107 protein-coding genes and 2 tRNA genes (2 of these 109 only partly in view) are annotated in these 113394 nt (G+C 65.1%); 53 read left to right on the top strand and 56 right to left on the bottom strand.

The genetic code is table 11. The features are described from left to right. The 3 genes from G6P88_RS14925 to G6P88_RS14915 all read left to right on the top strand — a co-directional run. Window positions 1-579 carry the 3' portion of an NAD(P)-dependent oxidoreductase gene (locus G6P88_RS14925; RefSeq protein WP_165323875.1) on the top strand. The gene continues 291 nt to the left of window position 1, outside the view, so only the last 579 of its 870 coding nucleotides appear in the window; its start codon lies beyond the left edge, outside the window; the stop codon is at window positions 577-579. Continuing rightward, a complete protein-coding gene (locus G6P88_RS14920; protein ID WP_165323874.1) occupies window positions 576-2240 on the top strand; it encodes an amidohydrolase in 1665 nt (554 codons plus the stop codon). The genes G6P88_RS14925 and G6P88_RS14920 overlap by 4 nt, the downstream gene beginning before the upstream one ends. Window positions 2241-2322: 82 nt before the next feature. Next, window positions 2323-3972, top strand: coding sequence for an alkaline phosphatase family protein (locus G6P88_RS14915; RefSeq protein WP_165323873.1), 1650 nt, complete (start codon window positions 2323-2325; stop codon window positions 3970-3972). 14 nt (window positions 3973-3986) lie between these two features. Here G6P88_RS14915 and G6P88_RS14910 read toward each other — a convergent pair whose 3' ends face one another. The 5 genes from G6P88_RS14910 to G6P88_RS14890 form a co-directional block, all read right to left on the bottom strand. Then, entirely contained in the window at window positions 3987-4991 is a 1005-nt protein-coding gene (locus tag G6P88_RS14910) for a right-handed parallel beta-helix repeat-containing protein (RefSeq protein WP_165323872.1), read from the bottom strand. Window positions 4992-5059: 68 nt separating this feature from the next. Then, complete coding sequence (gene metH / locus G6P88_RS14905; RefSeq protein ID WP_165323871.1) at window positions 5060-7657, bottom strand: methionine synthase; 2598 nt, start codon at window positions 7655-7657, stop codon at window positions 5060-5062. A 92-nt stretch (window positions 7658-7749) separates the two neighbouring features. Continuing rightward, window positions 7750-8805, bottom strand: coding sequence for a homocysteine S-methyltransferase family protein (locus G6P88_RS14900; RefSeq protein WP_165323870.1), 1056 nt, complete (start codon window positions 8803-8805; stop codon window positions 7750-7752). 21 nt (window positions 8806-8826) lie between these two features. Continuing rightward, window positions 8827-9771 carry a methylenetetrahydrofolate reductase [NAD(P)H] gene (gene metF / locus G6P88_RS14895; protein ID WP_165323869.1) on the bottom strand — a complete coding sequence of 315 codons (945 nt, stop codon included), beginning with the start codon at window positions 9769-9771 and terminating at the stop codon, window positions 8827-8829. Then, window positions 9768-10739, bottom strand: a complete 972-nt coding sequence (locus G6P88_RS14890) for an ArsR/SmtB family transcription factor (RefSeq protein ID WP_165323868.1) — start codon at window positions 10737-10739, stop codon at window positions 9768-9770. Before G6P88_RS14890 ends, metF begins: the two co-directional genes overlap by 4 nt. A 133-nt stretch (window positions 10740-10872) precedes the next feature. Here G6P88_RS14890 and G6P88_RS14885 point away from each other — a divergent pair, with 133 nt between their 5' ends. Beyond that, a complete protein-coding gene (locus tag G6P88_RS14885) occupies window positions 10873-11760 on the top strand; it encodes an MlaA family lipoprotein (protein ID WP_226946582.1) in 888 nt (295 codons plus the stop codon). A 139-nt stretch (window positions 11761-11899) separates the two neighbouring features. Next, on the top strand, window positions 11900-12094 hold the full coding sequence (locus G6P88_RS14880) for a hypothetical protein (protein ID WP_165323867.1): 195 nt from the start codon (window positions 11900-11902) through the stop codon (window positions 12092-12094). 93 nt (window positions 12095-12187) lie between these two features. Here the strand turns inward: G6P88_RS14880 and G6P88_RS14875 are convergent, their stop codons facing one another. The 6 genes from G6P88_RS14875 to G6P88_RS14850 form a co-directional block, all read right to left on the bottom strand. Continuing rightward, window positions 12188-12982 (bottom strand): phosphatase PAP2 family protein, encoded by a 795-nt coding sequence (locus G6P88_RS14875; RefSeq protein ID WP_226946581.1) that lies wholly within the window; start codon window positions 12980-12982, stop codon window positions 12188-12190. A gap of 45 nt (window positions 12983-13027) precedes the next feature. Further along, the gene (locus G6P88_RS14870; protein ID WP_165323866.1) at window positions 13028-13813 is read right to left on the bottom strand and encodes a CpsD/CapB family tyrosine-protein kinase; all 786 of its coding nucleotides are present in this window, start codon (window positions 13811-13813) and stop codon (window positions 13028-13030) included. Further along, the gene (locus G6P88_RS14865; protein ID WP_165323865.1) at window positions 13810-15282 is read right to left on the bottom strand and encodes a GumC family protein; all 1473 of its coding nucleotides are present in this window, start codon (window positions 15280-15282) and stop codon (window positions 13810-13812) included. Before G6P88_RS14865 ends, G6P88_RS14870 begins: the two co-directional genes overlap by 4 nt. Before the next feature lies 1 nt (window position 15283). Beyond that, window positions 15284-16453 carry a porin family protein gene (locus G6P88_RS14860; protein ID WP_165323864.1) on the bottom strand — a complete coding sequence of 390 codons (1170 nt, stop codon included), beginning with the start codon at window positions 16451-16453 and terminating at the stop codon, window positions 15284-15286. After that, on the bottom strand, window positions 16450-17097 hold the full coding sequence (locus tag G6P88_RS14855; RefSeq protein ID WP_226946580.1) for a polysaccharide biosynthesis/export family protein: 648 nt from the start codon (window positions 17095-17097) through the stop codon (window positions 16450-16452). The genes G6P88_RS14860 and G6P88_RS14855 overlap by 4 nt, the downstream gene beginning before the upstream one ends. A gap of 610 nt (window positions 17098-17707) precedes the next feature. Continuing rightward, a complete protein-coding gene (locus G6P88_RS14850) occupies window positions 17708-17986 on the bottom strand; it encodes an integration host factor subunit beta (protein WP_165325214.1) in 279 nt (92 codons plus the stop codon). A gap of 260 nt (window positions 17987-18246) precedes the next feature. On the opposite strand from G6P88_RS14850, the gene G6P88_RS14845 reads away from it, so the two are divergent. Next, window positions 18247-18612: a c-type cytochrome gene (locus G6P88_RS14845; protein WP_165323862.1), complete on the top strand. Its 366-nt coding sequence runs from the start codon at window positions 18247-18249 to the stop codon at window positions 18610-18612. Window positions 18613-18658: 46 nt separating this feature from the next. On the opposite strand, the gene G6P88_RS14840 is transcribed toward G6P88_RS14845, so the two are convergent. Then, entirely contained in the window at window positions 18659-20317 is a 1659-nt protein-coding gene (locus G6P88_RS14840) for a glycosyltransferase family 4 protein (protein ID WP_165323861.1), read from the bottom strand. 115 nt (window positions 20318-20432) lie between these two features. Continuing rightward, a tRNA-Tyr gene (locus G6P88_RS14835) sits at window positions 20433-20518 on the bottom strand. Window positions 20519-20641: 123 nt separating this feature from the next. On the opposite strand from G6P88_RS14835, the gene rlmB reads away from it, so the two are divergent. After that, the gene (rlmB, locus tag G6P88_RS14830) at window positions 20642-21385 is read left to right on the top strand and encodes a 23S rRNA (guanosine(2251)-2'-O)-methyltransferase RlmB (protein WP_165323860.1); all 744 of its coding nucleotides are present in this window, start codon (window positions 20642-20644) and stop codon (window positions 21383-21385) included. 81 nt (window positions 21386-21466) lie between these two features. Here the strand turns inward: rlmB and G6P88_RS14825 are convergent, their stop codons facing one another. Then, entirely contained in the window at window positions 21467-21784 is a 318-nt protein-coding gene (locus tag G6P88_RS14825; protein ID WP_165323859.1) for a 2Fe-2S iron-sulfur cluster-binding protein, read from the bottom strand. An 81-nt stretch (window positions 21785-21865) separates the two neighbouring features. Here G6P88_RS14825 and G6P88_RS14820 point away from each other — a divergent pair, with 81 nt between their 5' ends. Beyond that, window positions 21866-22501, top strand: coding sequence for a DNA-3-methyladenine glycosylase family protein (locus G6P88_RS14820; RefSeq protein WP_165323858.1), 636 nt, complete (start codon window positions 21866-21868; stop codon window positions 22499-22501). 6 nt (window positions 22502-22507) lie between these two features. On the opposite strand, the gene G6P88_RS14815 is transcribed toward G6P88_RS14820, so the two are convergent. From G6P88_RS14815 to rpmI, 6 genes are all read right to left on the bottom strand, one after another. Next, window positions 22508-25624, bottom strand: coding sequence for an autotransporter outer membrane beta-barrel domain-containing protein (locus G6P88_RS14815; RefSeq protein WP_165323857.1), 3117 nt, complete (start codon window positions 25622-25624; stop codon window positions 22508-22510). Between the two features lie 127 nt (window positions 25625-25751). Continuing rightward, window positions 25752-28127: a phenylalanine--tRNA ligase subunit beta gene (gene pheT, locus G6P88_RS14810; protein WP_165323856.1), complete on the bottom strand. Its 2376-nt coding sequence runs from the start codon at window positions 28125-28127 to the stop codon at window positions 25752-25754. Then, the gene (gene pheS / locus G6P88_RS14805; RefSeq protein ID WP_165323855.1) at window positions 28124-29206 is read right to left on the bottom strand and encodes a phenylalanine--tRNA ligase subunit alpha; all 1083 of its coding nucleotides are present in this window, start codon (window positions 29204-29206) and stop codon (window positions 28124-28126) included. Before pheS ends, pheT begins: the two co-directional genes overlap by 4 nt. A 44-nt stretch (window positions 29207-29250) precedes the next feature. Further along, window positions 29251-29565 (bottom strand): GIY-YIG nuclease family protein, encoded by a 315-nt coding sequence (locus G6P88_RS14800; RefSeq protein WP_165323854.1) that lies wholly within the window; start codon window positions 29563-29565, stop codon window positions 29251-29253. Between the two features lie 425 nt (window positions 29566-29990). After that, the gene (gene rplT / locus G6P88_RS14795) at window positions 29991-30368 is read right to left on the bottom strand and encodes a 50S ribosomal protein L20 (RefSeq protein WP_165323853.1); all 378 of its coding nucleotides are present in this window, start codon (window positions 30366-30368) and stop codon (window positions 29991-29993) included. Between the two features lie 14 nt (window positions 30369-30382). Then, window positions 30383-30586 carry a 50S ribosomal protein L35 gene (gene rpmI, locus G6P88_RS14790; RefSeq protein ID WP_165323852.1) on the bottom strand — a complete coding sequence of 68 codons (204 nt, stop codon included), beginning with the start codon at window positions 30584-30586 and terminating at the stop codon, window positions 30383-30385. Window positions 30587-30774: 188 nt separating this feature from the next. On the opposite strand from rpmI, the gene G6P88_RS14785 reads away from it, so the two are divergent. Continuing rightward, on the top strand, window positions 30775-32916 hold the full coding sequence (locus G6P88_RS14785; protein WP_165323851.1) for an AsmA family protein: 2142 nt from the start codon (window positions 30775-30777) through the stop codon (window positions 32914-32916). A 16-nt stretch (window positions 32917-32932) separates the two neighbouring features. On the opposite strand, the gene hisN is transcribed toward G6P88_RS14785, so the two are convergent. Beyond that, window positions 32933-33697 carry a histidinol-phosphatase gene (hisN, locus tag G6P88_RS14780; RefSeq protein ID WP_165323850.1) on the bottom strand — a complete coding sequence of 255 codons (765 nt, stop codon included), beginning with the start codon at window positions 33695-33697 and terminating at the stop codon, window positions 32933-32935. Window positions 33698-33908: 211 nt separating this feature from the next. Between hisN and G6P88_RS14775 the strand changes: the two genes are divergently transcribed. Then, complete coding sequence (locus tag G6P88_RS14775; protein WP_165323849.1) at window positions 33909-35669, top strand: calcium-binding protein; 1761 nt, start codon at window positions 33909-33911, stop codon at window positions 35667-35669. A 50-nt stretch (window positions 35670-35719) separates the two neighbouring features. Beyond that, window positions 35720-36112 carry a VOC family protein gene (locus G6P88_RS14770; RefSeq protein ID WP_165323848.1) on the top strand — a complete coding sequence of 131 codons (393 nt, stop codon included), beginning with the start codon at window positions 35720-35722 and terminating at the stop codon, window positions 36110-36112. Window positions 36113-36121: 9 nt separating this feature from the next. Here G6P88_RS14770 and G6P88_RS14765 read toward each other — a convergent pair whose 3' ends face one another. The 3 genes from G6P88_RS14765 to G6P88_RS14755 all read right to left on the bottom strand — a co-directional run bounded on the left by G6P88_RS14765 (window position 36122) and on the right by G6P88_RS14755 (window position 40777). Continuing rightward, on the bottom strand, window positions 36122-38197 hold the full coding sequence (locus G6P88_RS14765; RefSeq protein ID WP_165323847.1) for a DUF3857 domain-containing transglutaminase family protein: 2076 nt from the start codon (window positions 38195-38197) through the stop codon (window positions 36122-36124). Continuing rightward, entirely contained in the window at window positions 38194-39714 is a 1521-nt protein-coding gene (locus G6P88_RS14760; RefSeq protein WP_206335785.1) for a hypothetical protein, read from the bottom strand. The genes G6P88_RS14765 and G6P88_RS14760 overlap by 4 nt, the downstream gene beginning before the upstream one ends. Before the next feature lie 127 nt (window positions 39715-39841). Continuing rightward, window positions 39842-40777 carry a ribose-phosphate pyrophosphokinase gene (locus tag G6P88_RS14755; protein WP_165323845.1) on the bottom strand — a complete coding sequence of 312 codons (936 nt, stop codon included), beginning with the start codon at window positions 40775-40777 and terminating at the stop codon, window positions 39842-39844. 111 nt (window positions 40778-40888) lie between these two features. On the opposite strand from G6P88_RS14755, the gene gltX reads away from it, so the two are divergent. Continuing rightward, complete coding sequence (gene gltX / locus G6P88_RS14750; protein ID WP_165323844.1) at window positions 40889-42220, top strand: glutamate--tRNA ligase; 1332 nt, start codon at window positions 40889-40891, stop codon at window positions 42218-42220. A 21-nt stretch (window positions 42221-42241) separates the two neighbouring features. Here the strand turns inward: gltX and G6P88_RS14745 are convergent, their stop codons facing one another. Further along, window positions 42242-42442 carry a PspC domain-containing protein gene (locus G6P88_RS14745; RefSeq protein ID WP_165323843.1) on the bottom strand — a complete coding sequence of 67 codons (201 nt, stop codon included), beginning with the start codon at window positions 42440-42442 and terminating at the stop codon, window positions 42242-42244. 28 nt (window positions 42443-42470) lie between these two features. After that, a complete protein-coding gene (locus G6P88_RS14740) occupies window positions 42471-42638 on the bottom strand; it encodes a hypothetical protein (RefSeq protein ID WP_165323842.1) in 168 nt (55 codons plus the stop codon). 791 nt (window positions 42639-43429) lie between these two features. On the opposite strand from G6P88_RS14740, the gene G6P88_RS14735 reads away from it, so the two are divergent. From G6P88_RS14735 to G6P88_RS14675, 13 genes are all read left to right on the top strand, one after another. Next, window positions 43430-44062, top strand: coding sequence for an energy transducer TonB (locus G6P88_RS14735; RefSeq protein WP_165323841.1), 633 nt, complete (start codon window positions 43430-43432; stop codon window positions 44060-44062). An 80-nt stretch (window positions 44063-44142) separates the two neighbouring features. Continuing rightward, window positions 44143-44466 carry a hypothetical protein gene (locus G6P88_RS14730; protein WP_165323840.1) on the top strand — a complete coding sequence of 108 codons (324 nt, stop codon included), beginning with the start codon at window positions 44143-44145 and terminating at the stop codon, window positions 44464-44466. After that, window positions 44463-45437, top strand: a complete 975-nt coding sequence (gene ribD / locus G6P88_RS14725) for a bifunctional diaminohydroxyphosphoribosylaminopyrimidine deaminase/5-amino-6-(5-phosphoribosylamino)uracil reductase RibD (protein WP_282097762.1) — start codon at window positions 44463-44465, stop codon at window positions 45435-45437. Before G6P88_RS14730 ends, ribD begins: the two co-directional genes overlap by 4 nt. A gap of 1 nt (window position 45438) precedes the next feature. Next, window positions 45439-46050 carry a riboflavin synthase gene (locus G6P88_RS14720; RefSeq protein ID WP_165323839.1) on the top strand — a complete coding sequence of 204 codons (612 nt, stop codon included), beginning with the start codon at window positions 45439-45441 and terminating at the stop codon, window positions 46048-46050. A gap of 66 nt (window positions 46051-46116) precedes the next feature. Further along, window positions 46117-47388 (top strand): 3,4-dihydroxy-2-butanone-4-phosphate synthase, encoded by a 1272-nt coding sequence (gene ribB, locus G6P88_RS14715; RefSeq protein WP_165323838.1) that lies wholly within the window; start codon window positions 46117-46119, stop codon window positions 47386-47388. Between the two features lie 13 nt (window positions 47389-47401). Continuing rightward, window positions 47402-47824, top strand: coding sequence for a 6,7-dimethyl-8-ribityllumazine synthase (gene ribH / locus G6P88_RS14710; RefSeq protein ID WP_165323837.1), 423 nt, complete (start codon window positions 47402-47404; stop codon window positions 47822-47824). An 87-nt stretch (window positions 47825-47911) separates the two neighbouring features. Next, the gene (locus G6P88_RS14705) at window positions 47912-48823 is read left to right on the top strand and encodes a DMT family transporter (protein WP_226946578.1); all 912 of its coding nucleotides are present in this window, start codon (window positions 47912-47914) and stop codon (window positions 48821-48823) included. Next, window positions 48820-49485, top strand: coding sequence for a COQ9 family protein (locus G6P88_RS14700; RefSeq protein WP_165323836.1), 666 nt, complete (start codon window positions 48820-48822; stop codon window positions 49483-49485). Before G6P88_RS14705 ends, G6P88_RS14700 begins: the two co-directional genes overlap by 4 nt. Before the next feature lie 61 nt (window positions 49486-49546). Then, complete coding sequence (locus tag G6P88_RS14695; RefSeq protein ID WP_165323835.1) at window positions 49547-49813, top strand: FeoA family protein; 267 nt, start codon at window positions 49547-49549, stop codon at window positions 49811-49813. Beyond that, entirely contained in the window at window positions 49810-51672 is a 1863-nt protein-coding gene (gene feoB / locus G6P88_RS14690) for a ferrous iron transporter B (RefSeq protein WP_165323834.1), read from the top strand. The genes G6P88_RS14695 and feoB overlap by 4 nt, the downstream gene beginning before the upstream one ends. A 10-nt stretch (window positions 51673-51682) precedes the next feature. After that, a complete protein-coding gene (gene ssb / locus G6P88_RS14685) occupies window positions 51683-52264 on the top strand; it encodes a single-stranded DNA-binding protein (protein ID WP_165323833.1) in 582 nt (193 codons plus the stop codon). Window positions 52265-52489: 225 nt separating this feature from the next. Beyond that, window positions 52490-53962, top strand: coding sequence for a capsular polysaccharide export protein, LipB/KpsS family (locus G6P88_RS14680; protein ID WP_226946577.1), 1473 nt, complete (start codon window positions 52490-52492; stop codon window positions 53960-53962). Continuing rightward, on the top strand, window positions 53959-55224 hold the full coding sequence (locus G6P88_RS14675; RefSeq protein ID WP_165323831.1) for a capsule biosynthesis protein: 1266 nt from the start codon (window positions 53959-53961) through the stop codon (window positions 55222-55224). The genes G6P88_RS14680 and G6P88_RS14675 overlap by 4 nt, the downstream gene beginning before the upstream one ends. Before the next feature lie 26 nt (window positions 55225-55250). Here the strand turns inward: G6P88_RS14675 and G6P88_RS14670 are convergent, their stop codons facing one another. From G6P88_RS14670 to aroA, 4 genes are all read right to left on the bottom strand, one after another. Then, entirely contained in the window at window positions 55251-55778 is a 528-nt protein-coding gene (locus G6P88_RS14670; RefSeq protein ID WP_165323830.1) for a GNAT family N-acetyltransferase, read from the bottom strand. A gap of 130 nt (window positions 55779-55908) precedes the next feature. Next, entirely contained in the window at window positions 55909-57618 is a 1710-nt protein-coding gene (gene rpsA / locus G6P88_RS14665; protein ID WP_165323829.1) for a 30S ribosomal protein S1, read from the bottom strand. 202 nt (window positions 57619-57820) lie between these two features. After that, window positions 57821-58450, bottom strand: coding sequence for a (d)CMP kinase (locus G6P88_RS14660; RefSeq protein ID WP_165323828.1), 630 nt, complete (start codon window positions 58448-58450; stop codon window positions 57821-57823). Beyond that, the gene (gene aroA, locus G6P88_RS14655; RefSeq protein ID WP_165323827.1) at window positions 58447-59784 is read right to left on the bottom strand and encodes a 3-phosphoshikimate 1-carboxyvinyltransferase; all 1338 of its coding nucleotides are present in this window, start codon (window positions 59782-59784) and stop codon (window positions 58447-58449) included. The genes G6P88_RS14660 and aroA overlap by 4 nt, the downstream gene beginning before the upstream one ends. 114 nt (window positions 59785-59898) lie before the next feature. Here aroA and G6P88_RS14650 point away from each other — a divergent pair, with 114 nt between their 5' ends. From G6P88_RS14650 to G6P88_RS14630, 5 genes are all read left to right on the top strand, one after another. Next, window positions 59899-60216: a TIGR02300 family protein gene (locus tag G6P88_RS14650; RefSeq protein WP_165323826.1), complete on the top strand. Its 318-nt coding sequence runs from the start codon at window positions 59899-59901 to the stop codon at window positions 60214-60216. Between the two features lie 155 nt (window positions 60217-60371). Beyond that, window positions 60372-60447: transfer RNA gene (locus G6P88_RS14645), tRNA-Ala, on the top strand. Window positions 60448-60634: 187 nt separating this feature from the next. Further along, entirely contained in the window at window positions 60635-61426 is a 792-nt protein-coding gene (locus G6P88_RS14640; RefSeq protein ID WP_165323825.1) for a metal-dependent hydrolase, read from the top strand. 84 nt (window positions 61427-61510) lie between these two features. Beyond that, the gene (locus G6P88_RS14635) at window positions 61511-61663 is read left to right on the top strand and encodes a hypothetical protein (protein WP_165323824.1); all 153 of its coding nucleotides are present in this window, start codon (window positions 61511-61513) and stop codon (window positions 61661-61663) included. Between the two features lie 239 nt (window positions 61664-61902). After that, a complete protein-coding gene (locus tag G6P88_RS14630; protein ID WP_165323823.1) occupies window positions 61903-63060 on the top strand; it encodes a JmjC domain-containing protein in 1158 nt (385 codons plus the stop codon). Between the two features lie 32 nt (window positions 63061-63092). Here the strand turns inward: G6P88_RS14630 and G6P88_RS14625 are convergent, their stop codons facing one another. The 4 genes from G6P88_RS14625 to G6P88_RS14610 all read right to left on the bottom strand — a co-directional run bounded on the left by G6P88_RS14625 (window position 63093) and on the right by G6P88_RS14610 (window position 67876). After that, window positions 63093-65033, bottom strand: a complete 1941-nt coding sequence (locus G6P88_RS14625) for an asparagine synthetase B family protein (RefSeq protein ID WP_165323822.1) — start codon at window positions 65031-65033, stop codon at window positions 63093-63095. Next, the gene (locus G6P88_RS14620; RefSeq protein ID WP_165323821.1) at window positions 65030-65986 is read right to left on the bottom strand and encodes a hypothetical protein; all 957 of its coding nucleotides are present in this window, start codon (window positions 65984-65986) and stop codon (window positions 65030-65032) included. Before G6P88_RS14620 ends, G6P88_RS14625 begins: the two co-directional genes overlap by 4 nt. Next, complete coding sequence (locus G6P88_RS14615; RefSeq protein WP_165323820.1) at window positions 65964-66260, bottom strand: PqqD family protein; 297 nt, start codon at window positions 66258-66260, stop codon at window positions 65964-65966. Before G6P88_RS14615 ends, G6P88_RS14620 begins: the two co-directional genes overlap by 23 nt. A 431-nt stretch (window positions 66261-66691) precedes the next feature. Beyond that, window positions 66692-67876 carry a hypothetical protein gene (locus G6P88_RS14610; RefSeq protein WP_165323819.1) on the bottom strand — a complete coding sequence of 395 codons (1185 nt, stop codon included), beginning with the start codon at window positions 67874-67876 and terminating at the stop codon, window positions 66692-66694. 403 nt (window positions 67877-68279) lie between these two features. Here G6P88_RS14610 and G6P88_RS14605 point away from each other — a divergent pair, with 403 nt between their 5' ends. From G6P88_RS14605 to G6P88_RS14590, 4 genes are all read left to right on the top strand, one after another. Continuing rightward, window positions 68280-69701, top strand: coding sequence for a methyl-accepting chemotaxis protein (locus G6P88_RS14605; RefSeq protein WP_165323818.1), 1422 nt, complete (start codon window positions 68280-68282; stop codon window positions 69699-69701). A gap of 327 nt (window positions 69702-70028) precedes the next feature. Beyond that, window positions 70029-70682, top strand: a complete 654-nt coding sequence (locus tag G6P88_RS14600; RefSeq protein ID WP_165325211.1) for a glutathione S-transferase family protein — start codon at window positions 70029-70031, stop codon at window positions 70680-70682. Between the two features lie 89 nt (window positions 70683-70771). Then, window positions 70772-71377 (top strand): hypothetical protein, encoded by a 606-nt coding sequence (locus tag G6P88_RS14595; RefSeq protein WP_206335784.1) that lies wholly within the window; start codon window positions 70772-70774, stop codon window positions 71375-71377. 593 nt (window positions 71378-71970) lie between these two features. Then, a complete protein-coding gene (locus G6P88_RS14590) occupies window positions 71971-73341 on the top strand; it encodes an aromatic ring-hydroxylating oxygenase subunit alpha (protein ID WP_165323816.1) in 1371 nt (456 codons plus the stop codon). A gap of 21 nt (window positions 73342-73362) precedes the next feature. Here the strand turns inward: G6P88_RS14590 and G6P88_RS14585 are convergent, their stop codons facing one another. After that, window positions 73363-74013: an EthD domain-containing protein gene (locus G6P88_RS14585; RefSeq protein ID WP_165323815.1), complete on the bottom strand. Its 651-nt coding sequence runs from the start codon at window positions 74011-74013 to the stop codon at window positions 73363-73365. Between the two features lie 288 nt (window positions 74014-74301). Here G6P88_RS14585 and G6P88_RS14580 point away from each other — a divergent pair, with 288 nt between their 5' ends. The 3 genes from G6P88_RS14580 (at window position 74302) to G6P88_RS14570 (ending at window position 79102) form a co-directional block, all read left to right on the top strand. Further along, window positions 74302-74796, top strand: a complete 495-nt coding sequence (locus G6P88_RS14580) for a hypothetical protein (RefSeq protein ID WP_165323814.1) — start codon at window positions 74302-74304, stop codon at window positions 74794-74796. 79 nt (window positions 74797-74875) lie between these two features. Further along, window positions 74876-77101: a TonB-dependent receptor gene (locus G6P88_RS14575; protein ID WP_226946576.1), complete on the top strand. Its 2226-nt coding sequence runs from the start codon at window positions 74876-74878 to the stop codon at window positions 77099-77101. A 177-nt stretch (window positions 77102-77278) separates the two neighbouring features. Continuing rightward, window positions 77279-79102, top strand: coding sequence for a M14 family metallopeptidase (locus tag G6P88_RS14570; protein ID WP_165323813.1), 1824 nt, complete (start codon window positions 77279-77281; stop codon window positions 79100-79102). 19 nt (window positions 79103-79121) lie between these two features. On the opposite strand, the gene G6P88_RS14565 is transcribed toward G6P88_RS14570, so the two are convergent. The 5 genes from G6P88_RS14565 to G6P88_RS14545 form a co-directional block, all read right to left on the bottom strand. Continuing rightward, the gene (locus G6P88_RS14565) at window positions 79122-81572 is read right to left on the bottom strand and encodes a TonB-dependent receptor (RefSeq protein WP_206335783.1); all 2451 of its coding nucleotides are present in this window, start codon (window positions 81570-81572) and stop codon (window positions 79122-79124) included. Between the two features lie 69 nt (window positions 81573-81641). Beyond that, window positions 81642-82613, bottom strand: coding sequence for a FecR family protein (locus G6P88_RS14560; protein WP_165323812.1), 972 nt, complete (start codon window positions 82611-82613; stop codon window positions 81642-81644). Window positions 82614-82616: 3 nt separating this feature from the next. Beyond that, a complete protein-coding gene (locus tag G6P88_RS14555; protein WP_226946575.1) occupies window positions 82617-83126 on the bottom strand; it encodes a sigma-70 family RNA polymerase sigma factor in 510 nt (169 codons plus the stop codon). 119 nt (window positions 83127-83245) lie between these two features. After that, entirely contained in the window at window positions 83246-84415 is a 1170-nt protein-coding gene (locus G6P88_RS14550) for a sugar-transfer associated ATP-grasp domain-containing protein (RefSeq protein WP_165323810.1), read from the bottom strand. A 122-nt stretch (window positions 84416-84537) separates the two neighbouring features. Then, entirely contained in the window at window positions 84538-84702 is a 165-nt protein-coding gene (locus tag G6P88_RS14545; RefSeq protein ID WP_165323809.1) for a hypothetical protein, read from the bottom strand. A 367-nt stretch (window positions 84703-85069) separates the two neighbouring features. Here G6P88_RS14545 and G6P88_RS14540 point away from each other — a divergent pair, with 367 nt between their 5' ends. From G6P88_RS14540 to G6P88_RS14520, 5 genes are all read left to right on the top strand, one after another. Then, complete coding sequence (locus G6P88_RS14540) at window positions 85070-85936, top strand: hypothetical protein (protein WP_165323808.1); 867 nt, start codon at window positions 85070-85072, stop codon at window positions 85934-85936. Window positions 85937-85948: 12 nt separating this feature from the next. Beyond that, a complete protein-coding gene (locus G6P88_RS14535) occupies window positions 85949-86791 on the top strand; it encodes a sulfotransferase domain-containing protein (protein ID WP_165323807.1) in 843 nt (280 codons plus the stop codon). A 58-nt stretch (window positions 86792-86849) separates the two neighbouring features. Next, window positions 86850-87116, top strand: coding sequence for an HPr-rel-A system PqqD family peptide chaperone (locus G6P88_RS14530; RefSeq protein ID WP_165323806.1), 267 nt, complete (start codon window positions 86850-86852; stop codon window positions 87114-87116). A 3-nt stretch (window positions 87117-87119) separates the two neighbouring features. Continuing rightward, window positions 87120-89030, top strand: a complete 1911-nt coding sequence (locus G6P88_RS14525; RefSeq protein ID WP_165323805.1) for an asparagine synthase-related protein — start codon at window positions 87120-87122, stop codon at window positions 89028-89030. Window positions 89031-89119: 89 nt separating this feature from the next. Next, the gene (locus tag G6P88_RS14520) at window positions 89120-89773 is read left to right on the top strand and encodes a 2OG-Fe(II) oxygenase (RefSeq protein ID WP_165323804.1); all 654 of its coding nucleotides are present in this window, start codon (window positions 89120-89122) and stop codon (window positions 89771-89773) included. 52 nt (window positions 89774-89825) lie between these two features. Here the strand turns inward: G6P88_RS14520 and G6P88_RS14515 are convergent, their stop codons facing one another. The 6 genes from G6P88_RS14515 to G6P88_RS14490 form a co-directional block, all read right to left on the bottom strand. Further along, entirely contained in the window at window positions 89826-90908 is a 1083-nt protein-coding gene (locus G6P88_RS14515) for a hypothetical protein (RefSeq protein ID WP_165323803.1), read from the bottom strand. A 52-nt stretch (window positions 90909-90960) separates the two neighbouring features. Beyond that, window positions 90961-91692, bottom strand: coding sequence for an SDR family oxidoreductase (locus G6P88_RS14510; protein WP_165323802.1), 732 nt, complete (start codon window positions 91690-91692; stop codon window positions 90961-90963). Beyond that, entirely contained in the window at window positions 91692-93026 is a 1335-nt protein-coding gene (locus tag G6P88_RS14505; protein ID WP_165323801.1) for an FAD-binding oxidoreductase, read from the bottom strand. The genes G6P88_RS14510 and G6P88_RS14505 overlap by 1 nt, the downstream gene beginning before the upstream one ends. Window positions 93027-93035: 9 nt before the next feature. After that, window positions 93036-94478 carry a UbiA family prenyltransferase gene (locus tag G6P88_RS14500; RefSeq protein ID WP_206335781.1) on the bottom strand — a complete coding sequence of 481 codons (1443 nt, stop codon included), beginning with the start codon at window positions 94476-94478 and terminating at the stop codon, window positions 93036-93038. 246 nt (window positions 94479-94724) lie between these two features. Then, complete coding sequence (locus G6P88_RS14495) at window positions 94725-95705, bottom strand: class I SAM-dependent methyltransferase (protein ID WP_165323800.1); 981 nt, start codon at window positions 95703-95705, stop codon at window positions 94725-94727. Between the two features lie 63 nt (window positions 95706-95768). Next, on the bottom strand, window positions 95769-96971 hold the full coding sequence (locus G6P88_RS14490) for a hypothetical protein (RefSeq protein ID WP_165323799.1): 1203 nt from the start codon (window positions 96969-96971) through the stop codon (window positions 95769-95771). Between the two features lie 180 nt (window positions 96972-97151). On the opposite strand from G6P88_RS14490, the gene G6P88_RS14485 reads away from it, so the two are divergent. The 3 genes from G6P88_RS14485 to G6P88_RS14475 all read left to right on the top strand — a co-directional run bounded on the left by G6P88_RS14485 (window position 97152) and on the right by G6P88_RS14475 (window position 99686). Beyond that, window positions 97152-97559: a GtrA family protein gene (locus tag G6P88_RS14485; protein WP_165323798.1), complete on the top strand. Its 408-nt coding sequence runs from the start codon at window positions 97152-97154 to the stop codon at window positions 97557-97559. Window positions 97560-97628: 69 nt separating this feature from the next. Then, on the top strand, window positions 97629-98048 hold the full coding sequence (locus G6P88_RS14480; RefSeq protein ID WP_165323797.1) for a DUF2946 family protein: 420 nt from the start codon (window positions 97629-97631) through the stop codon (window positions 98046-98048). A gap of 57 nt (window positions 98049-98105) precedes the next feature. Further along, a complete protein-coding gene (locus G6P88_RS14475; protein WP_165323796.1) occupies window positions 98106-99686 on the top strand; it encodes a PepSY domain-containing protein in 1581 nt (526 codons plus the stop codon). 15 nt (window positions 99687-99701) lie between these two features. Here G6P88_RS14475 and G6P88_RS14470 read toward each other — a convergent pair whose 3' ends face one another. Continuing rightward, window positions 99702-100553, bottom strand: a complete 852-nt coding sequence (locus G6P88_RS14470; RefSeq protein ID WP_226946574.1) for an acyl-CoA thioesterase — start codon at window positions 100551-100553, stop codon at window positions 99702-99704. An 86-nt stretch (window positions 100554-100639) separates the two neighbouring features. Between G6P88_RS14470 and G6P88_RS14465 the strand changes: the two genes are divergently transcribed. Further along, window positions 100640-101152 (top strand): MaoC family dehydratase, encoded by a 513-nt coding sequence (locus tag G6P88_RS14465; protein ID WP_165323794.1) that lies wholly within the window; start codon window positions 100640-100642, stop codon window positions 101150-101152. Here G6P88_RS14465 and G6P88_RS14460 read toward each other — a convergent pair. Genes G6P88_RS14460 through G6P88_RS14445 form a run of 4 tightly spaced genes read right to left on the bottom strand, consistent with a single transcriptional unit; the run spans window position 101098 to window position 104440 of the window. Then, the gene (locus G6P88_RS14460; RefSeq protein ID WP_165323793.1) at window positions 101098-101730 is read right to left on the bottom strand and encodes an FMN-dependent NADH-azoreductase; all 633 of its coding nucleotides are present in this window, start codon (window positions 101728-101730) and stop codon (window positions 101098-101100) included. The genes G6P88_RS14465 and G6P88_RS14460 overlap by 55 nt on opposite strands. Beyond that, a complete protein-coding gene (locus G6P88_RS14455; protein WP_165323792.1) occupies window positions 101723-102037 on the bottom strand; it encodes a Rieske (2Fe-2S) protein in 315 nt (104 codons plus the stop codon). The genes G6P88_RS14460 and G6P88_RS14455 overlap by 8 nt, the downstream gene beginning before the upstream one ends. After that, complete coding sequence (locus G6P88_RS14450; protein ID WP_165323791.1) at window positions 102037-103197, bottom strand: acyl-CoA dehydrogenase family protein; 1161 nt, start codon at window positions 103195-103197, stop codon at window positions 102037-102039. Before G6P88_RS14450 ends, G6P88_RS14455 begins: the two co-directional genes overlap by 1 nt. A gap of 22 nt (window positions 103198-103219) precedes the next feature. Continuing rightward, window positions 103220-104440 carry an aromatic ring-hydroxylating oxygenase subunit alpha gene (locus tag G6P88_RS14445; protein ID WP_165323790.1) on the bottom strand — a complete coding sequence of 407 codons (1221 nt, stop codon included), beginning with the start codon at window positions 104438-104440 and terminating at the stop codon, window positions 103220-103222. Between the two features lie 71 nt (window positions 104441-104511). Between G6P88_RS14445 and G6P88_RS14440 the strand changes: the two genes are divergently transcribed. Together G6P88_RS14440 and G6P88_RS14435 are read left to right on the top strand one after the other, a co-directional pair. After that, on the top strand, window positions 104512-105351 hold the full coding sequence (locus tag G6P88_RS14440) for a sugar phosphate isomerase/epimerase family protein (RefSeq protein ID WP_165323789.1): 840 nt from the start codon (window positions 104512-104514) through the stop codon (window positions 105349-105351). Then, a complete protein-coding gene (locus G6P88_RS14435) occupies window positions 105348-105872 on the top strand; it encodes a VOC family protein (RefSeq protein ID WP_165323788.1) in 525 nt (174 codons plus the stop codon). Before G6P88_RS14440 ends, G6P88_RS14435 begins: the two co-directional genes overlap by 4 nt. Window positions 105873-106387: 515 nt before the next feature. On the opposite strand, the gene G6P88_RS14430 is transcribed toward G6P88_RS14435, so the two are convergent. Then, window positions 106388-106867 (bottom strand): VOC family protein, encoded by a 480-nt coding sequence (locus G6P88_RS14430; RefSeq protein ID WP_165323787.1) that lies wholly within the window; start codon window positions 106865-106867, stop codon window positions 106388-106390. Next, window positions 106864-107673, bottom strand: coding sequence for an SDR family oxidoreductase (locus G6P88_RS14425; RefSeq protein ID WP_165323786.1), 810 nt, complete (start codon window positions 107671-107673; stop codon window positions 106864-106866). Before G6P88_RS14425 ends, G6P88_RS14430 begins: the two co-directional genes overlap by 4 nt. Window positions 107674-107870: 197 nt before the next feature. Between G6P88_RS14425 and G6P88_RS14420 the strand changes: the two genes are divergently transcribed. Both G6P88_RS14420 and G6P88_RS14415 read left to right on the top strand, forming a co-directional pair. Next, complete coding sequence (locus G6P88_RS14420; RefSeq protein WP_165323785.1) at window positions 107871-108797, top strand: SDR family oxidoreductase; 927 nt, start codon at window positions 107871-107873, stop codon at window positions 108795-108797. Window positions 108798-108822: 25 nt separating this feature from the next. Continuing rightward, a complete protein-coding gene (locus G6P88_RS14415) occupies window positions 108823-109596 on the top strand; it encodes an SDR family oxidoreductase (protein WP_165325207.1) in 774 nt (257 codons plus the stop codon). Window positions 109597-109617: 21 nt separating this feature from the next. On the opposite strand, the gene G6P88_RS14410 is transcribed toward G6P88_RS14415, so the two are convergent. Then, a complete protein-coding gene (locus G6P88_RS14410) occupies window positions 109618-110259 on the bottom strand; it encodes a DUF1345 domain-containing protein (RefSeq protein WP_165323784.1) in 642 nt (213 codons plus the stop codon). Between G6P88_RS14410 and G6P88_RS14405 the strand changes: the two genes are divergently transcribed. The 3 genes from G6P88_RS14405 (at window position 110258) to pstS (ending at window position 112355) form a co-directional block, all read left to right on the top strand. Then, window positions 110258-110623, top strand: a complete 366-nt coding sequence (locus G6P88_RS14405) for a DMT family transporter (protein ID WP_345719165.1) — start codon at window positions 110258-110260, stop codon at window positions 110621-110623. The genes G6P88_RS14410 and G6P88_RS14405 overlap by 2 nt on opposite strands. 88 nt (window positions 110624-110711) lie before the next feature. Beyond that, a complete protein-coding gene (locus G6P88_RS14400; RefSeq protein ID WP_165323783.1) occupies window positions 110712-111161 on the top strand; it encodes a hypothetical protein in 450 nt (149 codons plus the stop codon). A gap of 87 nt (window positions 111162-111248) precedes the next feature. Then, on the top strand, window positions 111249-112355 hold the full coding sequence (gene pstS / locus G6P88_RS14395; protein WP_226946573.1) for a phosphate ABC transporter substrate-binding protein PstS: 1107 nt from the start codon (window positions 111249-111251) through the stop codon (window positions 112353-112355). A gap of 109 nt (window positions 112356-112464) precedes the next feature. On the opposite strand, the gene pal is transcribed toward pstS, so the two are convergent. Together pal and tolB are read right to left on the bottom strand one after the other, a co-directional pair. Next, entirely contained in the window at window positions 112465-112992 is a 528-nt protein-coding gene (pal, locus tag G6P88_RS14390) for a peptidoglycan-associated lipoprotein Pal (protein ID WP_165323782.1), read from the bottom strand. Window positions 112993-113062: 70 nt separating this feature from the next. Further along, a protein-coding gene (gene tolB, locus G6P88_RS14385; RefSeq protein ID WP_165323781.1) for a Tol-Pal system beta propeller repeat protein TolB crosses the window boundary here: on the bottom strand, window positions 113063-113394 show its 3' end. 988 nt of this gene lie beyond the right edge of the window; the window shows 332 of its 1320 coding nt (coding positions 989-1320); the start codon falls outside the window, past its right edge; it ends in the stop codon at window positions 113063-113065.

The raw sequence follows: 113394 nt of genomic DNA, 5'->3' as shown, positions 1-113394 counted from the left end.
GCGTCGGCGCGCATCGCCCGCCAACTGGCGGTCGAGGGCCGTGACCGCGGCCTGCTTGTGGTCGATGCGCCGGTTTCGGGCGGACAGTCGGGTGCCGAGGCAGGCACGCTGGCGATCATGTGCGGCGGCTCGGACAAGGCGGTCGAGGCCGCCATCCCCCTGATGCAGGCCTATTCCTCGCGGATCGTCCATATCGGCGGCCCAGGTGCAGGGCAGACCACCAAGATGGTCAACCAGATCTGCATCGCCGGCGCCATGCAGAGCGCAGCGGAAGCGCTGCGTTTCGCGCAGAATGCCGATCTCGACCTCGACCGGGTGTTCGAGGCGATCTCGGGCGGCGCGGCGGCCAGCTGGTATATGGTCAACCGCTGGAAGACGATGTCGGAGGAGAGCTTCGACTTCGGTTTCGCGGTCGACTGGATGCGCAAGGATCTTGGCATCGCGATCGAGGAAGCGCGTTCCAACGGCGCAGCCCTGCCCTTCGCCGCGCTCGCCGACCAATTCTATGCCGAGACGCAGGCATTGGGCTGCGGCCGGCTCGACATCTCCTCCGTGGTCAAGCGACTGCCGCGCACATGATCGCGCGCCTCGCCGGCGTTGGCCGGATCGCCCTGGCGGCGCTGGCCCTGATCGCCACGCCTGCGCTGGCCGACGGGCTGATCGACAATGCGAACGGCTATACGTTCGACGACAAGGGACGGCTTGTCCGCTTCGACGGCCTGCTGATCGACGGTCAGGGGCGCGTCGCGAAGCTTCTCGAACGCGGTGACAAGCGGCCCGAGCGGCTCGACTTCCGCCTCGACGCCAAGGGCAGGACGATCATCCCCGGCCTGATCGATGCCCATGGTCATGTCATGGGACTGGGCGAAGCCGCGCTGTCACTGGATCTCTCCGGCACGAAGAGCCTTGCGGAAGCGCAGGAGGCGCTGCGGCGCTATGCGGCCGACCGTCCCACGCCGCTCTGGATACGCGGCGGCGGCTGGAATCAGGAGCGCTGGCAGCTCGGTCGCTTCCCGACGGCGGCCGACATCGATGCGGTGACACCTGGCCGGCCGGTCGTGCTCGACCGCGTCGACGGCCACGCCCTGCTCGCCAACAGCGCGGCGATGGCTGCGGCCGGCATCAGCGCCGCGACCAAGGATCCGCCGGGCGGGCGGATCGAGCGCGACGCGAAGGGACAGCCTACGGGCGTGTTCGTCGATTCGGCGCAGCAGCTGATCATGGCGGTGGTGCCCGCCATGCTGCCACGCGAGCGCGACGCAGCACTCGCCAAGGCGCAGAACATTCTGCTCGGCTATGGCATCACCGCGACCGCCGACATGGGCACCTCGCCCGACGACTGGCTGACCATGCGCCGCGCCGGCGATGCCGGCAGGCTCAAGGTTCGGATCATTTCCTATGCCGGCGGGATACCCGCCCTGCTCGCGGTCGCGGGCACCGGCCCGACGCCCTGGCTCTATGACGGGCGGCTGCGGATGATCGGCGTAAAACTGTATGACGATGGCGCGCTCGGCTCGCGCGGCGCCTGGTTGAAGGCGCCCTATGCCGACGCACCGGGCCAGAAGGGCCTTCGTTTCCTCGAGGACGCTAAGCTCCGCAACCTGATGAGCCGCGCGGCGATGGACGGCTTCCAGACCGCCGTCCATGCGATCGGCGACGCCGCCAACGAACAGGTGCTCGGCGCGATCGAGGAATTGTCCGACACCTACAAGGGCGATCGCCGCTGGCGAATCGAACATGCGCAGATCGTCGATCCGTCGGACCTGCCGCGTTTTGCGAAGAACGGCATCATCGCCTCGATGCAGCCCGTTCACCAGACGTCGGACCATGTCATGGCCGAAGCGCGGCTGGGATCCGGCCGGCTCGGCGGGGCCTATGCCTGGAAGACGATGCTCGACAACAAGGTGCCCCTCGCTTTCGGGTCGGACTACCCGGTCGAAAGCCCCAATCCCTTCCCCGCTCTTGCCGCCGCCGTCAGCCGCGAGGATCCTTCGGGCCAGCCCCCCGGCGGGTGGCAGCCACAGCAGGCGATCAGCATCGCCGAGGCCGTGCGCGCCTTCACTGCGACCGCCGCCTTCGCCGGCTTCGCCGAGGACCGGATCGGCTCGCTCGCTCCCGGCCATTTTGCGGACTTCGTGATCCTCGACCGCGACATCTTCACAGCGGGGGTCGCCGACCTGCGCAGCACCAGGGCTGTCGAAACCTGGATTGCCGGCAAGCGGGCCTGGACTGCCCCCTGATCACCGGTTCGCGCGTTTCATATTGTAACATATGCCGGGCAATGACCGGCCGTCCTTCCGACCTGACGAGTATCGGACACCCATGAAGACCTCGCTTCTCGCTGCCGCCCTTCTCGCAACTGCCGCCACCTCGGCACAGGCGGCACCGCCGCCGAAGCCCAAGCTGATCGTCGCCATCTCGGTGGACCAGTTCTCGTCCGAGGTCTTCCAGCGCTATCGCGACAGCTACGTCGCGGGCCTCAGGACGCTTGCGGGCGGGATCGCCTATCCCGTCGCCTATCACAGCCAGGCGGCGACCGAGACCTGCCCGGGCCATTCGGCGATCCTGACCGGCCGATATCCGACCAATACGGGTATCATCGCCAATGACTGGATCGACCGGAAGACCGGCAAGAGCGTCTATTGCCTTGCCGTTCCGGGCCAGTCGGATCCGGATGCGAGAGGGCATCAGAACATTCGCGCGACGACCCTGGGCGACTGGACCAAGGCAGCCGAGCCGGGCGCCCGCGTCTTCGCCGTGTCGGGCAAGGATCGGGGCGCGATCACCATGGCCGGCAAGACCGCCGATGGCGTCTATTGGTGGGCGGACGGCAAGGGCTTCGTCACGTCGCCCTATGCGGGCCCGACGACCGAAGCGGTCACCGCCCCTGCCGCCGCGTTCGATGCGGCACTTCTGGCGCGATGGGCGAAGCGCCCGCCCAAGCTCTGGCCGAAACTGCCCAAGCGCTGCGCGGCACTTCAGAAGGCGCATCATTTCGGCGACATCGACGTCTCCGGCCGGGTGCCGCCTGAAGCGGAAACGGACTCGCTCAAGGCGAAGGACTTCCTTTCGACCAGGGCTTTCCAAGGTTCGCTGCGCGCTTCGCCCCTCTATGATTCGCTCGCCGTCGATTTCGCCACGCAGATCCTTGCGCGCGAGAAGCTGGGGCAGGGTCCGAAGACCGATGTCCTGACCGTGAGCCTGTCGGCGACCGACTATGTCGGTCACCGCTTCGGCAACGGCGGCGCGGAAATGTGCGCGCAGCAGGCGGCCCTCGACGCGACGATCGGCCGGCTGCTCAAGGCGGTCGAGGCGCAGAAAGTGCCGTTCGTCGTCGTGCTGACCGCAGACCATGGCGCGACCGATGCCGCCGAGCGCGAGCATGAGCATGACGCGAAGGCGAGCAGGCTCGATTCGCGCGCCTTCCTCGGCCGACTCGACGCCGCGCTGAAGAGCGAGCTGAAGCTGACCGAGTCGCCGCTTCTCGGTGGCGATCCGACCCAGATTTACATCAAGGCGATGGACGACGAGGCGAAGCGCGTCGCCATCCGGACAGCCGCGCTGGCCTGGATCCGGCAGCAGCCGGAGGTGGTCGAGGCCTATACCGGGCCCGAAGTCGAGGCGGCTTCGGTCCCGATCGGCACCCCGCCCGAGATGATGACGCTGCTGCAGCGACTGCGGCTCAGCTATGATCGCGAGCGTTCTGGCGACATCATGGTGGTCTTCCGCGAGCGCACCTCCTTCGGTCGGCCGCAAAAGGCGGGCGATACGGTCGCTGGCCATGGCACGCCGTGGGACCATGACCGGCAGGTGCCGATCCTGTTCTGGTGGCCTGGCGCGCCCAGGGAAGATCGCAAGGTCAGCGCCGAGGTGGTCGACATCGCCCCCACCCTCGCCGGCATCGTCGGGGTAAAGCCGCCGGTCTCCGTGGATGGGCGCTGCCTCGACCTGGGCGGCAACTGCCCCAGATAAGGGGCCGCTGTCGGTCAGTCGAACAGGCGGTGCTTGATCCCCGCTGCCAGGCGATAGAACCAGCGATAGGTGCGCGCGCGGAGGCTTCCGTCCTCGACACCCATTACCTGCAGGCGCTCGATCCTGCCGATCGAGACATTGTCCACCACATTCCTCACGCTGCCGGTCCAGTCGGCGACCAGGCTCGTGGGCCAGTTCGCCTCGCGCACCTGCGAGGCGTGGTTCCGGGCGACGACCAGTCCTGACGACGGGTTGACCCGGCCTTCGGCCGACACCGCGATGAAGGCCGAGCGATTTTCCTTGTCCACCCCCTGCACCATCACATTGCGCAGGATCCGGCCCGACGCGCCTTCGGGCAGGTCGATCATGTAGTTGGTGGCGCGACCTTCGGTATCGTCGAAGCTGCTGTCGGCGATCTCTATGATGCGGGCGCGGCTCTTCACATAATGGCCCCCGCGCCCTCGCTCGAATCGGCTGCGTCGAACGGTGACTGCCCGGTAGGCACCCAGATAGAGTGAATGGGCGCAGGCCAGCCCGCGATCGCAGCGGCCCAGGCCGGAGAATGTCGAGCGGTCGATCAGGATCGAGGAGCCGGGATCGTCGGCACCGAGGATGCCCTGTTCGGAATTGCGGAACAGGCTGCCGACGACGGTCAGGTTCCCCTTCTCGATGCGGATACCGGCGCCATTGCCTTCGGGGACATTCATATTCTCGAAAAGGAGGCCCTCGATCCGGGACTCGCGGCCGCGCAGCACGAGCGCGGCCTTGCCTTCGCATATCCCGCCGTCGAAGATCGCCGAGAGCGGGCGTATGGCGCGGTAGGTGATCCGCCCCGCCTGCTGGACCGCGCAGTCCGAATAGCGCCCCGGTGCGATCAGGATCGTCGCGCTGTCGTCGCCGACCGCAGCCACCGCTGCTGCAAGGCTCGCGAAGGACTGCCCGTTCTGCTCGATCGTGAAGGGCAGACCGAAGGCAGGACCGGAAAGGCTGAGCAGGACGAACAGACTGACGTGGCGCATCGCGGCTCCCTAACGCCCCAAGCGTGAGGATATGCTTAGCGTCTTGTCGGGTGCGATCGCCCCCGCCGTCAATCCAGGTTCGGCCGCAGCCAGCGTTCGGCCGTGTCGAGATCGACCCCGCGCCGTTCCGCATAGTCCTCGAGCTGGTCTCGGCCGATGCGTGCCACGCCGAAATAGCTCGCCTCCGGATGCCCGAAATAGAAGCCCGAGACCGCCGCAGTCGGAAGCATCGCGAAGCTCTCGGTCAGGACAATGCCGGCATTGTCCCCGGCCTTGAGCAGGTCGAACAGGATCGGCTTCTGGCTGTGGTCGGGGCAGGCCGGATAGCCCGGCGCGGGACGAATGCCGCGATACTGCTCCTTGATCAGCGCCTCGTTGGTCAGCTGTTCGCCCTCGGCATAGCCCCACAATTCGGTGCGAACATGCTGGTGCAGCCGCTCCGCGAAAGCCTCCGCGAGACGATCCGCCAGCGCCTTGAGCAGGATGTCGCGATAATCGTCATGGTCGGCCTTGAAGCGGGCGATATGCTCGTCGATGCCGTGGATGCCGACGGCGAAGCCTCCCAGCCAGTCACCCACCGGCGCGACGAAGTCGGCGAGACACATGTTCGCGCGTCCCTCGCGCTTGCGAATCTGCTGCCGCAGGAAGGGAAGGCGCACCTCGCGCCCTTCATGCTCGACGATCACGTCGTCCCCCGCCGAGCGCGCCGGCCAGAGCGCCGCCACGCCCCGTGCCGTAAGCCACTTCTCGGCGATGACGGTGTCCAGCATCTGCTGCGCATCGGCGAACAGGTTGCGGGCGCTTTCCCCGACGATCGCGTCGTCGAGGATCGCGGGATAGTTGCCAGCCAGTTCCCAGGCCCGGAAGAAAGGCGTCCAGTCGATCAGGGAGCGCAAATCCTCGAGCGGCCAGTCGGCGAAGACATGCGTGCCGGGCTGGCGCGGAGCTTCGGGCTTCAGCGCGAAATCGGCGACGAAGCCGTTGGCGCGCGCCTCCTCCAGCGTCGCGAGTTCGTTCTGCCCCTTGCCCTCGCGTGCGCGCCGCACGGCATCATAATCGGCCGCGGTCTTCGCCACGAAATCGTCGCGCTGCGTATCCGACAGCAGCGTCGAGGCGACCCCGACCGCGCGGCTGGCGTCAAGCACGTGGATGACCGGCCCCTCATAGGCCGGCGCGATACGGAGCGCGGTGTGCACCTTCGACGTGGTCGCACCACCGATGAGCAGCGGCATCGACATCTTGCTGCGCTGCATTTCCGCCGCGACGGTCACCATCTCGTCGAGCGATGGCGTGATCAGCCCCGACAGGCCGATGATGTCGGCGTCATTCTCGTTGGCCGCCTTCAATATGTCCATCCAGGGCACCATCACGCCCAGGTCGATGACCTCATAGCCGTTGCACTGGAGGACCACGCCGACGATGTTCTTGCCGATATCGTGGACGTCGCCCTTGACCGTGGCCATGATGATCCGGCCCTTGGCGCGCTGCCCCGGCGTCTTCTGCGCCTCGATGAAGGGCAAGAGATAGGCGACCGCCTTCTTCATGACGCGCGCGGACTTCACCACCTGCGGCAGGAACATCTTGCCCGATCCGAACAGGTCGCCGACGACGTTCATGCCGTCCATCAGCGGCCCCTCGATCACCTCGATCGGGCGCGCGAAATGTTGGCGCGCCTCTTCGGTGTCCTCGACGACATAAGCATCGATGCCCTTGACCAGAGCATGTTCCAGCCGCTTCGCGACCTCCCAGCCGCGCCATTCCTCCGCCGCCTTCTCGGCCGCCGCGTCGGTACCCCGGAAGCGCTCGGCCAGGGTGATCAGCCGTTCGGTCGCGTCCTCCCGCCGGTCCCAGATCACATCCTCGCAGGCTTCGCGCAATTCCGGGTCGATCGCATCATAGACGTCGAGCTGGCCGGCATTGACGATCCCCATGTCCATGCCCGCCTGGATGGCGTGGTAGAGGAACACGCTGTGCATAGCGCGCCGCACCGGCTCGTTGCCGCGGAAGGAGAAGCTGAGGTTCGAGACGCCACCCGAGATGTGGCAGTGCGGGCAACGCTTCTTGATCTCGGCGGTCGCCTCGATGAAGTCGATCGCGTAGCGGCGATGCTCTTCGATGCCCGTCGCGACCGCGAAGATATTGGGATCGAAGATGATGTCTTCGGGTGGAAATCCGTCCGCGACAAGCAGGCGATAGGCGCGCTCGCAGATTTCGACCTTGCGCTCCTTGGTGTCCGCCTGCCCGACCTCGTCGAACGCCATGACCACGACGGCCGCACCATAGGCCCGGCATTTGCGCGCCTGGGTGAGAAAGGCCTCCTCGCCCTCCTTCATGCTGATCGAGTTGACGATCGGCTTGCCCGACACGCATTTGAGGCCCGCCTCGATCACCGACCATTTCGAGCTGTCGATCATCACCGGCACGCGCGCGATGTCGGGCTCGGCCGCGATAAGCTTGAGGAAGGTGGTCATCGCCATCTCGGCGTCGAGCAGCCCCTCGTCCATGTTGACGTCGACGATCTGGGCCCCGTTCTCGACCTGCTGCCGCGCGACCTCGACCGCCCTGGTATAGTCGCCACCCATGATCAGCTTCTTGAACGCGGCCGAACCGGTCACGTTCGTGCGCTCGCCGATGTTCACGAACTGCGCAGTGGTGGTGGTCGTCATGCTATCGGGTCTTCCAGATCGTCGGTCAGCGAGGCGTATCGCGGGAAATCTTCAACAGGCCGTTATCCGGCCACAGAGCGGGAAGGCGGCGGTCAGGCCACCATCGTCATCGGATCGAGCCCGGCGAGCCGGGTGTAGTGGTCATGCACATGCGGTTCGCGCGGCGGCTTGCCCTTTACCGCCGCCGCCATCGCCGCGATGTGCGCGGGCGTCGAACCGCAGCAGCCGCCGACGACGTTGACCAGCGCCTGATCCGCCCATTCCCCGATGAAGCCCCCCGTGGTCGCGGGCTGCTCGTCATATTGGCCCAGATCGTTGGGCAGGCCCGCATTGGGGTAGATCATGACCAGCGTGTCGGCCATTGCGGACAGCACCTGGACATGCGGGCGCAGCAGGTCGGCACCGAAGGCGCAGTTGAGCCCGATCGTCAGGGGATGCGCATGGCGCACCGAATGCCAGAAGGCCTCGACCGAATGGCCCGAGAGATTGCGGCCCGACATGTCGGTGATGGTCATCGACAGCATGATCGGAATCTCGGTGCCGCGCTTCACCTGCTCGTCCAGCACGGCCATGATCGCAGCCTTGGCGTTGAGCGTATCGAACACCGTCTCGATCAGAATGAAGTCGCAGCCGCCGTCGAGCAGCCCCGCGACCTGGTCCTGATAGACGTCGCGCATCGTGTCGAAATCGATCGCGCGATAGCCGGGATCGTTGACGTCGGGCGACAACGACAGCGTCTTGTTGGTCGGCCCGATCGCGCCGGCGACGAAGCGCGGGCGACCATCGCGCGCGGCATAATCGTCGGCCGCCTTTCGTGCGATCGATGCCGCCGCCACGTTCATGTCGCGGACGAGATGGACCGCGTCATAATCGCCCTGGCTGATGATGTTCGCGTTGAAAGTGTTGGTCGATACGATATCCGACCCCGCGTCCAGATATTGCCGCGTGATCGCGTCAATCACGTCGGGCCGGGTCAGCACCAGAAGGTCGTTATTGCCCTTCTGGTCGCAGGGCAGGTCGAGGTCGCCGCGATAGTCGGCTTCCTGCAGCTTGTAGCTCTGGATCATCGTGCCGAAGGCGCCGTCGGTGAGCAGGATGCGCTGGCGGGCCTGGTCGCGGAAGATCGCAGCGGCTTCTGATTTATGCATGTCTTGTCCCCCGTCCCGGTCTCAGGCCGCCGCCTCGAGGCCGGCGCCCTTGGCGCGCAGCCCGAGGAGATGGCAGATCGAGAAAGCCAGTTCCGCCCGGTTGAGCGTGTAGAAGTGAAATTCGCGGACCCCGCCGGCATAGAGGCGGCGGCACATCTCGGCCGCGACCGTAGCCGCGACAAGCTGCCGCGCGGCGGGATGATCGTCGAGGCCTTCGAACAGCCGGTCCATCCAGGCGGGGATGGCCGCCCCGCACATCGCAGCGAATTTGCGCGTCTGAGCGACGTTCGACACCGGCAGGATGCCCGGCACGATCTCGCCCTCGATTCCAGCGGCGCGCGCCTTGTCGCAAAAGCGGAAGAAAGTCTCGGGCGAGAAGAAGAACTGGGTGATCGCGCGCGTCGCGCCTGCGTCGAACTTCGCCTTCAGATTGGCGAGGTCGCTTTCCAGGCTGACCGCTTCGGGGTGGCTCTCGGGATAGGCCGCGACCGAAATCTCGAACGGGTGGATCGCCTTGAGCCCGGCGACCAGCTCGGCGGCGTTGCGATAGCCATCGGGGTGCGGCGCGAAGCTGGCACCCTGCGTCGGCGGGTCACCCCGCAGCGCGACGATGTGGCGGACGCCGGCCGACCAATAGGCCCGCGCGATTTCCTCGATATCGGCCTTGCTTGCCTCGACGCAGGTCAGATGTGCGGCCGCCGGAATGCCGGTCTCGGCGACGATCCGTTCGACCGTCTGGTGCGTCCGCTCGCGCGTCGATCCGCCGGCGCCGTACGTCACCGAGACGAAGCGGGGGTTGAGCGGGGCCAGCGTCTGGATCGCGGCCCACAGGCTCTCCTCCATCTTCTCGGTCTTAGGCGGGAAGAATTCGAAGGAGACGGCGGCATCGCCGGCGAGGTCGGCGAACAGCGGCGTGTCGAGGGCCCGGCGGGCTTCCTCGAGCTGACTGAATGGAACAGTGCTCATGATGCTACCTTCAACTGCGCGCGCTGACTGCGCACGCCCAACCAGAGTTTGACCGTCAGCGCGTCGCCGACCAGTTCCTCGACGCGATCGAGACCGAGACCGGCCGACCCGAACCAGCCGCCAATCTGATCATCCGTAAAGCCGAGACGCGCATGGGCGTCGCGGGTGCGAAGCTCCTCGAGATCGTGACTGGCGAAATCGACGATGAGCAGCCGGCCGCCCGGCGACAGGAGTCGCGCGCATTCGGCTATCGCTGCCGACGGATGCTGTGCGAAATGCAGAACCTGATGGAGCAGGACGAGGTCCGCCATGCCGTCGGCCAGCGGCAATGCATACATGTCGCCCTGGCGCAGATCGGCCCCGTCGAGTCCGGCCTCGGCCAGCTTCACGCGCGCAAGCCGGAGCATTTCGGGACTGCGGTCGATCCCCATGGCCGAGCTCGCGCGCGCGCCGATCAGTTCGATCATCCGCCCCGTACCCGTCCCGATATCGACGAGTCGGCCGACCGGGGCGCCCGACAGGATGGACAGGATCCGCCCTTCGACGGCGCTTTCCGGCACGTGGAGCGAACGAATCGCGTCCCATTCCTCGGCATGTTCGGCGAAGTAGCGCGCCGCCGCCGCCGCACGATCCGCCCGCACGGCCGTCAGCCGCGCACGATCGGTTGCGATCCAGGCCGCTTCGCTCTCATCGCTCCAGCCGTCCATGGCGGCGAAGAGCGGCGCGACCGCCTGTTCCTGACCCAGCCCGAGGAAGACCCAGCTGCCCTCCTTGCGCCGTTCGGCCAGGCCGGCATCGGTCAATATCTTCACATGTCGTGAAACCCGTGGCTGGCTTTGTCCCAGAACCTGTGCCAGCTCGCCGATCGACAGCTCCATCGCGCGTAGCAGATGGAAGATGCGAAGACGGGTCGGGTCGGCAAGCGCCCGGAAGATGGCCAATGCGTCGAGCGGCATATATGCAGACATAAAGAAATCTTTATATGCGGTCAAGGCGCTTGCCCCCCGGCACAGTGCGCGGCATGCCGTCGCGACAGGGAACTTCGCGGGACTCCACGAGTCTCACCGCCAACGGGCCAGCCGCCCGAAAGGGAAATCGATCATGCGTTCATCGGCACGGATTGCGGGCGTCGCAGCCCTGGGCCTGCTGCTTTCCGCCTGCACCTCGACGCGCGTCGGGACGGACAGGCTTGCTGAAAAGGACCCGCTCGAGGGGTTCAATCGCGCCGTGTTCTCGGTCAATCGCGGGGCCGACAAGATTCTCGTGAAGCCTGTGACACAGGTTTATCGCGGCGTCGCGCCGAAGCCGGCCCGCGATGGCATCCGCAACTTCTTCGCCAATGTCGGCGAGCCCTTTTCCTTCATCAACAATATCCTGCAGGGCAAGGGCGACCGAGCCGCGCGCAATGTGGGCCGCTTCCTGGTCAACAGCACCATCGGCGTCGCAGGATTGTTCGATCAGGCCAGCCGGATGGGGATCAAGCGCGCCGACGAGGACTTCGGTCAGACCCTCGCGGCGTGGGGTGCGAATGGCGGTCCTTATCTGATGCTCCCGCTGCTCGGCCCTTCGACGCTGCGCGACGGCGTCGGAACTGGCAGCGCCTGGTTCCTCGACCCCTACCGTGTGTGCACCCGCGAATGCGACCTGCCGAAGGGATCGCAGCTCGCGCTGACCGCGAGTCAGGTGATCAGCATCCGCGATGGCCTGATCGAGAGTGGCGCCGACAACTTCCTCGCATCGACGCTCGATCCCTATGCGGCGACGCGGTCGGCCTATCTCCAGCGTCGTCGAGCGGAGATTCTTGACCAGGAAGACAATTTCAGCGCGGGCGCCGACACCGACGCGGGGCTCCCGGCCGCAGACGCGCTGGGTGCCGCCGATGCCGATGCCGGCCTCGGCACCCCCGATCCGGCAGGCGACGGCGCAGCGCCGACCGTTACGGCACCGGCCCCCGAGACCGTTTCGGAGCCGGAAAAACAGCCTGATTAACTACCGGAACAAGAGACATTGCATCGCACTGCGCAAAACGGTAAGAAGTCCCCGCCTGTTTCGGGGGGAAACAAGCCTGAACGTGATTGGAAATCGTTCGAGCCACTCTCTTTTTAATCCACTTCCGGAGAATTCGATCATGAAGAAGATCGTTGCCCTTTCGCTCATCGCCGTTGCTTCGCTCTCGCTGGCTGCCTGCAAGAAGGAAGCCCCCGCTGCCGAGAACAACACCGCGGTCGTCGAGAACGCTGCTGACGCCGTCGTCGACACCAACGCTGCGATGGCTGACTCGAACATGGCTGCTCCGGCGGACAACGCTTCGAACGCGATGTAATTCGCACGCGGTCGCTTCGGCGACTGCGGCTATCGAACAGGGAAGGCCGCGCTTTCGGGCGCGGCCTTTTCTTTTGCCTGGAGGCTTATCGGATCAGCGAAATATCGGCTGCGTGACGAGAAGTTCCTCGGATGCGCAACTCTGGGCGGAAGGCATCGCCCCACTACGCTGCAGCGCAGTAAGCTCGTTGCGCGCCGCAACCACCCCATCCGCATAAGACTGCTCGGTGCGAACGACCGCCAGGGTCGTCGACGCGGTCAGCCGGCCGGCCTCCACCGCGCTCATGCTGTGAGTACCGCAGACGACGCCGCTCTCACCATAAGCTCGCCCCCGCGCGAGGATAGGCGCGGCTCGCTCGTGCAGGATTTCGGCCAGGATCAAGGCCCAGCTCCACCCCCGTGCGGCATCGGCCGAGGGATAGTCGTAGCTCATCCGCAGCGAATCGTCCGGAACGACGCAGGTGGCGCCCGATTCGGTCAGCAAGAGGCGGCGGCGCTTGTAATAGGCGCGCAGTTCGTTGGCCTCGCGCACCACGTCCCGCGAAGCGCGTTCGATCAGCGCCGCCGTACGCGGCGCCGTCTGCGGCGTGATCGAAAGCCGGGCGGCACAGCCGAAGGCACGCATCATGCTGGCGGCATCGCCGGCCTGATCGGCCACCGCCATGCTCCAGCGCTCGCTATTCTCCAGCGCGCGGGTGGCCTTGTGCACATCGCGGTCGGCCTGTCCCCGAGGCTCCTGAGGGATCGGTGCCGGCGGGACGACATCGACCAGCGTGAGATAGCCAGCATCCAGAAACGGTGCCGGCCCCGCCTGCGCGCCGACCATGACCGCGGCCCCCGCAAGGGCCACGAGCGCGCCCGTCCTCGCCATTGCCGATCGAAGCTTCACGCGCTGTCCCCCCTCAACCTGACCGGAACGGCGCTCCCCAGCGCCTCAGTCGTTATAATAGCTGCCGTACCGCTTTTCCTGGCCATAGCCATAGCCATAGTCGTCGGCGGTGAGCCCTGCGCTGTAGCGGTTGAGCACCGTGCCGATGCAGGGCGCCGGCGCGAGCAGGCGAAAACTGTCGCGGATCTGCTTTCGCGTCGTCACGCCGTCCTCGACGATCATCAGGAAGGCATCGATCTTCTGACTGATCACCACCGCATCGTCATTCGCGAAAACCGGCGGCAGATCGCACAAGCACAGGCTGTTGTCGGGCAGCTGTCGCATCGCGGCTATCAGCGAATCCATCCGCGTCGAGGCCACCAGCTCGTCGGACGCACCCGCATTGGGATAGCTCGGAAAGATCGTCAGCTGTTCGTTCGGTATCGTCCGTGCCACCTGCCGCAGATCGTTGATCGTTCCGTCCAGGAAATGGGAAACCCCATGCTGCCCGGTCAGGCGGAAATTCTTGGCGATCGTCGATCGCCGCAGGTCGAAATCGAACAAATAGGTGTGCAGGTCGGGCGAGCGGGCCAGCGCCGCCGCGAGGTTGGAGGCGACGAAGCTCTTTCCGACCTTGGGCGTCGGCGAGGTGATGCCGATGATCCGCCAGCCGCGCGAGCGCGCAATGCGCAGCACCTGCGCGCGCAGCAGCGTGAAGGGCCGCGAACGAATATCGCGGCTGTCGAAGCCATAGATTCCGCCCTCGCGCAGTTGCTCGAAGCTGCGGAGCGGCTCCTCGGGGGTTACCGCGGGGAGGGCCTCGTCGATGCCTGGGGTCGTCGGGACGTTCATACCGCCTTTGCCTTGTCGCGTCGGCGGAGAATCCCCCTGCCCGCCTTCGCCTTCTTCCGGCCCCGTCCCCCCTTGCCCTTAGGCTTGAGGGTCGGAATCACCACAAGGGGTCCGACGCCGAGCATCTGCTGCAGCGTGGCCGCGCCGCGAATGGGGCGGCGCATCAATTCCACGAGCAGCGCGAGGCCGAGGCCCATGGCAATTCCCACCGACAGCCCCCCGACGATCAGCAGGCCGCGGTTGGGCGAGTTGGGCTCATCCGGCATCGTCGGGGGATCGACGAGAACGAGCCGCTCCCCGCGCTGTTCTTCGGCCATCTTCTGGGCAGCCTCGGCAGCCAGGAGATTGCCCGATATCCGCTCGTAATTGGCGCGCAGTCCATCGGCCTTGGCCTCGAGCTGGCGAATGCTCTCCTCGATCAGCGGGGCTCCGCTCTGCGCGACGACCGCCGCATTAGCGCGCGACATGTCCGCGGACTTGGCCGTGTTCAGCGAGGCGATCGTCCGGTTGTTCGCTGCAATCTGCGCGCTTATCGCCGGATTATTGCGCGGCCCCATATTGGCCCGGGCGGCGGCCCGCGCCTCGGTCAGCTTCTGCTTTGCGGCGATGACGTCGGGATGGTTGTCCGAAAACAGCGCCTGGGCGGCAGCGAGCGCGGCCTCGGCCTGGGAGACGCGCTCGTCCGCATTGGTGCTCCCGCTGTTGAGCCGTCCCTGAAGCTCGGTGTTCTCGCGCTGCAGTTGCGCGATCTGGACGTCATAATTGGCCGTCGACGGGATAAAGCCCCCGATCCGCGACAGGGCGAGACCGTTACGTCCCTTGATGTCGGCCATCCGCCCTTCCAGCTCGGCGATCTGTCCCTGTATCTGCCCGGCCTGGTCGCGCAGGAAGCCGACCGTCGCATCCGCCTGCGCCGCGAGCTGCGTGCTGTCGAGCTTGAGCAGCTTTTCGGTGAACTGCTGCGTGACGGCCTGTGCCTTGGCTGGGTCCGAATAGGTGAAGGTTACGGCAAAGGCGATCGTGCTGGATGTACCGCGACGCTCGGCGAGCTTGTCGATGTCTGCCGTCACCGGGGTAATGGCCGTCGCCTTGCGCATCATGTCGATGATCGTCGACAGCGAGCGCTTCCGCCTTTCGGCCTGGTAGAGGTCGTTTTGCTGGATGATCTCGATCAGGCCCGGGCGGCTCAATATCTGCTGCTTGATGCGGGCGATGCGCTGGTCGATCAGGTCGTTCACCGCCGTTGCGGCGATCGCTTCGGGCAGCTCCTTGGACTCGACCACGACTGTGGCCGAGGATTGATAGGCAGCGGGCAGGCCATAGGCCAGGCCGATGCCCGTCGCCGTGCTGACGAAGAACGGGATGACGACGAGCCAGCGGCGCTGGGCGAGGATCTGCGGCAGATAGGCGAGTAGCCCGTCCGACAGTTCGACCTCATTCAACGTCGCCGGATCGGCATTTTCATCCATTTCAGCGCTTCGCCAGCTGGATCGTCGCATAGATATCGCCGCCGATATCGGCCTTCACCGGGAAGCCCTGGCCGAAAATGTCGCGATAATAGCCCTCGGCACCGATCCTGAGACCGCGCTTGAACTGCCATTCGAGCCCACCGCGGCCGGAAACGAACTGCCGTGTGTCGAGCAGCCCCGCCTGGCCCTCGCTGCGCGAATAGCTGCCGTTCCACAGGAAGGTGAGCCGCTCGTTCAGCGTGTGCCGATAATTGACCCCGACCTGCGTGCGCTCGACGGTGCTGCCCGCACCCGACGCGCTGACAGACCGGTCGGCGACCAGGCAGAGATTGGTACGGCGGCCGGTGTGGCACAGCTGAAGCGAGCCCGCGAGCCCGCTCGTATTGATCGATGGAGCGATGCCGGGAAGATTGAGCTTGCTGAACGACATGCCCAATGACGCATCGACCGTCCAGGTCGGGCTGAGTACCGTCGAGAAGGTCAGCTGCGGCTGCATGATCAGCGTGTTCAGCCCCGCCGTGTCGTAATCGATGCGGTAGATCGAACCGCTGACGCCGACCTTGGTCTTCGCGTTGATCGCGTGCTTCCAACCGACGCGGCCGCCATAGTTGTTGGAATCGGCGCCTCCCGGACCGTTGGCGAAGCGGGTGGCGGTAAAGCCGCCATCGGCGCTGATCTGGTCCTTGGGGGTGGCCTGATATTGCCAGCCGCCGCTGGCCGCATAGGTGTTGGACCGGCGGCGAAGGCCGATCAGGTTCACGTCGGGCGCGTCGATCGGGTCGCCGGTCACGTCGTCCCGCCCCTGGCCGATCACCTCGCTGTCGTAGCGCAGCGCACCGAACACCGTCAGCTTGGTCGTGACCCGCTGCTGCGTGGTAAGTTCGGCGCCGTAAGCGTCGTTCTTGCCATAATTGCTCAGATAGCCGGTCCGGTCGAAATGCCCGGTGGCAGAGGTCTGCCCCTTGGCGGTCTGGATCGTCAGCCGGGGCGCCACCGACGTCTCGATATAGGTCGCCGAGACATCGCTGCCGGCGGACAGGAAGGGATTGGCATCATAGCCGAGGCGATAATCGGTCTCGATCGAGAAGCTCGTCTTGGCGAGCACCGGCGTCGCTGCTCCCGTTACCAGTATCGCCCCCAACAGCGCGACCCTGCCCCCCCAGCGGCTCATGGAACGACCACCGTATCGCCGCTCTGCAATTCGATGATCGCGCCGCGCAAGTCGGTCTGCGACGGAGAACCCTTCATCGCCGTGTCGAGTCTGACGTCGATCACCTGGATCTGTGCCCCCTGCTTCCTGTAGATTTTCACCTTGCTCAGATCGGCGAATTCGGTCGGCCCCCCGGCCACGCTGATCGCCTCGAGCACGTTGACATAATGGCCCGGCTGGAACGCCCCCGGCTGCCGTACCTTCCCGGCAACCGAAAAGCTCAACCCGCTCGGATTCTTGACCGAGACCGTCACACGCGGGACGCTGTTGCGATATTGGTCCGACAGGCCGGCGGCGATCACGCCCTCGAGGTCCGTGGGCAGCTTGTTGAGCGCGTCGATCCGTCCCACCAGCGGAAAGGAAACGCTGCCATCCGGCAGGACCTTCAGCACGCGCTGGAGACGTTCATCGCCCCACACGTAGATTTCGATCTCGTCGCCCGGATTGATCCGATAAGGCTTCAGAGCCCCTGGCGAAGGCGCCGATACCGCAGCCGAACCGGTCAGGGCGGAGACGGCATCAGCGGTCTGCGCCGGCGCTGCCGAGGCGACCGGCAGGGCGGCCAGCCCAACGACGAAGGCGATCGTGCGGCCTGACCCCTTCACGCTGCGCCTATCCTGCACGTCATAGTCTTTCGTCGCTCCCTGGTCCGCTGCCCCCCGCGGATCCGAACCCCCGGCAATCCTATGACAAGTGCCTCAAAATCCTGCCGGACGAAATATAAAAAGCCGAAAAAGCCTCGCACTTTGCACAAGCTAACATTTGGCCGGCTCCCTGGCGCGGGTCGCTGCTAGACGGCCGCCAGCCCAAGTACCGGTAAATACCTGCGGGGGATGTGGTGCGGGCGGGGGGAATCGAACCCCCACAGGTCTCGCGACCTTACGGATTTTCATACCACTTCGGCTTTCGCCGCCGCCCCGGAGAGCGTTCGTGGTCTGGACTATACCTTCGCCCTGTCCGCACGCAGATGCCCGCGCGCGGATGTAGGCGCTGCCCGTCTAGTCTCTACACCTTCCGGCGCAGCGCGCCGGCTTGGCTCGGGATCGCCAGGAAGAAGGGTTCCCCGAATTTGAGCAGTTCTGCACCGCGGGTTTCCCTGCGGGCACTCGATGTGACTTCAAGTCCGTTGCGTCTACCAGTTTCGCCACGCCCGCAGCATGGAGCGCGCTGAATAGCCAGCGGGCGCCGAGGCGCCAAGAGCGTTTCGTATCGCGATCAGACGTTGAGCCGCTCGCGCATCTCTTTGCCGGGCTTGAAATAGGGAACCCGCTTGGCCGACACGGGCACCGTGTCGCCGGTACGCGGGTTGCGTCCCACCCGCTCGCTTCGCGAGCGCGTCGAAAAGGCACCGAACCCGCGCAGTTCCACCCGGCCGCCCTCGGCCAGCCGCTTGCTGATGGCATCGAACAGCGTGGAAACGATCTTCTCGACCTCCTTGGGCGAAAGATCCGGATTCTCCTGCGCCAACATCTGAACCAATTCCGACCTGATCACAAAGCGACCCCCTTCGACATCATGGCCACGCCGGCAAATGTTGTTTTGGCAGCAACCGCCGTCGGCTTCGGCGAATCCTCCCCCAACGAGGTCCGCCACGAGAGCATCTATGTATAAAAACGGCGGCGAATCAATCGAAGTTAAGGGCACGGGCGCGAATGCACCTCCGTTCAGCCTTGCGACAGACCCTGCACCGCAATAGATCATCGACGCTCGCCGAGAACCGTCAGCAGAGGTCCGGCGTATCGAAAGGGTCACAGATGCTTCTTCGCTCGGTCATTGCCTCGATCGCCACTCTGACCATTGCGACCGCCGCCAGCGCCGCGCCACTGCCGAAACCGCCCGCGTTCGGCGTCTGCGGCGCCTGCCACAAGGTCGACAAGGGCGCGCCGAACGGCATCGGCCCGAATCTCTGGGGCATCGGCGGCACGAAGGCCGGTGACGTCCCGGGCTTCGCCTTCTCGCCGGCAATGAAAGCGTCGAAGGTCGTGTGGACGCGCGACAATCTGATCGCTTTCATCCAGCAGCCGCAGAAGGTGGTGCCAGGAACGCGCATGCCGTTCGGCGGACTCAAGAATCCGACGATGGCCGCCCAGATCGCCGACTATATCCTGTCGCTGAAATAAGCGGGGCACGGCAGGGCGACCGACATCGTCCTGCCGACCCATCCGCCTAATTCGTCCCGGCTTTACTAGGAGTAAGCCGGACGAGATCCATTTTCGCGAGCTTGCCCGCTACCAGCGCCACGGCATGCCCATCCAGCTTCATCGCCTTGCCGAGTTCGGCAAGCGACAGCGACCGCGCCGCCAGGATTTCCAGCATTTTGCGCGCCTGGTCGCCCGGCAGCTCTATATGCGCGAACAAAATCTCGCCCAGCACCTTCGAGCGCATGTCCCCGGACATATCCGGCACCAGCGAAACGATCGTGTCCGGCCTCATCAGATGCGTCGGATAGGTCTGGAACAGGTGATATCCGTCCAGACTGCCCGGGTGCATCGCCGGTCGTGACGGAATCTTGGCCGACAAGATGCCCTTGCTGCGTCGCTGAGTCTGTTCGCCCCACAATTCGACGTAACGGCGATAGATCCCGGCCCAGTCATAGTCCTGTTCCGCGCGGCTTCGCCCAGCGTCGCCCATCCGGCGGCGGAGGTCCGGATCGTTCACCAGCGTTTCCAGCCGGTCGGCCAATTCCTGATGGTCAAAGGATATGGCTGCCGCGACACGGCCGCAGAAATGCTCATAGGCCTTGTCCACCTCGAAGCGCTGGGCGAGTTCGGCCCCGGCACCGGGGCCCGGCGCCCAGCTGGTAATCCGGAAACCATCCACGCCCTGACGCACTGTATCCTTGTAGCCGTTCCAGTCGCTGACGATCACGGGGAGCGCGGCCGCCATCGCCTCGAGCGGAGTGATCCCGAACGTTTCCTGCACATTATCGGCCAGCGACATGAAAATGTCGGCCGCCTGAAATGCACCGAAATATTGGTCGTCGTCTGCGCCATCGACGAAGATATGCCGCGCGGAAGGCGCATATTTTCCGGCAGCCGCGCGGACCGCTTCATCGGCCGACGTGGTGGCGGACTGCCCCGCCTGGACAAGCACGAGGCGCTTGCCGGTTCGCCGGATCGCGGCCTCAACGGCGCGATACATGGGATAGGGATGCGCCTTCGTCGCGAAGGACAGACGCCCGGCGTAAAGCACCACCACCTCGTCGTCCGACAGGCCCAGCCGCGATCGCGCCGCAGCCCGTCGCGACGTGGACGGCGCAAACATGTCCGCGTGGACGCCCAGCGGAATCACCGGGAACATCGGCAGATCCGGGCGGACATCGGCACCCATGCGCCAGCGATGATAATCGATCGCCGCCTCGATCGACGTGCGGACGACGTCGAGCGCCGCAGTGGACGTGCAGATCAGCGCGTCCCACTCCATCAGTGGCTCGGTGACATAGCCCGTCATGATCTCCTGCGCGCGCAGCGAGGAAAGGGTGTGGGTTATCCCGCACAGGCTGTAAGCAAGCGGGTTGTCGCGCAACCGCAGACGCGCGTCCGTGCCCAGGCCGGGGTCCAGCCGGAACAGCGTTCCGACCTGTGCAAGCTGGTCCGTCCGGTTGCCCGCGATCCACTGGATCTGACGGCCGGGCGTCACCGCATCGATCGCTTTGGCGATCTCGGCCGCACCCGCGCGCTTGCCACCGTAGAGAATGAAGGGCTGTTCGGGCGGCATGGCTTCGACCGCGGCGCGGAGAAAGGCTGCGCCAGCGGCGCGGCGCCCCATCATCGTCCGCCCTTCGGTCAGATAGGCATCGGGTTCGCAGGTGAAGGCTATACGCATGGCGGCTCCTTGCACGCGCGCGCCGCGCAAGGTCAATCCATGGGCGCGATCGAACATGCCGAGAGGCACAGACCAGGCTCTTAGGACCGGCTCAGAAAAAGGTTTCGAGGGAAGATGGTGGAGGGGGCTGGATTCGAACCAGCGTACGCTTGCACGGGCAGATTTACAGTCTGCTGCCTTTAACCACTCGGCCACCCCTCCGGAGGCGCCTGAAGCGAGGCGGCTCCATGGCGTCTCGCAGCGACGCTGTCAACGCCCGCTGCGCAAAAATCTCGCCTTTCGGCATGCTTGCATGAACCGCTGCCTGATCGCTAAGGCAATGCCATGCGCAGAGGCCACCGCCCATCCCAGTCCCCGTCGAACCGTCCCCGCTTCTGGGGTCGTCATGCCGTCACAGCGGCACTCGCCAATCCGCAACGGACGGTGAAAAGGCTGTGGGGTACGCGCGAGGCCGTCGCCGCGCTCGACCTGCCGTCGTCGCTACCCGTCACCTTTGCCGACGTCGCCGATCTCGGCCGACTGGTGCCGCATGACGCGCCGCATCAGGGGCTGGTGATCGAGGTCGATCCGCTGCCCGAAATCTGGCTCGGCGATCTGCTCGACGAGGGGCGCGACGACCGCCGGCCGCTGATCGTCCTCGATCAGGTCACCGATCCGCACAATGTCGGCGCGGTGCTTCGCTCCGCCGCGGCATTCGATGCGCTCGGCATCATTACCCAGGATCGTCACGCCCCGCCCGAATCGGGCGCGCTGGCGCGCGCGGCGTCAGGGGCGCTGGAGCTGGTGCCCTGGGTCCGCGTCGTCAACCTCGCGCGCGCGCTCGAAGAAATTGCCGAAGCCGGATTCTGGCGGGTCGGCCTGACCGGCCATGCCAAGGCGACGCTGGGCGACGTGATGGGCAATGCCCGCATCGCGGTCGTGCTGGGAGCAGAGGGCGAAGGCATGCGCCAGAACACCGAGGCGCATTGCGACGAGCTGGCGAAGCTGCCGATCAGTCCGCGCGTCGAGAGTCTGAACATCTCCAACGCGGCCGCGATCGCGCTCTACGCGATCGCCACGCGAGGCTGAGGCGGGCCGCCGTAAAGCGCGGCGCCGGTGCTCAACGCAGCAAGAAACGGGAGGACCGGGCGACGCCCGGTCCCCAACAGATCAATCCTCGGGTGCGATGGTGACCGTCAGGCCGTCGAGCTCGTCGCTCATCGCGATCTGGCACGACAGGCGCGAACGCTCGTCGCGATGATCGCTGCTGTCGAGCAGGTCGTTCTCGTCATCGCTCATCTCGGGAAGGACGCCGACAAATGCCGGATCGACATAGACATGACAGGTGGCGCAGGAGCAGCAACCGCCGCAGAGCGCCAGAAGCTCGTCGATTCCCGCGTCGCGGATGACTTCCATGACCGACAGGCCGGCCTCGGCATCGAGCACCGACTCTTCACCCTCGCGCGTGACGACAACCAACTTGGGCATTAGCACTCCCCCGACAATATGACTGCGGATTTGGCGCGGCTATGTCGCGCAACCCTAGCGAAATCAAGAGCAGGAACCGAAATGAGCCTTTCCGCGGTGCAATTGCAACAAGGCCTGGATGCACTGGCGGCGCTGGAGCCCGCCTTTGCCCGGATGATCGCCGCGATAGGCTATCCCGAACCGCGCATCCGCGAGCGCGGCTATCAGACGCTGTTGCGCACGATCGTCGGGCAACAGGTCAGCGTCGCGGCCGCCAACGCGATCTGGTCGAAGCTTGAAACCGTTGTCGGTGGAGGTCTCGCTCCGGAGCGCGTCGCAGCGGCGTCGGACGAGATGCTGCGCCTCGCCGGTCTGTCGCGTCAGAAGGTTGCCTATGCACGCAGCCTTGCCGAGCATGTGGCCGACGGCCGGATCGACTTCACGCGGCTCCCCGAGGAGGACGAGGAAGCGATTGCCCAGATGACAGCGATCAAGGGCATTGGGCGCTGGTCGGCGGAAATCTACCTTTTGTTCGCCGAGGGGCGCCCCGATATCTGGCCCGCCGGCGACCTCGCCGTACAGATAGAGACCGGCCGCCTGCTCGGCCTGCCGGAGCGCCCGTCGGAACGCGAGACCCGGCGACTGGCCGAGGCCTGGCGTCCGCACCGTGGCGCGGCGGCCATCTTCACCTGGCACAGCTATTCCGCGCGCGCCGCGTCAGTGAAACAGCCACTCTGACCACGATCAGAAGGCCAGCCGCGCCGCCAGCGTGAAAGCCGTATCGCTGTAGCCGCTCTCTTCGCGCCGATCGCCGGCTAGCGACACGAGAAATCCGGGTGTCCGGAAGCTCAAGCCTGCCCCCGCCTGCACCGAGCTTCCCCCGAGCCGGGCACTGGTCATGTCGAAGGCACTGCCCCCCGCCAGAAACTGTGCCGACAGCGCCGATACGGATCGGTCGAGTTGCAGCGAATATCCTCCGCGCAGATTGAAACCAATCGCCTGCTCCTCGCCCAGCGGCACGTCATAGCCGACAGCCAGTCGGACGTTTTCCAGCAGCGCCTTATCGGTGCGCCCACGGACCGAAAGGTCGAGGTCGCCGCCACCGCTCATCGTGTAGCCGCCCTGACGAAGCCGCGTATAGGAAAGGCTGTTCGATGGCTCGATGGAGAAGCGACCGAGAGAAAAGCGTGCGCCGACCACGGCATCGCTCGACAGGATCTTTCCTGACCAGCGCGAAGATTGGGTCGCCAATATGTCGCCGATGGTAATCTCGCGCTGAAAATCATAGCTGGTCCAGCCATAGCCGGCCGAAAGCTGGGCGAAAAAGGGCCCGCCGTGCCAACCGGCATAGACGTCGACCAGCTTCGAGTTCACGCTGAACGGCTTGTTCGACACTGCTGTCATGCCGTCGATCCGGACGTCGTCCCAGGCGAAGGTGGATGCCAATCCGACAGTGAGCGAGCGGGTAAGCGCATAATCCGCACCGAAGGATAATGTATAGCGATCGCTCTCGAAGCCGGGATCGTCGAGTTTATCCCGCTGCCGCAGCAGGTTCGCGCTTTGCTGAATCCAGGGCGTGAAGCCGATCGCGTCGGATTCGCGCCACGGTTCCATGGCCGCCAGCGTATCGAGCCGCCCCCGTACCGCACCGCTGGCGCCGGCCGTGACGGCCTGCGCCAGCCGGATCGGCATCGACCCATAGCCGGCGGGAATGATCTGGCGATAGGCCGCCCGCACCGATGCCTGGTCGGGCAGGTTGGCGATGGTCCGGAAGGTGGTACCGTTGCCGAACGCGACCATCGACTGGTCGAACAGGGCGGCAACACCGGGCGCGAAACCGGCCTCGCTTCCGGTGCGCTGGTGAAGCGTGATGCTCAAAGTCCCGTTGCTGATCCCATAGTCGCTGAGCGTGTAGAGATAAGGCAGCGAATCCTGGCTGATCAGGGTCGAGAGATGGTCGGTGGCAATTCCCCCGCCCGCCGTCAGCACCTGAATCGGTGCGGAACCGGGCTGATCGGTAATGTAGAGGCTGATCCGACTGTCTCCCAGGAAGCTGGCCGTTCCGGTCACGTTCACGCCCAGACTGCCAGTGGCGATCGGAATGACGAGCTGCGAACTGCCGGAGGCCGACAGGGACGACAGCAGCGGGGCTGACGTCCCGAGGTCGAGCGTCGCGCTGTCGCTCAGGGTCACCGCCAATGTCCCACCGGTGCCGATGGTGAGGCTGTTGGTGAAGCTGGTCGTGCCCGACAGCGACAACAGGTTGTCGCCGCTGCCGAAGGCGATGGCCCCCGTCAGCTTTCCCGAACTGGCGCTATAGGTCGAATCGCCCGATCCGAAGCGTATGTCGCCGATGATGTTTCCGCTGTTGGAGACGGTCACCGCCTGCGTTCCGGCGCTCAGATCGATCGCGACAGCCTCCGCACCACTCGCCGAAATCGTTCCGCTGTTGACGATCGATCCGATCGTGCCGCCTTCGTCCAGAATTGCCGTCGCGCTCCCGCTGTCAGCGCTGCTGGTGATTGCACCGATGGCGCCACTGTTTACGAGCCGGTTCACCGTAGAGCCCGCACGCAGGACGATGGCCTGCGCGACCGATGTCACATCGCTTTCCACGGTCGAATCGGTGGCCGTGATCGATCCCTGATTGACGATTTCCGGCACCGTCGCTGCCGAGCCCACTTCGAGGGCGATGGCGGTTGCCGCGCGCACCGATGCGGTGATCGTCCCGTTGCTCTGGTTGATCAGCCCACCCTCGACGGAGACTGCCGCGTCATCGGTCCCGGCGATACGGACGCTCGTCACCGAATAGCCATATTCGGTTCCGGCCCCACTGATCGCCGAACGGTTCACGATACCATAGCCATCATCGGTACCATTCTCCCCGACCGCAGAGATCAGAATGTCGGTGGTACTGCCCTCGACCGGGGTCACCAGCAGGGCGGTGCTTCCGTTCGTTCCAACGAGCGCACCGGCGATCAGCGTGTCCGAGCTCGACACAGCCGTGTCGCCTACACGCTCGCCTGCCGAGCTTTCATAATAGCGGTCGTTGACGAAGCCGCCCGTCACATCTGCCGAGATCTGCACGACCGTGCCGGAAGCCGCGTAGATGCTCACGGTGTTGCCGTCGCTGTCCGTCCCGGTACCCGACGACTGGCCTGCACTGACGGTCCCCTGCACCGTCAGCGTGCCGTCCAGCGGGGCCGCGATGAGCACGCCCGTGGCGTTGGCCGCCGAAGCATAGCTGCTGCCATCCAGCGTGATGTCGCCTGTTACGGGGGCATAGATTCCCAATGCGACCGAGTCGGCGCCGGTGACGATCAGGTTGCTGAGGCCGATGTCTCCCACCAGAGGCGCCTCGATCGAAACGGCGTGCGAATTCGTGCCGCCGACCGTGACGCTGCCATCGGTCGAGCCGAGCAGCGATCCGGTGAACAGGTCGCCCACGATGCGGATGCCATAATTGTCGCTGCCCTCGGACCCCGTGACACTGATGGTCCCGTCATTGGTAATCGTCGCGGACCGTCCGCCGGAAGCGTCGACCAGAAGCGCAGTGGCTCCCGTCGAGGCGCTGGAACCGATAGTCCCCTCGTTCGTGACGCTGTTGTCGCTGTTGACGAGGACCGCCGGCCCCTCGTCCTCTACGATGATCGACCCGGCGCTAGTGACGCTGATGTCGCCCGCGCTGTCGTTCGCGGCACTCGCGGTGGTGACCGCCGTCGTCCGCGCGGACGAAACGCTTAGCGGATCGGCCTGCGCCGAGGCAGCGCTCAAACCCGCTGCAAGCGCGGCGAGCCCCAATCCCGCCGATCGCCTGCGGTCGTGGATGGCGACGGGACGGCGGGGCAAACGATCGGGCATGAAAAATCCTCTGCTGGGGCGGTGGGACACCGCTTAGGCAGAGGAGGTTTCAGGCAATTTCCGAACGATGTCGGACGCGACACATCACCGCTACAAAGCGGCTACATATCGTGAAATGCGCCCATTTCTATCCGCGCAGCCGCGCCCCCTGTTTGGCGGCGGCAGCGACGATGCGCTCGGAGATTCCCTGCAGATCGGCATCGGTGAAGCTCTTGTCCGACGGCTGCAGCACCACTTCGATCGCCACCGACTTCTCGCCTTCGGCAACGCCCTGGCCTTGGAAGACGTCGAACAGCCGCGCATCGACGATCGCCGCCTTGTCGGCGCCACGCACCGCACGCAGCAGATCGTCGCCGGCTTTGTCCGCCGCCATGAGGAAGGCGAAGTCGCGCCTTACCGGCTGGAGCGGCGGCGGTGCATAGGCGTCGCGCATATGATCGCTTCCGCCGCGCTTTGCGGGCACTGCGTCGAGAAAGATCTCCCCCGCCACGACGACGCCATCGATGTCGAACGCCTTGGCGATCGCAGGATGAAGTTCGCCAAACTCGGCCAGCACGGTCTTGGGGCCGAGACGCAGCGAGCCAGAGCGGCCCGGGTGATAGATGCCGCTCGCCTGCGCTTCGTACAGCTGGACCCGGTCGACCGGAGCACCGATCGCGCCGAGCAACGCGACGGCCTCCGCCTTGGCGTCGAAGGCGTCGAAAGGCTGGGCCTTGCCCGTACGCCAGTCGCGTGCCGCGCGGTCACCAGCAAGCAGGAAGCCGAGAGTCAGACCCTCGCTACCCGCCAGATAGCGGCGGCCGATCTCGAACAGGCGGATGCTTCCCGCACCCCGATCGGCGTTGCGGCGCGCGGCGGCGATCAGCCCCGGCAGCAGCGACGGCCGCATGACCTTGAGATCCTCGCTGATCGGGTTCGCGAGCGTCCAGGCGCCGCCACCGAAGGGCGCTGCCTCGGCCTCGCTGATGAAGCTCCAGGTGACGGCCTCGTTCAGGCCACGCGCCGCAGCGGTGCGGCGCGCACGGCGCTCGACCTTCTGGAGCAGGGTCGCCGTCGGACGGGCCACACCCTCGGCACGCGGCAGCGGCGTCGATGGAATGTTGTCGATGCCGACGATCCGGACGACTTCCTCGACCAGGTCGGCCGGGCCATCGACGTCGCGGCGCCAGCTCGGTACCGACACATTCCAGACCGCGTCGATCCCGAAGCCCAGCGAGGTGAGGATGGAACGCTGGCGATCGACCTCGACATGCAGGCCGGCGAGCTTCTCGGTGAGCGTCGGATCATAGCGCAGCGCCTTGGTCCCCGATGGCGGCGTGCCCGCCTCGACGACCTGCGTCGGCGTCCCACCGCACAGCTCGACCACCAGCTTGGTGGCGATCGCAAGGCCATTGGCGAGGAACTGCGGATCGACGCCGCGTTCGAACCGGGTGCGCGCGTCCGAGGTGATGCCCAGCTTCTGGCCGGTGCGAGCGACCGCCTCCGGCGTGAAATAGGCGCATTCGATCAGCACGTCGGTGGTCGCGCCGGTGACCCCGGTCTTCTCCCCGCCCATGATCCCGGCAATGTCGTCAGCACCGTTGGCGTCGGCGATGACCGTCATCGTCTCGTCGAGCGTGTAGCTCTTCTCGTTCAGGGCCAGCACCTGTTCGCCGGGCTTCGCCTTGCGCGCCACCAGCGGGCCTTGCAGCTTCGCGAGGTCATAGACATGCAGCGGGCGGCCATGGTCGAGCATCACATAGTTGGTGATGTCCACCAGCGCCGAGATCGGCCGCTGTCCGACCGCCTTCAGCCGCTTGGCCATCCATTCGGGACTGTCGCCGTTGACGACGCCGCGCACCACGCGACCGAAGAAGGCCGGACAGCCCTCTGGGTCGTCGGTGCGGATCTCGATCGGGCATTCGCCCTGCCCGGCGATGCTCGGTATGTTGAGCGGCTTGAGCGTGCCGAGGCCGGCTGCGGCCAGATCGCGGGCGACGCCGCGCACGCCCATGCAGTCCTGCCGGTTCGGCGTGATCGCGATGTCGATCACCGGATCGGCGAGGCCGGCCCAGTCGACATAGACCGCGCCAACCGGTGCATCGGCTGGCAGTTCGATGATGCCGTCATGCGACTCGCCAAGTTCCAGCTCGCGCATCGAGCACATCATGCCGCGCGATTCGACCCCGCGGATCGCCGCGATCTTCAACGTCACGTCCAGGCCGGGCACATAGTCGCCCGGTTGCCCGAGCACGCCGACCAGACCTGCGCGCGCGTTCGGCGCGCCGCAGACGACCTGCAGCGGCGCGTCCTGTCCGACATCGACCGACAGGATCTGCAGCTTGTCAGCCTGCGGGTGCGGCGCGGCGCTCAGCACGCGTGCGATGCGAAACGCACCCAGCTTCTCGGTCGGGTCCTCGACACCCTCGACCTCGAGGCCGACCTTGGTCAGACCGTCGACGATCGCCGACAGGCTCGCTTCGGTCTCGAGGTGCTCCTTGAGCCAGCTCAGGGTGAACTTCATGCGCCCACTCCTCCCGACAGCGTGGGTACGTCGAGGGCCGCAAAGCCATAATGTTTGAGCCAGCGCAGGTCGCCGTCGAAGAAGGCGCGCAAATCGTCCATCCCATATTTGAGCATCGCCAGCCGGTCGATGCCGCAGCCAAAGGCAAAGCCCTGCCACTCGTCCGGATCGAGGCCGCACGCCGCGATCACGCGCGGGTGGACCATGCCGGAGCCGAGAATCTCCATCCAGCCGCCATTGGCCGCGGACGGATCGCCACCGATCACGCGGCGGCCCTTTTCCCAGGTGAAGCCGACATCGACCTCGGCCGACGGTTCGGTGAAGGGGAAGAAGCTCGGCCGCAGGCGCAGCACGATATCGTCGCGCTCGAAGAAGGCCTTCACGAAGGTCTCCAGCGTCCACTTCAGATGGCCCATGTGGATGCCGCGATCGATCACCAGACCTTCAACCTGATGGAACATCGGCGTGTGGGTCGCATCGGAATCGGAACGATAGGTGCGGCCGGGCGCGATGATGCGGATCGGCGGTTCCTGCGTCATCATCGTCCGGATCTGGACCGGCGAGGTGTGCGTGCGCAGCAGCATCTTCCGCCCGTCCTCGCCGTCAGGGAAGTAGAAGGTGTCGTGCATCGCCCGCGCCGGATGGGTCTCGGGGATGTTGAGCGCGGTGAAATTGTGCCAGTCGTCCTCGATCTCGGGGCCGGTCGCCACGGCAAATCCGAGGTCGGCGAAGATCTCGGCGAGTTCGTCCATGACCTGCGCGACCGGGTGGACCGAGCCCTGCGATCCTGCGGACACCGGCAGGCTCATGTCGAGTTTTTCGGTGGCGAGCCGCGCCTCGAGTGCGGCGCTTTCAAGCGCAGCCTTGCGGTCGGCGATCGCAGCGGTGACGGCCTCACGCAACGCATGGATGCGCGGCCCTTCGGCCTGACGCTGTTCGGGAGTCATCCCGCCGAGCGTCTTGAGCAGCGCGGTGATCGTCCCCGACTTGCCCAGCGTCCGCACGCGAATCGCCTCCAGATCGGCCAGCGTCGCCGCCGATGCGATCTCCGAAAGCGACTGATCCTGTTCGTTTGTCACTGACCCACCCTTGTCATTCCCGCGGAGGCGGGAATCCATATTCTCTAACGCTTCGGGATGGCAGGACCGAGGCCAAGGCCTTCTGCCAGATCATCCCAACCAGGATTGGACGCCTCGATCAGATTGAGCTTCCAGTCCCGCCGCCATTTCTTGAGCTGCTTCTCCCGCGTGATCGCGGAGATCATGTCGTCGAAGCACTCATAATGTACGAGGCGCGAGACCCCGTAGCGGCTGGAGAAGCCTTTGATCAAGCTTTCCCGGTGCTGATGCACCCGCCCAAGCAGATCGGAGGTCACTCCGATGTAGAGCGTGCCATGTCTTGCACTGGCGAGAATGTAGACGGCCGGCTGCTTCTCCATCCGCCTCCTCTCCCGTCATCCGCGCGCAGGCGGGGATCCACACGCCGGCACCGCAAGAGGCTCAGGCTTCACAGCATATAGATTCCCGCCTGCGCGGGAATGACGAAATGGGGAAAGAATCCGACGCCCCCGTGCATTGCCGGGTCGGTCAGCCCTCGGTCCGGTTCGATGCCGTCCAGCTTCGACCCATGCCTGCCACCGCCCAGAATGCAGCCCCCGGCAGCTTGTCCATCGCCCCCTCCCGTCATCCCCGCGTAGGCGGGGATCCATAACCTCCGAACCGCAAGAGGCTCGGACGTCAACGCATAGGGATTCCCGCCTTCGCGGAAATGACGGGTGTTGACGGAAGACGACGCGCTCGACCCAAAACAAAAAGGGCGCGGTGACCTTCGCCACCGCGCCCCTTCTGGTTCATGTCCGAAGACTTACGCCGCGACGCGGGCGTCTTCGGGGAGAGCGGCCTTCGCCTGGGCGATGATGCCCTTGAAAGCCTCGCCCTCGTGCATCGCGAGGTCGGCCAGGACCTTCCGGTCCAGTTCGACGCCGGCCAGCTTCAGCCCATGCATGAAGACGCCATAGGTCAGGCCCTCGGCGCGGACCGCAGCGTTGATACGCTGGATCCACAGCGCGCGGAACGAGCGCTTCTTAACCTTGCGGTCGCGATAGGCATATTGCCCGGCCTTTTCGACGGCCTGGCGAGCGATGCGGATGGTGTTCTTACGGCGGCCATAATAACCCTTCGCCGCGCCAAGAATGCGCTTATGCTTGGCGTGGGTGGTCGTACCGCGCTTGACGCGTGCCATTTAGCGGTCCTCCCTCAGTTCAGGCCGTACGGGGCCCACAGCTTCACCCGCACCGTATCGGCGTCGGCGAGAACAGTGGTGCCGCGATTGGTGCGGATATATTTGGAATTGTGGCTGATCAGCCGGTGACGCTTGCCGGCGACGCCGTGCTTCACCTTGCCGGTGGCCGTGAGCTTGAAGCGCTTTTTGACGCCGCTCTTGGTCTTGAGTTTGGGCATTTTCGTCTCCTGATGTGCGACGTTTGGGGACAGCCACGGCAGCCCATACAGCCGGGCCGTCCATCAAATCGCGGAAGCGCGGGCCTATAATCAGCGCAGGCACGGAATGCAAGCCGGATAGCGCTCCGGCTTGGAGGGCTCGTACCGGCCAGGGAACCACGGCTTCCGATCGACGGTTCTAGCTGGTCATGGTTTCCGATCCCAGCCCCGAGGCAGACCCCGCGCCAGCCCCGCGCACCGAACGCCGGACGCCTGCCGAACGGCATCGGAGCAGGCTTCGCATCGCGCGGACGGCCGCCCGCGTGCTTGGCGCGATCCTCCTCCTGATCGTACTCGCCTGGCTGGTCCTCTACATCACCAAGGGCCGCTTCCTGAAGCGCCCGTTCGAATCGCTCGCCAGCAGCGCCAGTGGTCGGACGGTGAAGGTCGCGGGCGACTTCCAGCTCTATTTCGACATCATCGACACGCGCTTTCTCGCCGAAGGGCTCACCCTGTCCAATCCGGCCTGGGCAGCGCGGCCCAATTTCTTCGAGGCGCGCCACATTTCCGCACGGATCGAGACCATCGCGCTGATCTTCGGCAAGCGCCGGGCGGAATGGCTCATACTCGATGGCGGCAAAGTGGATGCCGAGTGGGACGGCCAACGCCGGAACACATGGACCTTCGGCGATCCGGACAAGAAGGGCGAGCCGTTCCAATGGCCGGTCATCGGGCGGGCGAAAGTCACGAACACCGAAGTTCGATTCGTCGATCCGCAACTCTATCTGAAGACCGACATCAAGGTTGGCGACATCGCGGCGGGCGGCGAGCGCATCGATGGCCGCGTGCCCTTCACCGGCACCGGCACGCTCAGAAACCGTCCCTTCACCGTCGATGGCTCGATCCTGTCGCCCAATGCGACCGTCCGCTTCGGCCCGACGCTTTTCGAGATGCACGCCCGGCAGGGCCAGACCCGCATGGATGTCGACGGCCGGCTTCCCGCCGCGACCCAGATAGAAGGATCCGACCTGAACCTGAAGGTGCGCGGTCCCAATATCCGGCTGCTGTTCGATCTCCTGGGCGTCGCGGCGCCCGACACCCGCGCCTATGCCTTCACGTCGAAGCTGACCAAAGTCGGTGGCGAGTGGCGCTTTACCCGGCTCAACGGGCGCTACGGCGCGAGCGACCTGCATGGCCGCATGACGATCAGCCTGCCCAAGGATCGCGTGTTCATCGATGCGGCGCTGGAGTCCAATCTGGTCGACATCATCGATGTCGGCCCGTTCATCGGCTATGATCCGCAGGCGCTGGCGACGAAGGGGGTACAGGCGGCGGTCAAGCAGGCAGGTTCCACTCCGCACCTTCTGCCGGATGCGCCGCTGCGGATCGAATCCATCCGGGGCTTCGACGCCCATATCCTCTACAAGGTGAAGGATTTCCGGAACCCGAAATTCCCGATCAGCAATGTCAGCCTGGTCTTCGATCTCGACAAGAGCCTGCTCAGGCTGTCGCCCTTCAGCTTCGACATCGCCGGCGGCCATCTTGGCTCCGACATCGTCATCGACGCGCGCAATCCCGCCGTCGTGACCGATTACGACATTCGCCTCTCGCCGACACCGATGGGCAAGCTGCTCGCCGGCTTCGGGGTATCCGACAATGGCACCACCGGCACCGTCAAGGCACGGATCAAGCTGCGCGGCACCGGCGACACGCTGCGCGATTCGCTGGGGACGTCGAATGGCCGTATCGCCTTCATTCTGCCGAAGGGCACCTTCTGGACCCAATATGTCCAGCTGTCCGAGTTCGACATCGGCACCTTCGTCCAGAAGATGTTCGAGGACAAACTCAAGAAGCCGGTGGAGATCAACTGCGGCCTGATCGCCTTCACCGTCCGCAACGGCGTGGCGGCCGCCGATCCCGTGCTCATCGACACGAGCAAGAATGTGATGGTCGCCAAGGGCGGCTTCAGCTTCAAGGACGAGTCGCTGGACATGAACTTCCGCGCGGACAGCAAGAAGTTCAGCCTGTTCTCCGGACAGTCTCCGGTCGGCATCAAGGGCTATTTCGCCCAGCCCGGCATCGACGTGATCAGCCCCGAGCTTCTGGCACGTGGCGGCACGGCTATTGCGCTGGGCGCGGTTGCCACGCCCTTTGCGGCGCTGTTGGCCTTCGTCGACCCGGGCGACGCCAAGGCCGCCGCCTGCGGCCCGATCCTCGACGGCGCGCGCGCCAGCGCGATGCGCACCGCCAAGGGCAAGGCGCGCAAGGACATCGGCAATGAGCGCGACAATGCGAAACAGGCCGGCGACCGGAAACAGCCCAAATCGCTGGCCAAGTCGCTGATAGATTGACGCCGTTACGCGCGCCTCAGTTCAGATGCGCGGCTATCGCCTCGATCAGGCGTGCGTCACCGGCGGCGATGACCTCGCCGGGGCTGTCGGCGTCGAGGGGCCGGCCCTGCCAGTCGGTCATCCGCCCGCCCGCGCCTTCGACGACGGGAATCAGCGCGGCGAAATCATAGAGCTTGAGCCCCGATTCGATCACTGCATCGAGATGGCCCGACGCGACCAGCCCGTAGTTATGGCAGTCGCCGCCCCAGAGCGTGTCCCCCGCCGCAGCACTCGCTCGCAGAAAGCGATCGAGGTCACCCGCGGGGAAGGCCGCCGGTGAGGTGGTGCCGATATGCGCCGCGTCGAGCCGCGCGCAGCTTCGGGTGGTGGCGACGGCGCCGTTGAACAGGGTCGGCTTGCCCGCCGCGCCGACCCAGCGGTCACCGATGATCGGCTGGTCGATCACGCCCAGAACCGGCCGGTTTGCCTCCACCAGCGCGATCAGCGTCCCGAACAGCGGGCGTCCGGCAACGAAGGCGCGCGTGCCGTCAATAGGGTCGAGCACCCAGACCCGCTCGGCATCCTCGCGCTCGCGCCCATATTCCTCCCCGATAATCCCGTCCTGCGGCCGCTCGACCGCCAGAATCGCCCGCATCGCCGCCTCCGACGCGCGATCGGCCTCGGTCACGGGCGACGCATCGGCCTTGGTCTCACGGTCGAACCGTGCGCGGAAGAAGGGGCGAATGGCGGCACCGGCCGCCTCGGCCAGCCGCTCGGCAAGGCGGATATCGTCTTCGGTCATGACAGCGACCTAAACCCGGAGCGGGCAGGACGGAAGCGCTTTGCACGCAGGAGAGCCGTCTGCCGGGCTTCAAAGGCGCGATGCCTCCTGCGCATCGCGGTGGCCCATTCCGATCGGAATCACGCCATTTCGGATCTTTACGGCGTAGAAGCAGGGAGCCACCCTGCGTAGGCTGGGGAGCGTAGAAAACCTGCTTACTGGAGACCCTGGCATGGCGACGATCAACGGAACAGCAGGCCCCGATTTCCTGCTGGGCGACGATTCCGATGGTCTAGGGGTGGGCGGCGCCGACTTAATCCGCGGCGGCGGTGGTAACGACACGATCGATGGGCAGGGCGGCGTTAACGAGATTTTCGGCGACGATGGCGACGATCTCATCCGCATTGTGCGCGTCGAGTCGGTCGAAGTTCGCTCGACGATCGACGGTGGGCTAGGCAACGACACGCTCGACCTGAGCGGTTCGACGCAGGCGACGATCATCACGGAGCTGGATTCCGCGGCGGGCATTTTCGCTATCAAGTATTTCGACGGGCTATTTTCCTACCACACCATCGTGGAGCGTGGGGTCGGCATCGAGAGCTTCGTCCTTGGACCGCAATTTTCAACATTGGCTCTGCCGAACTGGACCAAACCGCTCCTGGTACATAGCACCAGCCAGGGGCGTATATCCACGGGCTCGGGCGATGATACGATCATCGGAAGCGCGGCTTCGGAATCGATCACACTAAACGGCGGTAGCGACAGCGTGACGGGCGGCGGAGGCTCCGACAGCTTCACGATAGCGAAGCTGTCGGGCAATGCTGACGATATTCGCATTACCGGCAGCACCGATGGATCCAACGGCCTAATATTGGAGGCCGCCGCCATAGCCGGCCGCGCTGTTATGATCGATCTCGCGAATGGGCTCGGGACCCTGGGAGCCACAACCCTGCGCTTCTCCGGTATCGGCGCTGTTTACTTTCGCGGAGCCGGGATCAGCACCGTCGTTCGCGGCAACGAAGATGATAATTACATCAGCGCGGGCGGCAGCCTGAGCGATTTTGGCATCGAGGTCCATGGCGCTGGCGGCGATGACATTCTCACTGGCGGCGCCGGGAATGACAGCCTGTCTGGCGATGCTGGTAACGACGAACTGTCGGGTGAGCGCGGCGACGACCTTCTTCAGGGTGGCGATGGTCATGACTGGATCGAAGGCGACATCGACACGCTGGAAGACTCCGGAAGCGACACCATCATGGCCGGCAACGGCAATGATCATATCTGGGGCTTTGCACGGGATGGCAGCGAAACAGACCAGGGCGACTGGCTCGATGCGGGCGATGGTTCGGATTATGTGAACGGAAATGGCGGTGCCGACACGATCTTTGGCGGCAATGGCAGCGATCGCCTGCGCGGCGGGGCGGGGAACGACCTGATCGACGGCGGCAGCGGACCTGACGAGATCAACGGCAACAAGGGCGACGACACGATCCTGGGCGGCGAAGGCAATGATATTCTTCGCGGGGGACAGGGTAATGACCTGCTGACCGGCGGGGCCGGCAACGACATCATGTCCGGGGATCTCGGCAATGACACGCTGGTCGCCGGGGCCGGGGTCGACATAATGACCGGAGGTCAGGGCGCCGATCGTTTCGATCTTTCGGCATCGGACGCAGCGGGCATCGATGCATCAGGCCTGTTCACAACGATCCTCGACTTTTCGGACGGCATCGACACGCTCAGGCTGGGCTTCACCCCGTCGAGCGGGGACGTGCTGCACGCGACGGAGTCCTATGCAACCTTCGCGGCGGCCCGGGTGGCGGCACAGGCCCTTCTGAACGGCACTGCAGCGACTGCAGAGGTCGCCGCGCTACAGGTCGGTGCAGACACCTATTTGTTCTACAATGGCTCGGGCGCCAGCGACATCATTACCGCCTCCTTCGCCATCAGCGGGGTCAGCGCAGCGACGATCGACAGCAGCGACTTCGGCTGAGGCAAAGGGCAGCGCACCCGCCTCTCTGACGAACGGAATGGAGAAGGGCCATGACCACGCCACCAGGCTTCGCCACCGTAACGCCCTATATGTTCGCCGAGGATGCCGACGCCCTGCTCGCTTTTCTGACCGATGGCCTGGGCGGCGAGGTGGTCGATGTGGTCCACAGGCCCGACGGGTGCATCGCCAATGCGCAGGTCCGGATCGGCAGCGCCTGCATCATGCTCAGCGAGGCCAGCGCCGACTGGCCCGCCATGCCGGCCTCCTATTATCTCTATGTCGACAATGCAGACGCCAGCGTCGCGCGCGCAGTGGCGGCCGGCGGCCGGCTGGAAATGGAGGTCGCCAACATGCCCTATGGCGACCGGCAGGGCGGGGTTCGCGATCGGCACGGCAATATCTGGTGGATATCGCAGCGCTTGGTCGACGGGCCCTACAGCTAGGCGTCGAACCTAATCTGCCGAACGTCGCGGCGGCATGCAGGCCGACTGGTCCTGGTCCCAGCGCGCGTCGCCCGCCGTCGGCAGTGGCGGCCCATTATCGGCTTCGCGCGTTCGTCGACCTGCGGCCTTGAAAGCGAAGGGCACATTGTCGTCAAAGCCCGACAGATAAGCGTTCATCGTAGCGACTTGCTCGGCCGTGACCTCTTCCTGCTCGACGCGATGGCTGGCGACCACCGTCATGACCCCGTCGCGAACGTCGGTCCGCCGCCAGTAGAGATTCTCTCCCAGCTGGGTTCGCATCGGCAGCGCGCTGCTGGCCCAGTGCCAGGCCGGCTCCTCGGGCGGCAGCCTGATGCTCGTCACGCTGCAGGAGAAAAAGGGGCCTTCGGTCGTCCAGGGAAGGCTCCGATCCTGCGGGTGCGGCCGGCGCCGGGCCTTCGGCGCCTGGAAGCCGACCCAGGGGATTTCCAGCATGGGTTCGGCGCCCGAGACCTGCTCCCATGTCGGGTGCCCCTGCCCTTCCACGCGCATGGTGAGAATATTGCCTCGCTCGTCATAGCTCCACGACACCGACGACGTAGCAAGCCAGGCGAAGGCATCCTGCCACGAGCTCTTCAGCGACCGGTCATTGGCTGCTTCGTCGCCCCCGGAGAGACGCGAGAGCATGTCGAGCGCGGCCTCTCCCCGGTAATGCGTTCGCGCCTTCAGCCGGGCCAGCCCGCCCGGCCCGGCCGAGGCGTCGATTTCGACCAGTTCGAGCGGCTCGGGCCAGTCGGGCGCTTTGGAGGTAACCGGTTCCAGATCGGCGCCGACAGCGCGCACCGGCAAAGCCCAGTGAAACTCGGGCTGGGGAAGCTGATCGAGATGACGGTCGCCCCACCGCGTCCCATCAAGGAAATAGGCGGCGCCACCGATACGCGCCCGCACCAGCACATGGTCGAACAGGGCCGGGCTCGGCAGAAACTGATCGAGGCCATCATCGTCATCTATGCTGACAAGGACCGGCTCGGCCTCGATCTCCAAAGCACGCAGCAGGGCAATCAGCAGGACCGTCTTTGCCTTGCAGTCGCCGAAGCGGCGCTCCCAGGTCTCGGCGACCGGGGCGGGCCGGAAATTGCCGCCGTCTAGCCCGACATAGACATAGCGAATCTCGTCCTGCACCAGGCGCAACGCCGCCTGCGCGCGTTCGCCCGGATCCCGGGTCGCCGTCGCGATGCGGGCGACCTCGGCCTGGAGCGGCGATCCCGCGGGAATGACCGATATCGCCTCATAGAGCGGCGCCATGCGCCGCGACACGTCGCGCCAGTCCCTGAACTCGCTATAGCCGATCGTCCGACGAATATTGTAGCGACCCGGCGCGCCGTCGTTGAGGATCACCCCGGACGGATCGCGCAGCTCATAGCTGATCATCGTCTCGGTCGCCGTCTTCACCGGCACCGCCTGTGGCAGATCGCGCGACGCCTGCCAGCGCATCGGCCGACCGTTGGACCAGCGCAGGGCGAAACGGAAGGCGCCGGGCATGGCTTCGTCCATCATCGAACCGAAGCCGAAACCATGTTCGCCCAGCGTAGGGTCGCGATCGGTCGTCGTATAGGCGAACTCGACCTCATCACCGATGCGAAGCCCCGGTGCCTGCAACACCGCCGTCAACATGCCGTCGAGCATCGATTCTTCGAGGCCATCCTCCCGCTGGAGGACCTGAAAGCGGTTCGTCTTGAGAAGATCGACGATCTGTCCGTTACGGATCAGACGGGCCGTGTGGACGGTGGCGCTCCCGCTCGCGGGGTTCCACTCGAGGGACATCTTGCCGAAACTCAGCCCATCGGACTTCAGTATCTTTACCCGATAGGCGCTGTACGTCTCCTCGCCCTGGTCGGTGATCCGCACTTGCCCATCCTGATACACCACCCGGTAGGCGGCATCCGCAGGCGCGCGACCGGTGGTCGGCGGCGGCGGCGGCGTGACCCAGCTTGCCGCCGGAGCATAGGACAGGTCGGCGCTGGTGGGCGCCGCCTGCGCAGGGAGATCCCACAAGCTGCTTGCCGCGACGGCAACAGCGACAAAGGTCAGGTGCACTCGGCTCATAGCTCGTCCGCCTGCAGGGGAAAGCGCCGCGTTCCGCCCGCGCGCTGGATGGCCGCCTGAATGTCCGGTCGTTGTTTCAGCGCAGGCAGCGCCTTCTCGAGCGGCAGCAACGGCATCGATACCGGAAGGGGGTCATAGTCGCTCAGCAACAGCAACATAGCTGCGCGTGTCTCGGGATTGTCGAGCGCGGTCACGAGGGCCGCAGCGGCTGCGTCCAGATTCCCGGCACAGGCAAGCAGATGCAGGAGAGCGAGCGAATGCTCGGTGGAATGAGCCCTGGCGTAACCGATGTCGTCGGCCAGTCCAGCGCCATCTCCGGACAGCGCTCTGGCGCAGCCTTGGCCGGCCCGCAATTCCATGGCGCCGAACGGACTGAGACCTTCTCCCCCTCGTCCCAACCCGTCCGCCATCGCAAGGGCTGCGGCCGGCTGGCCGTAGCGGACATGGAGGAAGATAAGGTTGATCCTCTGGCTCACATTGGGGCCGCCATTTTCCGGAAGCTGCGCGCCACGGGTCAGCGCGACAACTGCCTGTTCGGCTCGCCCCAACCCCCGAAGATTACGGGCCATTTCGTCCCAGAACCAGGGGAGTTGCTCCGCACGATCGTGATAGGAGTCTGCCAGCGTTCCCTCTGGCGTGAAGGCCTCCAGCGTGACGACCGCCTCCTCGAAGCGGCCGAGCTCCCGCAGATTGCGCGCGATGGCGATGACCGCACCGAGCGAATGCATATGACTTGCAGCGATTTCGCGCGACCGCTCCAGTTCGCGCTCCCGCGCCGCGCGGAAATCGGTGTCGGCCGGAAGCAGCGCCCGCAGGCGAGGATGAATGGCCGCGCGCATCAGCAGATCGCCCTCCGAGATCCGCTGCAGCAGGTCTCCTGCCGCACTTTGCTGCCCCGCCTCCGCCAGCCTCTCGGCCCGCTGGAACAGATAATAGTCTGCGCTCCAGATCGGATCATTGGGGTGATAGGTCGGCGCCGTAAGAATGACGAGCAGTCGATCGAGCAGATCGACCTTGCCGGACAGCGTCGCCAGTCTGTGGATTTCGTCTATCGAGTCCGTCGGCATCGCATCCAGCGCCGCCGGATTTGTGGCGGCCATACCCTCCAGGGTCGCGACCGCTTCGGCCACATCGCTGCGCTTCAGATCCAGCCAGAGCCGCAGCCCCCACAGGGAACCAATCGCGGTATCGAGCGGGCTGCCAACCAGCACATAGCGCCGCAGCGCCTCGTCGTCCGAAATCGTCCTGGCACAACTCGCGCCCAATTGTGCGGTGGACAATCGCACGGAGGGCTCCAGCGCCGGAAAACCCGGATCACGAACGGCCTTGTCGAAAAGCTTCAGCGCGCCAGGGCAGTCGTCGGCCGCGGCGCGTTCGCTGGCCTGCCTCAGCATCGGCAGGAGATCGGTCTCCGCATAGACCGCGGTCGGGATCATCGCCGCCGCAAGCAGAACCGCTATCAGGCGTCCCGCCCCGCGCGGACGCCCTGATGAAGACAGGCAGGATCGCTCCCGCATAGACACCCCCCTCATCCGCTACGGAATGGCGAACGAGTGATCAGTCTATGCAAAAGCGCGTGGTGGGACGAGCTACGTAATGATCCGAATCGGCGCTATCGGTGGCAACGTCGAAAGCGCCGACTGATCAGTCGAACAGGCTGGAAACCGAGCTCTCATCGGCGATGCGCTTGATCGCCTCGCCGAGCAGCGGCGCGATGGTGAGGTGGCGGATCTTGGTCGCCTCCGCCACCGCCGGGGTCGCCCCGATCGAATCGGTGATGACCAGTTCGAGCAGCTCCGACTTCTCGACGCGGGCGACGGCGCCGCCCGACAGCACGCCATGGCTGACATAGGCGACGACGTCCTCGGCCCCCGCCTTGCGCAGCGCGGCGGCGGCGTTGCAGAGCGTTCCGGCCGAATCGACGATGTCGTCGACGAGGATGCAGAAGCGTCCCGACACGTCGCCGATTATATTCATCACTTCCGATTCGCCGGGCCGCTCGCGGCGCTTGTCGACGATCGCCAGCGGGGCGTTGTCGAGCCGTTTGGACAGCGCGCGCGCTCGGACCACGCCGCCGACGTCGGGCGATACGACCATCAGGTTGCGGCCGGCGAAGCGGGCGTGGATGTCGGCCGACATGACCGGCGCGGCATAGAGATTGTCGGTCGGGATATCGAAGAAACCCTGGATCTGCCCGGCATGAAGGTCGACCGACAGGACGCGGTTGGCGCCGGCGGTCTCAAGCAGGTTGGCCACCAGCTTGGCCGAAATCGGCGTGCGCGGGCCGGGTTTACGATCTTGGCGGGCATAGCCGAAATAGGGAATGACGGCCGTGATCCGCTTGGCCGACGCGCGCTTCAGCGCGTCGATGCAGATCAGCAATTCCATCAGATTGTCGTTCGCCGGATAGCCGGTCGACTGGATCACGAACACATCTTCGCCGCGCACATTCTCATGGATCTCGACGAAAACCTCTTCGTCGGCGAAGCGGCGGACGCTCGCCTCCGTCAACGGCAGTTCGAGATAGGAGGCGATCGCCTTGGCGAGCGGCTGGTTCGAATTGCCGGTCAGAAGCTTCATATATCTATCCCCGTTCGGGCGCTGTGGCGGAAGACTCGGGGGCTCTTAGTCGCAAGGTGCCCGTGGGGGAAGAGGGTGGCTGAAGCGATGATATCCGCCTAAGAGCCGCCCATGGTCGTCACCCGCTTCGCTCCCTCCCCCACCGGCCGGCTGCATGTCGGCAACATCCGCACCGCGCTCCACAACTGGATGTGGGCGCGCGCCAACGGGGGTCGCTTCCTGCTGCGGCTCGACGATACCGACGCCGAACGGTCGACCGACGAGAACGCCGTCGCGATCCGCGAAGACCTCGCCTGGCTGGGCCTGTCCCCGGACAATGAGGCGCGGCAGTCGGACCGGTTCGCGCTTTATGAACGCCGCTTCGAGGAGCTTCGCGCGCAGGGACGGGTCTATCCCTGCTATGAGACAGCGGAAGAGCTCGAGCTCAAGCGCAAGATTCTCGCCGGGCGCGGCTTGCCGCCGATCTACGACCGCGCCGCGCTCCAGCTGGACGACGCGCAGAGGGCCGCCCTGGAGGCCGAGGGCCATCGCCCCCATTGGCGCTTCCTGCTCGATCATGACGAACCGATCCGGTGGGACGACCTGATCCGGGGACCGCAGCATCTGGACCCCAGCCGCCTGTCGGATCCGGTGATCCGCCGCGCCGACGGCAGCTGGCTCTATATGCTGCCCAGCGCGATCGACGACATCGACATGGGCATCACCCATGTCGTGCGCGGCGAGGATCATGTCACCAATACCGGGCTGCAACTGCAGATGTTTGCGGCGCTCGGTGCGACGCCGCCTGCCTTCGCGCATGAAGCGCTGCTGGTGGGCAGCGAGGGCAAGCTGTCCAAGCGGCTGGGCTCACTCGGCTGCGATGCGTTTCGCGAGGAAGGGATCGAGCCGATCGCCCTGATCGCACTGCTCGCCCGGATCGGCACCAGCCTGCCGGTCGAGCCTGTCGCCTCGCCGCAGGCTCTGTTCGCGGACTTCGACTTCGCCCGTTTCGGCCGGGCGCCGGCACGCTTCGATCTCGATGAGTTGAAGGCGCTCAACGCCCGAATCCTGCACCTGCTCGACCATGAGCAGGTGGCGGATCGCCTGCCGGCCGGCATGGATGCGGGGGCCTGGGAAGCGATCCGGCCCAATCTGACACGGCTTTCGGACGCCGCGGACTGGTGGAGCGTTGTCGAGGGCGAGGTGCAAACCGTGCTGGGTGAAGAGGATCGCGCCTTCGTGCTCCAGGCCGCCGAGATGGCGGAGAATGTCGCGTGGGACGCCGGCGTCTGGAAAGTGCTGACCGGTCAGCTGAACGCTGCCACCGGGCGCAAGGGCAAGGCGCTGTTCCTTCCGCTGCGTCTGGCGTTGACCGGGCGCGAGCATGGGCCCGACATGAACGCTCTGCTGCCGCTGATCGGCCGCGATCGGGCGATCGCGCGGCTGCGCGCCGCCGGAGCCTGAGCCCCGCCGGCGCGATGCGTGTCAGAAGCGGTTCGACGGCGCGATCAGTCCGACCAGCAGATAGAGCAGGATCGTCGAGCCCACGCCGCACAGCGTCAGCAGCACCGCTGCGATCCGGATCAGCGCAAGATCGATCCCGCTATAGTCGGCAAGACCGGCGCACACGCCCATGATCTTGCCCTGGCTCTTGTTGAGGCGGAAGCGTTCGGTACGGACGGACATGGCAATTTCCTTCGCGGCTTGAGGTCGGTCAGAGGAGGACGGGGCGGTCTGCCGAAACAGTCGTCGCGGAGCAGAAGCAGTTCGCATTCGCCGGCCCCAGAGCGGTCGCCAGGCAGGCGAGGCTGAAGAGCAGCGCACCGCCGGCCGCGAGCAGGAAACGCCGTGCGTCGCTGATCTCGGTGTTGGTGTCGAACATGGTCTGGCTCCCTTTGTGCGGCCCCCTCGGCCGGATGCCTGAAGCGTTGCATGAGGCGTGCCAAATCCTCGCAGCCAAGAAAATCGGCGTGAAAATCCCGATCCTGGCCCGGTGTTTCCGAACAAAATACCATCTTGTCGGAAAATTTGCCAAGGTCCGGCACATCGGCCCGATAAGCGCGCGCCCTTCCCACACCCCGTCATTCCCGCGAAGGCGGGAATCCATATTCTCTGAAGCCCGAGCCTCCTGCGGTTCGGAGGTTATGGATCCCCGCATTCGCGGGGATGACGGGAGGGGGTAATGGGCCGGCAGCCGGCAGCCAGCCGGTGGCCCGCGTCCTGGCCGGTGGCAGAGATCGGGCGAAGCCGACCGGCGCCAAACGGGACCGGCACGTCCAGACCGACCTCGCGATTCGCGAGAGCATCGGCTCCCCATCCATACCCCGTCATTCCCGCGCAGACGGGAATCCATATTCTCTGACGCTCGAGCCTCTTGCTGTTCGGAGGTTATGGATCCCCGCCTTCGCGGGGATGACGGGAGGGGGTGTTGGGCCGACAGCCAACAGTCGGCCGGCGTCGAACTGGACCGGCACATTCTGACCGCTCTCGCGATGCATATGGGCCAGTCCTCCCGCCGTCATTCCCGCAAAGGCGGGAATCCCTATGCTCCGGACCCATCATCAAAAAGGTCCGATCCGGACCAGATTCCGCAACCGCCGCACCGCGTGATGATGTACTGTTACGCCAGTGAGTCGGAGACACATCCGGCCACGCTCGGAGTAGGAGTCAGCCATGACCAACGGAGGTTATCTTACCGAACGCAAATCCCGTCCCCTTGGCCTCGGCCTCGTCATCGCCGGCCATGCCGCGGTCCTCGCAGCCCTGATACTGGCCCCGCCGGAGAGCTTCACCCGGATCGTCTATCTCCCGACCGTGGTGGAGAGCATCGAGGCGCCGCCGCCACCGACGCGTGAAGTACCGCCGCCGCCAAAGGCGTCGCCGAAGGAAACGCAGCCACAGAAGGTCGCGCCACTGGTCGACCTGTCGGCAATCGCCCGACCCGTCCAGCTCGAGCCGCTTCCCCAGGTCGAGCCGACCCTTCCCCAGCAGCTTCCGTCCAGCTTGCCCGCCGCACCGGTCTTCGTCGCTGCGACGATCGACCCCGGCGTCGCCGCGCGGTTCCAGCCGGGCTATCCCTCGGCTCTCGCCCGAGCCGACATTGAGGGCAGCGCCACGGTGCGCGTGCTGATCGGCACCGACGGCCGGGTGAAGCAGGTCGAACTGGTCAATGCGACGCATGCCGGCTTCTTCGAGGCGACGCGCGACCATGCCCTGCGCGCCTGGCGCTTCCGCCCCGCGACGCGCGACGGAGTCCCGACGGAAAGCTGGCGCACCATGACAGTGCGGTTCAAGCTGGAGAGCTGAGCCGCCGATCCCGGCTCCGGCGCCTGCCCTTGCGGGCGCCGGACTGGCGCGGCGGGGCGTCCTCGCCTATCTTGGGCACCATGGCCATTTTCCCCCGCCCTTCGACCCCGCGCGCCTTTCTCGCCGATCTCAAGGCTTTCCTGAATCAGCAGAACCGCCACAAGCTGATGATCGCGGCGATCTCGGGCCTGATGCCGATGATCATCGTCTGGGGCTTCTACGTCGATTCGAAGACCGACAAGCCCAAGGCGCAGGTCATCTTCGTCGAAAGCTGGCCTTCCACACGCACCGATGCCGAGATCGAGAAGCAGAACATCGCCGACCAGAAGGTCCGCGATGCCCAGCGCAAGGCGAAGCAGGACGAATATCGGCGCGTCGCCGACAAGCTGGGCATCGACTATTGATCCTGTCCCGCGACGAGGACCGGCGATGGATGATGGCGGCGATCGCGCTCGCCGGACGCAGCCGGGGACGGACCGCGCCCAATCCCAATGTCGGCTGCGTGATCGTGCGTGACGGACGCGTCATCGGCCGCGGGATCACCGAGGCCGGCGGCCGCCCCCATGCCGAGGCACAGGCACTGGCCATGGCAGGCAGCGTCGCAGGGGCGACCGCCTATGTCACGCTGGAGCCCTGCGCCCATATGTCGGAGCGCGGTCCGGCCTGTGCCGACCTGCTCGCGGCCGCCGCCCCCGGACGCGTCGTGATCGCGCTGACCGATCCCGACCCGCGCACCAATGGCCGCGGCATCGCCCGGCTCGAGGCCACCGGCATAGAGGTAACCGCAGGGATCGCGGCCGATGAGGCACGCCGATCCATGGCCGGCTTCCTCACCCGCCAGGCATCGGCCCGCCCGCATGTCACGCTCAAGCTCGCAACCTCGCTCGACGGATGCATCGCGCTGGCCGACGGCCGCAGCCAATGGATCACCGGCAGCGCCGCCCGTGCCCATTGCCATGTCGAACGCAGCCGTCACGAGGCGATTCTCGTCGGCCGTGGGACCTTCGATGCCGACGCGCCACGCCTGGACGTGCGGCTGCCGGGACTCGCTGACCGGAGTCCCAAGCGGCTGCTTCTGACGCATGGCGCAGCCCCGGACGACTGGACCGCCATCGACCGTCCGGAAGCGATCGCCGCGCTGGACGGGGTCGACCACCTGTTCGTCGAAGGCGGGGCCGCGACCGCCGCCGCCTTCCTGCATTCCAACCTCGTCGACCGGTTGCTGATCTACACCGCGCCGATCGTGATCGGCGGCGGAAGACCCGCCATCGCGGATATCGGCCTCGCCGATCTCGCATCGGCACATGGCCGCTGGTGCATGACGGACACGCGGATGCTTGGCAGCGACCGCCTCACCATCTACGAACGCTCCTGACATGTTCACCGGAATCATCACCGACATCGGCACCATCGTCGCGACCGAGCAGCGCGGCGACCTCCATGTGCGCATCGCCTGCTCCTACGACACCGGTTCGATCGACATCGGCGCGTCGATCGCCTGCTCGGGCGCTTGCATGACGGTGGTCGAACTCGGGCAGGACTGGTTCGCGGTCGACATCAGCGGAGAGAGCGTCTCGCGCACCGCACCCGGGCGCTGGGAATCCGGCCGCAAGCTCAACCTCGAACGCTCGCTGAAACTTGGCGACGAACTCGGCGGCCATATCGTAACCGGCCATGTCGACGGGGTGGGCACGGTCGCATCGATCGGTACCGAAGGCGATTCGAAGCGCTTCGAGATACGCGCGCCAGCGGAACTGGCCCCCTATCTGGCGGAGAAGGGATCGATCACGGTCGACGGCGTCTCGCTGACGGTCAACACGATCACCGACCAACCCGACGGCAGCACGCTGTTCGGACTGAACATCATTCCGCACACGGCGGCGGTGACGACGATCGGCCTGCTCGACATCGGCGACAGCGTGAACCTCGAGATCGACGTTCTGGCGCGCTATCTTCGTCGTATGGAGCATCTGCGGACGCTGGCCTGACGATTAAATCACATTGCAATGTGATTTAATCGTTGCGGTGTCATCTCGATGTGATATCGACCAAGTATGAGCACCGACCTTATCGATCGCATCCGCCACGCCGTGTCCGAACGCGGCGTTTCCCGGTCCGGCCTTGCCCGCGCCGCCGGCCTCCACCCCAACTCTTTGCGGTCGCTCGACGACCCCGACTGGAACCCGACGGCGGACACGCTCAAGAAGCTCGAACGCTATCTGTCCTATTCGGGCCTGTCGCCGATCGAGGAAATCATCGACGAGGCGCGCAACGGCCGCATGTTCATCCTGGTCGACGACGAGGACCGGGAAAATGAAGGCGACCTGATCATCCCCGCCCAGATGGCGACCCCCGACGCGATCAACTTCATGGCCAAATATGGCCGCGGGCTCATCTGCCTGTCGATGACCAAGGAGCGGGTCGACCAGCTTGGCCTGCCGCTGATGAGCCGCAACAACGGCACCCGCCACGAAACCGCCTTCACCGTATCCATCGAGGCACGCGAGGGCGTCACCACCGGCATTTCCGCCGCCGACCGCGCGCGCACCGTCGCCGTCGCGATCGACGCGTCCAAGGGACCCGAGCATATCGTCACGCCCGGCCATGTCTTCCCGCTGGTCGCCAAGCCCGGCGGCGTGCTGATCCGCGCGGGCCATACGGAGGCGGCGGTCGACGTCGCCCGCCTCGCCGGCCTGAATCCCTCGGGCGTGATCTGCGAGATCATGAACGACGACGGCACCATGGCGCGCATGGATTCGCTGGTCGAGTTCGCCCGCACCCACAAGCTCAAGATCGGTACGATCCGCGACCTGATCGCCTATCGCCGCAAGCATGACCATCTGGTCGAGAAGCGGACCGAGACGCGCTTCACGAGCCGCTGGGGCGGCGAATGGAAGCTGACCACCTTCTACAACAAGGCGACCGGCACCGAGCAGACCGCGCTGGTCATGGGCCATATCGATCCCGACAAGCCAACCCTGGTGCGCATGCACCTGCTCAACCCCTTCGCCGACATCTATGGCGAGAAGAGCCCGCGCAGCGACCTGATCGAACGCTCGATGCAGATGATCGCGGAGGAAGGCGCCGGCGTCATCGTCATCCTCAACCGCCCGATGAGCGGCTGGATGACCCGTGCGGTCGAGGCGCGCGAAACCGGCGACAGCTCGGCAATGGACGAGCTGCGCGACTATGGCGTTGGCGCGCAGATCCTGACCGAACTCGGGGTGCAGGACATGGTCCTCCTCACCAATTCGCACCACACGCTGATTGCGCTGGACGGCTATGGTCTGTCGATCGTAGGCGAGCGGCCCATTCCCGCCGCCTGACAGGAGCACCACCATGGCCAAGATTCTCATCGTCGAAGCACGCTTCTACGATCATCTGAACGACATGCTCCTCGACGGCGCGCGCACCGCGATCGAGGAGGCGGGTCATCGCCACGAAACGATCACCGTCCCGGGCGCGCTCGAAATCCCCGGCGCGATCGCCATGGCGGCGGAAAGCGGCCGCTATGACGGCTTCGTCGCCATCGGCGTCGTGATCCGCGGAGAAACCTATCATTTCGAGGTGGTTTCGAACGAGAGCGCACGCGGCCTGATGGCGCTGTCGATGGATGGTATCGCGATCGGCAACGGCATCATCACCGTCGAGAACGAAGCCCAGGCCCTGGCGCGTGCGCAGCGGTCGGAAAAGGACAAGGGTGGCGAGGCAGCGAAGGCCGCTCTGCGTATGCTCGAATTGCGCGAGAAATTCGGCGCCTGACCTGATCGAGACCGATCGCCGGCCGCCGCATCGGCGTGCCGGTGATTGGGTCTTGCCCTCCGTGCTCCGGAAAGCGATGGCTGGTCGATGAGCAGCGCATCGCACGCCCCAGCCCCCGTCGCCCGAGCCTATGCCGCGATGGTGATCGCCAATATCGCGCTCGCCTTCGGCCCCTGGCTCGTTCGCCTCGCCGACACCTCGTCGATCGCATCGGCCTTCTGGCGTCTCGCACTCGCTTGCCCCCTGCTCTTCGCGATGACGCGGCTGGCTCGCCAGCCGATACCGCGCCTGTCCTTGGGCATGATCGGGACGATCGCGATCGGGGGCCTGTTCTTCGCGGCCGACCTCGGCGCCTGGCACGTCGGAATCCACCACACCAAGCTCGCCAATGCGACGCTGTTCGGCAATCTCGCTAGCTTTCTGCTGCCCGCCGTCGCGCTGATCGCCGCGAGATCGCTGCCCGACCGGGTGCAGGCACTGGCGCTGCTGCTCGCGGTGATCGGAACCGCGCTGCTGCTTGGCCGCTCCTACCAGCTGGACAGCCGTTATCTGACGGGCGACCTGCTCTGCATTCTCGCGGGTATTTTCTACACCGGCTACATCATCGCGCTCTCGAGGGCACGGGGCATGCTGCAGCCGATGCCGGTGCTGCTGATCTCCACCGTGGCCGGCGTGCTGCCGCTCCTGCTCTTTGCCTGGATCGACGGTGGCCCGATCCTTCCCCGCGACTGGACGCCGCTGCTGCTGCTGGCGATCGGCAGCCAGGTCGTCGGACAGGGGCTGATGGTCTATGCGATCGGCCATCTCCCGCCGCTGGTGATCGGGATCGGCCTGCTTATCCAGCCCTTCATCGCTGCCCTTATCGGCAGCGTGCGCTATGGTGAGATGTTGGGCATTCTCGATCTTGCCGGCGGCCTCGCCATCTGCGCGGCCCTGGTGCTCGTCCGGGCCGGTGGGACTGGCCAGCGGGCGCCCCAAACGGTAAAGGAAAGCGCATGATAGCCCCCGCCGACATGACCCTAGACGAGCTCCGGCTGGCCCTGGCCGAGCGCCTGCCCACCCATGCCGTCTTCGACGGCTGGAGCAAAGCTGCGCTGACCGCTGCCGCCGACGAACTCGAGGTCCCAGCCGACCGCGCCGCGCTCTGCTTTCCCGGCGGCGCGATCGACATGATCGATGCCTGGTTTGCGACCATCGACGCGGCGATGATCGAACAGCTCCAGTCGCTCGATCTCGGCACGATGAAGATTCGCGAGCGGATCCGGACCGCCCTGCTGGTCCGGCTCGACGAGGCGACGCGGCAGCCCGATGCGCTTCGGCGCGCGATCACGCAGCTTGCCCGGCCGGGCCATGCCGCACGGGCAGTCAAGCTGGCCTGGCGCGCGGCCGATTCGATGTGGCGCGCAATCGGCGACACCAGCGTCGATATCGCCTGGTATAGCAAGCGGACGACGCTCGCCGCGCTCTACACATCGGTGCTGACCGCCTGGATGGATGACGACAGCGAGGACTTCGCCGATACGCGCGCTTTCCTCGATCGCCGGATCGACGACGTCATGCGGTTCGAGAAGTTCAAGGCCAGGCTGAAGCCCGAGCCCGATCGCCATTTCAGCCCGGTCCGCTTCCTCGGCCGCCTGCGCTATCGGCTCCAGGCGGGATAGGGCCGCTTAATTTCCGATAGGGGATGGCAAAGTCGCCCCCTTATTGATAATCACTCGCATCATGGATGTGGATGCAGAGACGATGACCCTCGACAGGCTGCCGCTCGGAACCGGTGGCACGATCGTCGGGGTTCGCTGGGACCAGCTGGACGAGCGCGATGCCCGTCGCCTGCGCGAGCTTGGCGTGGACGAGGGCGTTGTGGTCGAGAAGCTCCATAAGGGCCCCTTCGGCGCCGACCCGATCGCCTGCCGCATCGGACGCATGACCGTCGCCTTACGCAGCATCCAGGCGTCGACGATCCTCGTCGGAGCGCGAACCGTCCGATGACACCCACACCGCTGATCGCGCTGGCCGGCAATCCGAATGCCGGAAAGAGCGCCCTGTTCAATGCGCTGACCGGTGCCCGCCAGAAAGTCGGCAACTATCCCGGCGTGACCGTCGAACGAAAGTCGGGACGCATGGCGCTCGACGACGGACGCCCGCTCGAGCTGCTCGACCTGCCCGGTACATATAGCCTGACGCCGTCGAGCCCTGACGAGGCCGTCACCCATGACGTGCTGCTGGGCAAGCAGCCGGGCGAGCGCCTGCCGTCCGCGCTGCTGGTGGTGATCGATGCCACCAACCTCGACAACCATCTCCGCTTCGCCCTGCAGCTGATCGACCTCGGCCTGCCGACGGTGGTCGCGCTCAACATGATCGATATGGCCGAGCGGGACGGGCTGCGTATCGACGCGGACCGCCTCTCGGCCGAGCTCGGTGTTCCGGTGATTCCGACCGTCGCGGTCCGCCGGAAGGGGATCGCGGAACTCAAGGCAGCACTCGGCTCGCTCACCACGACGCAGGCCACGCGCCCCGTTGCCGCCCCGGCAGGCGATCATGACGCGCTGGTCGTGCTGCAGCGGCGCGCAAGAGCGATTGCCGCCGCCGCGACCACCGAAGAGAATTTCCGGCTGCGCTGGACGCACCGTGCCGATGCCGTGGCGCTGCATCCGGTCATCGGACCCGTCCTGCTCGCCACCATCCTGTTCGTGATGTTCCAGGCGGTCTTCGCCTGGTCTGCGGCGCCAGCCGATGCGATCGATGGCGGCTTCGTGGCGCTCCAGGGGCTGGTGACCGATCGAATGGCGGACGGTTTCGTCCGCTCGCTGATCGTCGAAGGACTGATCGCCGGCGTCGGCGCGGTGATCGTCTTCCTGCCGCAGATCCTGATCCTGTTCCTCTTCATCCTGTTGCTCGAAGCGTCGGGCTACATGGTTCGCGCGGCCTTCATCATGGACCAGCTGATGGCGCGCGTCGGCCTGTCGGGCCGCGCCTTCATTCCCCTCCTCTCCTCCTTCGCCTGCGCCATCCCCGGCATCATGGCGACGCGGACCATCGACGACCCGAAGGACCGGCTGACGACGATCCTGATCGCGCCCCTGATGACCTGCTCGGCGCGCCTCCCGGTCTATGCGGTGATCATCGCGGCGTTCATCCCGGAGCGAACCGTCGGCCCCGGCGTCGGGCTTCAGGGACTCGTCCTCTTCTGCCTCTATGTCGCGGGTATCGCGGGCGCGATGCTGGCGGCTTTCATCCTTCGTCGCACCGTCACCAAGGGCCCGGCCCCAGGGTTCCTGATGGAGATGCCGCGCTACCAGATGCCGATCCTGCGCGACGTTCTGCTCGGCCTCTGGCAGCGCGCGATCATCTTCCTGCGCCGCGCCGGCACGATCATCGCCGCCACGACCGCCGTGCTGTGGCTGCTCGTCTCCTACCCCAAGGCCCCGGCCGATTATGCGCAGCCTGCGATCGACTATTCGGTGGCCGGCCGGATCGCCGGCGCGCTCGAACCGGTCTTCGCCCCGGTCGGCTTCAACCGGGACATGGCGCTGGCGCTGATCCCCGCGATGGCGGCGCGCGAAGTCGCGGTGTCGGCGCTCGCCACCGTCTATGCCGTCGACGCCGAGGATGAAGCGGTCCAGGAGAAATCGCTGGTCGAGCGCCTGCAGGGCCGCTGGTCTCTCCCCACCGCGCTGGCCTTTCTCGCCTGGTTCGTGTTCGCACCGCAATGCGTGTCGACGATCGCCGTCGTCCGGCGCGAGACCAACAGCTGGAAATGGACCGGGTTCATGCTGGCCTATTTGTTCGGGCTGGCTTACATCGCGGCAGGCGCTACCTACTGGAGCGCTCTAGCTTTAGGTTTGTAGGGAGGCCCGCGTGGCAGGCAGCGTTAACAAGGTGATCCTCGTCGGCAATCTGGGTCGCGACCCGGAAAGCCGCTCTTTTGCCAATGGTGGCAAAGTGGTGAACCTGCGCATCGCCACGTCGGAGCAGTGGAAGGATCGCAGCACCGGCGAACGCCGCGACAAGACCGAGTGGCATTCGGTGGCGATTTTCAACGAAGCGCTCGCCGGTGTCGCCGAGCGCTATCTGCGCAAGGGCAGCAAGGTCTATCTCGAGGGCCAGCTCCAGACCCGCAAGTGGACCGATCAGCAGGGCCAGGAGCGCTATTCGACCGAGGTCGTGCTTCAGGGCTTCAACGCCGTGATGGTCCTGCTCGATCGCCCCGATGGCGGCGGCATGGGTGGCGGCATGGGTGGAGGCACGAGCGGCGGCGCAGCGGCCGGCGGCGGCTGGGGCGATGATGACGGCTATGGCGGCGGCGCAGCCTTTGGCGGCGGCGGTGGCGGAGCCGGTGGCTTCGGCGGTGGCAGTCGCGGCGGTGGCGCAGCGGCCGGTGGCGGTCGCAAGTCGGATCCGTTCGACGTGGGCGACCTCGACGACGACGTACCTTTCTGAGGTCGCCCCTTATCGAGGTGGGGCGGCGCGACCAGCGCTGCCGATTAACGGACGAAACGACTTCCTGCTCCGCATGTCCGGGCCTGTCGATGCTTGCGTGCCAGCCCGGGGAGCGTATTTTCCCGCAATGCGTGACCACGCCTCTTTCGGTCCGGTGAGATGAGCCTCTCGCTGCCGATCCTCAGATCCCCTCCTTTCCCCGGGACCTCGCCCGCCATCGCGGCGGTGAGCCGGTGCCGCCCGCTCTCGCCGTTGCGCGACGGGCTGTCCCCGCAGCTGCGCGAGCGGGCGCGCCTCATCGGGGCGCGGATCGTGGCGGAACGCGTCGGTGGCCCATTCTGGGCTGCGGGCGACGCCAATGTCTGGAATCCGATCGCGCGTGGCGAGACCCTGCGACTCCCAGGGGACGACGAGCGCGCCTTACTCGCCCTGATCGCCGGGGCACCCGTTTCGTGGACCGCTCCGGGGCCGTTCGCCGACATAGCCGAGGATGGCGATCCGGACCCGGCCGAACGCGCCATCGTGCGTTGGCTGATCGATGGGGTGGAGTATCGCGACCCCTATTTGGGGCGACCGGTGGCGATCGAGGCAGCGATCGACCAGCTCGCCTTCTGGCGGCATGCGATCGACCGCAATCGGGGCCTCGCTGCGGCCGCCGGAATCGCCCGATGGAAACGGCGCGAGGTCGAGGCGATGCTCTGGCCTGGCGACAGTCTCGTCTTCGCGGCAAGCGCAGCGGATGCCGTGGCCGCAGCCGCGAAGCGGGGCGGCGAAATAGCCGTCTGGCCCTCGAAGGCGCCGCGGGGGCTCGACGACGAAGCCGCCGCGCATGGAATCGAGGTGCACCCGGTCGAGGACGGCTTCCTGCGCTCCGCAGGGCTCGGGAGCGACTGCCACCCTCCGCACTCGATCATCCTCGACCGTGCCGGCCTGCATCTCGATCCCAACCGTCCCTCGGACCTGGAAGAGATGATCGCCACGCCCGCCGACCCGGCGCTCATCGCGCGGGCCGAGCGGTTGATGCGGTCGCTCGTCGAGGCAGGCATCAGCAAATATGCGAGCGGCGGCGACCCCTGGGAGCGTCCGGTCAAGGATCGGCGCATCGTTCTGGTGACCGGGCAGGTCGAGGACGATCTGTCGGTGCGCCTGGGCGGCGCCGGCGTGCAGGGGAATCTCGACTTGATCCGCCGCGCCCGGGCGGCGGAGCCCGACGCCTGGCTGGTCTTCAAGCCCCATCCCGATGTCGACGCCGGACATCGGCGTGGCGCGATTCCCGACCAGCTCGCCCTGCAGCATGTCGATCAGGTGATCCGCGACGTGCCGATGGCCTCGATGCTCGACGCGGTCGACGCGGTCCATGTCCTTACGTCTCTCGCCGGTTTCGAGGCACTGATCCGAGGCTGCGACGTTGTGACCCACGGCCAGCCCTTCTATGCAGGATGGGGATTGACGAGGGACCTCGGGCCGCCCATTGAGCGGAGACGGGGCCACAACGTAACGAAGGCGCAGCTTGTGGCGGCAACTTTGATTCTTTACCCGCGCTATCTCGACCCGGTAACGAAGCTCCCCTGCCCTCCGGAAATCCTTGTGGAGCGCCTGGCAGCAGAGCCCGAACCCCGCGAGACCCTCCTTACCCGCCTGCGCCGCCTGCAAGGCCGTCTGCGCCGGGGCCTTTCGGTAGCCGGAGGGCGCGCGTGAAGCTGCACGACATCGCCAAGCAGCGCTTCCTGTTCCTGCAGGGTCCGCCCGGGCCCTTTTTCGACCGGCTCGGCGCGTCGTTGCGCCAGCATGGTCATGCCGTACACCGGATCAACCTGAATGCCGGCGACGTCGCCTCCTGGTCGGGGCCCGCGATCGACTATCGCGGCACCGCCGAGCGCTGGCCGAGCTTCGTCGACGATTATCTCGTCCATCACCGGATCACCGACCTGATCCTGTTCGGCGACTGCCGCCCGCTCCATAATGCGGCGCGCGGCATGGCGCGGCTGCGCGGCGTGCGCGTGCACGTCTTCGAGGAGGGCTATATCCGTCCCGACTGGGCGACGCTCGAGCTCGATGGCGTCAATGGTCATTCCTCGCTGCCGCGCGACCCGAACTGGTATCTGAAGGCGGCGCGCACGCTGCCACCGCTCGCCAAGCGCCCGACCGTTCCATCGCGCTTCCGCCGCCGCGCACAGGAGGCGACGAGCTATTATGCCCGCACCTCGCTGGGGCGCTGGCGCTTCCCGCACTATAAGTCGCACCGCGACCGCTCCGCGGTGACCGAAGCGCTCGGCTGGCTCAAGCAGTTCGCGCTGCGCAAGCTTCAGGAGGGCCGCGCCGAAAACGTCCTCGCGCAGCTCGAAGGCAAACGCTATTTCGCGCTGCCGCTGCAGCTTTCGTCGGATCACCAGATCCGCGTCCATTCGCTGTTCGGCACAATGCAGGCCGGGGCATCCTATGTGATCGAGAGCTTCGCCCGATCCGCACCCGACGACACCTATCTGCTCGTCAAGGAGCATCCGCTCGACAGCAGCCTGTTCAGCTGGCGCCGCTTCATCCGGCGCGAGGCGCGGCGGTTGAACGTCGAGCATCGCGTGCTGTTCACCAAGGGCGGTCGGATCGACGACATCGTCGAAAATTCGCTGGGCGTCGTCACGGTCAACAGCACCACCGGCACGCTGGCTCTGGCGTCGGGCATTCCCGTGATCACGCTGGGCCAAGCCGTATACAATATCCCCGGCATCACCTTCCAGGGGCCGCTCGACAGCTTCTGGAGCGATCCGACCCCGCCCAATCCGCGGATCTGGGATGCCTTCTCGCGCGTCCTCCAGGCCCGCTGCCTGGTCTATGGCGGCTTCGCCAGCGACGAGGGGATCGAGATGCTCGTCGAGGGCTCGATCGCGCGGCTCGTCGAGGCCTCGAAGATCGTCGATATCGGCTCCTATCTGGGCGGAACCGCGCAGCTCGCCGCCGAGTAAGGTACGACGCCCAACATCTGCCCGCCTCAGCGGCGGCGCATGATATACTCCTCGTCGTACCAGCTGCCGACCTTGAAGCGGTAGTCGCCCACTTTCTCGAAACCGCGCGCAGCGTAGACGGCCTGCGCCTTGTCGTTGCCTGACCAGACCCCGAGCCATATCGGTCCGGGACGGGCCGTCGCGAGATGGTCGAGCGCAGCCGCGAGCAGGCCGGCGCCGAGACGAAGCCCCTGCGCCTCGCGCAGCACATAGAGCTGATAGAGCTCACCATCACCCGGCGCGACCTCGGCATGAGGGAGCTTGCAGGGCCCCACCTGCGCATAGCCCAGCAATTCGGCGCCGCGCTCCGCGACCCAGGTCCGACGCTCGCCGTCGGCGAGCTCGGCGCGGACCGCATGGGCCGAATAGGCCTCGGCCTCGAAGATCGCGAGGTCGGCGGGAGGATAGGGAATAGCGAAACCCTCGTCGAGGAAGGTTTGCCGGAAGGTGACGAGCTTCAGCCGGGCGAGCGGCTCGGCATCGGCGGGCACGGCGGGACGGATGGCGATGGTCATGCGCCCTGCCTGCTTCGGGGCGACGCCACCGTCAAGCGCATGCGCCCGGCCCAAAAGGAAAGGGGCGCGGAAGCCGATGCCTCCGCGCCCCGATCCTGTCGATGGTCCGGTCCGTGAGGACCGGAACCGATCAGCCGTTCTGGCGAGCCTTGAGGGCTTCGCCGAGAATGTCGCCGAGCGACGCGCCCGAGTCGGACGAGCCGTACTGCGCAACGGCCTGCTTCTCTTCGGCGATCTGCATCGCCTTGACCGAGAAGGTCGGCTTCTTGGAGCGGTCGAAACCGGTCACCATCGCATCGAACTTCTGGCCGACCTGGAAGCGCTCCGGACGCTGCTCGTCACGGTCGCGGCCAAGATCGCCACGCTTGATGAAGCCGGCCGCGCCGTCGTCACCCGCCTGCACTTCGAGACCACCGTCGGTGATCGCAAGGACGGTGACGGTAACGACCGCGCTCTTGTTGAGCTTCGAGCCGTCCGAGGTCGCGGCGCCGATGCCGCCACGCTCGAGCTGCTTGATGCCGAGCGAGATGCGCTCCTTCTCGGAGTCGATGTCGAGCACGATCGCCTTGACGGTCTCGCCCTTGTGGTGGAGCGACAGAGCTTCCTCGCCGGTCACGCCCCAGGCGATGTCCGACATGTGGACCATGCCGTCGACATCGTTGTCGAGACCAACGAACAGGCCGAACTCGGTGGCGTTCTTGACTTCGCCCTCGACGACCGAACCGATCGGATGCGCTTCGGCGAAGGCCTCCCACGGGTTGGTGATCGCCTGCTTGAGGCCGAGCGAGATGCGGCGCTTGTCGGCGTCGACCTCGAGGATGACGACTTCGACTTCCTGGCTGGTCGAGACGATCTTGCCCGGATGGACGTTCTTCTTGGTCCAGCTCATCTCGGAGACGTGCACCAGGCCTTCGATGCCCGGCTCGAGCTCGACGAAGGCACCATATTCGGTGATGTTCGTCACGCGGCCCGAGAACTTGCCACCGATCGGGTACTTGGCGGATGCGCCTTCCCACGGATCGCTCTCGAGCTGCTTCATGCCGAGCGAGATGCGCTGCGTGTCCTTGTTGATGCGGATGATCTGCACCTTCACGACGTCGCCGATGTTGATCATCTCGTTCGGATGGCCAACGCGCTTGTAGCTGAGGTCGGTGACGTGCAGCAGGCCGTCGATGCCGCCGAGATCAACGAACGCACCATAGTCGGTGATGTTCTTGACGACGCCTTCGATCACCTGGCCCTCGGCCAGCGACTGGATCAGGCCCGAACGCTGCTCGGCGCGGGTTTCCTCGAGGACGGCGCGGCGCGACACGACGATGTTGCCGCGGCGGCGATCCATCTTGAGGATCTGGAAGGGCTGCGGAATGTCCATCAGCGGGGTGACGTCGCGAACCGGACGGATGTCGACCTGCGAACCCGGCAGGAAGGCCACGGCTCCGTTGAGGTCGACCGTGAAGCCGCCCTTGACGCGGCCGAAGATGACGCCCTCGACGCGGCTCGACTGCGAGAACTCGGCTTCGAGCTTGTCCCAGGCGGCTTCGCGGCGGGCGCGGTCGCGGCTGAGCATCGCTTCGCCATGGACGTTCTCGACGCGGTCGACATAAACTTCGACTTCGTCGCCGACCTTGAGATCGGCCTTCTGGCCGGGCGCGGGCGCGAATTCGCGCAGCGCCACGCGGCCTTCCGACTTCAGACCGACGTCGATGACGGCCATGTCGTTTTCGATCGCGGTGACGGTGCCCTTGACGACGCGGCCTTCGAAGCCTTCGTTCTCGCCGCCGAGGGTCTGGTTAAGGAGCGCCGCGAAATCGTCGCGGCTCGGGTTTGCCGTAGTGGCCATGGACAAATGTCTTCCTGTATCGGTTTATTCCGGCCATCCGGTTGTCTCCGGAGGTCTTTGGGCCAGAACCGCCATAGCGGCCGCATGCCGCCATGGCATCCGCTGGGCAGCCGATTCGCGGAGTCCCGAAAAGCATAAGGGCGCGGCAAAGGATCGGCGTTCTTTCCTGCCGACCCCCTGTCGCGCCTGCTGGCGAGCGTCTTTAGGAGCGCTGCGCCGTCCGGGCTTCCACGAGCTCGACAGCCCGTTGGACGGCTGCATCTATACCGAGATCGCTGGTATCGAGCAAGTCGGCATCCTCGGCCTGCCGCAGCGGCGCCGCCGACCGTCCCATGTCGCGTTCGTCGCGCGCGAGGATGTCGGCGAGGACGGCGTCATAGGCCACGCCCGCCGCCATCGACTCCATCTCGCGAAAGCGACGCTGTGCGCGCACCTCCGGCCGGGCCGTGACGAACAGCTTGGCATCCGCATCGGGCGCGATGACCGTGCCGATGTCGCGCCCGTCGAGCACTGCGCCGCCGGCCTGTCCGGCAAAGGCGCGCTGGCGGTCGAGCAGCGCCTCGCGCACCTGCGGATGCGCCGAAGCGAGCGAGGCCGCGCGCCCCGCCGACTCGGTCTTGAGCGCCGGATCTTCGAGCAGCGCCGCATCGAAATTGCAGCCGCGCAAGGCGTCGGCCGCATCGGCCGGATCGCCCCCGGCGCGCATCACCGACACGCCCACCGCGCGATAGAGCAGACCCGTATCGAGATGCGGCAGCCCGTAATGGCGGGCAAGCGCCTTGGCGATGGTGCCCTTGCCCGAGGCCGCCGGGCCGTCGACCGCGATGATCATGCGACCTCGGCGCCCAGGCCGGTCATCAGCGCGGCAAAACCGGGAAAGCTGGTGGCGACCGGGCTCATATCGTCGATCGTGACCGGCGCCGACGAGACCAGGCCTGCAACCGCGAAGCTCATCGCGATGCGATGGTCGAGCCGCGCGGCGATCGTCGCTCCGCCGGGCAGCGGATCGCCTCCGGTGCCGTCTATGATCAGCCCGTCCTCGAGTTCCTCGACCCGGGCGCCGATCGCGCGCAGCCCTTCGGCCATCACGGCGATGCGGTCCGATTCCTTCACGCGCAGCTCCTCCAGCCCGCGCGCGACGGTGCGGCCCTGCGCCAGCGCCGCCGCGACGAACAGGATTGGATATTCATCGACCATCGAGGCAACGGTCTCGACCGGGGTCTCGATCCCGTTCAGCACCGAATGGCGGACGACGATGTCGGCGACGGGTTCGCCGCCCACCTCGCGACGGTTGGCGAAGACGATGTCGGCGCCCATCATCCGAAGGACGTCGAACAGCGCCGCGCGGGTGGGGTTGAGCCCGACATTGGTGACGGTGACCTCCGATCCCGGCACCAGCAGCGCGGCAACGACCGGGAACGCCGCCGAGGAGGGATCGCCGGGCACGACGATATGCTGTGGCCGCAGATCCGCTTCGCCCCGGATCGAGATCAGGCGCGCGCCCGCGCCATCCTCTTCGACCGTCAGCTCGGCACCGAAGCCGCGCAGCATACGCTCGCTATGGTCGCGCGTTGCGACCGGCTCCACCACGCGGGTGATCCCCGGCGTGTTGAGACCCGCGAGCAGGATCGCCGACTTGACCTGCGCCGAGGCGACCGGAAGGCGGTAGTCGATCGGCACCGCCGGACAGAGACCGCGCACCATCAGCGGCAGGCGCCCGCCGGGACTGGCGCTGATATCGGCGCCCATCAGGCCGAGCGGCTCGATCACGCGGCCCATCGGGCGCTTCGAGAGCGAAGCGTCGCCGGTAAAGGTGGCGGTGATCGCATGGCTGGCGACGAGCCCCATCAACAGGCGCGTCGACGTGCCCGAATTGCCCATGTCGAGCGCGCCCAGTGGCTGGAGCAGCCCGCCGACCCCCACGCCGTGGATGCGCCAGACATCATCCTCGCCGCGCTCGATCGTGGCGCCCATCGCCCGCATGGCGGCCGCGGTGGCAAGCACATCCTCCCCCTCCAGCAGCCCTTCGACGCGGCTTTCGCCGATCGCGAGCGCGGACAGCATCAGCGAGCGGTGGGAGATCGACTTGTCGCCGGGAACGCCGGTGGTTCCGCTCAGCGGACCGGGAGCCGAGAAGCGCGCGGGGCGTGGGGTGGGGCCGTGCATAGGCGCGCGCTTTTGACAGCGGCGCCGCGCTATGGCAAGGCGCGCCACGTTTCGGCCCTCCATTGACTCGGGTGGCCGCTAAGTTTCCGCAATTTCGACTGGAGTTTCTGAACCGTGGTGAAACCTCAATGGGGCACCAAGCGGACCTGCCCGAAGTGCGGCACCCGCTTTTACGACCTGGAAAAGGACAATCCCGTCACCTGCATCGAATGCGGTGCGGCCTGGGAGCCTGAACCTGTCCTCAAGTCGAAGCAGCCGCTGCCGTTCGACGCGCCCAAGAAGGAGGGTCCGGAGCCCAAGGCGGTCGACACCGACCTGTCCGACGATCTGGACATCGACGAGGACGCCGAGGAGAATCCGGACGACGACGTCGATCTGGGCGGCGACGACGACATCGGCCTGAACACGGCCGACGACGAGGACGACAACTGATCCGCGCGCCGGGGCGGCCCAGCACGGGCCGACCCCGGCGGCGATCGCTACGAAATTGCGCGCACGATGCGAAAAGGGTCTTGCGAGGCCTTCGAAGCTGACCTAAAGGGCGCGCTCCGCCGCCGGCCCCAACCGGCGAGCGACCAAAATGGCACGGGGCCGTAGCTCAGCTGGGAGAGCGCTGCAATGGCATTGCAGAGGTCAGGGGTTCGATCCCCCTCGGCTCCACCATTTCCTTTTTCCACGAATTCCAAAGATGCGCAGAACCTGGCAGCTCGCCACAGGGCTATGCGCGACCATCCTGCGAATCCCTCTCCCTTGCTCCTCCGAACGCGCGTACATCTTGCTCTCAGGATCGGCAGAAAGCCGGCCTAAAGCATAGGAGAGGATGCGATGCGGCCGTGCATGGAGAGCACCGATGCAGGCGCGTAATCCGAGGATCATCTTCGAGGACGCCCTGCCCCACTGGGCGCCGGACCGAGCCTTCGCCCAGATCGTCAACGCGGGATCGCTGATCATCCCGGCGGTCGAGATCTTCCTGAACAAGGTGATGGCACGCGCCCTGAGCGAAATCTCCGACCCGGCCACGCGGCGCGACGTCGAGATTTTCATGGCGCAGGAGGGCAATCATTATCGCTACCACCGGCTGTTCAACAAGGTGATGGTGGCGCGCTATCCCGAGCTTCGCGCTTTCGATGCGGAGTTGACGGCGGAATATGAGGCGATGCTCAAAACACGCTCGCTCCGCGACTGCGCCGCCTATTGCGAGGGGTTCGAGTCGCTGGGCCTGATCCAGGCCGAGTTCTTCTTCGGGCATGTCGACGATCTTCTGGAGGGCGCCGACACACGCATCGTTCGCCTGTGGCAATGGCATCTGGCGGAGGAGTTCGAGCATCGCTCGGTCTGCTTCGACGTCCACCGGCAATTGGGTGGCGGCTATCTGAGCCGCGTCCGGGGTTTCGCTCTGGCGGCGCGACACCTCGGTCAATGGGGCAAGCGGGTTTCAGACCACCTGATCGCCTGCGACACGGCGGCGCTCGATGCGGCAAGCCGTGCGCGGCTGAACGCCGAGGAACAGACCTATCGCCGCCGCCTCCTGCGCTTCTCGCTGCCCCGGATCCTTGCCGTCCTATCGCCGGCCTATGATCCGGGCGGCAAGGCGGCGCCGCGCGGTTCCATCCGGCTACTCGAGAGCCTGACCGCGCCGTAGCGATCATCATCCGTCCAGCAACTGCCTTGCCAAGTAGCCGCAAAACTAGCGCATTAATCACGCTAGGAGGAACAGGGGACATTCATGACGAAGCACGACAAACAAGCCGACGTGGCCCAGCCCGATGCGCCCAAGCAGCCATGGGCTGCCCCGCAGATGATCGAGATCGATGCGGTCGCAGCTACGCTGGCGGGCGGCGATGCGGTAGCCGATCAAGACCCCAATCGGGTATCCTGATCCCGGCCTTCAGGCGGAGTAGGTTGCTGCGCGGCGAGCTAAGCTGCTCGCTAGCAGGACTGGCACCCGGTCGGGCCCTTGGCCGTCGTAACCAAACGCCCTTGGATTCGGCCACATATGACCGAGGTGGATGCGGGCGGGCTCCAGCACGATCGACGACACGGATACCGAAGAACCGTGCTGACCGCCGATGCTCTCTAATTTGCCCTTTGTGATCGATAACAGAGGGTCAACCCAACATGGCAGACAATGAGGCGATGATCGCCGGATTATCGGCGCTGCTGCAGCCCGAGAAAGTCGATTCCTTCCTCGCGGCATTTGCAGAAAAACGGCCCCTGATGCTGCGCACGTCGCGCGACGATCTCACGCGGTTCTTCCCATGGTCGGAACTGAACCACTGCATCTCCATGGACAGCCTCATGTCCGGGCGCGTCAGACTGATGCGGGCAGGACGGGAAGTTCCCATCGATCTCGTCAGCCGGAGGAAGGATAATCGCGAGCGCGTGCTGCTCGCCAAAGCCCTGCACCTGCTGTGCGAACAGGGGCTGAGCATACAACTCATCGGACTCCACAACCTGAGTCCGAAGATCGCAGCCCTCACCGCCGCGCTCGAGCGCGAATTGCGCGCAGACATGCAGGTCAATGCCTATGCCAGCTTCACCCGCGGCGGGGCCCTGCCACCCCATGCCGACGAACATGACGTCCTGATATTGCAGATCGACGGCAGGAAGGCGTGGAAAGGCTATGGGGGCGCGGAGGCCCGCCCCCTCAAGGGCGGGATCGCCAGGATCGAACAGCCTTCGTGGGAAGAGGAGCTCCAACCGGGTGACCTGCTCTACCTGCCGCGTGGCGAGGTCCACCATGCGACGGTCGTCGGCGAACGATCGCTGCATCTGACGATAGGCATCCAGAACCTCAAGGCCTGCGACAGTCTCTCCTGGCTGCGCGAACGCGGCATTCAGGACATCCTCTTTCGTGAGGATATTGCCCCGCAGGGGCCAGGCGACGCGGCCGACCGGCGGTCGACGGGGATCAAACAAGCTCTCCATGAGCTGGTCGATAAACTGGACCTGCGCGACATGCTTGCGGATCGGGACCGCCGCGTGGCGCCCTTCCGACCACTCAACCTCGGCTTTTTCGGTCCGCTTGCGCCGCGAAGCTGGGTCTCCCCATCCTTGCGCCGCTACCCCGACCTCCCCGCCGAAGGTGACGCCCGGATCGAGGCAGATGGGGTCCAGATCGCGCTCGACTCCGCCGAGCGCGCCCTGCTCATCAGGCTTCTCGACAGCGGGGGCAGTCGCGTCGATGCCCTGCTGCAAGGACCAGAAGCAGAAGCGACCGAACGCGCGCTGTCGGGACTGATACGCAAGTCGCTGCTGTTCGTCCTGGACGATTGAGGCCGACGGATTTCGGTCCGATAAGCGCCAGCTCAGGCGTTGCTGCCACTGGCCTTGCGCGTGAACATGCCCGTCGAAAGCCCGCGCATGAGTTTCAGATTATATCGATAATAGGACGCGCGATCGGCCGGATCGGCCTGCTCCAGCGTCTGCGCCAGACCGAGCAACGTGTCGACGTCGACCACCTCGTGACAAGCCCGGGTCGCCGATTGCCGCTCAAGCTCGTCGACCAGAGGGCGCTGCGCCTGCAACTGCACGGCCTTCCAGTCGGATGCCGCCAGCCCCCTGTGCTGGTCCTCCCAGATCGGCTCCGGAACACGGCTTCCGAAAGCCTTTCGATACAGCCATTTTGGATGACCCTCGCGCAGAAAGATGTCCGCAGGCGTGGCGAGGCAAAATTCGAGCACCCGCCGATCAGCGGTCGGATCGCGCCGATCTATACGGAAGGCTGCGCGAATGGCAGCGTTCATCGGCGCGGCGTCAGTTCGACCCCACGCATGCCGGAACCAGTCGTGCCAGGACAGAAGGCGGGGGGAGAGCGCATCGGCGAGCCGCGGGTCGTCCGGTCCGCCATATCCGAGGTTGTGGAGCAAGGCCGGCGCGATGGGAAAGAGATCGGAATAGATCGGATGCCTGCGAAGCCGCCTGACAGCGGCGGGAAGCCGCGTCGTCAGCGCTCTCCGAACGACCGTGTAGAGGCGATACTCCGCCCGGTCCGTATAGCCGTTGTGGCGGAGGCGTCCCGTTTCCGCGAGGAGCCTTCCCCAGCGCCCCCGTTCCGCCATCTCCGACAAGGCGTGCTGGCCGGTATAGCTGATCCCGAAATTGCCTTTGGTCCCGACGAGGATCGTCGAATTGCCGCGTCTCGCCGCCAGCGCATAGCCCAGACACAACCAGGCCGTGTTGAGCGGATTCATGACGGGCTGATCGGCATAGCTGATCAGCCGCTCGACCTCGGCCAGCAGGTCGGCATCGGCGAGATGGACGAAATGATGGTCGATATTCGGATGACGCGCCGCGACCAGCCTGGCCAGAGGCCCTTCGTCGAGGCGGGCGTCGGCCATATATTGCTGGGGCACGTCGGATCGCGGCACATTGGTGATGGCGGTCAGCCGCTCCCCGCGCGCCGCGAGGATCGGCGCGGCGCTGGTGGCGACGGCGGCGCTGTCGAGCCCGCCGCTGAGCAGAAGGGCATTGCCGCGCACGCTGCGCAGACGCGCTTCGACGGCCTGGTCCAGAACCGAGCGCAGTCCCTCGGCATAGTCTTCCGGCCGGGACAGGCGCAGAGGCGAAATGGCTTCCGGTCGCCAATGGCGCCGCACATCCACCCGCCCATCGGTATGCACGCGCACCAGATGCCCCGGCTCGACGCTCGAAATTTGTTCGTAGAAACTCCGGCCTCCCCCGTCGGACTGCAGCAACTGCCAGCGCGCGAGCCGCACCGCGTCAAGCCCGCGCCCTATGTCCGGCAGCGACAGCAACAGGCTGGGCATGGACGCGAAGGCGAACCACCCCTTGCCGCGATGATAATGGAGCGGCCGGGCGTCACAATGGTCCCGCACGATCAGCAGCGAGCGATCGCGCGCATCCCAGACCGCAAAGGCAAAGTCGCCGACAAGACGGTCGATTGCGGCCTCGCCCCAGCGCTCATAGGCGGCAAGAAGAATGTCGGCATCGCTTCGACGGGCCAGATCGGGCGTGGTGAGGCCCAAGGACGCGCCCAATTCGGTACGATTGTCCAGACGGACATCTGCAACGAGGGTTATCGCCCCGCCGGCGCCAGAAAGCGGCTGCCGATCGAAACGGTCTTCAGGCAGGAGCCGCAGCAAGGCGCTGCCCAGCGCGACGTCGCCGCCCTCCCAGACCCCCGACCGGTCGGGACCAAACATGGCCGCCGCGCGCTGCATCCTTTCGCAGGCCGACCGCGCGCCGGGACGACCATCGATGTGCCAGGCTCCGTAGATAGCGCTCATGATGCCGCCGACAGATGGGTGGCGTGCGCCATGCGGAGTTGCTCCAGCCGCTGATAGGGTTCTCGCAACAGCGTCTCGAAGAGACACTCGACCGCAGGCTCGACAGCCTTATCCGGTGTGATGGCCGGCCTCATGCGGCCGGGCACCTTCGCATCGCGTTGTGCGAAATCTGCAAAGCGAGCGGCGAGATCGGCCGCCGGACGCACGTCGAAATGCGCACAAACGGCCGGCATCGACGGAGCCAGTTCAGCGTAGTTGATCAGCAGCCAATGCTCCGGCCCGCCCTCCGCGATCATGGCAATGACCGCTTTCATGCCGTCCGCCATCGTCCCCGCGACATGGGCCAGCACGCCCTCCTCCTTTGCATGGCGTCCCCAGATCGGCGGCCGTGCGACGAAAGATGCAAGGGCCGAGCGTGGCTCGCGATAGAGGTAGATTTTGGGGACAGCGGGCCAGAGGCCCTGAAGCCGGTCGACCGATCGGGCATTCCAGCTCGACAGCTTGACGACGAACGGACCGGGTTGCGGGGAAGCTCCTTCGCGCAGCCTGTGCATCAGATAGCGCAAAGCATCCTCGCGATGCGTCGATGGCCGCGTCCGCCAGAACCCTTCGCCGCTCAGAACGTCGTTGATGACGCCCGGCTCGGAAACGACCCGGCATCCCTGTAGCGCAGACAGGGCAGTAGCGAGAAGCGTCGAGCCGCATCGCCCGCTGTGGAAGATCAGACCATCGGGCGCAGCCGCACCTTCGATCTCCATCCGCGACACACGCCTGCTGGAAAAAGGACGCTCCAATGCGCGCGCTGCCTCGATCTGGTCGTGCTGGAAGAGGAAGTCTTCGCGCATAGCCGTAACGTCGACTTCCACGATCTCCAGTCCGTCGGCCAGCGGAAAGGCCCGCACCGGAATCAGCCGAGCCCGACCCTCGGGTTCAGCCGTCGATGAGGACGACATTGCGGGCAACGGCATGATCGAGAAAGCGCATGGCGTCGGCCTCGATCACCGCGCGTGGGGCATCATAGGTCTGGCACAGCCGATCGACGATGGTCCGGACGGCAAGGGGCTCCGCCATCTGCCGCCAGATATCGGACGCCACGCGATCGAAGGTGAAATAGGATCCCGTGTCGGCAGCGAGCAACACGATCTCGCCGTCGATCTCCGACCACATCAGATCGGGATTGCGCGCGAGGATATGGTCGGGACCGATCGACCGCCGTGCTTCAGACATGAGGGCGGGATATCGGAAAGCGCCGCGATTGGGAACGGATAGGATGCGGTGGACGGGGGGCACAGAGGAAAGTCGGGGTGAGCCCCCGCTAGGCGCCTGCCTTCAAAACCCAACTCTCCGCGCGTCCCGCCGATCCAACTTGGCATCCGCGTGGCGAAGCCGATACCTATGCACTCCCCTTCGCCTTCCGGCAGCAAGGAGCACGGCCTTGCCCTTTCAACCATTCGGCTACCGCTTCGACATCGCCTCGCCACTGTCGCCAGCGGAGGAGAGGGCGGCCATTCGCGCGCGCAAGAATGGATATGTTCGACCGCAATAACGGCGCGCGTGGATGGGTGGCGGCGCGGTGCAATCCAGAGCAGCATCGCCCACCCTTCTTGACATCCACCATTGGTCCTTTCGTTCAGCAGCGGCACGACCACGGGGCCTTCTCACCCACCATGCAGCAGACGGCTTTGAAAATCCCTGAACCAGCCATAAAAATCGAACAGGTACAAAATCTTCGACGGCTCAGCAGATGGCTTGCTGACCGAATACTCCGTCGAATGGAATTTCTCGGTCGTGAGATAGGCTGCAGGAACGGTGTAGATCAGGCCGGCCACGACAGTGATGAGCAAGACGATTTTCGCCCGCCGGCGCGCGCTTATCAGAGCGGGATCGATCGCCGAAAAGATGGCGGCCGTCAGAAACAAGCTCTGCACATAGGTGATGCGGACTTCCGCCGCCATCGCCAACGGCAAGGACATTACCACGGCGAAAATAAGCAGCTGCCGCGTCGTCGGCGAGGAACTGCGACATTTTAAGAGCAGCCAGCCGACGCCGGTTGCGCATAGCAAGTATGCCCAAGCGAGCACAGGAGTGGCAAAGAAGGGAATAGGCACGACCAACGTAAACCAACCCAGCACCAAGTTCTTGAAATGATTGAGACCGCGCATGGCAGGTCCCAGGTTGGCCAGCCTTTCCGGCGACTCCATATGTTGAAGCGAATATGCTGCAATCGCAACCGAAAGCAGCAGCAGCAGCAGGCCCGCGATGAGATCGCGCCTATTTCGGCGCAGACCCTTCGTCGTTAGAAAGACGAGCGGGAAGAACATGCATGTAACCTTGCTGAGAAAGGCGAGGATATAGAGCAGATAGGCTGAAAGCCGATGGTCCCTCTGGTGCGCGATCAGGCAGAGGAGCAGGAAGAATGCCATGAGCGCGTCGTTGCGCTGAGATATCCAGACTGCCGGAAAGACCGTCTGGGGCAGCATCGTCCAAACCAGAACTGCAAAGCCGGCCTTGACTGAGCCCAAACCAGTTCTGAGCCACAGAAAAGCCAAAGCGCAGTTTGCTGCATGCAGAAGAAGATTGGCGGCATGGTGGGCGAAGGCGCTTTGGCCGAACATACTGTTGAGGAAGGGATAGCTGAGAAACCACAGAGGACGAAAATGGGGCCCGGTGAGGGTCTGATCGATCGCCGCCTTGTAGCTTAGATTCATCAGGAAAAAGTCGTCGGTAACGAAACCGAAAAAAGCTGCTCGTCCGAGCATAGCGAAGTAGATGCAGCCAAGGCCAAAGATCGGAATAATCCACCGACCACTAATGACTCGCATCGCCCCCACGCCCCGATCCATCCTGTATCTGAAACATTCTCACTCGCCGCTCGGCGTAACGCGTTATGAAGGCTTACGAAAGATAACGATTGAAAAGGCTGCAAATTAAGCTCAACCCTGCGAGGCGGGCATCATAATGCCCCTCCGGCACCCTCCTCATTCCCTATAGCTCGTTAAGCAATGAACGCTTATCGCGTTCGTGAACTTGACCGTCCTTTCGCCAGCGATCACGCGGCCGAGTGCCCCGAATTGGTGAAGGCACAAAGTTCGGTCGCTCAGCCAAGGCTGAAAACCCTCCACTGCTCTGGGTAGCGGCGCATAAGAAATATAGCAGCAATATATTGAAATATAATATAAATTGGGGTAATTACTTACAGTTTCGCAGATTAGTTGTTAACCCTGTCATAATAATATGGCTCCCGGAGTGCAGGAGCTGGAAATGATCAGATGGTTTGTGGCGGATGCGCCCATAAGACTAAAGTTCAACATCATTGCGATGGTCAATGCTTCGATCGCTGCGACAGGTCTGGCTGCACTGCTCCTGTCGGGGTCGGCGCCGATGTCACTAGAAACCGTGGCCGTCGCGACGATCGGTGCCACGATCGCCGGATTCACCTTTCTGTTCAAGAAGCTGATCTGCGATCCTTACGTCACCACGGTGGTGCGTATGGAAGCGCTGGCGGAGGGTGATCTGGACAGCGAGGTGCGGTTCACCCAGCACCGCGACTGTGTCGGCCGGATGACCACGGCAATGTCCGCCTTTCGCGACAATGCGCTGCAGGTTCAGCGCGCTGCGGAAGCCGAACATGTCGCGAGAGAGGCGCAACGGACGGTAATCGGGGCGCTGGCCGGCGCGCTCGGCGCTCTCGCCTCCGGCGATCTCACGACGAGGCTGAACGAACCTTTTCCGGAGGATTATGAGGAGCTGCGGCAGCATTTCAACGAGGCCATCGCCTCTCTGGACGAGGCACTGTCAGCGACCAGCGACGCCACGCGAGGCGTGCACACCGGCGCCCAGGAAATTCAGAAGGCGTCCGACGAACTCGCCCGGCGAACAGAGATGCAGGCCGCCAATCTCGAAGAGGCTGCCGCTTCGGTCGGGCTGATCACTTCCACTGTTGCCGCCACCTCCGCCGATGCGGCGCGGGCGGACGCGGCGGTCGAGCAGGCACGCGAAGAAGCCACGCACGGTAGCCAGATCGCCCGCGACGCGGTCGAGGCGATGAGCAGTATCCAGAATGCGTCACGCGAGATCGCAAAGATCATCAACGTCATCGATGGCATCGCCTTCCAGACCAACCTCCTGGCGCTGAATGCCGGCGTGGAGGCAGCCCGCGCCGGCGATTCCGGCCGCGGCTTCGCGGTGGTCGCAAGCGAGGTGCGTGCGTTGGCGCAACGAGCGGCGGACGCAGCGAAGGACATAGCCGGGCGGATCAATGGCAGCGTTACCGAGGTGGCGAGCGGCGTGCAATTGGTGACTGCGGCGGGCGCCTCGCTGCAGACGATCAGCGCCAAGATCGCTGATGTCAGCGAACTGGTGTCTGCTATTGCGCGGGCTGCGGAGTCCCAATCTGCCAGTCTCGGCCAAGTCAATGCCGCCGTTCTGGAGCTCGACCAAGTCACGCAGCAAAATGCCGCCATGGTAGAAGAGGCGACCGCCGCCGCCTCGTCCCTGAACGATGAAGCCGGCAGCCTGATGGGGACGGTGTCCCGCTTCCAGGTCGGTACGCAGCAGGCGCGGAAGTTGGTCGCACGGAATGCATCGCCTGTTCGCCCGCCCCTTCAGCTCGCGGCGGTAGGCAGGCGCGGCTCGGCAGCCCCCACAGAGGACTGGCACGCATTCTGACGCGGCGCGCGGCGCTGCCCTCGATATTGTGGGTCAACGGCCCACCAACCGAACGCCCCTGCCTCTCCACCGAGGGCAGGGGCGACCTGCTTGCGACCTAAGTCGGCATATATGTGGATAGGCGGCGCGGGCCGGAAGACAGACGGCGGCCCACTTGTGACAGAGCCGGCTCCCTCCGTCGCCGCCGCAATGTTTCAGGATGCCGGCCAGCTTACAATCCTGTCCGAAGTGGCTCCATTCCGGTGACGCGTGACGCCGGACCATGCATGATATGGTCGTCGGTCGCGCCGATAGGATCATGATAGCGAGCCGATACGGAGGATGCCCATGTCGCTGACGCTCTATGCCCACCCCTTTTCCTCCTACAGTCAGAAGGTTCTGATCGCTCTGTGGGAGAATGATACGCCCTTCGCCTATCGCCACATGGAGGAGCCGGGGGCCGGCGATGCGTTGCGTGCGCGCTGGCCGATAGGCAAGTTTCCGCTGCTGGTCGACGGGGACCGCAGCATCGCCGAGACGAGCATCATCATCGAGCATCTCGACCTGCACCATCGCGGCGCGGTCCGCTTCCTGCCCGACGATCCCGCAGCGGCGCTGGAGGCGCGCCTGCTCGATCGCATATTCGACAACCATGTGATGAACGCGATGCAGGGCGCGGTGAACGAATCGCTGCGGGAGCGGCCAGACCGGCTCGACGAGGCAAAGAGGACCGCCGCCGCTGCGCTGGAGACCGCCTATGGCTGGCTGGAGGCCCGGATCGACGGGCGCCGCTGGGCGGCGGGCGACGATTTCTCGCTGGCCGACTGCGCGGCCGCGCCGGCGCTATTCTATGCCGATTGGGTCCACCCGATCGGCGGGGCCTTTCCTGTCTTGCGGACCTATCGCAGCCGACTGCTCGAACGGCCGTCCTTCGCGCGAGCGGTCGAGGAAGCGCGCAAATATCGCCATTATTTCCCGCTCGGCGCTCCCGATCGCGACTGACCGGACGCAAGGCCGGACCGCATAACGATCGGTTAACCATGAAATGCCTAGGAAATCCGTGGGCAATAACGCCCATGAGGACCACGCACATGACATCCATCAGCGGAAGCATGTCGCGCATGTCCATGCCGTCCATGAACGACATACTGAAGTCCAAGCTTCAGTCGGCGGTCACGGCGGGCACCGTCAAGGCGGAAGACCAGACCGCCCTGAGCAGTGCCCTGGACGACATCGACAGCGTGATGAAGTCGAGCGGACCGCCCAAGCCGGGCATGGATCCGAGCGCGATCAAGGAAAAGGTGAGCGGCCTGATCGACCAGGAGGTCGCGGACGGCAAGCTCACCGAAGAGCAGGCAGCCGAGCTGCGCGAGTTTCTGGACAATGCCGCCAGGAACGGCCCCGCCGGCGGACAGGTCGCGGATGCGAGCGGCGAGCAGGACGGCGAAGCCTTCGCCATAGACGGCATGAGCGGGCCTCGTGGCCCGGGCGGGCCGCCCCCTCCTCCCCCCGCGAACGAAGAGACCAGCGACGATTCGACGACGAGCCTGGCCGATGCTCGCGAGGACGCGGTCGAAGCGCTGATGACATTCCTGGAGCAGTTGTCGAAGTCGACCGCTGAAAACTCCGTCTATACGTCGGGCGGAACCTCGTCCGGCTCGAACTACTCGTCGCTGCTGGTCGATAAGACCGCTTGACCGACGACGCGCGCAACGGCCCGGCAACCGGACCGATCGGCTGAACGACCATCAGCCTGGCGGGGATCAGACCGCCAACGCGCAGCATATAGGCCGACCGCAAGACGGTCGCCCCCTCCCCCGATCGACGATCAATAGACATGCTGACAGCGACAGCCTCATCTGCGGCTGCCGGCCGTCGGTGACCATCCTCGAGTCCTGAAGGCCCAGGCCAAGCTGTGCCGGCGGGGAGGCCGGACGACCACCCGACATCCGACGGCGATCAGACCGTCACGCGTGAACTGGCACTTTCACGCATCCGCCACTGCCCCCGTAGGTGAACAGCGATTCCGACTAGAGCCGCGTCATTTTGCCTGGATTTGTCAGATTGTTGCAGGATGTTGCAGCGCCTGGGCCGCGCCCGGACGCCCCGGTCGGCCGTTCGTCGCAACGGGGCTGGCCACGCGCAGCCCATAACGATAAAACAGACATGCATGTTTGTATTTTCCGACAGCGGAGAATGCGGACCGGCGGCGCGGGCGGGCAAGGCCGGTCGTGCCAGCCCCTTCCCGAAGCGGAAGAATGTCCGCCGGGCGCAATCAGGAGATGGGTGCATGACCGAAGACGGCCGTTATGATCATCGTCTGACCTGGCCGGTCAATCCCGAGGCGCCGGCCGACAGCTATGAAGCCAAGGCGCCCTATATCGACAATGGCTGCGCGCCGATCTCGCCCGAGCGCTATTACTCGGCCGATTATATGGAGGCGGAACGCCGGCTGCTGTGGCCCCGCGTGTGGAACTGGGCGGCGCGCGAGGAGGACATTCCCGACGCGGGCGACTATGTCACCTTCGAGATCGGCCGCGAGAGCTTCATCGTCACGCGCGACGAGACGGGGGCGATCCGGGCCTATGCCAATGTCTGCCCGCATCGCGGCAACCGGCTGGTATCGGACGAGGAAGGTTCGCGGCCCGGCGGCTTCACCTGCCCCTTCCACAACTGGAATTTCGGGCTGGACGGAAAGGTCGCGCGCGTCACCGACCGCGAGACCTTTCGCCCCGAGGCGCTATGCCGGCCGATGGACCTGGCCGAGGTCCGCTGCGAAAGCTGGGAAGGCTTCGTCTTCATCAACATGGACGAAAAGGCCCCGCCGCTGATCGAGACGCTGGGACCGCTACCCGCCCATGCGCGGCCCTATCGGCTGAAGGACATGCGGATCATGCGCCGGGTGCAGGCCGTGTGGGAAGCGAACTGGAAGATCGGGGTCGACGGCTTCAACGAGGCCTATCATGTCCATGCGATTCACCCGCAGATCCTGCCGGTGTTCAACGATTATAATGCGCAGATCGACCTCTATCCCAACGGCATGAGCCGGATGGTGACCAAGTTCGCGACCGAAAGCCCGCGCATGGGCCAGGAAGGGTTGAACGCCGGGCTGCGCGCGACGATGATCGAAGTCGGGATCGACCCCGACAGCTTTTCAGGCGACAAGAGCGACGTCCGCAAGGCGGTCCAGGCGGCAAAGCGCAAACGTGCCGAGGCGCTGGGGCTCGACTATTCCGGCTTCCTCGACAACCAGCTGACCGACGACTGGAACTATGCGATCTTCCCGAACATCCAGATGGGTATCCATCCGGAGGGCGTGTCGATGCTCTATTTCCGGCCGCACGCGACCGACCCGCGCAAGTTCATCTTCGATGTGATCGTCATGATGCATCCGCAGGAAAGCCCCGAAATCCTGCCGCCCGCCTATATGGGACTGCCCGAGGGCTGGGACATTTCGGGCCGGGAAAAGGCCGAGATCCAGCATATCGACTGGCGCGAGGGCGGGCTGGGCGAAGTGTTCGACCAGGACAGCAGCCTGTTCGCCGAGGTGCAGCGCGCGATCGAAAGCCGCTTCTTCCGCGGATCGATCCTGTCCGAACAGGAGCAGCGCATCGGCCATTTCCATGCCGAGCTCGACCGCTATGTCGAAGGGAAGCGCTGACCCTACTTCCGCCAGCAGCCTTCAGGGCGCGATGCGGACGAAAGGCAGGAAGGCCGAGCGGGCGTGGTCGATGAAACGACGCTCGTCCTCATAGGCGTCACCCGCAATGTCGGGCGAGGCGAGGCGCGCCTGCATCGCGGGAAGGTCGGCGAACAGCGCCTGGGCGACACCATCGAACGGCGCATCGGGCAGACCGGCCGGCTGCGTCGCCGATCCGCGCGGGTGGATCTGGCGATAGCCGTTGACCGGGTTGCGCCGGCCGAAATCGGCATGGACGTCTAGCCAGTAGCGCTGGAAACCGGCGGCGGTGAGATGGCCCAGGCGAACGAGCGGGCAGAACAGCGCAACGTCGCCCTCGCCCCCGACGATCTCATAGCCGGTTCCGACGAAGGCAAGCGACCTCGCCCGATCGAGGCCGGTCGCCGCCGCCAGCGCGACCGCCAGCCGATCGGCGGCGGCAGAACCGACCGCCTCGAGCACCAGATCATAGCCCGTGCCCGGACCGGCAGCGCCCTGCGGGCTCGGACCGAGCAGGTCGCGGGGCAAGGCGCGCCAGGCGTGGAGGTCCGCACATCCGGTGCACGCGGACAACAGCGTCGGGTCGACCTCGCCCGGATCGGAGAGGACGAGAAAGGCGAGCGTGGTGGGGATGCCGGGTGGTCGGCTGCTCATGGCTCTCTCTCCTGCGCGCTCCGGTCGTGCCGGTCTGCTCAGCGTGGCCGATCGGGGACGACGACGCACCACTGACTAAGGAGAGGGGAGAGAGCCCCTTGCGGCAAGAGCGGCCGCAGATTTGCGTCTTTTACACATTAACTTTCTGTAATGTTGTCCTAAACGCAACGATCGCAGGCAGGAACCCGCATTGCTCGACGCAATGAAATGTTACAAGGCTGTTTCCCAACGACGGTAACTGTCTTGCGCACCGTCTTTTTGCGCCATCATCAGAGAGGGTTGGCCGAAATGAAGACGATCCTGACCGCAGCCGCCGCGCTGGCGCTTTCAACGGTCCTCCATCCCGCGGGCGCTGCGGCGGCCGAGCAGACCTTCTCCGCACCCGTTAAGGACGACGTGCTGTCGCGGATGTTCATCTGGTGGAACCAGGCGATCAAGGATCCGAACGGCTTCACGGTCGAGGCGTTCAGCCGCTATTTCACCGACGACGCGGTGCTGCGCATCAACGGCACCAATCGCGCAGCCGGCATCCAGAACCTCACCGAGCGCTTCCGCATGATCCAGAAGGGTGTTGAAGCGGTCGAGATCAAAGTGCCCTTCGTAGAGGCTTTCTCCTCGCCCGACGGGTCGAAGATCTTCACCTATCACCTCGAGGAAGCCGTCGAGAAGGGCAAGACCAGCCATTCGATGGTGATGGGCTATGCCGAGATCCGCGACGGCAAGATTGCCCTCGTCAACTTCATCAGCATCGACGGTCAACCGGGCCCAATCGCCGGCAAGTGACCTGATACAAGGCCCGTTATACGGGCCGCACCACAAGCCGGCGGCGGCATGCCGACCGGTTCTTCCAAAAGGGAATGACATGAAACGCTCTGCCTTCGTCCAGCTGCTGCTGGCCGGGATATCCTTTGCCGCGCCCGTGATGGCCCAGACAGCTGCCGCCGACGCCAATGGCGCCGACGGCGACATCGTCGTCACCGCGCAGCGTCGCCAGCAGCTGGCGACCGACGTGCCGATCAGCCTGACCGTGTTCGACGACAAGGCGATCACTCGCCAGAACGTCCAGGGCATCGACGACTATTTCTCGCAGACGCCGAACGTCAGCTTCACCTCGACCGGTGCGCGCGACCGCAAGGAAATCAGCATCCGCGGCATCACCAACCAGCTGAGCGCCGACGCCATCCCGAGGACGAGCACCTTCGGTTTCTACATCGACGAGTTCAACGTCTCGACCGGCACCGTGAACCCCGAGATCGTCGACATCGACCGGATCGAAGTGCTGCGCGGGCCGCAGGGTACCTATTTCGGTCGCAACTCGGTCGGCGGCGCGATCAACATCACGACCAAGCAGGCGAACACCCAGGAGTTCGAGGGCGAAGGCTCGATCGGCTATTCGAGCTTCGACACGCTCGACGTGCACGGCGTCGTCAACGTGCCGATCGTCACCGACAAGGCGGCGATCCGGGTGGTCGGCCGCCTGTCGAAGAGCGACGGCAACATCAAGAACATCAACCCGATCGGCGGCGGCAACGACTCCGACTATAAATATGGCAAGGCGATGCTCCGCCTGACGCCGACCGACCGTCTGACGGTCGACCTGACCGGCGTCTACACCAAGGAAAATGTCGGCATGCGCGTCGGCGTGCCCTCGGGCGTGCTGGGCTATACCGCGCTGCAGGTCGTCTATCCGGGCGTGACCAATCCGGTCGCCGATCCCGACGGCGTCGGCTTCTTCCCCGACAACGACAACAAAGTGAACTTCAACCGCCCGCAGAAGATCGGCACGGAGTTCTACTACTTCACCGGCCGTGCGAAGTGGGATTTCGACTTCGCCACGCTGACCAGCATCACCGGCTACATCCACTCCAAGCAGTTCCTGCAGGGCGATATCGACGGCTCCAGCAAGGACTATTACTACGAGACGAAGCCGATCAGCCGGTCCTCGTTCAGCCAGGAAGTCCGCCTGCAGTCGAACGACAATGGCAGCCCGCTCAGCTGGACCATCGGCGCGCTCTATGCGACCGACAAGGGCAACATCAACCAGTTCACCTTCACCGGTGCCGACAACCCCTTCGGCCTGCCCGCCGACCTGCAGATCACCTCGACCCAGAACCGCGGCAAGTCCGAAAGCTGGGCGATCTTCGGCGAAGGCGTGTACAAGCTGAACGACGCCCTCTCGGTAACGCTCGGCGGCCGCTACACCCATGAGAAGGTGACCGTCGCGCAGCTCAACACCTCGACCGGCGGCGTCAACGGCGTGGTCGACGACAGCGCGAGCTTCAACAATTTCTCGCCGCGCGTGACCGTCGCCTATGAGCTGGCCGATCGCACCAACCTCTATGCGACCGTATCGCGCGGCTTCAAGGCGGGCGGCGTCCAGATCAATCCGTTGATCAACGACACCTCCTACGCGCCGGAAAGCCTGTGGAACTATGAGGTCGGCTTCAAGACGCAGGCGTTCGATCGCCGCCTGCTGTTCAACGTCGCCGCCTTCTACATGGACTGGAAGAATCTCCAGACCGAGTTCGCGGTGGCCCGCGCCGACGCAGCCGGCAACATCACCTTCATCTCGGGCATCGAAAATGCGGCCAAGGCCCGCAGCTACGGCGCCGAGGCGGATGCGACGTTCAAGCTGACGCGCGACCTGCAGGTGGGCGGCACCGTCGGCTATCTCAGCGCCGAGTTCCGCAAATATGAGAACGCCTTCATCGACGGCCAGATCATCGACCTGTCGGGCAGGCGCATGCCGAACTCGCCCAAGTGGACGCTGAGCGGCTTCGGCGAATATAACTTCACCCCGGCGGAAGGCTTCGACAGCTTCGTCCGTGCGGAGTGGGTCTATCGCAGCTCGATCTACTCGGACAAGGCCGCGCTCCTGTACAACATCTGGCCGTACAAGGTTCCCGCCTTCAACCAGTGGAACCTGCGCGCCGGCTTTACTCGCGGCAATGTCGAGGTGCAGGCGTTCGTGGAGAATGTGTTCAAGAACAAGTACTTCACCAATGCCTATGAAAAGGCGTTCGCTGGCGGCCTCTATGTCGAGCCGTCGGTGCGCAACATCGGCACCCGCGTGACGTGGAAGTTCTGATCCACTGACCAGCCCATGCTGGCCCGTCGTCGCCTCCCGGCGGCGGCGGGCCATATGCGTTTCCGGCAGGAAACGTCTTCCTCACCCTCTTCCGCCTGCACGCCTCGGTCATGCTATGCGTGCAGACCGCGATAACGGCTCCAGCACCGCCAGCTTGCTCGAAGGACACCGACGCCGATGAAGACCGACCAGCGTTTCCTCCTCTCGCTCCTCGTCGCCGCTTCGACCCTCGTAAGCGCCACCATGGCCGCCGCAACGGCCGCCGATCCCGACAGGGCGCCGCTGCCCCCGGTCCCGGCCTGGCACGGGAAGAGCGAGAAGCTGGCCGTCAAGCCAAACGATCCCTGGATCACCCCCGCCGAGAACAGCGGCCTGACAGCAACCGCGACCTATGCCGAAACGGCGGCCTATCTCGACCGGCTCGCAGCCGCCTCGCCGCTGATCCGCGTCGAACGCTTCGCGAAGACGCCGCAAGGCCGCGACATGCTGCTGGTCGTCGCCAGCAAGGACGGCGCCACGCTCGATCCGTCCAAGCCGCTGCTGCTGGTGCAGGCGGGCATCCATTCGGGCGAGATCGATGGCAAGGACGCCGGCATGATGCTGCTGCGCGACATCGCGCTGCGCGGCAAGGTCGGGCTGCTCGACCGCGTCAACTTCGTCTTCGTGCCGATCTTCAACCTCGACGGGCATGAGCGAAGCTCCGCCTATAACCGACCCAACCAGCGCGGGCCGGTGTCGCAGGGATGGCGTACGACCGGGCAGAACATCAACCTCAACCGCGATTACATGAAGGCCGACGCGCCCGAGATGCAGGCGATGCTGGGCCTGTTCAACCGGTTCGACCCGACGCTCTACATGGACCTGCACGTCTCCGACGGGCTCGACTTCCAATATGACATCACCTTCGGCTGGCAGGAGCCGCAATATACCAAGTCGCCTGCGATCAACCGCTGGTTCGAGAGCGTCTATCGCGGCCAGGCCAATGCCGGGTTGAAGGGCGCGGGCCATGTGCCGGGGCCGCTGATCCTCGCTGCCGATGATCGCCATCCCGAAAAGGGGCTTATGCTGCCCGCTTTCCCGTCACGCTTCTCGCACGGCTATGGCGATCTGCGGCATATGCCGGCGGTGCTGGTGGAGAATCATTCGCTCAAGCCCTTTGGCCGGCGCGTGCTCGGCACCTATGTGCTGCTCGAACAGACGCTGAAGACGCTCGCCAGCGACGGCACCGCGCTGAAGGCCGCGATCGCCGCCGACCGCAAGGCGACCGGCCCCGAGGTTATCGCCTGGAAGAGCAAGGCCGACCCCGTTCGCACCATCGATTTCCTGCCGATGCAGGCCGACTATTACACCTCGCCTGCGTCGGGGGCCGAGGAGGTCCGCTGGCTCGCCAAGCCGGCACCCGCCGCCGTTGTTCCTCTTTACGGGTCGGAGCCTGACGTGACGGTGACCCCGCCCGCCGCCTATTGGGTGTCGGCGGTCGACCGCGATGTGATCGACCGGCTGCGCCGCCACGGCATCCGCATGGAGACGATCGACGCGCCGCGCACGATCGAAGTCGACATGATCCGGGTGGCCGATCCCAAGCTCGACGCCACGTCTACCGAGGGCCGCGTGATGGTCCATGCGGCCGGCTTCGCGCATGAGCGGCGGCAGGAGACCTACCCCGCCGGGTCGGTGCGCGTGCCGACCGACCAGCCGCTGGGCGCGCTGGCGACGATGCTGCTCGAGCCGCAGGGAGAGGATTCGCTGTTCGCCTGGGGTTTCTTCCCCGCGCTGCTCCAGCGCACCGAATATATCGAAGGCTATGTCATCGCGCCGATGGCCGACGCGATGCTGCAGCGCGACCCGGACCTCAAGGCCGCGTTCGAGAAGAAGCTCGTCGAAGACCCGGCCTTCGCCGCCGACCCGCAGGCCCGCCTCGGCTGGTTCTACGCCCACACGCGCTACTATGACGCGCGCTACCTGCTCTATCCGGTGGGACGCGAACTGGCGGGACAGTGAGGGTCGGCGGCGCGCGCCGTCAGAAGCGCGCCTTGGCGTTGATGCCGAGCGTCCGCCGAGGACCCGCCTGCCCATAGACCGAAGCGGCATCGCGATCGGCGAAGGTGAGGTAGCGCTTGTTCAGCAGATTTTCTGCGAACACCGTGATCTCCCAGCGCTCCTGCCGATAGCCCATCTGGGCGTTGACCAGGACACGCGAGCCGATCCTGTCCGGGCGCCCCTCGCCGAGCTGGGCGTTGTAGCTCGACGTATATTTGGCGTCTCCGCCCACGAACAAGCCGCCGAGAAATTCGTAGCGGCCGCCGAAGGCCAGGCTCCATTCGGGGGCATCGGGGAACTGCTCGCCCGACAGGTCGCCGAAGGCGGCGGTATTGAAGCTCTTGAACCGGGTGTCGAGATATCCGACCGACGCGAAGAGCGACAGGTCCCTGTTCACGCGCAGGGTCGGCTCGATCTCCAGGCCCCAGCTGCGCGAGGACGCCGCGTTCGCGGTGACCGTATAGCCGGGCCGTGACGAATCCGGCGCGATCTCCACCTGCTGGTCGTCATATTCGGTGTAGAAGAGATTGGCGTTCAGGGTCATCCGCCCGCCAAGCAATCTCCCCTTGTAGAACAGCTCGTAATTCCGGACCGATTCCGGATCATAATAGACGTTCTTCCCCGTATCGCGGTCGAGATAATAACCGCCGGTTCGGAAGCCTTGCGAATAGGTGAAGCCCAGCCGCTGCCTGTCCGACAGATCCTTCGCTATGCCGATCCTCGGCACGGCGTTGGTCTCGTCGAATTTGCTGAAGTTGCTGAAAAGCTGCGGCGCGCCGACGAAGATGCTGTCCGACACCTCCGTCGTCTCCTCCTCGAGATAATCGAGCCGCCCGCCCACGGTAAGGTGCCACGTCGGAACGACCTCGAAGGTCGCCTCGCCGAACAGGGCGAGGTTGTTCGTCTTGCGGACGAAGATTTCGTCGAGATTGGTGAAGAAGGGCGTCGATATGAGGCTGAGGTCGGAGTCGAACTTCTGGTGGCTGCCGAACAGCCCTGCCACCCAGGTCCAGCGCTCGCCCTTATAGTTGAGCCGCAGTTCCTGCGACAGCAGCTGATCGACGACGGTGCCGCGCATGCCGTCGGGGACGCCGGGCTCGCCCGCATCGACGGAGCGGCGGGTGGTGGTGCCATGCGTGTAGCTGCTCTGCGAGGTCAGGCGAAGCGCGTCGGACAGGTCATGAGTGATCTCGAGCCCGGCATTATGGACCTTGATCCCCCGGAACTCCGCGAAGGTGTCGAGCAGGATCCCGCTGTAATTATAGCCGTCGCCCCGCCGATCCTTCAGCGTGAACGCGCTGTTTTCGAAGATCAGCCGCTCATTGGGGCGGTCATGCGAATAGGCATAGGTGAGCAGCACGCGCGTATCGGGCATTGCCGAGGGCGTAAGCAGCAGCTTGGCCCGGATCGTTCCGCTCAGTTCGGTGCGGAAGTCGTCGAGATTGGCATAGTCCCGATAGCGAGGATAGCTGACGTCCGTATCCTGGCGCTGGTAGGAGCCCGAGACGCGGATGGCGACCTGGTCGGCGACGACCGGCATGTTCACCACGAAGGCGCCGCCCAGAAAATCGCGATTGCCGGCCAAGGCCGACAGCTCCGCTTCATGCCCGAAAGTCGGATCCTTGGTCTTGATATAGATCGCGCCTGCCGTGGCGGCACGGCCGCTCAAGGTGGACTGCGGCCCGCGATAGACCTCGACCTGCTCGGTGTCCCACAGATTGCGGGCACCGAAGCGTGCCCCGTAGCGCGTCTGCAGCACGCCATCGACATAGAGCGACCCGGTCGGCGCCCCTGCCGGGGTAAAGCCTTCCGAACTGAGACCGCGAATGATGAAGCCGGAATTGGTGAAGGCGGCGTCCATCACATTGGCAAGGCGACGAAAGCTGTCCTGCGTGGTGCGGATCTGGCCATTTTCCAGGTCCGTGGCTGTGATCACGCCGACGCTCGACGCGACGCTGGCCAGGGCCGAGGTCTCACGGGCGCCATAGACGACGATCAGGTCGGGATCGCGCGCTTCGCTCGGATCGGTCGCACGCCGTGCGTCCGCGCGGGCCGATGCGCGGGGCGCCGGGCGGCGGGCGGGCAAGGATGAGCCCGTGACGCTGAAGCCCCCCTTGCCGTCCGGCCGAACCACCAGTCCGCTGCTGGCCACAAGCGCGTTCAGAGCCTGTTCCGGTGTGTAGCTGCCATGCAAGCCCCCGGTCCGGCGGCCGCGCACCAAGGCCGCATCGGCCGTCACCATCACCCCGGCCTGCCGCCCGAGGCGCGCAATGGCCGAGCCGAGCGAACCGGCGGGAATGTCGAAGCTGCGCACCGCCTGGGCGGGGGCCTGGACCTGGCCCAGTGCCTGCCCCGCGCCGACCAGTCCGCCGCCGGTGACCAGTGCCAGCGCGACTGCGCCACGGACGATGCTGTTTCCGAAACGATACATGCCGAACCCCTATTGTCAGTCACTTTCACAAAGGGGACGGGCGAGAATCCGAAACGGCTCAAACAAACGTCAGGGCCGGCGGGAAAAGATGATTGCACCCTCGGCATCTCGGCGAACCGTCAGGCCGGCTGTCCGCGCCACGCCCTCGATCGATCGATCCATGTCGCGCAAGGGATAGCTGCCGGTCACCCGGATGCCCCGCAAGGCGCCAGCATCGAAACGAAGCGGCTTCGCGCTGTACCGGGCCAGTTCGGTCAGCACGGCGGTGACGTCCTGATCGTCGGCTTCCAGCCAGCCGCTCGACCAAAGCGCAGCCGAAGAAGGGTCGACCCGGGCTTCCATCTCTATGCCGGTCGGCCTGATCCGCGCGCGTTCGCCGGCTGTCAGGACGCGGCAAGCGCGCTCCTCCGGAGCATCGCCTGGGCACAGCTTGACGCGTGACTCGACGACCGTCACGACGGTGTAACCAGGCTCGCGGCGGACGACGAAACGGGTGCCGAGCGCCATGGCCGTGCCATCGGGCGTCCGAACGACGAACGGCCGATGCTTGTCCTTGGCGACGCTCGCGAGAAGCTGCCCGCGTATGAGGCGCACCCGTCGCAGGTCTTCCCCTATATCGACCCGAACCGCGCCATCGGTGTCGATCACGATTTCGCTCCCGTCGCCGAGCGCGACGCTGCGAATCTCGCCCGGGCCGGTCCGGTAATCCGGGAAAAGATCGCGCAGGCTGTCGGCCCGCATCGCGGACCAGCCGATCCCGATCGACAGGACGAGGCCGAGCAGCGCCACACCCGGCCGGCGGCGACGCCGCCTGTCCACGATGCTGCGAAGCGCTTCCCGCTCGAAATTCTCAGCCTTCGCCACCCGGGCATCGAAGGCCCGCATCCGCTCCAGCGTACGCCGATGCAGCGGATGCTCGGCGCACCAGTCGCGGCACGCCTTCTGCTCGGCGGGGTCGAGATCACCGGCGTCGAGCAGCGCCGCCCATCGGGCCGCAGCCTCGATCATGTCCGGCGTCGGCGCCATGTCGGAGGAGGACATCACTCAGTCCGCATAGGCGATCGCATAGCAACGCGCATAGGCGGTGGCGATGTGCCGCTTGACGGTGCTCAGCGAGATTCCCAGCCTTTCGGCAATCTCCTTCTGCTCCAGACCGTCGAGCCGGCGCAGCAGGAAGGCAGCTCGGGTTTCCGGTGGTAGGGCGTCGAGGAGCTTCGCCACCGCCGCGAGCAACTGGATCGCTTCCTCGATTCTCTCCGGCGTGATGCCATTCACCCCCGCCCCTGCGATGGCGCAGGCCTCCAGCACGGCACGCTCAACCTCCCGCGAGCGGACGTCGTCGATGAGCAAGCGGCGCGCGACGGTTGCGAGATAGCTGCGGGGAGAGACCGGCGGTGCGAGGTGGGGCCGCTCTATGAGACGACAGAAGGTATCCTGCACGAGATCGGCCGCGTGATGGGAGCAACGCGTGCGCCGCCGCAGCCAGCCATGCAACCAGTCCGCATGGGACTCATAGAGAGAGGCGATCTCCAATCTTGCAGTTGCGGCGTTCACGCGACCCCCGGACGACAGCCGGCGACAGAAGCTATCATCGATCCGGCAAAACGGCGATATTAACATTGCGAATGATTTTCAATAGCGGAGTATTGGAGCAGCGCAATGAGCGAACGGGCTTAACAGGGTCGCCAGCGGGCAAGCAGGTCGGCGAGATCGCAGGCGGTCTCCCCCTCCAAAGCGGGCAGGCTAGCGATGATCCAGTTGCCGCTGCTATTGCCTTCGAGAAACACGGGCCCACTCCCGGCCAGGATCACGTCCCAGTGGACGAGGGGGAGCGGTGGAAGCGCACGCAAGGCAGTGAGCGCGGCCTCCACCGCGCGGTCGAAGTCCGGTAGCGGTCGCCCGGTCAGCACCGCAGCGTTCCAGGGTAACCGATCAAGCCGCTCGTCCGGCCGCGAGAGGACTAGTCCGCGCAGCATCCGGCCCGTTGCGCCGTCGACCGGCACATGCACCGCGCCCTCCAGAAAGTGGGCTGGATTTCGGTCGGGGACACCGACGGTCAGCAGTGCGGAATGCAGGAAGGGCTCGGCGTCGGGCATCCGGGCGGTGACAAGCCGCAGGACGGGCGCCCGGCCAGCTACGGCGAGATCGGCCAGATCGGAGGTGGCCACCAGACGCTCCTGGATCAGGAGATCATCTTCGTTGGCCGCGCGTTGGAGACGGGCATGCAGGTCAGGTTCGGAAATGATCCTTCCATCAATGAGCCATTCCCCACCCTTTGGCTCAAGCGAGAAAGCGTGGCGGTGGCCATGGCCATGCCTCGGCTTCAAGAACAGCGGGCGATGCATTGCCGTCGTCAGGGGGAGCGCGACCGCCCCGCCCCGCTCGACCATGCCGATCAATTCAGGAACCAGGATGCCAGCGCCTGACAGGACGGTCGCGGTTTCCAGCTTATCGGCAAGAAGGCCATGTGCCTCCGGCGCACCGAGCCGGGACTGGAGAAATGCTGCGGCGCGGGCGGGCAGCGGATGGGGTGTCGCGTGAAGGGAGCGCCAGACATGGGCTTCGAGCGGCGTGGCACCGGTTTGCAGGCAGTCCCGATACAGGCCGGGAAACGACGCCTGCCCGACCAGCCGCGAGAAGCGCAGGGCCTTGAACAACGCAGCGATGCACCACAGCAGCCGGCTGGCGAGCCCCACCGCCCCGTGCAGCGAGGACGCACGCTCACGCCGCCATTCGCGCGAGGCCCATCGGCTGAGAGGGGATAATGTCGGGTGTATCGGGCGGCCAAGCCCCTGGCCATCCAAGGGCAGATTGCGCCAAAACCGCCGTGCCATGCCGATCATGGCTGCCACAGGACAGGCATTGTCCCAAAGATCAATATGCTCGGCGGAGCCGACAACTTCACCAAGCCGCGTCCAAAATTGAGTGTCCGCCAGCGCGCGGACACCTCTTTTTTACCGAGGCATCAGGAACCGGGCTTGAGAAAACTGCTGCCCTCGACCCCAGAGGTGCCACGCCCCTGGGTAAGCGCACTGATATCCGCGTCTTCGATAGCTGGAGCCGACCAGATTTTGCGGGGCTGTTGGCCATCCAGGTCCCGCATCTCGTCTTGACGATTGTCCTTGCGCATCACGAGCTCCTAGCAACTGTACAACATGCAACATGCAACATGGTACCCGCACGCAACCGCCGATGCAATCAAGCAGAACTCAAAATGCCGGCCTGCTGATGAATCCTTCATTCGACTTGGCAAGAAACCGCTCGACGACAAGGCTCCTCGGGGAGCCTCCCTGATTAACGCCGCGTGATCAGAGCCCATGCTTTCGAAACTTTGCCTGCGCCGATAACCCGACCTCCGGTTCAGACGCGAGGCGCTCTCCTGACTTGTTTTTTCCGCGGGGCGCTCGCATCGCGTTCCCATGCCAGAAACAGACCGCCCGCTTCCCTATCATTATCGCATCTCTGGTCTGTCGATCGGCTCCGAGTTCGAGCTGCCGATGCGCGCCCCCCTTCCTATCGAGGATTTCAAGAACACCGATGTCGTCTTTCGACTGGGTGTCGTGCCAGAACGCCTGCCTCATATTTCCCATCGCGGCCCGAACTGGGCGGCGAATGAACGAAGCTTTCTGCTGGAACTGCCCGAAATCGGGCGCTTTCTTTGCGAAGAGGGGGCTCGACTGACCCTGTGCCCAGCCCCAGGCGCCGTTCTCGACGATATTGCAGTCTTCGTCACGGGCACGGCCATGGCGGCTATCCTCTACCAACGCGGCGCCATGCTGCTGCACGGCTCGGCCGTGGTGCATGACGGACGGGCCTTTTTGTTCTGCGGAGACAGCGGGGCCGGCAAATCCACGCTTGCCGCAGCCCTGGTTCAGGCGGGGGCCTCCTTCCTCGCCGACGACGTCTGTTCGATCGACATGTCAGATTCCGCTGTGCCCCGGGCTATTGCCGATGGCCGGTTCCTGAGCCTGTATCCCGACAGTATTGGCCAGACCGGCCTGACAGACGCCACTGGCTCGCGCGTTCGGCGCCGCATCGATAAATATCACATATCGGTGGGCGGCGGGCCGGAAGCTTCAATCGACTCGGCCCCGGTCGCAGCGATCTACATGATCGCAGGTTCACATGCCGCCGCACCGCCGGGCATAAGCCAGCTCCCAAATCTGGAGGCAGCGCAGGCGTTGCTTCATAACAGCTACCGACGGCGCGTCGCCCTGGCCTATGCACACCGGGGCCAGATCCCCGCGCAGACCTTTCGACTATTGTCGTCCACCCACGTGTTCCTGCTCCATCGCGCGGCGAAGTTCGATGCCCTCGACGACACCGTCTCGATGATCAAGGCCCACTGGGCCGGCCTGCGCTGAGGAACGCAGCCGGTGGCAGCCTTCCCCGGCGGTCTGGTATGGCTCGCTTCCTATCCGAAATCCGGCAACACCTGGACGCGGATCCTTCTGGCCAATCTCCTGTCGGGAAGAGACGAGCCGGCCGACATAAACAACTTGTCCGAACCCCACACGTTGATGGGTCGGTGGCGATTTGCCGACGATATGCTGGTCGATCCCGATCTGCTCGACAGCCGCGAACTCGGGATCATGCGGCCGATTCACTGCGACTTTGCAGCGCAAGACGTTAGCCATCCCTTTTTCTGCAAGACCCATGACCAATTCTGGAGCCCGGAAGGCGAACTGACGCTGGGCGCCTCTGCGCGACGCGTTCTCTACATCATACGCGATCCCCGCGACGTGGCCATATCGTTCAGTTATCATGCCGGCCTGTCGATCGACGACACGATCACGCAGATGGTCGACAGGAACGCCAGTTCGACTGGCCGCGCCGTGCTTCCTTGCTTCATGGGCGATTGGAGAACGCATGTTGTCGGATGGGCCTCTCAACGCCTGATTCCAGTCATGGTGGTGCGCTACGAATCGATGCACGCCGATACCTTCAACTGTCTGCGTTCGATCGTCGATTTTCTGGGCGGACAGGCGGATGAGATGGAGATCCACAGGGCTGTGGCCCACGGCAGCTTCGATGAATTGCAGCGACAGGAAGCGCGCAAGGGATTTCGGGAAGCCCGGCCTGGACAGGAGCGTTTTTTCCGGGCGGGACAGGCCGGCGGCTGGCGGGAAATTTTGAAGCCCCATCAATTGCGCAGAATCGAGGACCATTTTGCCGACATCATGACCGCATATGGGTATGAAATCGCAGATAAATCCTAAGCCGACTAAATCGTTCTACCGACAGGAAAGGCGGCAAGCATTGGAGGAGAAGACAATCATGGCTGGCAAACTCCATCGGCGCGAAGACGTGTTCGGAGCGGACGTTGAAGACACGATGCTGCTGCTGAACGCCGAAACCGGCCGCTACCATTCGCTCAATCCGGTCGCGGCACGGATATGGGAAATTCTCGCGGAACCGACCGACGAAGCAGCCCTGGTGGATCGGCTGGTGGACGAATTCGACGTGTCTCGGGACGAATGCCGGAAAGAAGTATCATCGTTCATCTCGAATTTGCGTGACCGCAGCCTGATCGTCGAAATCTGAGCGATGCGGCTGATCGCCGGAATCCTCCAGCTCGACGGCAGTTCGGCGACGGAGGACATGCTCGCGCTGATGGCGGCGGCTATGACGCCATCCGGCCTCCGGCCTTCGCGCGCCCATCGCATCGACGGCCCGGCCGGACTGCTGATCCTCGACTTCTCGGATGACCAAGCCGCACTCTCCGAGCGGGACGGCTGGATCGTGGCGGCCGATTTGAGGCTCGATCGTCCGACTGGAACCATCGAGGACGAGGTGTTGCGCGCGATCGAGGATCATGGAACCGATTTTCCGGACCGGCTGGATGGCGATTTCGGCGTCGCCCTGTGGGACAGAACGCGGCAGGCCCTGTGGCTGGGGCGCGACTTCATCGGAGCCAGGCCACTTGCCTGGACATGGTCGGCCGGGCGTCATTTCGCCTTTGCCAGCCTGCCCAAAGGGCTGCATGCTTCGGGGTTGGCCTCTCCGGCGCCGGACCTCGTTGGCCTGGCGACAAAGGCCTCCCAGACCTATTTTTCCGGCTCGGACAGCGGCTTTGCCGACATACGCTATCTCGAGGCCGGGCACAGCCTGCGCATAAGCCCGGCCGACGAGGGTCCACCGCAGCCGCATCGCGCCTATCGGCCGGACCCGTCACAGGTAGGGCGATGGCGTGGGACGCCCAAACAGGCGGCAGCCACGCTGCGAACGCTGATCGAGGAAGCGGTCGCCGCGCGCATGCCCAATAGCGGGCCCGTGGCTTGCCATTTGACCGGCGGACTGGACAGTTCGGCGATAAGCGTACTCGCAGCGCGCGCCGGTCGGCAACGGCCCGGCTGCAGGGTCTTTGCGCTCAGTCGGGCGACAGCCGAAGCGATCGGTCCGGCCGGGCTCGACGAGCGCCCGCTGATAGCCGACGTGCTGCGGCAGGAACCCGGCATCGACCATCTTTATGTCGGCGACGACGTCGCGATGCCCGGCGACAAAAGCGACCCCGACTGGCCCTGCAGCGCGATCGGCGGGGGCGACGACCGGATCATGGAAGCTGCCGCCGCCTTCGGTGCGGACCGACTGCTGAGCGGCGTCGGTGGAGACGAAGGCGCGACCTACAACGGCGCCCGACCCTATCTTGCCTTATTGCGAAGCGGCCGTTGGCCATCCCTTCTACGCGAACTACGGGCGAGGGCGAAGCGGGCGGACATCTCGTTGCTGCGGGTCGCCTACCGCCAGCTGGTGTCACCGGTCCTTCCGCGCGGTCTCGGGCAAAAGCGCGTAGGCATGTTCGACGACAAGGCCGGCGTCATGCGCTACCTCGCGCCAACGATGGCCGAACGCGTGCGGACGCGACGGCTGCGGCCCACGCTGCACAGCAACCGCGCAGAAGATCGCGTGCGCGCCTTTGCCGATCACCATATCCCGTCGCGCTGCACCTATTACTCCATTCTTGCCGCCCGCCACGGCATTGCGGTCAGCTTTCCGATGCTTGATCGCCGCGTGGTCGACTTCATCCTGTCGTTGCCGATGCACCGTCTTCTGGCCGACGGATATGCCCGCCAGCCCTTTCGGGAGGCCATGCGCGGCATCCTGCCCGAACGCCTGCGGACGACCGAAGCCAAAGTCGGCTTGTTCGATCAGCGCTTCATGCTTTACGCCGCGCGACGATCCACGCTGCTGGCCGAGTTCGAGCGCCTGCAGGCGCTCGCGCTTCCGATCCTCTCGGAGATGTTCGATCTCGAGGCCCTGCGGGCGGGACTGGAGCGAATACCGACGTCCGATGAAATCGCCGACCGCGCATCGCGCGGCACCCGCATCATTGGAACCTCGCCATGGAGCACCGGCTTCACGATCGAAGCCTTGATCCTCGCCCGGGAGCTCGCGGACAGGGCTCTTGTCGAAGACGACCGGGACAAGGGCGCCTCGGGCGTCACTTCGACACCATAGCGCCGCGTTCCGGCTGTCTCGATTGTGCATAGGGCAGCGATGTGCGAATGCGGATCTCGGGTTCCTTCCATCCAGCCGACGCCCCATCGATGACAACAGCCGCCGTCTCCGCAACTCCGCTTTCCGCCTTTTCGGGGCTGCCGCCGCATCTGGTGATCGACGACGCGTTCGGGGCCGATCTCGCAGCACGACTGCTGGCTTTCGCCGTGGAACGCGAGGGAGATTTTGCCAGCTCGATGGTCGGCCATAGTGAGAGCAAGTCGGCCGGAGTGCATCAGCATATCCGCCGGTCGCGCACGATCCGCGACTTCGGGGCTTTGCGCGACGACCTCGAAAAGGCCTTTCTCGCCATGCTGCCCCGCGCCTTGTCACACCTCGGCATTGCGCCGTTCGTGCCGGAGAGCCTGTCACTGGAATTGGCGGCACATGGCGACGGCGACTTCTATCGCCGCCATATCGATACGTTCGTCGGCGCAACGGCGCCAAGGACACGCCGGGTCGTGACGGGCGTCTATTATTTCCATGCCGTGCCGAGGATCTTCACGGGCGGCGCCTTGCGGTTCCATTCGATCCTGCCCGTCGAGCAGGGCGGGAATTGCAAAGATATCGAGCCGGCCAACGATCGCCTGCTGCTGTTCCCCGCGTGGGTACCGCACGAGGTCTGCCCCGTGCAGTGTCCAGGTGGCAGCTTTGCCCAGTCGCGCTTCGCCATCAACTGCTGGTATCAAGGCGGGGCAGACTGATCGACACTGCAATTCGTTTCGCGCCGGCCACCCCGCTCCCGACGCGAAGGCTTTACCCGCCCCAACCCGTGAAGTGCAGCCACAGAAGTTCGAGGAAGGGCAGCGGATGTGCCGTACCCAGCGGGCCGAGCGGCAGGCAGTAGAGCAGGAAGACCACCGCGAGAGCCGCCGAGACGGGCGGCAAGCGCCAGTTCAGGCGACTGGAGCCGATCAGAAGCGTCAGCGCCACGGCGAAGAGTCCGAGACTCGCCCAGCGGAAATAGTCGAAGCCGAGCGGGAACAGCAGCAGCGTCGTCGCCGGGGGCAGGAAATAGCGCCACAGGCTGGCCCGGTTGTGGCGGAGGACCGCCAGGATCAGGACGAAAGGCGCCAGCGTGTAGAAGGCCAGCGCCGCCTGCTCATAGGGCTTGAGCGCGATCGGCACCTCGATCACGCCGCGTGACCAGACGGTCGTGCCGCTGCCCGGGCGGGCATCGAGCAGCGCCAGCTGCGCCGGATCGAGATTGCCCCACAGCCCGACCGCAGCGAGCGCGAGCGCGCCGGGCACCAGGCAGGCGGCCATGTCGACCGGACGCGCGCGCGTCGCGAACAGGGAGACGGCGAGGGGGCCCGCGCCGTAAAAGAAGACGGCTTCGTGAACGAGGCCGGCGATACCGAACAGCACCCCTGCGAGATGCGGACGCCCTTTCAGGACCAGCGCAACGGCGATGAGGAGGAGCACCATGTTGAGCGCGTCATAGCGGCCGATGTCATGCGCGATCTCCATCAGGCCCGCAGGCGACAGTAGCAGCGCTGCAAGCACGCAAGCGCCCAGCCCAGCCTCCCCCGTACGCAGGGGCCGGGCATGGAACCGGTCGAGCAGCAGGATCAGCCCCGCGAAGAACGCGAGCGACAGCCCCGTCGCAATCGCAGCCCCCGCGACCGCATCCGCGACCGGCGCGGAGAAGAGCGGATAGAGGAGCGTTCCGACCAGCGCGCGCTTGGCGAAGCCGAAATCGACATAATTGACGTAGAACTGCTTGAGCAGCCAGGGGCCGACAAAAGGCCGCTCGGCGCCGAGCCAGAAATAGAGATTGGCGAGCGAACCGATTGCGAACGACAGCAGCGCCAGCGGCAGGAAATACCGCACCGCCATCTGGCCCAGCCTCTGTGCAATCCCCACCCGGTCCATCCCCGTCCTCTGACCGTCAGATGCTCAGCTTCTTGAACAGCCCTTCGGGTATCGCCCCGATGATCGCCATGATCCAGCGCCATATGGGACGGACATAGACGATGTCCTTCCGACGCTCGACCGCGCGCCAGATGGCCTGAGCGACCTCCTCCGGCTTGGCGGTGAGCGCAGGCGGCACGGCCATCCCCGCTGTCATGCGCGTGTCGACGAAGCCGGGCAGGACGGTAACGACGTGGACGCCCGTCTTGCCGAAGCGGTTGCGCAGACCCGAGAGAAAGGCCGTCATCCCGGCCTTGGCCGAACCATAGACATAGTTGGATGCCCGCCCCCGCTCACCCGCGACAGAACTGATGCCGACGATCACGCCGGTGCCGCGCGCAGCGAAGGCCTCCGCAAGGCTGCCGAGCAGCAGGGCCGGCCCCTCATAATTGGCGCGCATGACCCGTTCGGCGGCGACGGAGTCGGTCTCGTTCTCCCGCTGGTCGCCGAGCAGGCCGACGGCGCAGACCACCGCGTCGGGCAGCACCGGCAGACCGCCAAGCAGCGCCGCGCGGTCCTCCGCCTCGACCACGTCGCACCGGTGGACGGTCACGGCGACCCGGTGGCGCAGTTCCAGATCCGCGGCAATGGCGGCGAGCGCGGCTTTATCGCGCCCGGCGAGTTGCAGCGCGTAGCCGGCAGCGGCGAAACGGCGAGCGGTCGCCTCGGCAATGTCCGAGGTTGCACCGACAACGAGAAGCGTAGGCATCACAGTCCGAGCCTTTCCGATTGATGGGACCGCAGCGGCCCGGCGAGGCCGTGCTCCCGCCGCCAGCGCGCGAAGGCGAGCCCGCGCGGGTCGAGCACGCTCATTTCCGCCTCGGTCATCTGCGCATCCTTGGCAAGGTAAAGCCGTCCGCCATGATCGCGGGTCATCGCCCGCAGCTCGGCCGTCAGCGCTTCGGTCCGCCGTCCGACGGGGAAATCGAGCGCTAGTGTGTAGCCTTCCATCGGAAAGGAGAAGGGTCCCTCCTCTGCCCCCATGCGCTTGAGCACGGCGAGGAAGGAGCCGGTGCGGGAAGCGGCGATGCGCGACAGCATCGTCGTCAGCCCGGCCTGCGCAGCGGCGAGGGGAAGCACGCACTGGAACTGGACGAAGCCACGCCGGCCATAGATGCGATTCCAGCGCAATATCGCGTCCAATGGGTAGAAGAAGCTGTCGATGGAGACGAGCGAGTTGCCGGCCTTGCTGCGATTCCTAGCGTAATAGAGCGCGTTGAAAGCGCGTATGACAGGCCCGCCGACGAGGCTGATCGGCGGGGTCAGCGGTACGTCGAGGGTCGGGCCGCGACGGCGCGCGAAGCGGTTTGCGGCCAGGGGGGACGGCAGCTCGTCGACGCCGGCATGCTCGCCCAGCATGAGGATGGAACGACCGAGCGACCTGCCAGCGGCGAGCGTATCGATCCAGGCGACCGAATAGGTCGCGGCGGCATTGGCCTCGAACGCGTCCATCGTCTCGGCCAAGGAGGCGGTCGGGATCGTCCGCTGACGTATCCAGGCAGTTTCGACGGGGCGCAGCCACACCGCCGCGCGCAGGATGGTGCCGGTCAGGCCCATGCCGCCCATTGTCCAGTGGAACAGCTCGGCATGCTCGTCCGACGAGCAGCGGCGCTCGACTCCATCGGGGCCGAGCAGGTCGAACCAGGCGACATGGCGGCGGAAGCTGCCCTCGCCATGGTGGTTCTTGCCATGAACGTCCGCGGCGATGGCTCCACCGAGCGTGACGAATTTGGTACCGGGCGTCACAGCAGGGAACCAGCCGCGCGGCAGGAAGATGTCGATGATCTCGGCGAGAGTCAGCCCAGCCTCGGCGACGAGAAGGCCGGTCGCGTCGTCGAAGGCTATCAGCCGGTCCAGCCGGCGCATGTCGATCGTGGTCGACAGGCCGATCGCCGGATCGCCATAGGCACGCCCATTGCCACGAGCGATCATCCCCGCCGGATCGAGCAGAGCGGCAATGGCGGCGGCGTTGCCCGCGCGGCGCAGGCGTGTCGGCCGGCGCGGATAGAGGCCCCAGCCGGTAAGCTCGACCCGATCAGCCACCGCGATGGATCACAACAGGCCGAAGCCGGTCGCGCTGCCCGCGACGACGATCACCATCAGCGCTGCGCAGCAGAGGCTGACCCGGTCGGTCGCCGCGAACACGATCGGATCGTCGTGCATGTTGCCGCGATTGGCGACCATCGCCATGCGGCTGATCCAGTAGAGCAGGATCGCGCAGCTGCCCCACAGCAGTTCCGGAAAGGCGTAGAGCCGGTCGACGGCGGTCGAATTCAGGTAGAGGGCGAGGACGAGCACCGCGACATAGCCGGACGATATCGCCATCTGCGACACCGTCGCGAGGTCGCCGCTTTCATAGCCACGCCCATGCATCGCGCGGCCCCCATCGGCGATGCTGTCGACGATCTCGGCCTGCCGCTTGATCGCCGCCAGCGAGAAGAACAGGAACAGGGTGAAGGCGAGCATCCACATCGACAGCGGAACCTGCGCTGCCACCGCCCCCGCGATCACACGCAGCGTGTAGAGGCCGGCAAGCGCGCAGATATCGATCACCACCTTGCGCTTCAGCCACAGCGAATAGGCGGTGGTCGCGACATGGTAGAAGAGCAGCACGCCGAGAAAGGAAGGGCCAACGGCCGCGCCGACCGCGACGCCACCCGCGAACAGGCCGATCGCCATCCAGCTGGCATGCTCGATCGGGATCGTACCTGCCGCGAAGGGCCGCAGCCGCTTGCGCGGATGAGCGCGGTCGGCACCGAGATCGAGCAGGTCGTTGAGCACATAGACACTCGAGGCGATCAGCGAGAAGGCGAAGAAGGCCATCAGGCCGGCGCGCAACGTCGCCAGATCCGACTGATGCGCACCGATGATCGGCAGGAAGACGAGCGGATTCTTCGCCCATTGGTGGACGCGGATCGCGCGCAGATAATCGGCGAAGCGCGCCTTTGGGCGGGACAGCGTTTCGTGCCCCGGATAGAGGCCGGCAAGTCGCCCGGAGAGGCTGCGGCCGGGATTGCAGGCGATCACCATGCGCGCCTTGCCCCATACCGGCAGATCGGCAGGGCTGTCGCCGATATAGACGAAACCGCCCTCTCCGTAGCGCTCGCACAGGCGGCGCGCCTTTGTCTCGCCCTTCAGATTCTCGTCGCGGCCCGATGCCATGACCTCGTCGAACAGGCCGAGATGATCCGCGATCGATCGGGCCAGACGGTCGCTGGTAGCGGTTACCAGCGCCGCGCGTCCACCGCGCGCACGCCAGCCGCGGATATGGTCGATCACCCCCTGATCATAAGGCAGCGTCGCAGGATCGATGCGGGCATGTTCGGCCAGCACATGCTTGATCCGGGAACGGCCGCCGGGAAGGGCCATGAGCAGCTGAAACAGCACAGTCCACCGCTGCGCCATCGCCGACCAGAAGCTCTCGTAGAGCATGTTCGAACGCAACAGGGTACCGTCGAGGTCGACCGCTAAGATCGGCAGGACTTCCTTGTCCACGTCCGCTCCTCAATATTGCCTAGCACTACATCTACAACAGCAGACAAGCCACCAGAAAAAAATATAAACTTGAGATAATTCCGCCTTACACGAATATTTTCTCGTAATACTCGCGTGGCGACGGACCACGATAGCCATTTTCCCTAAACAATTCTTTTGCCATAGAAAGATCATCTATTCCGATCCGATCTAGCAAATGATCGCTCATAGTGAATTTCCCTTATGATTAAATTTTAATCAATAAGATTATATTTTTCTTCCGACATAATAAAACTCAGTCGGGTCAATCATATTATTATCACACATCATAAGGTCTATATCCCTTATAAATCGAGCAACAGACGCCTCAAGACGACGATCTGAAAACCGTAATCCTCCGATTATTTCATGAAACAATCCATAGCGCCAATTGAATTCTAACTGTTCATATCGCTCATTTAAATGCGGAAATATTTCACCAAATCCAGCCTCATTGTCATTCACGGATTGGGCCTTCTCACCATCCTCTAGCTCATACCTAAGCTGCATAAACTTTCTATCTGCATCATAATTTATCTTGCTAGAAAAGTCGCTCGGAAGAGCAGTATAATAATTTCCAGATGCTTCAAGAAGCCTTGTTACAAGCAAATTTGCGATGGCATTTCTTTTAGTTACCCTGTCTCTCAACGGCTCATGACATATCAGAATGCCATCATTTTTCATTAACCGCCCAACAGCCTCATGAACCGCTGGTTGATCCGCAAAATGATGCAACGCTCCTACGAACAAAACTACATCAAACATAGAATCTGATTTTCGGGAAAAACTAAACAAGTCATCACAAATATACTGCAAATTCTCTGTAAATATATCGGGCGAAAATTTCTGAGCAGTTTTTCTTGCCGCCGAAATACAGTCGTCGGAAATATCTAGCCCTGTTACGTCACACCCATACCTAGCCAGCTCCAAGCTCATATAGCCAGGACCGCAGCCAATCTCTAAAATACGGGGTGGTTTACAGTGGCTCACTGTATGACACGAAATAGACTTAGATATTATCTCAAACTGCTCGCCAAAATCTAGATCGACGAAATATTTTCTTCTCCAGGGGTTGTTATAAAAGTAATCGCAATCCGGAGCATTTCTAATATCCGGAACATGACCACCCTTCAGCCTCTCATTTATCTGACCGTTAAAGGCTGCCGCCTCTTCTATCAGCGTACTATCGTACCCTTCATAGGTAGCCATTTTAAAACTCCCAGTAGAAGTAAGAGAAAGGTATTCAGTTTTAATGAGGCATTTTACGAATGCCTATTTGATGTTCGGAATAGGCAACGGCGCGTTGTGAGAACCATAAGGTTCCATCAGCCCCGGCCGCACATTATTGCACTGGTCCCAGCGGATGCTGTCTTGAATTTCAGCGATCAACACGCCCTCTCGCACGCTCGGCGCGAAACGCGCACCGTTGGCTAACAAAGGCCCACATATTCCTGTATCCTCATAGCGGATCGAGATCAGATCGAGGTGTACGAACGACGCGATCAAACCGCCAAAAATGAGAACAAGGACGGCCGAGAATGCTTCCGCACGCAGCAGCATCAGTCCCAGAAAAGGGATCGCATAGATCAAATAGTAAATCTCTATCGGCGCCCGCGCGAAGATAATAAGATTTATTCCCGTTAGCGTAAAGCCAAGCAAGAAGACGGGATCATTTCGACGCGCCCATAGATTACGGCCTTTCATGGAAATCAATATCGATGCAAATCCGGTACCGATAAAACCAAAAGGCTGAACAATTTTATAGAAAAATCGAGCAACAAGACCAATTAAGCCCTGATCGTCCGGAAGTCCGGCACGAAGCCAGTTCATCGTAAGATGAGATGATATCCAGATGGGCACATAGAAAAGTCCCGTGATGAAGGTCAGGATCGCGACCAACCTCCACCATTTTTCATCCCGCCTCTGAAAGCTGAGCCAGATGAGAAAGGCAGATGCGAGGGTCCAATTTGTAAGCCTGGCTCCCCCTGCAATTGCCAGAAACAAGATTCCCCACAGCAGACCACCGCGCAGACAGACAACCATCCCACCTATCAAAAATACATAGGAAATCATGTAGTCCATGGAACTGGACGAAGCTATCATGACATAGGGACTTGCCGCCATCAGAGCCGGCAACAGCAATGGCTTATCAAGCCCGAGGTCCCGAGCTAAGACGAAGGTCAAGTACAGCGAAAATATCGACAATATCGCGATGAGAGTATTGCTGAGCCATGCACCCCCGATCGAGGCGGCGAAGCCGATCAGGAATTCGGCAACGATATATCCGGGAGGCCGAGACGGCACATAGCGACCTTCGGCATGCATCCGCTGCCAAGCGCCGAGCATGCCATAGGCGTCTCCATCGTGGCTATAACCCAACGGTATTCTATAGATCACGAAGGCAGCAAATATGACCAATGTCGCAAGGGCTGCCAGCCGCTCCACACGCCCCAATGCGGCTATCGCTTCCTTCATACCATTACTCCCCCGACGCCCCAGCGTACGCCTGCCCGTTCGAAAGGGAGTTGGCTGGAAAACAATGACTAATCAAGATCAGCCTTTGGGGCGTCACCACATCTCCTCATGTGCGCTTGCCCGCAGCGCAGGCGCCCCCTAGAGCGCCGGTGCGGCCATCCTGCCGCCGGGGGAGTTCAAATGGAGCGGCGGGTGAGCCCGGTGGCGATCTATATCGCGATCGCCTGCATGGCGGCGCTGCTCAACATCGGCGCGCAGATGGCAAGCGTCGCCGTCTACAAAGGGCGCTTCTACGTCGAGCTGTCGATGATCGTCGGGCTGGCGACGGTGCTGCCCGTCAAATATCTGCTCGAAAAGCTGTTCGTCTTCTCCTTCGCCTCGCGCGGGCTGTTCCACGATGCGCGGCTGTTCACGCTCTACACGGTGCTCGGCGGCATCACGACGCTGGTGTTCGTCGCGGTCGAATATCTGTTCCACCTGCTCTTCGCCGGAGAAGCGATGCGCTATGTCGGCGCGGCGCTCGGCCTCGCCCTCGGCCATCTGCTCAAATATCAGCTCGACAAGCGCTTCGTCTTCGCCAGCCGCTGAGCCTGTCCCATCTGCCGCATCCGTTAAAGGCGCCTTGAGTTGGCGGTATGCCGGCTCTACCGGGCGATTATGGGAAGGGTCCGACATCTCTGGACGCGCATCGTGCCGCTCATGCTGATCGGCCTGATGTTCGGCGCCCTTGCGCCGCAGGGCTTCATGCCGCGGGTCGGCGAGAATGGCCTGAGCATCATCCTCTGTTCCGGCAGCGGGCCGGCGACGGCCTCGATAGACCCGTCCGATCCCCTTTATGCGAAGATGGCGGCGATAGCCGGGAGCGCAGATCGTCATGACGATGACGACCCGCGCGCGGCGACCTTGCCGCATTGCGCCTTTGCCGGTTCGGCAATGGCCGCGCTTCTGCCCGCTCCGCCGATCGTCTCGGCCCAGCTCGACGCAACCCCGATCGCCCCAGCCATGGTCGCAACCATCGCGCGGAACCGCTATCGCGCGGCCAGGCCTCCCGCCACGGGTCCCCCCGTCCTGGTCTGATCCTCCGACACCGCCGGCTCGAGAGCCGGCCGACGACGATCGACGAAGGACGATAACATGAGCTGGAAGACGAAGACCGGGCGCTGGGCGCTCGGCAAACATGGTTGGCTGGCGCTCATCGGCGGAATCAGCCTGTTCCTCTGGGGCCTGTCCGGGCTGACGCACATCGCAATGGTGCTGTTCGGACCGCAGCAGGCGCAGTTCATGCCGCCGCGCGCGCCGCTCGACCTCCAAGGCACGGAACCCGTCACCGAGATTCTGGGAAAGGCCGGCATAGCCAAAGCCGTCGCCGTCAAAACGGTCGCCGATGACGGCAAGAGCCTGCTCCAGGTGACGACCGATCCGGCCGGCCAGCGACGCTATTTCGACCCGGCGTCGGCGCGGGAGATGCCGGGACAGGATGCCCGACAGGCAGAATATCTGGCGCGCTATTATCTGAAGGAAGAGCGCCCGATCGCGTCCATCACGCTCCAGACCGACTTCGACGCGGACTATGGCTGGGTCAACCGCCTGCTGCCGGTCTGGAAGGTCCGCTTCGCAGGCGACGACCGGCTGACCGCCTATGTCCACACCGAAACGAGCAGCCTTGCCGCCGTCAACAACCCCACCAAGGACTGGTTGCAGTCGATCTTCCGCGCGCTGCACAGCTGGGAATGGGTCCCGCCTTCGATGGCATGGCTCAAGGTCGTGGTAGCAGGCGCGATGGTCGGCAGTCTGGCCGCGCTGGCGCTGACCGGTATCGCGATGCTCGTGACGGTCCGACGCCGGAAGCGGCTGCCGGGCGCGAAGGGCTGGCACCGCATGATGGGCTATGTGCTCGCCCTCCCACTGATCATGTTCTCGCTCAGCGGCATCTATCATCTCGTGCAGGGCGCGATCGCTCCGCCCGCCGGCCAGATGCGCATGGCCGCACCGATCGACCTGAGCGCGGGCCGCTTTCCGATCGGCGCGCAATGGTCGGCGCTGACCCGGGGTCTGAAGGTGGATTCGCTGTCGCTGGTCGAAGGTGCGGGCGGGCGGCCGCTCTATCGCCTGGGTCTCGCGCGCGACGACGAAATGCCCAAGGGCGAGCATGATCATGGCGCCCAGGCTGCCCCCGCCGCCAAAGCGGATCATGCAGGCCATGGCGATCATATGGGCCATGCGATGCCGAAGACCGCGATGGAAATCCGCACCGCCCGCTTCGAGGGCGTTCAGCCGACCGGCCCGGCGCTCTACATCGACGCGGAGACCGGTGCGGCGGCGGCGCAAGGTGACCGCGAGATCGCCCGCATGCTCGCCGCGCGTTACTCCGGTGTCGGCGAGGACAAGATCGCCGACATCCGGCTCGTGACGCGGTTCGGCCCGGATTACGACTTCCGCAACAAGCGGCTTCCGGTCTGGCGCGTCGACTATGCCGCGCCGGTGGATGCGACCCTGTTCGTCGACACCGCGACCGGCGCGCTCGCCGACCGGGTCGAGCATTGGCAGATGCCTGAACGCTATGCCTTCAGCTTCATCCACAAGTGGAACTTCCTGTTCCCCCTGGGCAAGATCGGGATGAACGCGGTCGTCGGCGGTTTCACGATCGCGCTGCTCATCTTCATGGGCGCGATCGGGCTGCAGCTGTATCTGCGCTTGCGCCGCAGCAGGCGTTGATCCCCCGGATGGGGCTCAGCCGACGATGCGGATGAGCCCTTCCTGCGCGACCGACGCGACGACGCGTCCCGACCGGTCGAAGATCGTGCCGCGCCCGAGCGTTCGGGCGCCGCCGGCATAGGGGCTGTCCATCGCATAGAGCAGCCACTCGTCCGCGCGGAAGGGCTGGTGGAACCAGATCGCATGGTCGAGGCTCGCATCCTGCAGGTCATGCGCCGACCAGCTGATGCCGAGCGGCAGCAGGCCGGTGTGCATGATGTAGAGATCGGAGGCGAAGGCCAGCATCCGCTGATGTTCGGCCGGATCGTCGCCCATCGGGTCGCGCAGGCGGAACCAGAAGGAGCGACGCGCCGGTTCGCGCGGCGGGTCGATCGTCACGAAGGGCTCGACCGCGCGATAATCGATGCCGATGTCCCGATCCCAGAAGACGGTGCGGTGGGGAGGCATGTGCGGCAGCGCCTCGGCGATGACGTCGTCCTGCGGCACGATCGATTCGGGATCGGGCACGTCCGGCATCACGGCGCCGTGCGAAGCGCCCTCCTCCTGCACATGGAACGACGCCGACATGGTCAGGATCAGTGCGCCGTCCTGCCGTGCCTCGATCCGCCGCGCGGAGAAGCTGCGTCCGTCGGCATCACGCAAGACGGTGAAGTCGATCGGCTGGTCCGTCCGCCCGGCGCGAACGAAATAGGCGTGGCAGCTATGGGCGAGCTTTTCCGTCGATACCGTCGACTGGGCCGCCGCCAGCGCCTGGGCCAGAACCTGGCCGCCATAGAGGCGGAACAGCGGCCCACCCGAAGCCGGTGCGCGCAAGGCACCATCGGGCCCCTCGCCGAAGTCGAAGAGATCGGAAAATCTGTGCCTCACGCGATGCCGCCCTGCCATTGTCGGGCCGACAGCCTTGGCAAAAGCCGCCGTCCGGGGGAAAGAGAAAAAAGAACAGGAGAGCCGACATGTCCGAACCCGCTGCCTTCACCCCCGTGCGCCCGACGCGCTGCTTCGAGGATCTGGCGGTCGGTGAGCGACGGGTTTCGGCGCCGCGCACGGTGACGCGCGAGGAGATGCTCGACTTCGCCCGGCAGTGGGACCCGCAATGGTTCCACAGCGACGCCGAACTCGCCACCCAGTCGGTGTTCGGCGAGGTGATCGCGTCGGGCATCCATGTGCTGGCGCTGTGGCGTCAGATGGACCACGAGATCAATTCGGACATCGACTTCGTCTGCGGCATCGGCTGGGACGAGTTCCGGCTGAAGAAGGCGGTGCGTGCGGGCGACACGATCCATGTCACCTCCGAGATCGTCGAGCTGCGCCCGTCGACCTCGCGGAAAGACCGGGGGACGGCCATCACCCGCTACGCGGTGATCAACCAGCGCGGCGAGGAGGCGGTCAGCTTCACCAGCATCAACCTGGTCTATACGCGATCCGGCCGGAACAGCCGCGAGGCGAGTGCATCGGCCTCCGCATAGGCCGCCGCCATCACCGGCTCGACCGCTTCGGGCGGGCCGAAGGTCGGCTTGACGTGGATCGTCTCGATGTCGGTCACGCCGATGAAGCCCAGCCAGCCGGTCAGGAAGGCGTGCTGATGATCGAGCGCCGCCATCGGCCCTCCGGGCCTTATGTCGAGCGCGCCAGAGGTGATCAGCACCGCCTTGCGGCCCGCCGCCAGTCCTTCGCCCTGCCCGTCGACCACGCGGAAGCTCATCCCCGGCTGCGTGACCAGATCGACATAATGTTTGAGCGGATAGGGAATGCCGAAATTCCACATCGGCACCGTCATCACCCAGCCGTCGAACGACAGGAAATGCTCGATCAGCCGACCGATCGCGCCCCATTGCGCCTCGACCGAAGGATCGACCGCCTCGCCTGCGATCAGCGCATAACGGCCCTCGATCGTGGCGCCGTCGAAGGCCGGAAGCTCGGCCTCGAACAGGTTGAGATATTCGACCTCGATGTCCGGCCGCTGCCCGAGCAGCCGCTCGGCGACCATGTTCGACCGCGAGCGGGGTCCACGCGGGCTGGCGTCCAGGTGCAGCAGTTTAGGCATCGGGCAACTCCACCAGGACGTCGTCGCCTTCCACGCTGACCGGGAAGACCGTTATCGGCTTGCGCGTCAGCGTGCCATTGGGCTCGCCGGTGCGCATGTCGAAGCGCACGCCATGGAGCGGGCAGAAGATGTGCGGCCCCTTGACCTTGCCGCCCTCGAGATGGGCGAGCGCATGGCTGCACATATTCTCGACCGCGAAAACCCCGGCGGCGGTGCGGCAGAGCAGCACCGATTTGCCGCAGGCATCGAACGCCTTGTTGCCCCCTTCCGGGACCTCCGCCAGAGCGGCGACGCGCTGGAGCGCCATCAGCGCCTCTGGTCGAAGCGCCGGCCGAGCAGCGCGGAGGCTATGTTGACCTTCTGGATGTCGATCGCGCCACCGGCGATGCCCCAGCCCCAGCTGTCGCGCAGTCGCCGTTCCATCGGGAAGTCCTTGGAATAGCCATAGGCGCCCATCAGCTGGACAGCGTCGCCGGCCACTTCGCGCGCGATCGAGTTGGCGAAGCATTTGGCGGTCGAGCTGTCGAGGATCGACGGCAGGCCGTCCTCGGCATTGGCCGCCGCACGCCAGATCAGCAGGCGAGCCGCGTCGACCTTCATGTGCATCTCGGCGAGTTTCAGCTGGACCGCCTGGAACTCGACGATCGGCTTGCCGAACTGGCGACGCTCCTGGACATAGGCTGTGACGTCCTCAAGCGCGCCCGAGGCCTGGCCGAGCGCCATGGTGGCGTTGCCGCAGCGTTCGAGGTCGAAGGTCTCCATCAGCTTCTTGAAGCCGCCCGCCGGCACGACAATGTTGTCGAGCGGGATTTCGACGTCGTCGAAATTGAGGTCGGCCGAGGGGACGCCGCGGAAGCCCATCAGCTGCTCGTTCGGTCCGAAGGTGAAACCCGGCGTGTCCTTCTCGACCAGCACCGCGCCGATCGCCTTGGGCCCCGGATCGTCGGACAGGCGGCAATAGACGAGATAGGCATCGGCATGACCGCCGCCCGAGCACCAGCGCTTGGTGCCGTTGAGGACGAGCTTGTCGCCCTTGACCACGCCCTTGGTCTTGAGGTCGGTCAAGGCGGAGCCTGCATCGGGCTCGGACATGCCGATCGCGACCACCATCTCGCCCTTGCACACGGCAGGGACGATGCGCTGCTTCAGGCTGTCCGAGGCGAAATGCTCGATCGCCCGCACCGGGCCTACCGAGGATTCGAAGATCGGAAAAGCGACCGCCGAGGAAATCTTGGCGAACTCCTCGAGGACGATCAACGCCTCGAGATTGCCCAGCCCGAGACCGCCCAGTTCGGCCGGCACATTGATGCCGAGAAAGCCCATCTCGGCGAAGCGGTGCACGAGCTCATGGCTCGGCGGCTTGTTGTCGCGCTCGCATTCGGCCGCGATGGCGGGCAGTTCGGCGCGCGCGAAAGTTCTAGCGGCCTCGCGCAGTTCCTCCTGCTCGGGCGTGAGCCTGAAATCCATGATAATCCCTCCAAGAATAGACTCAGCGCGTGACCCAGTCGTGCAGCACCTGCTCGACCCGCGCATCGGCCGGCACGCGGTTCAGACCGATGCGGCGGTCGAGCTCCTCATGCCAGTGATAGATGCGCCGCTCCTGATAGTTGAGCGGCATGCCCCGGAAGCCGTCGCTCTCCAGCGATTCCTGGATCTGCGGGGCATATTGGAGATCCTCGTAGAGAATCCGCGTCCAGTTATCGATCCGCGTCTCCCACATCGGGTGGGGGTTGGCGGGATCGTGATCCGGCCCGATCCAGCTCGACACGACGCGCGAGGTCTTGGGGCCGGTCGGCCAGAATTGCAGGATCGGGATGCCGCTGTCGGACGGCGGCATCACGAAATTGGGATAGATGTGATAGCTGACATTGTTATTCGCCGGCAGGTCCGTCACCGTCGGGATCTTCGGCATGCCGAGCGTGCCCGGATCCTTCCAGTCGGGCCGCGCATTGGGCGTCACCATCCGGCTATGTCCGTTCGGCCACAGCGTCACGATCATGCCGCGATGGTCGAGAAAGCGGTCGACCGTCTTCTGGTGGATCGACTTGATGTGATAGACTTCGAGAAAGGCGTCGAGCAGCACCTTCACATTGCAGCCGACATCGTAGCTGCGGCTGTCAACCAGGCGCAGATTGTCGAGCTGGAACTGGTCGAGCTCCTTCGCCATCGGGCCGATATGGTCGAGCAGGGGCTGTGCGTCGGGATCCTCGTTGACGAAGATCAGGCTGCCGAGCCGCTCGCAGCGAACGGGGATCAGCGAGCGACAGGAAAAATCGAGATCGACGAAGTCGCGCCGGTCGCGCACCGCCGTCAGCTTGCCGTCAAGCGTGTAGCTCCAGCCATGATAGCCGCAGACGAAGCCGCGCGATTCGCCGGCATCCTCGGTGACCAGCGGCGCGCCGCGATGCTGGCAGGTGTTGTAGAAGGCCCGAATCTCGCCGCCCAGATCGCGAACGATGATGATCGGCGAGCCGGTGTTGCGGGTGAGGAACCAGCTGCCCGGATTGGGCGCCTGATCAACATGGCCAGCATAGAGCCAAGCCTTCTTCCACATCGAGTCTTTCTCGAGCGCAAGAAACTCAGGATCGACATAGCGCTTGCCTGGGATGTCCGGCAGGCTGGGAAAGCCATCGGGGGCGGCCTTGCGGCCCCGTTCGAAGTCCATCCGTGCGTAATCTTCCACCGCACTGCCGCGACTGATACCGTCCATCGATCCTGTCCCGTCGGTCCTTGTGATCTCTCGATTGACTCGCCCTAACACAGCTGCGCATAAAAACAATCATGAATGATTTTTTGTTGGCCAATGCCCCGCTTTCGCTGCACCATCTGACGGTGCTCGACGCGACGCCGCTGGAGCTCATCGAGATCGCAGGCACACTGGGCTGCGATCATGTCTGCCTTTTCACCCATGTGCCCGAAGAAGGCCGGCAGATGTTCCCCAGCGTCGGCCGGGCGGATATTTCGGTGGTGCGCGACGCGCTCGCCAGCGCGGGCGTATCTCTCTGCAACATCGAGTTCTTTCCGATCGACGGCAAGCCCGACTACCCGGCCTTCGAGGAGGCTTTGGCGGTGGGACAGGCGCTCGGCGCGACCAAGGCGACGGTGCATGTCCACGGCCTGGACGATGACGAAGCCGTTCGCTGGCTGCGCGACTTCTGCGACCGCGCGGCGCCGTTCGGCATTGTGCCGGGGCTGGAACCCAACGCCTTCTCGGCGGTGCGATCGGTGGCCCATGCCGCCTCCATCATCCGGCGCGTCGAGCGCGACAATCTGGCGATGGTGTGCGACGCGCTTCACCTCGTTCGCAGCGGAGGCACGGTCGAGGACGTGGCGGAGGCCAGCGACCTGATCGGCTATTTCCAGATCTGCGACGGTCCGCTCCAGATCGCCGAGGACGATCGCTGGCATGAGGCGATTTTCGAGCGGGGCCTGCCGGGCAGCGGGGCCTTCCCGCTGCGCGAGGTGCTGCCGCTGCTTCGACCGGGCACGGTGATCGACGTCGAAGTGCCACAAAAGGCGGCCCGCAAGGCGGGAGTCGATGGTTTGGGCCGGGCGCGACAAGCGGTCGATGCGGCGCGATCGATATTGACCTCGCTCGATAGCAAGGATGCAGGCCGATGAGTTTCCAGCCGACGATCATCCAATATGCCTGGGTCGTGCCAGACCTGATCGAAGCCGCACGGCGCTGGCATGCGACGACGGGTATTGGCCCCTTCCTGGTGAACCGCGACCTGAAGCTCGACCAGCCGCGCTATCGCGGAGCTCCATCGACCACCCGCTTCTCGACAGCGGTCGCGCAGCATGGCGACGTGCAGATCGAACTGGTCGAGCAGCTGGACGACACGCGTTCGGCCTATCGCGACACGGTCGCCACCGGACAGACCGGTTTCCACCATGTCGCCTTCATCGCCGGCGACTATGACGCCGACCTCGCCCATTATGTCGGCCAGGGATTCGAGGTCGCGGCGGACGGCCTGTTCGGGCCAATGCGCTATGCCTATGTCGACACGTCGGCCACGCTCGGCCACATGATCGAGATCGTCGAAGACAAACCCGCGATCCGCGCCTTCTTCGGCGCGGTGCGCAAGGCCGCCGAACGCTGGGACCGCGATCCTGCGACTCTGATCCGAGAGCTGGGATAGCGCCACTCACGCGTTTCCCATTGGGGCTCAGGCGAAGACCAAAACCCCGGGAGAGGCGCGCGCCCTGACTCTCCCCGACCGTCATTCCCGCGAAGGCGGGAATCCACCGACGAACGAACTCCGAACCGGCAGAGGTTCACGCCGAGCATCCCGGTGGATTCCCGCCTCCGCGGGAGTGACGGGGAGGCGAGGAGGCGCGCCACTCCGTTCGTGCCATGCGAGCTGGGATAGCGCCGCTCACCCTTCCCAACCGAGACTCAGGCGAAAACCCAAGGCTCGGGAGAGGTGCGCGCCCTGACTCTCCCCGACCGTCATTCCCGCGAAGGCGGGAATCCACCGGCGAACGAACTCCGAACCGACAGAGGTTCACGCCAGGCGTCCGGCTGGATTCCCGCCTGCGCGGGAATGACGGGGAGGTGGGGGAACCGGCCACCCCATTCGTGTGGAGGCAGCGAGACACGCTGGCGCGCCGATGCCACTCGACTTCGCCTGGCAAAAACCGAGCGCGAATATCCCTAAGCCGACGGCTCCAGCGCCTTCGCCTTGCCGAACCCAAAGCCGCACCCATCGTCCACGATCTGCAGCAGTTCGACGACATTGCCGTCGCAGTCGCGGCCATAGGTCGCGCGCGTCGCCGCCGATCCGCCGGGCGGGCCGGTGAACTCCATGCCCAGCGCCGACAGCCGCTCATATTCGGCGAAGACGTCGTCGCAATAGAGGCACAGATGGATGATGCCGTGGTCGCACATGCGCGGCCGCACCGCCTCGCCGCGCGGTGCCGCATATTCGAAAACCTCGACATAGAGATTGCCGAGGCGGATCATCTGATAGCGCGCAGCGCTATCTTTCAGCCCCACCATCCGGTCGACGCGGTCGTTGCCCACCTCCCAGCCGCCACCGCCGCATAGCTCGAAGCCGAACCACCGTTCATAGTGATCGACGAAGCGGTCTATGTCGGGTGTCGACACCGCCAGATGATGGACGCCGCGGATCATGGCTTCGCGGCCGCAGCAGCCGCGCGCGCGGCCATCACGGCGTCGACGATCTCGGCATTGCGCGGATTGCGCCGCAGCGTGACGCCGCCATTCACCTGCAGCGTCTGCCCGGTCATGAAACAGGCGTCGGACACCAGCCAGGCCACCGCCTCGGCGATGTCGTCGCTCGTTCCGACACGGCCCAGCGGATATTCCCTGGCGAAGGTCTCGATGATCGCCGGATTGCGCCCCGCCTTCGCCGTCATCGGCGTAACGGTGAAGCCCGGGGCGACCGAATTGGCGCGAATGCCGCGATGGCCGAACTCGTTGGCGATGCAGCGGATGACATGATCGGCCCCCGCCTTGGTGCCCATATAGGCGGCATGGTCCTCAAGCATGATCGTCGCGGTGGCCGAGCTGATCTGGACCAGCGAGCCGCCGTCACGCATGACGCGCAGCATCGCCTGGTAGAACAGGATCGCGCCAGTGAACTGGAGCGCGGTCATGCGCTCTATCTCTTCCTTGGTCGTGTCGAGGAACGGCTTGAGCAGACCCCAGCCGGTCGCGTTGACGGCAATGTCGACACCGCCGAAGCGATCGACCGCCGCCTGGCCGAGGCGGGCCAGGTCCGCCTCGCTGGTCAGATCGCACTGGCCCACGGCAAGACCGCCCAGCTCCTCCGCCAGTTCGGCGAGCGGCTCGGGATCGCGTCCCGCCAGCACGAGTCGCGCGCCATCGGCCGCGAGCCTGCGGGCAATGGACTGCGCCATGTTGCCCCGCCCGGCCGCCCCCATTACGACCGCGACCTTACCGTCCAGATTCGCCATTTCCGCTCTCCTCTCCCTATCATTAAAAACAGGCATGACTGCCTTTTTCAATAGCTGATGGGCTGACACCTACCGCCCGGAAAGCGCGCTTTGCTGCGGTATTCTGCGGGAAAAGGCCCGGCTCCCTAAAAAAGACAATTGTGATTGTTTTATTTCCGCGCGATGCTAAGCCTTGCTTGGAGGAGCCTGAAAAATCGATGGATGCCAATCGCCCAGAGGCCGCGACGAGTGGCCATGTACGCCCGGACCCCAACGACCCGTCCCGCCCCAAGCGCGGCCTGGTGACGGAACAGCTCGCGACGCAGGAGACCGTCTTCCGGCCTGACCTGCTCGCTGGCCATCGTATCCTGATCACCGGCGGCGGCAGCGGCATGGGCAAGGCGACCGCCTTCCTGGCGACGCGCCTGGGTGCAGAGGTCGCGATCTGCGGCCGCAGCCCCGAAAAACTCGAGACCGTCCAGCGCGAGATCAAGGAAGCGACCGGCCGCGAGATCATGACCGCGTCGATGACGATCCGCGACCCGGAAGCCTGCGAGGCCCTGATCGCAGACATCTACGACCGGATGGGCGGGCTCGACACGCTGGTCAACAATGCCGGCGGCCAGTTTCCCCAGAATGCGATCGACTTCAGCCGCAAGGGCTGGCTGGCGGTGATCGACACCAATCTCAACGGCACCTGGTGGATGATGCAGGAGGCGGCCAAGCGCTGGCGCGACAGCGATACGCCCGGCCATGTCATCAACATCGTCGCCAATGTCGAGCGCGGCATGCCGCAGGCGGCGCACACCTGCGCCGCGCGCGCCGGAGTGATCTATCTGTCGAAGACGCTCGCGACCGAATGGGCGCCGTTCAAGGTCCGCGTCAACTGCATCGGCCCCGGTGTGATCGAGACCGAGGGCTTCGGCGTCTATCCCGAAGAGGCGCTGGTTCGCTTCCACAAGGCCAATCCGATGAAGGTCCGGGGCAATGCCTGGGACGTGGCAGAGGCCATCGCTTATCTCGCCTCTCCGGCGGGCCGTTTCATCAATGGCGATCTGATGATCATCGACGGCGGCCAGGCGCAGTGGGGCGTCGTGTGGCCGGGCGGCATGCCCGATTATTTCGCGGAAAATGGCGCGGCCTGAAGGCTGGCCGACGATGGAGAGATTGATGGGACAGGATCGTGGCGGCCGCGTGGCCGGCAAGGTGGCATTGGTCACCGGTGGCGGATCGGGCCTGGGCAAGGCCGATTGCGAGGCGCTGGCGCGCGAGGGCGCGACGGTCGTCGTCACCGATGTAAAGCTTGAGCCGGCACAGAAGGTAGCCGAGGCAATCGGCAATGGCGCCGTCGCCATGGTTCTCGACGTGGCCTCCGAAGACCAGTGGATCGCGACGATCAAGGCGATCGAGGATCGCTTCGGCCGGCTCGACGTGCTCGTCAACAATGCCGGCGTCGTGCTGTCGGCCGATGTCGAGGGCACCTCGCTCGACCAGTTCCGTTTCGTCAACGCGGTGATGAACGAGGGCGTCTTTCTCGGCTGCAAATATGCGATCCCGCTGATGAACCGCAACGATGGCGGCTCGATCATCAACATGTCGTCCACCGGCGCGCTGCTCGGCTATCCGATCTTCTTCGCCTATTCCGCCGCCAAGGGCGCGGTGCGGTCGATGACCAAGTCGATCGCGGTGATGTGCCAGGAGAAGGGCTATAAGATCCGCTGCAATTCGGTGCATCCCGGCGCGATCGAGACGCCGATGGTGCAGGAAGCCGAGGGCCGCGTCGGTCAGGTCCAGGCCGTCGCCACCGGCGTGCTGCCGCCCGGCGCCAAGGGCGCACCCGAGGACGTGGCCGCAATGGTCCTGTTCCTCGCCTCCGACGAATCCCGCTTCGTCAACGGCGCCGAACTCGTCGTCGACAATGGCGTGACGATCCGGCCGTTCTGACGCGGTCCGGTCCGGCGGCGTTCAGGCGCCGCCGAGGATGTTGATCGTGAAGGCCAGCACGCCGATGTTGAAGATGAAGGCGGCGACGCAGTGGGCGATCGCCACGCGCCGCATGTGCCGCCCGCTCATCTCGACGTCTGACGTCTGGAAAGTCATCCCCAGCGTGAAGGCGAAATAGACGAAGTCCCAATAATCGGGGTCGTCATCACCGGGAAAATCGAGCCCGCGCGCATCGCGTCCGTCCCTTTGGCTGTAATAAAGATGCGCATAGTGCAGCGCATAGATCATGTTGCTGAACAGCCAGGCGAGCAGCAGCGTGACGATCACCAGCGCGGTGCCGCTGGCATGAAGCTCGCCCTTGCCGGCGAGTTCGAAGCCGACCGCCACCAATATCGTCACGCAAACGGTACCGGTTACCGCCAGCAGTGTCACGCGATTGGCGTCGTTGCGTTCGGCCGCGTCGCGCATGGCGGGCGGATCCTTGGCGAGCAGCGGAACGACCGAAAGCAGGAACAACGCTGCCCCAGCGTCGAAGCCCACCAGCGCCGCGCGCGACCAGCCCAGCCGGTCGAACGCCAGCCAGAAGACGGCAGCCGACAGTAGGAGAAAGGCGAGGAAGCGCGGCGGAGCGACATGGTGACCGAGCGCGAGGCGGAACGACATGGACGATCTTCTAGCCTGCCCCCGCCCCGGCCGCTATGGCCCATCCATGGCTTGGATATTGCTCATTGCCGGCGGCTGTTTCGAAGTCGGCTTCACCACCTGCCTGCGCTTCGTCGACGGCTTCCGCAACATTCCCTGGACGATCGCCTTTCTCGTCTCGGTGACCCTGTCCATGGGCCTGCTCGAGGTGGCGAGCCGGTCGATTCCGATGGGCACGGCCTATGCGGTCTGGACCGGCATCGGTGCGATCGGCACGGTTCTGGTCGGGATGATCTGGTTCGGCGAGCCTGCGACCAGCATCCGAATCCTGTTGCTGCTGACGATCGTCGCCTGCATCGCCGGACTCAAATTCGTCGCCCACTGAGCAAAACCGTCAGCCCCTTGCCAGCCGGCGCTCCGGGCTGGCATGCCGGGCCTGAGCGGCGATCCCCCGGCCGCGCATCAGGAGTGTCATGCGTTATTTTCTCGATACCGAGTTCAACGGCTTCGGCGGCGACCTGCTGAGTCTGGCGCTGGTGCCCGAATATGGCGACCAGGACTATTATGTCGTGATCCCGACCGACGCGCCCTATCACCCCTGGGTCGAGAAGCATGTCGTCCCCTATCTCGAGTCGGTGCCGCGCATGCTCTACAACCGGCTCGACCGGATCGCAGCCGCGCATGACGTCGCAGCGTTTCTGGCGGGCGATCCCGATCCCGTGATCGTCGCCGACTGGCCCGAAGATATCGCGCTGTTCTGCCGGCTGCTGCTGGTGGGAGAGACAGAGATCGTCGACGTCCGCCACATGCGCTTCGAATTCCATCGCACGCCCGGCTTCTCGACCGCGCGCAACAGCGCCGTTCCGCACAATGCGCTGCACGATGCGCGTGCATTGCGTGACCATCTCACCAGCCTCGACTGAACAGACCAGCGCTATTCCATCTCTGTCATGGAAGCGCCCGACGCGACCGCCTATGCTGTCGCACGATATCGAAGGAGAGCCATCCCGATGAAGACCAGCTTCCTCAACCCCATGCGCGCGACACTGGTCGCCGCGATGGCCCTGCTGATCGCGAGCTGCGGGCAGCAGACGAAGAAGGACGATGCCACCGGCAGCGGATCGGCGGCAGCAGCGGGCGCCCTGTCCGGTGCGGGCGCGACCTTTCCGGCGCCGCTCTATGCAAAATGGGCGGAAAGCTACAAGGCCCAGACCGGCGTCGGCCTGAACTATCAGGCGATCGGCTCGGGCGGCGGAATCAAGCAGATCAAGGCCAACACCGTCGACTTCGGCGCCTCGGACAAACCGCTCAAGGCGGACGAACTCGCCGCTGCCGGCCTCTACCAGTTCCCGACCGTGATGGGCGGCGTCGTGCCGGTGGTGAACATCCCCGGCATCACCCCCGGTCAGGTGCGCCTGTCGGGCGAACTGCTCGGCGCGATCTTCCTGGGTGAGGTCACCAAATGGACCGACCCGCGCATCGCCGCGCTCAACCCCGGCGTGAAGCTCCCCGCGCTGCCGATCACCGTCGTCCACCGTTCGGACGGATCGGGCACTTCCTTCCTGTTCACCAGCTATCTGGCCGCGAAGAGTCCCGCATGGGGATCGAAGGTCGGCGCGAGCGACGCCGTGTCCTGGCCCACCGGCATCGGCGGCAAGGGCAATGACGGCGTCTCCGCCTTCGTCGGCCAGACCAAAGGGTCGATCGGCTATGTCGAATATGCCTATGCCAAGCAGAACAAGATGAGCCACGTCCTGCTGCAGAACGCGGCGGGCGGTTTCGTCGCACCGTCGGCCGAGAGCTTCGCCGCGGCCGCCGCTGGCGCCGACTGGGCGGCAGCACCCGGCAATTATCTGCTGCTGCTGGACCAGCCGGGCGAGAAGAGCTGGCCGATCACGGGCGCGACCTTCATCCTGCTCCACAAAAAGCAGGAAAACGTCGCCAAGGCCAAGGCCGCACTCGGCTTCTTCGACTGGGCAATGGGCAAGGGCGATGCCGAGGCGGTCGCGCTCGACTATGTCCCGCTGCCCGCCGAGGTGAAGGGGCTGGTCCGCAAGCAATGGGCCGAAACGATCACCGGGCCGGACGGCAAGCCGCTCTACACGCCGGCGCCCTGAGCGGGCTCTGCCTTCATGAAAAAGGGGCCGTCGGCGCAGTGCCGGCGGCCCCTTTTATTGTGGTCCGGGCCGGAGCGGAACGCCCGGCCCTGCCATCCCTGCGGTCCGATCAGTTCGGAACGACGGTGACCGCGCGGCGGTTCTGCGCCCAGGAGGCTTCGTCCGAACCGGTCGCCAGCGGGCGTTCCTTGCCGTAGCTGATCACCGAGACGCGCGATGCCGGCACGCCGATGCTGACCAGATAGTTCTTGGCGGCATTGGCACGGCGCTCGCCGAGGGCGAGATTATATTCGCGCGTGCCGCGCTCGTCGCAGTGTCCCTCGATCGTCACCGAGACATTCGGGTATTTTGCCAGCCACTGGGCCTGGCGGCTCAGCGTCGCCTGGTCCTCGGCATCGACGTCATAGGAGTCGGTGTCGAAAAAGACGGTGTCGGTGCCGGCCTGCGCCAGGAAGTCGGCGCGCGATCCCGGAACCGGGCCGGTCTGCGGCGGCGGCGGGGGAGTGGTCTCAGGCATGGGAGCCGGCGCGGTGGTCGGCGGCGGCGGGGGCAGTTCTTCCGGCTTCTTCTTCGAGCAAGCCGCAACGCTCAGTGCCAGCGCGGACACGAGCGCGATCTTCAGGGTCGTACGCGCCATCTAAATCTCCTTCCTCAGCTGGTTACGGTTGAATAACGTCTTTTTTTCCCAATTTCTCCCAGAAATCCCCTCATGGCAGCAACGGCCCCCAGGCCGGGTCCGAACCGTCGAGCGGCGTCGGGATGGGGCGTTCGTTGACGCCGGTCAGATCGACCGACCAGAGATCGGCCTTGCCCGACCCCTGAGCGGTGCGGAAGAACATGATCACGCGGCCATTGGGCGACCAGCTGGGGCCTTCGTCCTGCCAGCCATTGGTCAGGATCTTCTCGCCCGAGCCATCGATGTTCATGACGCCGACATTGAAGCCGCCGCCGATCCGGGTGAAGGCGATCAGGTCCCCGCGCGGGCTCCAGGCGGCACTGCCATAGCGGCCCGAGCCGAAGCTGATCCGGTTCTGGTTCG

Origin of the sequence: Rhizorhabdus phycosphaerae, assembly GCF_011044255.1 — a bacterium.
Classification (GTDB): domain Bacteria; phylum Pseudomonadota; class Alphaproteobacteria; order Sphingomonadales; family Sphingomonadaceae; genus Rhizorhabdus; species Rhizorhabdus phycosphaerae.
Note: the sequence above shows the minus strand (reverse complement) of the source record. Positions and strands in the feature narration are given on the sequence as shown.

What these genes read in the sequence shown, in the direction of transcription:
- G6P88_RS14920 (WP_165323874.1), top strand. Translation starts at nt 576, where the DNA reads ATGATCGCGCGCCTCGCCGGCGTTGGCCGGATCGCCCTGGCGGCGCTG.
- G6P88_RS14915 (WP_165323873.1), top strand. Translation starts at nt 2,323, where the DNA reads ATGAAGACCTCGCTTCTCGCTGCCGCCCTTCTCGCAACTGCCGCCACC.
- G6P88_RS14910 (WP_165323872.1), bottom strand. Translation starts at nt 4,991, where the DNA reads ATGCGCCACGTCAGTCTGTTCGTCCTGCTCAGCCTTTCCGGTCCTGCC.
- metH (WP_165323871.1), bottom strand. Translation starts at nt 7,657, where the DNA reads ATGACGACCACCACCACTGCGCAGTTCGTGAACATCGGCGAGCGCACG.
- G6P88_RS14900 (WP_165323870.1), bottom strand. Translation starts at nt 8,805, where the DNA reads ATGCATAAATCAGAAGCCGCTGCGATCTTCCGCGACCAGGCCCGCCAG.
- metF (WP_165323869.1), bottom strand. Translation starts at nt 9,771, where the DNA reads ATGAGCACTGTTCCATTCAGTCAGCTCGAGGAAGCCCGCCGGGCCCTC.
- G6P88_RS14890 (WP_165323868.1), bottom strand. Translation starts at nt 10,739, where the DNA reads ATGTCTGCATATATGCCGCTCGACGCATTGGCCATCTTCCGGGCGCTT.
- G6P88_RS14885 (WP_226946582.1), top strand. Translation starts at nt 10,873, where the DNA reads ATGCGTTCATCGGCACGGATTGCGGGCGTCGCAGCCCTGGGCCTGCTG.
- G6P88_RS14880 (WP_165323867.1), top strand. Translation starts at nt 11,900, where the DNA reads ATGAAGAAGATCGTTGCCCTTTCGCTCATCGCCGTTGCTTCGCTCTCG.
- G6P88_RS14870 (WP_165323866.1), bottom strand. Translation starts at nt 13,813, where the DNA reads ATGAACGTCCCGACGACCCCAGGCATCGACGAGGCCCTCCCCGCGGTA.
- G6P88_RS14865 (WP_165323865.1), bottom strand. Translation starts at nt 15,282, where the DNA reads ATGGATGAAAATGCCGATCCGGCGACGTTGAATGAGGTCGAACTGTCG.
- G6P88_RS14860 (WP_165323864.1), bottom strand. Translation starts at nt 16,453, where the DNA reads ATGAGCCGCTGGGGGGGCAGGGTCGCGCTGTTGGGGGCGATACTGGTA.
- G6P88_RS14845 (WP_165323862.1), top strand. Translation starts at nt 18,247, where the DNA reads ATGCTTCTTCGCTCGGTCATTGCCTCGATCGCCACTCTGACCATTGCG.
- G6P88_RS14840 (WP_165323861.1), bottom strand. Translation starts at nt 20,317, where the DNA reads ATGCGTATAGCCTTCACCTGCGAACCCGATGCCTATCTGACCGAAGGG.
- rlmB (WP_165323860.1), top strand. Translation starts at nt 20,642, where the DNA reads ATGCGCAGAGGCCACCGCCCATCCCAGTCCCCGTCGAACCGTCCCCGC.
- G6P88_RS14825 (WP_165323859.1), bottom strand. Translation starts at nt 21,784, where the DNA reads ATGCCCAAGTTGGTTGTCGTCACGCGCGAGGGTGAAGAGTCGGTGCTC.
- G6P88_RS14820 (WP_165323858.1), top strand. Translation starts at nt 21,866, where the DNA reads ATGAGCCTTTCCGCGGTGCAATTGCAACAAGGCCTGGATGCACTGGCG.
- G6P88_RS14815 (WP_165323857.1), bottom strand. Translation starts at nt 25,624, where the DNA reads ATGCCCGATCGTTTGCCCCGCCGTCCCGTCGCCATCCACGACCGCAGG.
- pheT (WP_165323856.1), bottom strand. Translation starts at nt 28,127, where the DNA reads ATGAAGTTCACCCTGAGCTGGCTCAAGGAGCACCTCGAGACCGAAGCG.
- G6P88_RS14800 (WP_165323854.1), bottom strand. Translation starts at nt 29,565, where the DNA reads ATGGAGAAGCAGCCGGCCGTCTACATTCTCGCCAGTGCAAGACATGGC.
- rplT (WP_165323853.1), bottom strand. Translation starts at nt 30,368, where the DNA reads ATGGCACGCGTCAAGCGCGGTACGACCACCCACGCCAAGCATAAGCGC.
- rpmI (WP_165323852.1), bottom strand. Translation starts at nt 30,586, where the DNA reads ATGCCCAAACTCAAGACCAAGAGCGGCGTCAAAAAGCGCTTCAAGCTC.
- G6P88_RS14785 (WP_165323851.1), top strand. Translation starts at nt 30,775, where the DNA reads ATGGTTTCCGATCCCAGCCCCGAGGCAGACCCCGCGCCAGCCCCGCGC.
- hisN (WP_165323850.1), bottom strand. Translation starts at nt 33,697, where the DNA reads ATGACCGAAGACGATATCCGCCTTGCCGAGCGGCTGGCCGAGGCGGCC.
- G6P88_RS14775 (WP_165323849.1), top strand. Translation starts at nt 33,909, where the DNA reads ATGGCGACGATCAACGGAACAGCAGGCCCCGATTTCCTGCTGGGCGAC.
- G6P88_RS14770 (WP_165323848.1), top strand. Translation starts at nt 35,720, where the DNA reads ATGACCACGCCACCAGGCTTCGCCACCGTAACGCCCTATATGTTCGCC.
- G6P88_RS14765 (WP_165323847.1), bottom strand. Translation starts at nt 38,197, where the DNA reads ATGAGCCGAGTGCACCTGACCTTTGTCGCTGTTGCCGTCGCGGCAAGC.
- G6P88_RS14760 (WP_206335785.1), bottom strand. Translation starts at nt 39,714, where the DNA reads ATGCGGGAGCGATCCTGCCTGTCTTCATCAGGGCGTCCGCGCGGGGCG.
- G6P88_RS14755 (WP_165323845.1), bottom strand. Translation starts at nt 40,777, where the DNA reads ATGAAGCTTCTGACCGGCAATTCGAACCAGCCGCTCGCCAAGGCGATC.
- gltX (WP_165323844.1), top strand. Translation starts at nt 40,889, where the DNA reads ATGGTCGTCACCCGCTTCGCTCCCTCCCCCACCGGCCGGCTGCATGTC.
- G6P88_RS14745 (WP_165323843.1), bottom strand. Translation starts at nt 42,442, where the DNA reads ATGTCCGTCCGTACCGAACGCTTCCGCCTCAACAAGAGCCAGGGCAAG.
- G6P88_RS14740 (WP_165323842.1), bottom strand. Translation starts at nt 42,638, where the DNA reads ATGTTCGACACCAACACCGAGATCAGCGACGCACGGCGTTTCCTGCTC.
- G6P88_RS14735 (WP_165323841.1), top strand. Translation starts at nt 43,430, where the DNA reads ATGACCAACGGAGGTTATCTTACCGAACGCAAATCCCGTCCCCTTGGC.
- G6P88_RS14730 (WP_165323840.1), top strand. Translation starts at nt 44,143, where the DNA reads ATGGCCATTTTCCCCCGCCCTTCGACCCCGCGCGCCTTTCTCGCCGAT.
- G6P88_RS14720 (WP_165323839.1), top strand. Translation starts at nt 45,439, where the DNA reads ATGTTCACCGGAATCATCACCGACATCGGCACCATCGTCGCGACCGAG.
- ribB (WP_165323838.1), top strand. Translation starts at nt 46,117, where the DNA reads ATGAGCACCGACCTTATCGATCGCATCCGCCACGCCGTGTCCGAACGC.
- ribH (WP_165323837.1), top strand. Translation starts at nt 47,402, where the DNA reads ATGGCCAAGATTCTCATCGTCGAAGCACGCTTCTACGATCATCTGAAC.
- G6P88_RS14705 (WP_226946578.1), top strand. Translation starts at nt 47,912, where the DNA reads ATGAGCAGCGCATCGCACGCCCCAGCCCCCGTCGCCCGAGCCTATGCC.
- G6P88_RS14700 (WP_165323836.1), top strand. Translation starts at nt 48,820, where the DNA reads ATGATAGCCCCCGCCGACATGACCCTAGACGAGCTCCGGCTGGCCCTG.
- G6P88_RS14695 (WP_165323835.1), top strand. Translation starts at nt 49,547, where the DNA reads ATGGATGTGGATGCAGAGACGATGACCCTCGACAGGCTGCCGCTCGGA.
- feoB (WP_165323834.1), top strand. Translation starts at nt 49,810, where the DNA reads ATGACACCCACACCGCTGATCGCGCTGGCCGGCAATCCGAATGCCGGA.
- G6P88_RS14670 (WP_165323830.1), bottom strand. Translation starts at nt 55,778, where the DNA reads ATGACCATCGCCATCCGTCCCGCCGTGCCCGCCGATGCCGAGCCGCTC.
- rpsA (WP_165323829.1), bottom strand. Translation starts at nt 57,618, where the DNA reads ATGGCCACTACGGCAAACCCGAGCCGCGACGATTTCGCGGCGCTCCTT.
- G6P88_RS14660 (WP_165323828.1), bottom strand. Translation starts at nt 58,450, where the DNA reads ATGATCATCGCGGTCGACGGCCCGGCGGCCTCGGGCAAGGGCACCATC.
- aroA (WP_165323827.1), bottom strand. Translation starts at nt 59,784, where the DNA reads ATGCACGGCCCCACCCCACGCCCCGCGCGCTTCTCGGCTCCCGGTCCG.
- G6P88_RS14640 (WP_165323825.1), top strand. Translation starts at nt 60,635, where the DNA reads ATGCAGGCGCGTAATCCGAGGATCATCTTCGAGGACGCCCTGCCCCAC.
- G6P88_RS14635 (WP_165323824.1), top strand. Translation starts at nt 61,511, where the DNA reads ATGACGAAGCACGACAAACAAGCCGACGTGGCCCAGCCCGATGCGCCC.
- G6P88_RS14630 (WP_165323823.1), top strand. Translation starts at nt 61,903, where the DNA reads ATGGCAGACAATGAGGCGATGATCGCCGGATTATCGGCGCTGCTGCAG.
- G6P88_RS14625 (WP_165323822.1), bottom strand. Translation starts at nt 65,033, where the DNA reads ATGAGCGCTATCTACGGAGCCTGGCACATCGATGGTCGTCCCGGCGCG.
- G6P88_RS14620 (WP_165323821.1), bottom strand. Translation starts at nt 65,986, where the DNA reads ATGTCGTCCTCATCGACGGCTGAACCCGAGGGTCGGGCTCGGCTGATT.
- G6P88_RS14615 (WP_165323820.1), bottom strand. Translation starts at nt 66,260, where the DNA reads ATGTCTGAAGCACGGCGGTCGATCGGTCCCGACCATATCCTCGCGCGC.
- G6P88_RS14610 (WP_165323819.1), bottom strand. Translation starts at nt 67,876, where the DNA reads ATGGATCGGGGCGTGGGGGCGATGCGAGTCATTAGTGGTCGGTGGATT.
- G6P88_RS14600 (WP_165325211.1), top strand. Translation starts at nt 70,029, where the DNA reads ATGTCGCTGACGCTCTATGCCCACCCCTTTTCCTCCTACAGTCAGAAG.
- G6P88_RS14595 (WP_206335784.1), top strand. Translation starts at nt 70,772, where the DNA reads ATGACATCCATCAGCGGAAGCATGTCGCGCATGTCCATGCCGTCCATG.
- G6P88_RS14590 (WP_165323816.1), top strand. Translation starts at nt 71,971, where the DNA reads ATGACCGAAGACGGCCGTTATGATCATCGTCTGACCTGGCCGGTCAAT.
- G6P88_RS14585 (WP_165323815.1), bottom strand. Translation starts at nt 74,013, where the DNA reads ATGAGCAGCCGACCACCCGGCATCCCCACCACGCTCGCCTTTCTCGTC.
- G6P88_RS14580 (WP_165323814.1), top strand. Translation starts at nt 74,302, where the DNA reads ATGAAGACGATCCTGACCGCAGCCGCCGCGCTGGCGCTTTCAACGGTC.
- G6P88_RS14575 (WP_226946576.1), top strand. Translation starts at nt 74,876, where the DNA reads ATGAAACGCTCTGCCTTCGTCCAGCTGCTGCTGGCCGGGATATCCTTT.
- G6P88_RS14570 (WP_165323813.1), top strand. Translation starts at nt 77,279, where the DNA reads ATGAAGACCGACCAGCGTTTCCTCCTCTCGCTCCTCGTCGCCGCTTCG.
- G6P88_RS14565 (WP_206335783.1), bottom strand. Translation starts at nt 81,572, where the DNA reads ATGTATCGTTTCGGAAACAGCATCGTCCGTGGCGCAGTCGCGCTGGCA.
- G6P88_RS14560 (WP_165323812.1), bottom strand. Translation starts at nt 82,613, where the DNA reads ATGTCCTCCTCCGACATGGCGCCGACGCCGGACATGATCGAGGCTGCG.
- G6P88_RS14550 (WP_165323810.1), bottom strand. Translation starts at nt 84,415, where the DNA reads ATGATCGGCATGGCACGGCGGTTTTGGCGCAATCTGCCCTTGGATGGC.
- G6P88_RS14545 (WP_165323809.1), bottom strand. Translation starts at nt 84,702, where the DNA reads ATGCGCAAGGACAATCGTCAAGACGAGATGCGGGACCTGGATGGCCAA.
- G6P88_RS14540 (WP_165323808.1), top strand. Translation starts at nt 85,070, where the DNA reads ATGCGCGCCCCCCTTCCTATCGAGGATTTCAAGAACACCGATGTCGTC.
- G6P88_RS14530 (WP_165323806.1), top strand. Translation starts at nt 86,850, where the DNA reads ATGGCTGGCAAACTCCATCGGCGCGAAGACGTGTTCGGAGCGGACGTT.
- G6P88_RS14525 (WP_165323805.1), top strand. Translation starts at nt 87,120, where the DNA reads ATGCGGCTGATCGCCGGAATCCTCCAGCTCGACGGCAGTTCGGCGACG.
- G6P88_RS14520 (WP_165323804.1), top strand. Translation starts at nt 89,120, where the DNA reads ATGACAACAGCCGCCGTCTCCGCAACTCCGCTTTCCGCCTTTTCGGGG.
- G6P88_RS14515 (WP_165323803.1), bottom strand. Translation starts at nt 90,908, where the DNA reads ATGGCGGTGCGGTATTTCCTGCCGCTGGCGCTGCTGTCGTTCGCAATC.
- G6P88_RS14510 (WP_165323802.1), bottom strand. Translation starts at nt 91,692, where the DNA reads ATGCCTACGCTTCTCGTTGTCGGTGCAACCTCGGACATTGCCGAGGCG.
- G6P88_RS14495 (WP_165323800.1), bottom strand. Translation starts at nt 95,705, where the DNA reads ATGGCTACCTATGAAGGGTACGATAGTACGCTGATAGAAGAGGCGGCA.
- G6P88_RS14490 (WP_165323799.1), bottom strand. Translation starts at nt 96,971, where the DNA reads ATGAAGGAAGCGATAGCCGCATTGGGGCGTGTGGAGCGGCTGGCAGCC.
- G6P88_RS14485 (WP_165323798.1), top strand. Translation starts at nt 97,152, where the DNA reads ATGGAGCGGCGGGTGAGCCCGGTGGCGATCTATATCGCGATCGCCTGC.
- G6P88_RS14480 (WP_165323797.1), top strand. Translation starts at nt 97,629, where the DNA reads ATGGGAAGGGTCCGACATCTCTGGACGCGCATCGTGCCGCTCATGCTG.
- G6P88_RS14475 (WP_165323796.1), top strand. Translation starts at nt 98,106, where the DNA reads ATGAGCTGGAAGACGAAGACCGGGCGCTGGGCGCTCGGCAAACATGGT.
- G6P88_RS14465 (WP_165323794.1), top strand. Translation starts at nt 100,640, where the DNA reads ATGTCCGAACCCGCTGCCTTCACCCCCGTGCGCCCGACGCGCTGCTTC.
- G6P88_RS14460 (WP_165323793.1), bottom strand. Translation starts at nt 101,730, where the DNA reads ATGCCTAAACTGCTGCACCTGGACGCCAGCCCGCGTGGACCCCGCTCG.
- G6P88_RS14455 (WP_165323792.1), bottom strand. Translation starts at nt 102,037, where the DNA reads ATGGCGCTCCAGCGCGTCGCCGCTCTGGCGGAGGTCCCGGAAGGGGGC.
- G6P88_RS14450 (WP_165323791.1), bottom strand. Translation starts at nt 103,197, where the DNA reads ATGGATTTCAGGCTCACGCCCGAGCAGGAGGAACTGCGCGAGGCCGCT.
- G6P88_RS14445 (WP_165323790.1), bottom strand. Translation starts at nt 104,440, where the DNA reads ATGGACGGTATCAGTCGCGGCAGTGCGGTGGAAGATTACGCACGGATG.
- G6P88_RS14440 (WP_165323789.1), top strand. Translation starts at nt 104,512, where the DNA reads ATGAATGATTTTTTGTTGGCCAATGCCCCGCTTTCGCTGCACCATCTG.
- G6P88_RS14435 (WP_165323788.1), top strand. Translation starts at nt 105,348, where the DNA reads ATGAGTTTCCAGCCGACGATCATCCAATATGCCTGGGTCGTGCCAGAC.
- G6P88_RS14430 (WP_165323787.1), bottom strand. Translation starts at nt 106,867, where the DNA reads ATGATCCGCGGCGTCCATCATCTGGCGGTGTCGACACCCGACATAGAC.
- G6P88_RS14425 (WP_165323786.1), bottom strand. Translation starts at nt 107,673, where the DNA reads ATGGCGAATCTGGACGGTAAGGTCGCGGTCGTAATGGGGGCGGCCGGG.
- G6P88_RS14420 (WP_165323785.1), top strand. Translation starts at nt 107,871, where the DNA reads ATGGATGCCAATCGCCCAGAGGCCGCGACGAGTGGCCATGTACGCCCG.
- G6P88_RS14415 (WP_165325207.1), top strand. Translation starts at nt 108,823, where the DNA reads ATGGGACAGGATCGTGGCGGCCGCGTGGCCGGCAAGGTGGCATTGGTC.
- G6P88_RS14405 (WP_345719165.1), top strand. Translation starts at nt 110,258, where the DNA reads ATGGACGATCTTCTAGCCTGCCCCCGCCCCGGCCGCTATGGCCCATCC.
- G6P88_RS14410 (WP_165323784.1), bottom strand. Translation starts at nt 110,259, where the DNA reads ATGTCGTTCCGCCTCGCGCTCGGTCACCATGTCGCTCCGCCGCGCTTC.
- G6P88_RS14400 (WP_165323783.1), top strand. Translation starts at nt 110,712, where the DNA reads ATGCGTTATTTTCTCGATACCGAGTTCAACGGCTTCGGCGGCGACCTG.
- pstS (WP_226946573.1), top strand. Translation starts at nt 111,249, where the DNA reads ATGAAGACCAGCTTCCTCAACCCCATGCGCGCGACACTGGTCGCCGCG.
- pal (WP_165323782.1), bottom strand. Translation starts at nt 112,992, where the DNA reads ATGGCGCGTACGACCCTGAAGATCGCGCTCGTGTCCGCGCTGGCACTG.